Here is a 112,213-nt window from a genome sequence, read left to right on the forward strand (position 1 = left end):
TGGCCGCGGCCAAGCGTGGCGTCGGCGCCGTCGGCCTCGAGGGATTGACGCAGTGCCGCGCGGAACGTGGCCTCGTGCTCATAGAGCCTCGGAAAGGCGGCCGCATAGAGCGCAGTGATGCGATCGCTGCCGTTCATCCGATCTTCCCAATCCAGGATCGGGCCCAAGGCCTCGGCCACGACGGCGCGCACCATGTCGGACCGGTTCGGGAAATATCGGTAGGCGGTCGAGCGCGAAACGCCGGCGGCTTCCGCGACCTCGCTGACCGACGGAGACATGCCATCGCGCATCATCGCATTGGCCGTCGAAACCATAAGGGAATGTGTGCGCGCCGCGGCTCCCTTGAGCGGTTTGGCTTTTTCGGCAGCTTCATCTCGTTGACGTGGGACTGTCATCCCAATATGGTACTCCAGTCCCATTCAGGGTCAAGGCGGTTTTTCAAACGGCCGCCGATAGACAGGCCGCGACGTCAGGGGAGGAGCTTGCGTTGCGCGTGATTCATGTGGTCGGCACGGCCGACACAAAGGGCGAGGAACTCGCCTATCTCAGGGATCTGATCGCGGCTGACGGCCAGCAGGCGGTGATTGTCGATATCGGCACGCGCGCGCCGTCGATTGCGGTCGATATTGCCGCCGAAGACATCGCGTCGTGCCATCCGGACGGAGAGGGGGCAGTGCCCGGCGGTAGCGACCGAGGCGCGGCTGTCTCGGCGATGGGCACGGCATTCGCAGAATGGTGCCGGCGGCACTCGGGTGAGATCTCGGGCATGATTGCGGTCGGTGGCGGCGGCGGGACGTCAATGGCGTGCGCGGGGATGCGGGAATTGCCCTATGGCGTCCCTAAGATCATGGTCTCGACGCTCGCCTCCGGGGATACTGCGCCCTACGTGGGAACGTCCGACATCGTGATGGCGCCTTCGGTGACCGACATCGCCGGACTGAACCAGCTGAGCCGCGTCATTCTCTCGAACAGCGCGCATGCCTTGGTCGGGGCGATATCCGCTTCGTCTCCTGCAGCAGTGGACGACAAGATCGCCATCGGGCTGACTATGTTCGGCGTAACGACCGCCTGCGTGAACGCCATCACAGAGCGCCTCGACGAGCGTTACGATTGCCTGGTATTCCACGCAACGGGAACCGGCGGGCGGTCGATGGAACGGTTGCTCGAGCAGCAATTCATGTCGGGCCTGGTCGACATCACGACGACGGAAATCGCCGACCTGCTGTTCGGCGGCGTCCTCGCCGCCGATCCTGACAGGCTTGATGTTGTCGCACGCACCGGCGCGCCCTGGGTAGGCTCCGTCGGTGCGTTGGACATGGTCAATTTCTGGGCGCCGGATACCGTACCCTCGAAGTATCGCGGGAGAACGTTCTACGAGCACAATCCGAACGTGACGCTGATGCGGACGACCGCAGAAGAAAACGCGGATATGGGCCGGTGGATCGGCCGGAAGCTCAACGCTTGCCATGGCCCGGTGCGGCTTCTCCTGCCCGAAAAAGGCGTCTCGGCGCTCGACATCGAGGGCGGCGCATTCTGGGATCCGGAAGCCGACGCGGCGCTATACGACACGCTGCGCGACACGATCGAAGACAAGGCGCGTCTGGTCTTCCTGCCGTGCCATATCAACGACCCGGCCTTCGCGGAGGCCGCGGCCAACACCTTTCAAGACCTTATGGAGCCCTGATGTCAGCCATTCCTCGCAAGACAATCCTGGACCGTTTCCACGCGATGATCGCGAAAGGCGAGCCGATCATCGGCGGCGGCGCGGGCACGGGCCTTTCGGCAAAGGCGGAAGAGGCTGGCGGGATCGATCTCATCATCATCTACAATTCCGGGCGGTACCGCATGGCGGGGCGCGGCTCGGCCGCCGGACTGCTCGCCTACGGCAACGCCAACGAAATCGTGAAGGAGATGGCGGTCGAGGTTCTGCCGGTCGTCAAAAAGACCCCGGTGCTCGCCGGCGTGAACGGCACAGATCCCTTCATTCTCATGCCACGGTTCCTCGCCGAGTTGAAGGACATGGGCTTTTCGGGAGTTCAGAACTTTCCGACCGTCGGCCTGTTCGATGGCACCATGCGCCAGAGCTTCGAGGAAACGGGCATGGGCTTTGGGCTGGAGGTCGACATGATCGCCGAGGCGCACGCCCAGGACATGCTGACCACCCCTTATGTCTTCAATCCCGACGAGGCGATCGCAATGACGAAGGCTGGCGCCGACATCATCGTCGCGCATATGGGCGTGACCACAGGCGGCACCATCGGCGCGACGTCGGCGAAGACGCTGGATCAGTGTGTCGAGGAGATCGACGCCATTGCTGCGGCCGCGCGCTCCGTGCGCAAGGACGTGATCATGCTCTGCCACGGCGGGCCGATCTCGATGCCGGACGACGCCGCCTACGTACTTAGGAATGCCGACCGGATCGACGGCTTCTACGGCGCGTCGTCGGCCGAGCGCCTGCCCGCAGAACGCGCCATCGCGGAGCAGATCCGGGCGTTCAAAGATGTCACCGCGAAAGGATAATCCCATGACCGACGTGAAGGACCTTTACAAATATCCGGAAGCTGTCGACGCCTACGGGTTCGACTGGGGGCAGTTATCCGTGACGCTTGGGCCGCAGGCGAATGGCGCGAAACAGTTCTCGGCCGCGGTCGTCACTGTGCCGCCAAGACAGGGCCATGCCCGCCACAACCATCCGGGCTCGGAGGAGATCATTTTCATCCTCAAGGGCGAAGGCGAACAGATGGTCGAGGACGAAAACGGCAACCCGCATACCGAGACGGTGAGGCCGGGCTGCACGATCTTCATTCCGGAAAGCCGCTATCATTCGACGCTGAACACGGGAGACGGGGAGATGCAGATCTTCGTTGTTTATTCCCCGGCCGGCCCTGAAGAGCTGTTGAAAGAGCTTCCGGATTTCCACCTGATCCCGGCGAAGGGGTAAGCACCCATGGAAGACCTTGCTACCAACGCCCTGCCGTATGATTTCGGGCATCTCGACGATCTGATGGAAAAGGCTGGCATCGACGTGCTGCTCGCCACGTCGAAGCACAATGTCCAGTATCTGATGGGCGGCTACCGTTTCATCTTCTTTTCCGCGATGGATGCGATCGGTCATAGCCGTTATCTGCCGATCGTCGCCTATGTTAAGGGCGCGCCGCGAAAGACCGCTTACGTCGCCAACAAGATGGAGGGAATGGAACATGCCAATCGTCCCTTCTGGACACCGCATTTCTTTCCGGTCGCATGGGGCACGCGTGACGCCATGGCGCAGGCGATCAAGCACCTGAAAGCCGAGGGGCCGGCCTCTCCGCGGATCGGCATCGAACCGGGTTTCCTTCCGCTGGATGCGGCGCGGGATCTTGAGGCGGCCTACTCGAACGCTCCGCTCATCGACGCTTGCGGCGTGCTCGAACGACTGCGTGCGGTCAAGTCGCCGAAAGAACTGGCGATGCTCAAGGATGCGTCGGAACGTATCAGCGCTTCGATGCAGGCGACCGTCAGATGGGCGCGCGAAGGATCGACGAAAAAGGAAATCATCGACCGGCTTCGCGCCGAGGAATCGTCGCGTGGCCTCCAGTTCGAATACTGCCTCCTGACGCTGGGCGCGTCGCACAATCGGGCCTCCTCCGATCAGGCTTGGGCTGCGGGTGAAGTCCTGTCGATCGACTCCGGTGGTAATCTGGACGGCTATATCGGCGACATATGTCGCATGGGCGTTTTGGGGGAGCCGGATACGGAACTGGAGGATCTGCTGGCAGAAATCGAAACCGTTCAGCAGGCCGCCTTCTCAAAAATCGCGGCTGGCGCCAAAGCAGGCGATCTTATCGAAGCCGGCGAAGCCGAACTTGCAAAACAGCCTAACGCGACCTGCACCGACTTCTTCGCGCACGGCATGGGCGTCATCACTCATGAGGCGCCTTTCGTCATGACGAACCACCCCGTTGCTTACGAAGGAATTGATCGTGACGAGCCGCTGAAAGCGGGCATGGTGCTGTCGGTCGAAACGACGATGCTTCATCCGACACGCGGCTTCATCAAGCTTGAAGATACGCTCGCTGTGACGCGGAGCGGGTACGAACTCTATGGAGGCGAGGGTCGTGGCTGGAACCGTGGTGGAAGATAACAAGGGAAGGAGATAGACATGAACGGCAAGCGCATTCTCATGCTGATCGGCGAATATTCGGAGGAGTACGAGATTTTCGTCGTGCAGCAGGCCCTGGAGGCCGTCGGCCACACGGTCGATATCATTTGCCCCGAAACGAAAAAGGGCGACCGGGTAACCACGTCGGTGCACGATTTTGGCCCCGGCGTGATGACCTGGACCGAACACAAGGGCCACGCCATTGAGGTGACGCAGGATTTCGATACGACGAAGACCGACGGATACGACTCGGTCTATGTCGCCGGCGGGCGCGGCCCGGAATATATCCGCACCTACGAGCGAGTCCGCGAGATCGTTCGCGAATTTCATCGCGACGACAAGCCGATCGCGGCGATCTGCCATGGCGTTCAGGTGTTGGTAGCAGTGCCCGAGGTGATCAAGGGCAAGCGGGTAGCCGGGCTCTTCACGACCCGCCCGGAAGTCGAACTGACAGGCGCGACCTATGTGCCGATCGGCGGCAAGGACGCCTTGCGCGACGGAAATCTTGTGACCGCGGAAGGTTGGACGGCGCTTGCGGCTTTCATCCGGGAGTATCTTGGCGTCCTGGGAACGGAGATCATCCACCACCCCATCGGCCAGACCCAGGGCATGCAGGCGGCGGAGTAACCGGAGCGCCTGCAACGGCATCAGAACCGGCGTCGTGCACCGATACGGCGTCGGCTACGTCACCAACTAGCTCTGCAAATCGCAGACCAGACAATCGAGAGTTGAGGTTTCACCATGAAGACCATCAAGGGCCCGGCCCTGTTCCTTGCACAGTTCGCCGGAGACGAGGCACCGTTCAACTCCTGGGCGTCGATCACGAAATGGGCTGCCGATTGCGGCTACAAGGGCGTGCAGGTTCCGAGTTGGGACGGACGCCTGATCGATCTCGAAAAGGCTGCCTCCTCGAAGGACTATTGCGACGAATTCAAGGGCGTGGCCGCCGAAAACGGCGTCGAGGTCACCGAACTCTCCACCCATCTCCAGGGCCAGCTCGTCGCCGTACATCCCGCCTATGACGAAGCCTTCGACGGGTTCGCGGCGCCGGAAGTGCACGGCAATCCCAAGGCCCGCCAGGAATGGGCCGTCCGGCAGGTCATGATGGCGCTGGACGCCTCGCGCAACATGGGTATCGGCGCGATGGCCAGCTTTTCCGGCGCGCTCGCATGGCCGTTCATCTATCCCTGGCCGCAGCGGCCCGCTGGGCTTGTCGAAACCGCATTCGACGAGTTGGCAAAGCGCTGGCGGCCGATCCTCGATCACGCCGATTCGTGCGGCGTCGATGTCTGCTACGAGATCCATCCGGGCGAGGATCTGCATGACGGGGTGACATTCGAGATGTTCCTGGAACGGCTCGGCGGACATGCCCGCTGCAACATGCTCTACGATCCGTCGCACTACGTGCTGCAGTGCCTCGATTATATCGACAATATCGACATCTATGCCGACCGGATCAAAATGTTCCATGTCAAGGACGCGGAGTTCAATCCGACCGGCCGGCAGGGTGTCTATGGCGGATTCCAGAGCTGGGTCGATCGGGCCGGGCGGTTCCGCTCGCTCGGCGACGGCCAGGTCGATTTCGGCTCGATCTTCTCGAAGCTGACGGCCAATGATTTCGACGGCTGGGCCGTGGTGGAATGGGAATGCTGCCTGAAGCATCCCGAGGACGGCGCGCGCGAAGGCGCACAATTCGTCTCGGATCACATCATCAGGGTGACGGAGAAGGCGTTCGACGATTTCGCAGGCGCCGGCACCGACGAGGCCGCCAACCGCCGCATGCTCGGCATATCGTAAGGACAACAGGAAGGACAGAAACATGACCGAACGCATTCGGCTCGGCATGGTGGGCGGCGGACGCGACGCCTTCATCGGCGGCGTGCACCGCATCGCATCGCGCATCGACGACCGCTACGAACTGGTCGCCGGCGCGTTTTCCTCGACGCCCGAGAAATCGAAGGCGTCTGCCGCCGATCTCGGCGTTGCGCCGGACCGCGCCTATGGCGATTTCGTCGAGATGGCGAAGCGCGAGGCACGGCTGAAGAACGGCATCGAGGCGGTTGCCATCGTCACGCCCAACCACATGCACTATCCGGTGGCGCGCGAATTCCTGAAGCGCGGCATCCATGTGATCTGCGACAAGCCGCTGACCTCGACGCTGCCCGATGCGCGCAAGCTGGCCAAGGCCGCCGAAAACTCCGGCGCGCTGTTCGTGCTGACGCACAACTATACCGGCTACCCGATGATCCGGCAGGCCCGCGAGATGGTGGCCAAGGGCGAACTGGGCAAGATCAGGCTCGTCCAGGTGGAATATGCGCAGGACTGGCTGTCGGAGCCGCTGGAAAAGACCGGCTCGAAACAGGCCGGCTGGCGCACCGACCCGGCGCAAACCGGCGCCGGCGGCTCGACCGGCGATATCGGCACCCATGCCTTCAATCTGGCGAGTTTCGTTTCTGGCCTCGAACTGGAGCAGCTTTGCGCCGATCTCGACAGCTTCGTCGAGGGACGGCAGGTCGATGACAACGGCCATGTGCTGATGCGTTTTTCAGGCGGAGCCAAGGGCATGCTGTGGTGCAGCCAGGTCGCGCCAGGCAACGAAAACGCATTGAAGCTGCGCATCTATGGCGAAAAAGCCGGACTGGAATGGGCGCAGGAAGACCCGAACTATCTCTGGTACACGCCGCTCGGCGAGCCGAAGCGCCTGCTCACCCGCAATGGCGCGGGCGCGACCGAGGTCGGCCAGCGGGTCAGCCGCGTGCCGGGTGGTCATCCGGAAGGCTATCTGGAAGGTTTCGCCAACATCTACACGGAAGCGGCGCTCGCCATCGCGGCGCATCGCGAAGGCAAACCCGTTCCCGGCGAGGTTACCTTCCCCGGTATTGCCGAGGGTGTCGCGGGCGTCGCTTTCGTGACCGCCTGCGTCGATTCCTCGAAGCGCGGCGGAAGCTGGGTCAGTTTCGGCAATTACGTGAAGACGTGAGCGTACTAAATAATGCACACATCCCTTACGCAGGAGGGTATCCCGCGCTTCGGTCGCCGCGAGATAAAAAAAGAAATCAAGACCGCTCAGTGGACGTTTGGTTTATCGCGAATTGGCCAAGGCGCGGCCACAACAAGCACGACTTATAGATTGGATGGCAAATCTCGGGCGTCGGAAACGGATTAATGTAATTCGTATCAGAGTTTCCATTTTTGGCACAAAGCGGACGCACTGCAGCCGAATGCGGAATGTCCATTATCTGCCCCATTCCAGACGGAAGCTAACGCACAAAATTGGCTTGTCTCGAGCCTCTGCATAACACTGGAAGGTGTGACCTAAGGATCATCGGACGAGTTCCTCACTGAACTTACATGGGGTTTTCTTGCGGGAGCTCTTGCATCGACATGGAAGATCTCTATCAGTTTCTGAATACGGTGAAGGGTTGGTGCCGGATCGCTGTCGTAGGATATAAGCCGTATGAAATCGATCCAAGCCCACTCATTCACTGTGAGGCTAACCCTACCGTGCTCTGGGACTTTGCGTATTGAGAGGGCCGAATTCATTTCCCGAAAATTCCTCTGATTGCCAAACGTCTTTTCGCGGTCAGCGTTGGATCGCTATTCCCTGATGCCTTCCGGATTTCCTCCAACCAGGCGACTTCGTTACGGCTGACGACCGTTCCAAAAATCTGTTGGATAGCTGATGCAGTGGTGTCGCCATCCAATTGTTCGAGGGCGAGCTTGAACAACAGTGCTGGATCGCAGTCCAGCGCCTTTGCCAATCCGGTAACACGATCAAGTGGAAGCTTATTGGATCCGTTCTTGAACATCGACAGCATGTTCGGCTGGACGAAGCCAGCCTCGGTTGCGATCTGCAGTTGCGACTTTTTGGGCTTCAACTCCAGGATTCGCTTCTCCAGGAATGCTGCCAGGCGGGTGTCGGCATATGGCCGACCTGCTCGTTTCTTCATTTCACGCGGACTCCGCTTGCTGCAGCGATGCACGATTGCGTCGCTTGATTTCGAAATAGCAAGGGGTCGACGGGGAGTTTCTGGGAAGTTTGCGGCCGAGCATATCGATGTTAGGAGACTCAGTCAGCTGAGCCGATAAGCCGTCTGCTTTGGAAGCTGTTATGACAAGCAGCGAAGTGCTCCAGGTTCAGTGAACCAACCGGGAACTACGTAAATGCCTGATAAGTCCTTGAAAGGAATGGTGGGCGGTACTGGGATTGAACCAGTGACCCCTACGATGTCAACGTAGTGCTCTCCCGTAGAACGCCATTCGGCATTCATTGAAAAGACTGAATGAATTCAGCTGCTTGGAGCAGTCTACGACCTTTTCTTAAGCTGATCAATCCGCCCGTCAGACAAAGAAATCCGCGATTCCGTGTGACCAGAGTGTGACCAACCCCGGGGATGAGCCGCCCCGGGTGGGTACCGGTTTCGTATATAATACCCAGAAATTTATTTGAAGTTCAGGTGTAAAAGCTATTTTGTATGATTCAAACTGGGTACCGATCAGTCGGTTTACATAGAAGTTCTCGGTATGAAAAAAATCCGATCCAATGCGATTAGAATCGTGAGCCATGATTTTCGAAGAGCCCTCCGCTCTATGAATGGCGGATTGGAAAAAGAAAGAATATTTGAACTAATTACAAATATAAAAATTCAGAAGCAAAAATCATTCATAAAATATTTAGGGGTATCAGCGTTTTTATATCTAGTTACCGCTTACTCTGGAAGGATAAGTTTTATATCTATAAACAATGAATATTTTAATTTAGAAATTCCTGTTCTTTATGTCGTATTTTTCTCTTCACTTGCGCTCACATCATCTTTAATAGAGATAATAAATTACTTTATATACAATGAGTTGCAAAGGGTCGCGATCAATACGTTATTTCGTTTCGATTCGGTTGACGCTAGATCGATTATTTATGATCCCGGTAGTGCAATTGGATTGTTTGTAAGCCCACAATTCCGATTCATAAAAACTCGCCCATCCTCGATAGCGTTCCTATCTGTTGTAGTATTTGCTGGATTCATTCCAATTGTATCTGTATATATATTCTTGTACTACATCAATATAAGATACATGATAAAATTTTTGTTGGGAAATGAGTACGTATTTTATGGTAATGCTGCAACTGTGCTAGTTTTTATGCTCATGATGTATCCGATATTATTTCTGATTTATATTTTCAGAAAGGTGGAGTATATTAAAAACAATAAGTTTATAAGATGGAATTTTCTTTATCCGATGCACAGGCGTTATAATCAGTATCCATATAATATAGATAAATGGATTAATGAATAGCTGTATATTGTATATATGTATTATTATATAATAAATATAGTCACACGATTGATATATGATAGTAAAATATAATATATTTGTAAAATAATGTTCATATATAGTTTTTAATAAATGACTTCATGATAATTACCATATAAAATAATGAATTTAAAAAATATATATTTTACAATATTTATTGTGTAGTATTATTATTTTTATTGCGACTATAATTTACCGCGTTAAGAATTCTTATTTCCTCCGCTTTTTTGACTGGAATAAAGTAGTTCGATTTCATCTAGTTCCGATGCTAATAGGGTGTCTCGGAAGATTCGCGGTACGGGGGATGATGCGTCTTTGACGGCTTGTGCAAAATCACAAGGCTCTTTGCCGTTATCCCAAAGCCATCCAGAAAACTGGTTCATGTCGCGTTGGTACCTTTCGGATCGAGGCGGGTTTGTGACTGCCTCCAAGGCCAGTTCGAGGGCTTGATAGCTGAAATGCTCGGCTGAATTTCCGTCCAGAGGTTCATCGTCTCGTGGGTCATAAGTGTCCTGTTTCAGCTGAACACCATCTGTCCCTGTTATCTTCGAAAAGGCGTTTGTCATCGTTTGGTGTAGTTCATCTTCCAGCCCAAACGGCACGAGGAAACTGTCGTGTATGCACAAGATTGGGATGCCCTTCTCGGTAAAATGCTGAATGACCAACTCGGCAATCCGACTATCCTGATGCATCAAGTCGATACCGGCATCGTTGGCAATCATGTTCGAGATTGGGTCGTGCTTCTCTCGTAAGGCATCGAGCACCTCGGCGAGATCATTGTTGGTTAGGTGCTTTTCGGGCGATCCTGTCTCGGCCTCGTCTCTAAAGGCTTGGAAAGTCGAGTTGTCATCCTTGGCATTCAAGGCAACGAGCAGAAGCTGTTTGCACAGGTCTCTCGGTGAAAAGGTATTAGTAATGGAATTAGGCTTAGATAAATCGTAAGGGTCTGACTTGTGTTCCTTCCAGTAATTTATTCCTTGATTGGCATATAGGATAACGATGTGGAGGCCTGAGTAATCTATCTCGGTTATGGGGTGGTCATTCAGAAAAATCTGATGTCTGACCTCTTTAGGACACCTCTGCCACCATCCGCCAAAAAACCGACCGCCTTTGTCGAATGATCCACGATTGAAGATACGTCGTGTGAATTTGTCCCTCTGGTTGACGTGTATGAACTTCTGGTTTCCGTTTGTGTCCTGGCCTAGTTCGATACGGTTCATTTCTAATGTAGGTACGTCGATGAAGGTTCGAGAGAGTAGGTCATTATAGGCCTCAACCATCTCCCGCATCCGTAAGGTGTCGGGTGTGTCTTCGTACTCGATCTCCTCCTTTTTGCCGGTCTCAGAATCAACGTCTCTCAGGATAATCGTCTCTCTACCGGGAGCGTCTGTGACATCGAAGGGACCGAACTTGGCGTCCTGAAACATCTTGATCAGATCGTTTGTCGGCCACATGCGTGACAACCGGCTGACTCCTGTCTCGTGATCGATGAAGCCTAAAGCATGATTCACCAGCCCCACCTCGATTAACCGGTCGATGATTTCGATAATCTTTTTTGAGATGTGAAGAGCGTTGTACCGAGAACCCGCCTTGTAGTCGTTGACGTTACGTGAGTAGGCCGTCTTTAGGTCCGGATCGTCAAGCCAAGTCACATAAAGGTGCAGCAATACAACCTTGATATGCTTCTTCTGTATGCCCGGATTTCCACTATTGAAATAATTTTCATAGACGCTGCCTATAAAATTGTTGACCTCGGTGTGATCCGACCATTTATATACGTTTAGTGTGTTTGAATAATCAAGACTGCTCATATATGAGCCTAAACAGAAATTATTACTAATACAAATACTAATAATATCGAAAAAACACTTATTTTTGTAAGGCGTATATGGTTTCTCTTGTATTTATAATCGGATTCAGCCCATAATGCCTCTTTTTCGAATCGAAGCCTGTTTCTCAATATTTGCTTCTCTTCGTTTAATTGAGAAATTATTGTAACAATAACTAAAAAAATAAATAAAAATAGCAATAATAAAAATATACCCAGCATTCAAATACCCTCCTTTTCGACGTGGTAGGGGCTATTGGGAGGTTACCATTCTAATCAGGCGAATGCGAGAACAGCCGATCTTGAATCCTACTCATCTGAGCGTGCCCGTATCGAGAGAGCATCGCTGAGTTTCTGTGACCTGAGATCGATGCAACTTCGGGAACAGTCAAACCTATCTCGAAAAACCGGCTTATCGCCTCGTGTCGTAGGTCATGGAAATGCAGATCGGTGATCGCTGCTTGTTTGAGTATCCGCCCCCAAGCCATTTTCAGAGCGTTGGCTGTTAACGGAAAGACGTAGCCGCTCCTGTCATACTGCTCGCAAGATTGCTGTAAGACTGCATAAGCCACTCGTGTCAGGGGAATCGTTCGGGAATAGCCGTTCTTAGACTCTAGGATCGTCACACAGCGGCGTTTGAGGTCTACTTGGTCCCATTTGAGGTTCAGGATTTCACCTCGTCTCATGGCCGTCTCTATGGCGAATGTGATCACCCTCTCAATCCATGGGTTTTTCCTTGTTCTGGCTACTTCGAGGAGCTTTTCGTACTCCCCTTCGCGTAACCGACGCTCTCGCTTGTTGTCGGTCGCCTTGAGCTTCACCTTGTCGAGTGGGTTTTCTCGGATAGGCAGATGCCATTCGTCTCGTGCCACCTCAAACATATTGTGAATTGGGCTGAATTGGCGGCTTAGAGATTTTGGAGTGATTGCCTCTAGTCGTTCATCTCGGTAGCTAGCGAAGTCTGGCGGAATGATCCGAGAGAGAGGCTTTTTACAAATCGGATGTCTTAGAGTCCGACTCGAAACTCATGCTGACCGGGCCAGTCGTCGTGTGAGCAGCATGACGGATGCGGCGTAGAGGAAGACCTCGGCGGAGGCGATGGTGCCTTCGAAATCCTTGGCCAGCCGTCGGTTGCGACTGATCCAGGCGAATGTGCGTTCGACCACCCAGCGGCGCGGCAGGACGTGGAAGCCGATCTGGTTGGCGATCTTCTTGACCACCTCGATGGCGATGCATGTTGCATCCTTGACCCTCTGGGCGCCATAGGCGCTGTCGGCGAAGGTGATTTCGACGAAAGGGAAGGATCGTCGTGACGCCTTGAGCAGCGGGACGGCACCGTCACGATCCTGAATGTCGGCCGGATGCGCCTGGATGACCAAGGCCCGGCCATCGGTATCGACCATGGCGTGGCGCTTGCGCCCTTTGATCTTCTTGCCAGCGTCAAAGCCCCTGGGGCCGCCGGCCTCGACGGTCTTGACGCTTTGGCTGTCGATCACCGCCGCCGAGGGACTGGCCTCACGTCCGGTCCGTTCTCGATCGGTCATGACAAGGTGGTGATTGATTGTCTGGAACAGACCTTCGCGGCGGAAGCGCAGGAACCAGCCATAGACCGTCGTCATCGGCGGGAAGTCCTTGGGCAGAAGCCGCCAGGCGATGCCACCCCGCAGCACATAGAAGATGGCGTTCATGATCTCGCGCATCGGCCATTGACGCGGCCGGCCGGTCCTTGCCGGCGCCGGCATGAAAGGGGCGAGAATTTCCCATTCCGCATCACTCAGATCGCTTCCATAACGCAGATGATCGCGGCTATGCTGCCGCCGGGTGGCCGGTGTCCACATGAGGCTCTCCAAACTGGCTTTGACAACCGTTTGGAATCACATTCGGGACCGGCCATCCAGCCTCGCCCCGAGTTTCAGGACGGCCTCTTAGGAACGCATTCAGAATGATGGTTTCTACGTCTTTGGATTTCTTCCTCGCTACAACCTCATCGCGATAACGCTTGACCAGATCGGCCAGCGTAATCGTATCGAGTACCTTCCTGTCAGGCTCAAGCTCTTGCCTGTCTGCCTGAACCTCCATCTGCCTTGCCCATTCCTTAGCATCTTTTAGCTGGTGGAATGATCGCGAAATCGAAGGGAAACCGCGACGGCGTACTTGGACCTGATATTTATTCCGATGCTTGCGTATTGTAGCCATGACGAAGCCTTTGCTGTGACCAGAGTGTGACCAGCAGCAAAAATCAAGGTCTTTTCGTCGGAGGCGTTGATACCTAAGCGCTTGATAAACTTAGGCTTTAGATGGTGGGCGGTACTGGGATTGAACCAGTGACCCCTACGATGTCAACGTAGTGCTCTCCCGCTGAGCTAACCGCCCGTCCAGAGCCGCGCATACACCACAAGAGGCGCGGCCGGTCAATAGCCGGAATGTCACATAATGAAGGGCCGTGACGAAGCGGTCAGGCAGCCTTGATCATCTTGTCGACCTCGGTCACGAGTTCGCGCAAGTGGAAGGGTTTCGAAAGGACCTTGGCGTCCTTGGGTGCGTTCGAATCCGGGTTTAGCGCGACGGCTGCGAAGCCGGTGATGAACATCACCTTGAGATCGGGATCGAGTTCGGTGGCGCGGCGCGCCAGTTCGATGCCGTCCATCTCGGGCATGACGATATCGGTCAGGAGAAGCGTGAACGGTTCCTCACGCAGGCGCTCATAGGCGCTCGCACCGTTGTCGTAGTCGATTACCTGGTAGCCGGCCTTTTCAAGCGCCTTGACGAGAAAGGCGCGCATGTCGTTGTCGTCTTCGGCGAGAAGAATGCGGTTCATTGTTTTTCCGTTCGCTGCGCCGCGCGGCGGGCGGCATGGTATCTCAACGCCCCAGTCATTACCGGACGCGGTAAATATCGGGTTTATTTCAGGCCGATTTCGTTTCTCAACGCAAGAGTTTTCGCCATTGCGCGTGACGCTTGAGGCTGGACAGGGGCCGGCCCGCCTGTCAAAAATCCAGAAAGCCGAAGGGAATCAGCGAGGCAATCCGGCACGCATCATGTTCAGCGCCCCCGATTTTTCGGAGCATCCGGCCTTCGAGGTCCGGGCGCCCGCCGATCAGAGAGTTCCCTTCGTTTTCAATTCGCCACATAGCGGCCGTTTCTACCCGCCCCGCTTTCTCCGGATGACCCGCCTCGATTCCATCGCGATACGGCGGTCGGAGGACTATTTCGTCGACGAGCTGTTCTCGGGCGCCGTGCCGCTCGGCGCGCCGATGCTGATGGCGCATTTCCCGCGGGCCTATCTGGACGTCAATCGCGAGCCCTACGAGCTCGACCCGCGAATGTTCGCTGACCGGGTACCGCCCTTCGCGAATTCGCGGTCGATCCGCGTCGCCGGCGGGCTCGGGACGGTCCCGCGGGTCGTTTCGGAGGGCACGGACATCTATTCGTCGCGCATTCCCGTTGCGGAAGCGCAGACACGAATCGCCAATATCTACAAACCCTATCACCAGACCCTGCGCGATTTGCTGGCGCAGACGCATCGCCGCTTCGGTTTTGCCGTGCTGATTGACTGCCATTCCATGCCGGCGTCCGTGCGCTACGGTCCGGAAGGTATCCGCCCGGATTTCATCATCGGCGATCGGTTCGGAACAAGCGCCAGCCGTGCGCTGAGCGAAGCGGCAGCGGAGATGCTGACGGGCATGGGATATTTGGTGACAGCCAACAAGCCTTATGCAGGCGGGTTCATCACCGAGCATTACGGTCGTCCGCTCAAGGGGCTGCACGCCTTGCAGATCGAGGTCAATCGCGGTCTTTACATGGACGAGCTGACGATCACGAAGAAGCCGTCCTTCCATCTGTTGCAGGAGGATCTTGCTGCTTTTGTCGCCCAACTGATGGCGCTGCCGGACAGCCATTTCTTCGACTATTCAATCGCTGCGGAATAGCCGCGAAAAAAGGCCGCATCGAAAGCGACGCGGCCAAAGTCTAGGGAGGAAACGCCCAAGGAAGGCGCGGCAGCAAGTTGCCAAAACTGAGAGTATGCTGCGTTGCACAATTGTCAATGTGCGCTGCCGCATTTTTTCAGTTATCGCTTGAGTCTTTTGCTGAATTTCCCCACAAAGCGGCCATGAGTACACAATCTCTCCCCGATGTTGCTTTCCTGCAACGGCTCGCCGACGCGGCTGCCGCCGAAACGCTGCCGCTTTTCCGCAGCGCGTCACTTGTCGAGAACAAGGAACAGGACGGATTCGACCCGGTGACGGCGGCCGACAAGCAGGCCGAGGCCGCGATTCGCGCCGTGATCGAAGAGGTGTATCCCGACCACGGGATTATTGGCGAGGAACATGGCTCGGTGCGCCAGGACGCCTCGCATGTCTGGATCATCGATCCGATCGACGGCACGCGGGCCTTCATTTCGGGCCTGCCCGTCTGGGGCACGCTGGTGGGCTTGCGCGTCGACGGGGTGGCGCGCGCCGGCTTCATGTCGCAACCCTATACCGGCGAGCTTTTCGTTGCCGATGGCGAGAAGAGCATGCTGATCCGCAAGGGCGAGGAACCGGTCCGGCTTTCCACGCGCAAGCGCCACACGATTTCCGAGGCGACGTTGTTCACGACAACCCCGGCCTTGTTTGCAACCGGGACCATGCGCGATGCCTGGGACAGGCTGGAAAGCAAGGTGCGGTTACCGCGCTACGGGACGGATTGCTACGCCTTCGCGATGGTCGCGGCCGGATTTGCGGATATTGTCGTCGATCCGGGGCTGAAGACCTATGACATCGCCGCGCTGATCCCGCTGATCGAGCAGGCCGGCGGGGTCGTGACGACCATGCAGGGTACCAATGCCGTCCATGGCGGCGATATCGTCGCGGCGGCGACGCCGGAGCTTCACGCGGCGACGCTCGACATCCTCAATCGCTGAACCGTTCGAACAATGTCGGGCCGGAGCCGGGCACGAAGGCGAGGAACGCAGCCATGAACTGCTCGCGATAGATATCGGCTTCCTGCAGGATTTCGTGGCGGGCACCGTCGATGGTCAGCAAAGACGCTGAGCGCAAATAGATCGTCAGAAGCCGGATCGCATCGTTCGAGACAATGCCTTCGTCTCCAGCCATCATGACGAGTGTCGGGATAACCGTTTGCGCGAGGTGCGCCGGATCGTCGATCCGGTCTATTGCGTCGAAAACCGCGGCGGTCCAGGCGGCGGACGGTCCGCCAAGCGCGAGTTCCGGATAACGAATCGGTATCGAGATGTTGCGCGCGTAGCGATGTGCGTCGCTGGTGACCTGGTTTGCCTCGAAGGGCTTGCGCATGCGCCTGGCCGAACCGCCAGCGACATGCATGTTTCCGAGGCCCAGGAAGCTCAGCGATTTGGTCACGGCGCGCATCGTCCAGTTCTGCAACTGTGAGGCGGGCAGGCCGAGAAAGGGCGCCATCAGCACCATCCGCTGGATCCGGTTGACCATGATCGGCGCGGCGTAAAGCGCGACCAGCGCGCCGGTAGAATGGGCGAGGATGAAGTGGGGCGGCCGGCAATCCGGCAAGGCAACCTGCGTGAAGATCGTTTCCAGATCTGTCGCATATTGATCGAAGCTGTCGATATAGCCGGCGTCGCCGCGGCTGAAGAAGCGCGTGGAACGGCCCTGTCCGCGCCAGTCGAAAGCGGTAACGTCGAACCCTGCAGCGACCAGGTCGCCGATCGTCTCGAAATATTTTTCGATCGATTCATTACGCCCCTGCAACACGATCACTGTTCCCTTGACCGGGTGCTTCGTCGTCCTGAAGACGGCGTAGCGGATCGAGAAGCCGTCAGGCGTCTGCACGAAGCCATCCGAATGGATGTCGGGATTGGGGTTGTGTTCGGAGAGCCGGAGTTCGGTCATGGGTCGCGGGCAATGGTTGCAAGCGGCGGCCCGCCGCTTCGGTCGGGGACGATTGATAGGAGCCGCCCGCGCAAAGGTCAAAGAAAAACCGGGAGCGTCTGTGCGACGCTCCCGGCGATGTGACCGGACTGGAAGGGACGATGCAGCCCGGTCAACCCGGATTTCCGTCAGCGGATGCCGAAGGAATAAGAGAAGTTGCCGTTACCGCCACGGAAGACGAACCCCGGACGATGGCCGCCGCGCAGGACGTGGCGCGAGAGCACGCGGCCGCTGCGTCCATCGACGACGAGGCGGACAGGTCCGCGATAGCCGCGCGCGAGCAGCACGTAGTCACCGCGCACGAGGCGCATGTTGCGGATGTTGCGGAACCCCTGGCGGTGCAGATGGCGCTTGATGACGTGGCGCGGCATGATGCGGTGATGGCCGCGCTGCGCGTTATTGTGGCCGCGATGGCCGACGAGTTCGACCTTTGCAGTCGATGCTGTGTCGGCTGCCGGTGCATTGACCGCAGGCATGGCGGAAGCGCCCGCGAGTGTGCCCATGGAAAGCATGGCGGCGAGAGCGGTGGTTGCGAAAGCGTTTTTCATGTCGTGTCTCCTGGTTCCCGGCGTCTTCTCCCGATTTCGGGCGACACCTCTCTTCGACGATGGAGACACAATCGCATCCGTCACCTGAACCGGGACGGAAGGCTTCGTTCATCTGGCGTTCATCTGAATGGGTGGCGGGTTTGGGAAACTCTTGAACCGCATTTGTGCAATCACCAAATAGGTGATGCGGACGCCGGTAACGGGTTCGCTGGCGTTGGGACCGTGCCTGTTCAGGGCGGCCGGAAACGTCAAACGCAATCACAGTCGCTCATTGAAGGAGGACCATTATGCGTCACGTCGACTATTCACCCCTTTTCCGTTCCACCGTTGGATTCGACCGTCTTTTCTCGATGCTGGACACGCTTGCCCAGCCGGAAAACAACGGACAGACCTATCCGCCCTACAATATCGAGCGGACCGGAGAGAACTCCTATCGCGTCACCATGGCCGTTGCGGGCTTTTCCGAGGACGACCTGACGATCGAAGCGCGTTCCAACGTGCTGACCGTCGCTGGCGCGAAGCCGGAGGAAAGCACCGAAGAGAAGCGCGAATTCCTGCATCGCGGCATTGCCTCGCGTGCTTTCGAACGTCGCTTCCAGCTTGCCGACCATGTCGAGGTCAAGGCAGCCGAACTCCGGAACGGCCTGCTTCACATCGATCTCGAGCGTGAAATTCCCGAAGCCATGAAGCCGCGCAAGATCGCGATCAGCAACGGCAAGGAAAACGGCAAGCAGATCGAAGCCAAGGCCGTCAACTAAGGCGTCTTTTCGAAAGGCCTGTTTTCGCCAACACGTCCCCCGCCCCGGGCCCTCCCTGCCGGTGCGCGCGACGCGGAAAAGGCGGGGGAGACCCCGCCTTTTTTCATGCCTTCATCATGTGTGCGGGTTCGCTCAGCCGAACCGGCGACTGAGCAGGTGATCGAGCGACAGTTTTCCGGGGCCGTTGACGACGATCATCAACAGAACGAACACCCACAGCATGCGCTGGTCGAAGATGATGGCGTCGGGCAGCCGGTCGAACATCGAGCCGACAAATTTCTCGCCGAGCTGGTGGAATACGACATCGACATAGCTCTGGACGCAGATGAAGACGATCATGCCGAGCGCGGCAATGCGGGAGAACAGGCCGGCCACGATCAGCAATGGCAGCAGGATTTCCGTCCATGTGCCCAACAAAACGATAACGTGCCACGGGAAGAAGGGGATCGCCGCCGGCTCGAACCCGTATTGTTCCATCAAGGGCGGCAGGATCGCCGCATAGGCGCCGACCGTCGGATTCAGAAATCCGAACACACCTTCTCCCAGCTTGTTCCACCCCGAGTTCAGATAATACAGCAGCAGAAGACTGGCGAAGGCAAAGCGCGCGGCAAAGCCGTTGAACCAGCCATCGGGCAAGGCTTCGATCCGCGAAAATACCGTGTGATGCAGCCAGACCAGACCGGCGACCGGTCCGGAGCGGGCGCTTTCGCGCAGGCGTGTGGCATCGGTGATGTCGGTCATGGGGCTTTCCGTTCAGGTCTGCTTGGTTGTCACGGACAGGAAGGCGCCGGTGGCGAACATGCCGCCGACCGCTTCATTGATGTCAAACGCGGATGAAGCCCGGGCTCCGGCCTCCGCGGCGTCGCCGAGGCGATCGCCGGCGATCAGGCCGGCGAAGAACGCGCCGTGGCCTTGCGGCAGTCCCGTAACGGTCACGTCCATGCCGGGCCGGGTGACAAGCACATCCTGGGGCCGTGTGACGTCGATATGGCCGATGGTCTCCCGATTGCGATTGGCATCGAATATGTCGAAGGCGGCGTAAGAAGACCGGACCAGGCCGGTGGCCGGATGCGGCTTGAACATCGCGCCCTCCAGGTCCTCGGGCGCAATCGTTGCGAGTGCCTGCGGGGCCAGAGGTTCCACGTCGGCAGCGTGGTAGGCCGTCAGCCAGGCGCGCTCCACACGTGCGACGTCGGCGAGATACGGCATGCGACGGGCATGTTCGAAACGGTCGATAAAGGCCGGGAAGTCATGACCGTAGAGAAACAGCAGCGGCGAGACGGGCGGATGGGCGCGGACGAATTCGCGCGCCATGTCGCGAAACAGCGTCTCGCCCGTGATGCGCATGACGGCCGGGAAAATGTCCGCCAGCGCATTGATCAGGCTGACGGTGACGTTGTTGCGGTAGACGTTGAATCGCTTCACGGCCTGCTTGCCGCGTGGTCCTTCGACGGTCGCCGGTTTTTCGCGCGCCGGATCGAGGATCGCGGCGCGGAAGCCGGCGGCGTCGAGGTCGGATTTCTCAGGCGCCGACTGCATGGCTCTTGCCCATCAAGAAGGAATGCGCTGCCTCGTCGAGGATTCGGTCGGCGGCGGCAGCCTCGGCACGCAGAATCGGCCAGTCCGGCAGGTCGGAGTCCCATTCGACCAGGGTCGGGATCGGCCCGGACTGCCTGATGACGATCGAATAGAGATCCCACACCGCGTCCGCGACGGGGGCGTCATGGCTGTCGATGAGCAGCGGCTCGCCCTCGTCATCCTCCTGGACAGCATGACCGGCAAGATGGATCTCTCCGACATGCTCCATCGGGTAGTCCATCAGGTAGGACATCGGCGAATAGCCGTGATTGGTGGCCGAGACGAAGACGTTGTTGACGTCGAGCAGCAGGCCGCACCCGGTGCGGCGCACGATCTCGCGAATGAAATCCGTCTCGTTGAGGGTCGAGTTTTCGAAGACGACATAGGTCGACGGGTTTTCCAGCAGCATCTGCCGACCGATGACATCCTGCATGCAGTCGATGTGGCTGCAGACATGGTTCAGCGTCTCTTCCGTATAGGGGAGCGGCAGCAGGTCGTTCATGAAAACCTCGTCATGGGTGGACCATGCGAGATGTTCGGAGACCAATGCCGGTTCATAGCGGTCGACGAGTGTCTTGAAGCGGGCGAGGTGATCCTCGCTCAGCGGCTGGGGGCCGCCGATGGACATGCAGACCCCATGCAATGAGAGCGGAAAATCCTGTCGGATACGCTCCAGGGCACGATGCGGAAAGCCGCCATCGCCCATGTAGTTCTCGGCATGCACCTCGACGAACCCGACCGGATCGGGGTCGGCGAGGATGGCGTCCAGATGGGTGTGCTTGAAGCCGACCCCGGCCGAAGCCGGGATACGGGCTGTGTGTGCTGCAAACCGGGACGTGCCTGCGGCAGGGGGACGGGCCGCGGACGCTCCGTGATTCAGGGAAGTCGGGGTCATGGCATCATCTCCGGTTTGCGGTGTTACAGGCAGTCCTCAGGACGGCATGTCGCGCTCGAGCGGCTCCAGCGAACCCATGCGCTCGCCCGGCAGTTCCATCGATGCGCAGCTGCCTTCCTCGACATATTTCCAGGCGTTGCCTTGGTAATCGACGGTGGACGTGCCCTGGCAGGTCGTGCCCGGACCGGCGGCGCAATCGTTCTGGCCGGCCATGGCGACGCCGTAGCACTTGACGTTTGCGGCAGCGGCATCGGTCGCGGTGACGAGCTGGGCGCCAGAAATGGCGGCCGCGACGGCACCGGCGAGAACTGCTCCGCTGAACGCGGTCTTGGTTGCTTTGGTCATGTGAGACTCCTCTGAAAGTCGTTGGCCGGACAGGTCGGTCGCCCGGTGACGGCAGGAGTCGCAGAGACGTCGATCAATAGGAAATCAACGCGTCGTTATTCGACGTCACTTCCGTGTGAGAAGCAGTTGATGGGGATCTTTTCGAAATGGGAAAAGCAGCCGCCGGCGGCGGGGCGCGAAAACCCGGATGCGATCGGGGCGACGAAGCAATCGCCGACTGCTAGGCTGATCGCTGTCGCATTCGGGTACATGTGATCATGACGACCGTACCGGTCGTGAGCGCGGTTTAGGGGAGGAGCGGAATGAGCAAATCGTTCGAAGACATTGCGATGACGCCGATCGGACGGGTCAGAGGTGGACGCGTGGAAGCCACCAAGGACTATTGGGGCAACAATCGTGCGACCATCGTTCTGCGCGACGATCTGCTGGCTCCGGATGCGCTGAACGGGCTCGATGCGCATTCCCATATAGAGGTGGTGTTCCACTTTCATATCGATGCGGACGAACCGTCGGAGGCCGGAGCACGACACCCGCGCGGCAGGGCCGACTGGCCGGTCGTCGGCATTTACGCCCAGCACGGCCGCATGAGGATCAACCGGATCGGGGTCAGTATCTGCCGGCTGCTCGGCGTGAACGGTCTGGAGATCGAGGTGGAAGCGCTGGATGCGGTCGACGGAACACCGGTGCTCGACATCAAGCCGGTCTGGTCTGGCTACCGCCCGCGCGGCGAATTTCGCGAACCCGAATGGGCGCGGGAAATCATGGCCAATTACTGGGAGTGACGCCCTCGCTGCGAAAGGATGTAATCGGATTCATGCCTTTTGGGACATATTCGACCAATTGGCGCGGGATTTTTTTGCATTTGCATCTTGAGAAAATTTTCGCTATCTGCCATAAGAATAAGACAGCATTGCTGTCCTATTTTGCATTTCGGATCTAACGGCATGGATAATTCCGTTTGATCCATATACGCGTCTGCAAGCGCAGGGCGCCGATCCGATCCTGACGAGCGGCTATCCGATCCCACCGGCGCAAACCGGCGAGGGATCGGAGCGCCGCCTTACCGGGAGGATGGCAGGGCGCGCCCGAAATGCTAGACAGGACCGACAACCGCGCCAGGTGCGCAGAGACGGAGGATTGAGCGATGAAGAGGATCACTGGATCCGAACCCGCCGGACCGGGCAGTGCGGCAGGACCGAAAGCCGGTACGTCGCCAAAGACCGCATACGGCCTTCCGGCAGCACAGGGGCTTTACGATCCGCGCAAGGAACATGACGCCTGCGGTGTCGGCTTCATCGCGCATATGAAGGGCGAGAAATCGCACTCCATCGTTTCCAGCGGTCTCGCCATGCTGGAAAATCTCACCCATCGCGGCGCAGTGGGCGCCGATCCGCTGATGGGCGACGGCGCCGGTATGCTGGTGCAGATTCCGGACGCGCTGTTCCGCGAAGAATGGGCGGCGAAGGGCGTGGAGTTGCCGCCCGTCGGCGACTATGCGGTCGGACATTTTTTCCTTCCGCAGGAAGATGATCTGCGCGCGCATATCGAAAACATCATCACGGAAGTGGTCGCCGCCGAAGGGCAGACGCTGATCGGCTTCCGCGATGTGCCGGTCGACAATTCCTCGCTTTCCAAGGCGCCCGACATCGTCGCGACCGAACCGGTGCACCGTCAGGTCTTTATCGCGAAGGCCGAGGGCCTGGAGGCCGGCGACGAATTCGAGCGCCGGCTGTTCATCCTGCGCAAGGTGATTTCGAGCCGTATCCATTCGGAGACCGAAGGCCGCGACAACGGCTTTTATCCGGCGTCGCTGTCTTCGCGCACCATCGTCTACAAGGGCATGTTCCTGGCCTACCAGGTCGGCGCCTATTACAAGGACCTGCTCGACGAGCGTTTCGTTTCGGCGCTGGCGCTTGTCCATCAGCGCTTCTCGACCAACACCTTCCCGTCCTGGAAGCTGTCGCATCCCTACCGGATGGTCGCGCATAATGGCGAGATCAACACGTTGCGCGGCAACGTGAACTGGATGGCCGCGCGCCAGGCGTCTGTGAAATCCGAACTGTTCGGCGACGAGATCGGCAAGTTGTGGCCGATTTCATACGAAGGCCAGTCGGACACCGCCTGTTTCGACAATGCGCTCGAGTTCCTGTTCCAGGGCGGTTATTCGCTCGCGCATGCGGTCATGATGCTGATCCCGGAAGCGTGGGCCGGCAACCAGTTGATGGATGAGAAGCGCAAGGCCTTCTACGAATACCATGCCGCGCTGATGGAGCCGTGGGACGGCCCGGCGGCGGTTGCCTTTACCGACGGCCGCCAGATCGGCGCCACGCTCGACCGCAACGGCCTGCGTCCGGCGCGCTACATCGTCACCGACGACGACCTCGTCATCATGGCGTCCGAAGCCGGCGTGATCACCGTGCCGGAAGAAAAGGTCGTGACCAAGTGGCGGCTGCAGCCCGGCAGGATGCTGCTGATCGACATGGAAGAGGGCCGCATCGTTTCCGACGAGGAAATCAAGCGGCAGATGGCGGAGATGCTGCCCTACAGGAAATGGCTGGAAAACACCCAGCTTATCCTCGAGGAACTGAAGCCTGTTGCGCCACGCGCCCTGCGCGAGGATGTCAGCCTGCTCGATCGCCAGCAGGCCTTCGGCTATTCCCAGGAAGACACGCGCATCCTGATGGCGCCGATGGCGACGACCGGCCAGGAAGCGATCGGCTCGATGGGGACCGATACGCCGATTTCGGCGATGTCGAACAAGTCGAAGCTGCTCTACACCTATTTCAAGCAGAACTTCGCGCAGGTCACGAACCCGCCGATCGATCCGATCCGCGAGGAACTGGTGATGAGCCTCGTCTCGTTCATCGGTCCGCGTCCGAACATCTTCGATCTGGAGGGACTGTCGCGGCGCAAGCGGCTCGAAGTGCGCCAGCCGATCCTGACCAATGGGGATCTCGAAAAGATCCGCTCCATCGGTCACACCGAGGAGCTCTTCGACACGAAGACGCTCGACACGACTTATGACAGCGACGAGAGCGCAGACGGCATGGCCGTGGCGGTCGAGCGGCTGTGCCGACGTGCCGAACAGGCCGTGCATGGCGGCTATAACATCATCGTTTTGTCCGACCGCCAGATCGGCGCGGACCGCATCGCGATCCCGGCGCTGCTGGCGACCGCGGCCGTGCATCACCACCTGATCCGGAAGGGCCTCCGCACGTCGGTCGGTCTCGTGGTGGAATCGGGCGAACCGCGCGAAGTGCATCATTTCTGCTGCCTCGCCGGATACGGCGCGGAAGCGATCAACCCCTATCTCGCCTTCGATACGCTGCTCGACATGCATTCCAAGGGCGAGTTTCCGCCGGAGGTCGACCGCTACGAAGTGGTTCACCGCTACATCAAGTCGATCGGCAAAGGCATCCTGAAGGTGATGTCCAAGATGGGCATCTCGACCTATCAGTCCTATTGCGGCGCGCAGATTTTCGATGCCGTGGGCCTTTCGAGCGAACTGGTCGGCAAGTATTTCACCGGCACCGCCACGACCATCGAGGGCATCGGTCTTGCCGAGGTCGCCGAGGAAACGGTGCGCCGTCACCGCTCGGCGTTTTCCAACGATCCGGTGCTGATCAATGCGCTGGAGGTGGGCGGCGAGTACATGTACCGCGTGCGCGGTGAAGAGCATGTCTGGACTCCGGACGCCGTCGCCACGCTGCAACACTCGGTGCGCCAGAACCTGCCGGAGAAGTTCCGTGAATTCTCGGCCCAGGTCGATGCCGAGGCGCGAAATGCAAAATCGATCCGGGGCCTGTTCCATATCAAGATGGCCGAGGAGATGGGCCGCGCACCGGTCGCCATCGAGGATGTCGAACCGGCATCCGAGATCGTCAAGCGGTTCTCGACCGGGGCGATGAGCTTCGGCTCGATCAGCCGTGAGGCGCACACCACGCTGGCGCGCGCCATGAACCGGATCGGCGGCAAGTCGAATACCGGCGAGGGCGGCGAGGAGCCGGATCGCTTCCATCCGCTTCCCGACGGGACCGCGAATCCGGAGCGTTCGGCGATCAAGCAGGTCGCTTCCGGCCGGTTCGGCGTGACGACAGAATATCTCGTCAATTCGGACATGATCCAGATCAAGGTCGCCCAGGGCGCCAAGCCCGGCGAAGGCGGTCAGTTGCCCGGCCACAAGGTGGACGCGACCATCGCCAAGACCCGGCATTCGACGCCCGGCGTCGGCCTGATCTCGCCGCCGCCGCACCATGATATCTATTCGATCGAGGATCTTGCTCAGCTCATCTACGATCTGAAGAACGTCAACTCGGCAGCCGACATCTCGGTCAAGCTGGTGTCGGAAGTCGGGGTCGGCACGGTTGCGGCCGGTGTCGCGAAGGCGCGCGCCGATCACATCACGATTTCCGGCTATGATGGCGGGACCGGCGCGTCTCCGCTGACCTCGCTGAAGCACGCCGGTTCGCCCTGGGAAATGGGCCTTTCGGAAACCCACCAGACGCTTGTCCTCAACGGCCTGCGCAGCCGCGTGGCATTGCAGGTCGATGGCGGGCTTCGTACCGGCCGCGACGTGGTGATCGGTGCGCTGCTCGGCGCCGACGAGTTCGGTTTCTCGACTGCTCCGTTGATCGCGGCGGGCTGCATCATGATGCGCAAGTGTCACCTCAACACCTGCCCGGTGGGCGTGGCGACGCAGGACCCTGTCTTGCGCAAGCGCTTCAAGGGTACGCCGGAACACGTCATCAACTACTTCTTCTATGTTGCCGAGGAAGTGCGGGGCCTGCTTGCAGCCCTGGGTTACACGAAGCTCGACGACATCATCGGCGAAACCGGCCTCCTCGGACAGGAAGCGCTGATCGAACACTGGAAGGCGCGGGGGCTCGATTTCACCCGCGTGTTCCATAAACCCGAAGCCGAGAAGCACGAGATTTACTGGACCGAGCGCCAGAAGCATCCCATCGATGACATTCTCGACCGCAAGCTTATCGCGGAGGCCATGCCTGCGCTCGAAACGAAGCAAGCCGTTCGCATCGAAACGCCGATCCACAACACGGACCGGTCGGCGGGCGCCATGCTTTCCGGCGAACTTGCCAGGCGATACGGTCACAAGGGGCTCCCGGACGAGACCATCCATGTCGAACTGCACGGCACGGCGGGGCAGTCCTTCGGCGCGTTTCTCGCCAACGGCATCACCTTCGACCTGATCGGTGATGGCAACGACTATGTCGGCAAGGGTCTGTGCGGCGGTCGGTTGATCGTGCGCCCGCCCGAAAACACGGGAATCATGCCGGAAGAATCGATCATTGTCGGCAACACGGTGCTCTATGGCGCCATCCAGGGTGAAGCCTATTTCCGGGGCGTCGCGGGCGAACGTTTCGCGGTGCGCAACTCCGGCGCGGCGGCGGTCGTCGAAGGCGTGGGCGACCATGGCTGCGAATACATGACCGGTGGCGTCGTCGTCGTGCTCGGCCAGACGGGCCGGAACTTCGCGGCTGGCATGTCGGGCGGCGTCGCCTATGTGCTGGACGAGGACGAAACCTTCGAGACGCGCTGCAACATGGCGATGGTGGAGCTGGAACCGGTTCCCGAAGAGGACGATATCCTCGAGAAGCTGCACCATCACGGCGGCGATCTGATGCACAAGGGCCGCGTCGACGTGTCCGGCGACATGACCCGCCACGACGAGGAACGTTTGCTGCAACTGATCTCCAACCACCGGCTGCTGACCGGGTCCGCACGGGCGGCGCATATCCTGGAGAACTGGGAAAGCTTCCGTCCGAAATTCCGCAAAGTTATGCCGGTCGAATATCGGCGCGCGCTCGAGGAAATGGAGCGCATGCGGATGAACGTGGCGGCGGAGTAGTGGCGATGATCATCTCGACGACCAATACGATTGAAGGCAAGCGGATCACCGACTACCGGGGTGTGGTGACCGGCGAGGCCATTCTCGGCGCCAATATCTTCCGGGATTTCTTCGCCGGAATCCGGGATATTGTCGGCGGGCGCTCCGGCGCCTACGAGAAATCGCTGCGCGAGGCGCGTGGAATCGCGCTTTCCGAAATGGAGGACGAAGCCCGCCGTGTCGGCGGCAATGCCGTCATCGGCGTCGACCTCGATTATGAAAACATCGCGGCCGGTAGCGGTTCGATGCTGATGGTTTCGGCATCGGGCACTGCGGTCGTCATCGAATAGGTCCTGGACAGAATATGGGCAAGGTAACGGGTTTTCTCGAGATCGACCGGCATACGCCGAAATACCAGCCGGCGTCCGATCGCATACGTCATTTCAAGGAATTCACCATTCCGCTCGAAGACGGCGAAGTGGCCAAGCAGGCTGCGCGCTGCATGGATTGCGGCATTCCGTTCTGCCACGGACCGACGGGCTGTCCGGTCAACAACCAGATCCCGGACTGGAACGACCTCGTCTATAATGGCGACTGGGATTCCGCGATCCGGAATCTGCACTCCACCAACAATTTCCCCGAGATCACCGGTCGCATATGTCCCGCACCCTGCGAGGAAGCCTGCACGCTGAATCTCGAGGATATTCCCGTCGCCATCAAGACCGTGGAACAGGCGATTGCCGACAAGGCGTATGAGAACGGCTATGTCGCGCCACAGCCTCCGGTCCACAAAACCGGCCGCAAGGTCGCCGTCATCGGCTCCGGCCCTGCCGGCCTCGCCGGTGCCCAACAGCTCGGTCGCGCCGGCCATGAAGTGCATGTCTTTGAGCGCGAGAGCGCGCTGGGCGGGCTGATGCGTTACGGCATTCCCGATTTCAAGATGGAAAAGCACTACATCGATGCCCGCGTGAAGCAGATGGAGGGCGAAGGCGTTTCCTTCCATGTCAACGTCAATGTCGGGGTCGACAAGACGGTCGCGGAACTGGACGCGGAATTCGACGCGGTGCTTTATTGCGGCGGTTCGGAAAAGCCGCGCGAAGCGGGCATTCCAACCAATGAACTCGCCGGTATCCACCCGGCGATGAACTATCTCGTGCAGCAGAACAAGCGCGTCGCGCATGAGAGCATTTCATCGGTCGCGTGGAACTCGGATCCGATCCTTGCGAGCGGCAAGCATGTCGTTGTCGTCGGCGGTGGCGACACCGCGTCGGACTGTGTCGGAACCGCTTTCCGCCAGGGCGCGGTGAGGGTGACGCAGCTCGATATCCGCCCGCAGCCGCCGGAGAAGGAAGACAAGCTCGCTGTGTGGCCCTATTGGGCGACGAAGATGCGCACCTCGTCCAGCCAGGCAGAGGGCGCCCAGCGCGAATTCCAGGTGGCGACGCTCGAATTCGTCGGTGAAAACGGACAGCTCACCCATGTGAAGTGCTGCGAGGTCGATGAATCGCGCAAGCCGGTGGCTGGCACCGAATTCTTCATTCGCGCCGATCTGGCCTTCATCGCCATCGGCTTTTCCGGTCCGCTGGAGGACGGCGTCCTGGCCGAGCTTGGCGACGGTCTCAAGATCGATGTCGATCGACGCGGCGGTACGTCGGTGCATGCGGACGACCGGGACTACAAGACCACGGTCGACAAGTTCTTCGCCGCCGGCGATGCCCGGCGCGGTCAGTCGCTTGTCGTCTGGGCGATTCGGGAAGGCCGGCAGGCCGCCCGTTCGATCGACGAGTTCCTGATGGGATCGACCACCCTGCCGCGATAAAGGCCGGAAAATATAGCGGACCGGATTGACTTAGCGCAAAGCGGGCTTGCCCGAACGCGCAGACATTCCCCCTGTGGAATATGACACAGGGAGTTTTTTATGTTCGCTCTCCTTCTCGCCGCTTATCTGCTGACAGCGCCGACGCTGATGGGAATCATCGTGATCGCGCTTCTCAGCGCCGACATGTTCTCAGCGCAATATATCGGGTATGCCGCAATCGCTGGTGCGGTTCTGGCGCTTCCTGTTGCGTGGCTGCTTTCGCGCAAGCTCGAGCACATTTTCGACGGCCGCCGGCAAGGCTGACATTTCATCGGTCGCCTGATCCGAAAGGTTCAAGCGACCTGTGAATGGCGTATCGGAACGGTTGACCGCATCGTCGCGATGCGGCATCGGTGGGCCAGTTTTTCCCAAAGGTCAGGAGCCTGCCAATGTCCGACGTGAACGGCGTCGCCCGTGATCAATTGCGTGCCTTCATCGAGCGTATCGAACGCCTCGAAGAGGAAAAGAAATCCATCGCCGATGACATCAAGGATGTCTACGCGGAGGCCAAGGGCACGGGTTTCGACACCAAGGTGCTGCGCAAGGTCGTCACGATCCGCAAGCAGGACCAGAACGAGCGCATGGAGCAGGAAGCCGTGCTCGATCTTTACCTGCATGCTCTCGGCATGGTTCCCGCGCCCGACGAGGATTAGTCACCGTTTCGGTGAAATGACGGAAGCGATTCCCTTTGCCGCTGAAACGGCCTAGGGTTCTCCGTCATGGAAAACACGCTGGAAGAGGTCCATCACGCCGTTCCGCTCGTCGATATCGCGAGTGTGATCGTGATTGCGGTCCTGGCCGGCCTGGGGCTGATGCGCCTGCGCCAGCCGCCGCTGGTCGGCTTCATTCTTGCCGGCGTCATCATGGGGCCGACGGGCTTCGGCCTGATCGGCTCCAACGAAAACGTTTCCCTCCTCGCCGAGATGGGGGTTCTCGTCCTCCTGTTTTTCATCGGCACCGAACTGTCGCTGAAGGCTTTTGTCGCGACCCTCAAGCCGGCTGTCATCGTTGCTGCCGGACAGTTGCTAGCTGCGCTCGCGATCGGCGCCGGCATCGCATGGCTGGTCGGATCGACGGTGGCCGAGGCCGTTATTCTCGGTTTCATCATCGCCTTGTCCAGCACAGTCGTCGCGATGAAGATGCTCGAGGATACGGGCGCGCTGCGCCGCTTGCCGGGGCGGATTACCGTCGGCGTGCTGATCGCCCAGGATATCGCCGTGGTGCCGATGTTGATCCTGGTCTCGTCCTTCGGCGGGGCGGGCGCGAATGCGGGCGAGTTGGTGATCAAGATCGCGGTTGCCGTCGGCCTGCTCGGCGTCCTGCTCTGGTGGCTCGGACGGAGCGCGAAGCTCAAGATACCCTTCACTGACGAAGTCGCGGATAATGTCGAACTGCTGGCGCTCGGCTCGCTCGCCGTCTGTTTCGGCGCGGCGGCGCTGTCCGGCGTGGTCGGCCTGTCACCCGCTTATGGCGCGTTCGTCGCCGGCCTCGTGATCGGAAACTCGACGCTGCGCAACAAGGTCATCCCTGTGATCGAGCCGATCCAGAGCGTGCTGCTGGTCGTCTTCTTCCTGTCCATCGGGCTGCTGATCGACCTCGACTACATCCGCGATCATCTCGGCGTGGTGCTCGCGGCCGCCCTCTTCGTGGTTGCGGTCAAGACCATCCTGAACATCTTCCTTCTTCGCATCGCCGGATTCGACCGGGAGACCGCGCTTGTCGGCGGCCTGTCCATGGCCCAGATCGGCGAATTCTCCTTCGTTCTCGCGGCTGCCGGGTTTGCTGCCGGGGCGCTCGGAGCGGATATTTACCGCCTGTCCATTGCCGTCACGGCGATTACGCTCCTGTTCTCTCCCGCATGGATGGCGGTGATGCACCGGGTCGAGGCGATTGCGATGGAAAATTACTCGTCCTACCGCGCTGCGCTCTCGGAGGCCTATGCCGCCGAGATCGGCAATGTGGAGGAGGGGATGTGGTGGCTGAAAGTGCGCTATCGCGCCGGCCGCATCGCACGGCGCAAAACGAAGGCGGCAGCGAGCAGACGAAATGTCTCATCCGCGGTGGCGGAGGCCGAGCCGGTCGGGCCGCTGGCGGATATCGATACAGCGAAAAAGGGCTGAGCCCGGATCAGTTGGTGGCGGGGATCTTCAGCGTCAGTGGCTGGCCGTCGCCACCCTTGCCGCCCTGGAATTTCGCCACGGCGAGGAAGGTGACCGCGTTGCCAGAGAAGCGGCGCGGATCGGGGGCGGCGGTTCTGGAAAAGCCTTTCGTGTAGACCGTCGTCGGCGCTTCGCGCAGCGCGTTCTGGATGAAGGCCGGGCGTTCCGTCAGGCGACCGTGATCGGTGACCGAGAGTTGCGCCGTCGTCCAGGTTCCATAGCGCGCTGGGTCGATCTGGTCCGCCGGTACGAGCCGGGAGGCGGCTGCGTTCTGCGTGGAAGCGGTGTGAAGGCTGGGACGCGGCGCTTTCAGGGTCGTCTCGACACCTGTGTCGTAGACGGGAGCGGGTCTGGCCTCGGTGCTTGCGCGCGCTCCCGGCACGGGAACAGCCTGTTCGCCTGGCGTGACGGCTTCGACGGAGGCGCGTTGCGGGCTTTGCGGTACGGGAAGCGCGGCGACCTCGATTTTCGGCCCCGCAAGCCGTTCCGGGCGCGGCGCGGAGGCGGGAAGCGGTATATCGAGCGCCGCGAGGTCGAGATCGGCCTTGCGCGCCGAGTTGATTAATTCCTCCACCTCGTCGGCAGATGCACGCGCGTTGGTTGCGCCGTTCAGCGCAGCCTCGATATCGGCGGCGGAGCGGCGCGTGGAGGCGGGTTCGCGTTGCAGGCTGGCGACCTGCACGCCCGGGCGAGGACGCGGTGTCGGAACCGACGGGGCGGCGTCCGGCTGGACGAGTGCCGTCGCCGTCGGGACGTTGGCCGGGGGAACCGGTGCGGCGGGCGCCTCGGCGAGCCTTTCGACCGCGGTTTCGGCTGCGGCGAGCGGAATGGCGGGCTCGGGTCGCGGAGCAAATTGCGGCAGGGGCATTTCGCGGGGGACCAACGCCGCCATGAGGCTTCCGGGTGTTTCGCGAACCGGTGCGGGAGCGCTGGGCTGTGGTGTCGCGCGGCGCGGTGCGGGAGCTGCCGGAGCGGCATCACGGTCGTCGTTTCCGCCGCCGCCGAAAAGGCCGGCCAGCAATCCGCCGCCGCCTCCACCGCTACGGCCGCCCGAAACGATTGCCGTGGCCTGGCCCTTGCGTTTGCGTTCCTTGTAGGCGGCGAGCGCCTGATTGTAGCCGGGCAGGGGCTTGCCGTCGGGCGGCAGGTGCAAGGTTCCACCCTTGGGGAATACACGGGTGAGCTCCGAACGGCTCATGCGCGGCCATGCGCGGACGCTGCCGGTATCGAAATGCACGAAAGGAGAACCGGATTTCGGATAGTATCCGACGCCGCCGCCCTGAAGCTTGAAGCCGATCTCGCGCAGCTTGGAGAGCTTGACGCCGGGGATATAGAAATCCATCGCCTTGCCGACCATGTGCTGGCTTTTCTTGGCCTGACCGCCGCGGGTCCGGCGCAGCATCTCGTTTGTCGCCGGCGAACGGTAGGCCGAGACGACGTGGATATAATCCCTTGCGCCTGACATCTGATAGGCTTCCCAGATGATGTCGAAGATCTGGGGGTCCATCTTCGTCGGTTCGTTGCGACGCCAGTCGCGCAGGAAGCGGTTCAGCTTGTTAAGCCCGCTCTGGATATAGCGCCCGTCCTTCTTGAATGTGATCTCGGCGCGTTCCTTGGTATGAATGTAGTAGAGTTTCAGCGTGCGCGTTTCGGCTTGCGCAGAGGCGAATGCCGTCAACATGAGGGGCAAAGCCAGGCAAGACATGACCGCCGCGTGCCAGAACGCACGCGCGACCCAGCGACCGGGCCTTGCCGCCTGATTTGTCTTCCGGAACCTCAAAACACATCAACCTGTAAATACAGCAACGCCCCGGAGGCTAGCGGAAACATGGTTAACCGCTTGTTAGCGTGGTGATCGCACCGATAGCCGGTAAAATCCAGTCGGAAACCTTGCGAAAGGGCAATCTGCACCACGTATCCCCGGTGTTCCCCCGATATCCGGCCCTGATGATCGGAAAATGCGGTGATACGATGGCAAAACGGCGCGGGGCGAAACGCGCAAAACTTCATGGTTACCAATTGCATATGTGCAATGGGCGGGACCTGCTGGATACGCGGCGGGTGGTTACTCGGCGGCCAGTTCGGCCTGGTCGAGATTATATTCCTTGAGCTTGCGATAAAGCGTCGAGCGGCCGATTCCGAGCCGGCGGGCGACTTCGCTCATCTGGCCGCCGTAATGGTCGATCGCGAAGGCGATTGCCTCGGCTTCGAGTTCGACCAGCGGACGGACGTTGCCGGTGCTGTCGAGAATGCGCAGCATGTCCGCCGGTTGCGCTGGTTCGCGCCAGACCGAATTCGCGCTGTCGGCGGGGCTGGACAGGGCGCTGTCGAGAGGAGGCGTGGAGGCGAGAGTTTCCCTGCCGCCGGCCCCGGAAAGCTCTTCGGGATCGATGCCGTGCACCTGAGCCTGTATCTGCGGGAAATCAGACACCTGGAGGGTCTTGCCGTCGCAAAGGACCATCGCCCTGAAAACGGCATTCTGAAGCTGCCTGATGTTTCCCGGCCAGTCGTGAGCCTGGAGCAGCGCCAGCGCTTCCGGTGATATTCCGCGCGCGCGGAAGCTGCGTTGCTCGCGCCTGTACATCTCGATGAAATGATGAACCAGTTGGGGAATGTCGGTATCGCGCTGGCGAAGAGCGGGCACCAGAATGGGAAAGACATTGAGCCGGTAGAACAGGTCCTCGCGGAATCGCCCGGCCTTGATGGCTGCGATCAGGTCGCGATTGGTCGCCGAGATGAAACGGATATCGACCTTTCTGATCGTGCGCGATCCGACGGGTTCGATTTCACCTTCCTGGATGGCGCGCAGCAGCTTGACCTGCGCTTCCAGCGGGAGTTCGCCGATCTCGTCGAGGAACAAGGTGCCGCCATTGGCCTCGACGAATTTGCCGGTGTGCTTTTCCGTCGCGCCTGTGAACGCACCCTTCTCGTGACCGAACAGGATGCTCTCTATCAGATTCTCCGGAATCGCGCCGCAATTGACGACGACGAAAGGCTTGTTCGAGCGGATGCTCTCGGCCTGGATCGCGCGGGCGATCAGTTCCTTGCCGGTACCGGAATCGCCCTCGATCAGGACGGGTATGTCGCTGGCGGCCGCCTTGCGCATCAGGGCGCGAACGCGATCCATTGCCTCGCTACCGGCGATCATCCTGTGTCGGGCGGATGCGCCATTTTCGCCAGCGTCACGGGTCTGGCGCGTCTTGACCTTGATCGCGGCTTCGAGCGCGCATTTTAGCCGTTCGGGCGAGACCGGCTTGACGAGGAAATCGAAGGCGCCGGCCCGCATCGCGGAAATGACCACATCGATACCGCCCTGTGCGGTCAGAACGATGACGGGGGTTTCGATGTCGCGCTCGCGCATCGCGCGCATGATGGTAAGGCCATCGATATCCGGCATGACGAGGTCGAGCAGGATGGCGTCGATTTGCGCGTCCGGATCGGTGATGGCGTCGAGCGCCTTTGCGCCGCCATCGACCACGCTGGACGAATAGCCGAGGCGTCCAACCGCCGCCTCGATCAGGCGACGCTGGACAGGATCGTCATCGGCTATGAGGATATGCGCACTCATCGCTTGAATGGCTTCGTACCTTTAGTATGTTCCGGTAGCAGGCACCCGGATTTTCTCCTGTGCGCCAGGTTGGCACATATATCTCAAGGGCGGGCTAAGCCTGCCGGTCAAAGTTTAACGATCGCCGGGCATTTGCCGGCGGACATGCGGGGCAGATCCATGATTCATCATTCGACCTTTCTGCGGGAAGACCTTGCGAGTCGATCACCCGCCGAGGGCGCGGCAGCGGCACAGTTCGGCGATCTGCCGGAATGGAACCTCGGCGATCTCTATCCCTCGATCGATGCGCCGGAACTGAAGGACGATCTGGAACGCGCCGCCGCCGAGGCGGTTTGGTTCTCCGATACGTGGAAAGGCAAGCTGTCGCTTGCCGCCGGAAACGGATCTCTCGGCAAGGCAATCGCGGCATTCGAGCAACTGGAGGAACTGCTTGGGCGGATCATGGCGTTTGCGAGCCTGACCTATGCCGGCGAGACGGCCAATCCGGCCAAGGCCAAGTTCTACGGGGACATGCAGCAGCAGCTCACCGACATCAGTTCGAACCTACTTTTCTTCGCGCTGGAGCTGAACCGGATCGAGGACGAAGCGCTGGAGCGCGCCCTTTCCGAGGACGATTTGCTGGCGCATTACCGGCCGTGGGTGGAGGATCTTCGCAAGGAAAAGCCTTATCAGCTCGAGGATCGCGTCGAGCAATTGTTTCATGAGAAGTCGCTGACGGGACGCGGCGCATTCAACCGGCTCTTCGACGAGACGATGACGGCGCTCCGCTTCACCGTGGACGGCGAGGAGCTTGCGATCGAGTCGACGCTCAATCTCTTGCAGGACCATGACCGGTCGCGGCGCGAAAAGGGCTTCCATGCCCTGACGGAGACCTTCGGCAAGAACCTGTCGACCTTCACGTTGATCACCAACACGCTCGCGAAGGACAAGGAGATTTCAGACCGCTGGCGCGGCTTCCAGGATATCGCCGACAGCCGGCACCTCGCCAATCGTGTCGAACGCGAGGTTGTCGATGCGCTGACGGAGGCAGTGCGCGATGCCTATCCGCGCATTTCACACCGCTACTACGCGATGAAGGCGAAATGGCTCGGGCTGGACGTGCTTGAAGCCTGGGATCGCAACGCGCCTCTGCCCGAGACGCCGCAGGCGACAATCGGCTGGGAAGACGCCCGAAACACCGTGCTTTCGGCCTATGGAGCGTTTTCGCCCGAGATGGCGGATATCGCGCGCCGCTTCTTCGACAAGTCGTGGATCGACGCGCCGGCGCGTCCGGGCAAGGCGCCGGGCGCGTTCGCGCACCCCACCGTCCCGTCCGCCCATCCCTATGTGTTGCTCAACTATATGGGCAAGCCGCGCGATGTGATGACGCTCGCCCATGAACTCGGGCATGGCGTGCATCAGGTCCTGGCCGGCGAACAGGGCGCGCTTATGGCGCAGACGCCGCTGACCCTGGCCGAAACGGCATCCGTGTTCGGCGAGATGCTGACCTTCCGCTCGATGCTCGACAACACCACCGAGAAGCGCGAGCGCAAGGCGATGCTGGCCCAGAAGGCGGAAGACATGATCAACACGGTCATCCGCCAGATCGCCTTCTACCAGTTCGAGCGCAAGGTCCACACGGAACGGCGAAACGGCGAACTGACTTCCGACCAGATCGGAGAGTTGTGGATGAGCGTGCAGGGCGAGAGCCTCGGGCCGGCCATCCGTTTGCCGGCGGGCTACGAGACCTTCTGGACCTACATTCCGCATTTCATCCATTCGCCCTTCTATGTCTACGCCTATGCGTTCGGCGATTGCCTCGTGAACTCGCTCTACGCGGTCTACCAGGACGCCGAATCCGGCTTCCAGGCGAAGTATTTTGACATGCTTCGCGCCGGCGGCACCAAGCACCATTCGGAACTGCTGGCGCCTTTCGGGCTCGACGCATCCGACCCGGCTTTCTGGTCCAGGGGCCTGTCGGTCATCGAGGGCATCATCGACGAACTGGAAGCAACCGACGCGTGAGGCCGACAGGGTGACGAGGCCGGTCCATACGCCCTATGACGGGTCGGCAACGCCGTTCACGATCGGGCTGAAGCCGTTCGATGTGAACGACTGGATCGAGCCGGAAGACGACCTCGAAACCTATCTCGCCGAGAAGGAACGATTATTCGCAAGCGTTCCGGAACGTGTCTTCATGGCGCGTTCCGATACGGTCGCGGCGCAAGGCGAAGTGCTCGATGCACTCGTCCACTACCTGCCGGATCGCTTTCCGGCCGCCTATCGCCGTGAAGCGGCGGAACTGGTCATCGGCGACGGGCGCCGCCGCGTGCGCCTCGATCCGGACGATCCGGCGCCGCTGAGGACTGCATCAATGCTGGTGCCGGAAGATCTGGTGCTGATGCGCAAATTCGACGACGGCTGGCGGCTCGTCGCAGCGTCGCTCTGTTTTCCCTCGTCGTGGTCACTGGCGGAGAAATTCGACAGGCCGCTCCAGATTATCCACACCACCGTTCCGGCTTTCGGGCCGGGCACGCGCACGGCCGGACTGATCGAACGAATCTTCGACAGCCTCAAGGTCGAGTTGCCCGTCGAGCGGATGAACTGGTCGTTGCAGGAAAACGCCGATCTGTATCATCCGCGCTCGAAGAACCAGCGTGACGAGGCGACCGAGGGACAGGGCGGCTTCCTCGCCGGACAACCGGTCGAAACCGTCTATCTGAGGGTGGAACGCCAGACGCTGCGCAAGATGCCGGTCTCGGGCGACATCCTGTTCACGATCCGCATCCATCTCGACCCGCTGTCGGTTCTTCCGCGCCATCCCGGAGGACAGGATCTTGCTAGCGGGTTGGAGAAGCAGCTCGCGGCGCTGAATGCCAAGCAGCTTGCCTACAAGGGGCTCGCGGAAGGCCGCGAACGGCTCGTCGGGTGGCTACGCGAACAGGCGAGCGGATAAAGAAAAGGCCGGCTCCGTGAGGGCCGGCCTCTTTCCGTTTCTGCGCGGACGATCACTCCGGCAGGATGCGAACCGCGCCCTTGTCGGCGGAAGCGGCAAAGGCGGCATAGGCCTTGAGCGCCGTCGTGACGTTGCGCTTGCGCGGTCCCGACGGCTTCCAGCCGTTGGCGTCCTGCTCGCTGCGGCGCTTGTCCAGTTCGGCATCCGAAACCGCGAGATTGATCGTTCGGTTGGGGATATCGATCTCGATCGTGTCGCCTTCGCGCACCAGACCGATTGCGCCGCCATTCGCCGCTTCCGGCGAGGCGTGGCCGATGGAGAGACCGGACGTTCCGCCCGAGAAACGCCCGTCGGTGATCAGCGCGCAAGCCTTTCCGAGGCCTTTCGACTTCAGATAGCTGGTCGGATACAGCATCTCCTGCATGCCGGGGCCACCCTTCGGGCCTTCATAGATGATGACCACGACATCGCCGGCCTTGATCTCGTTCGACAGGATTGCCTTGACCGCCGCATCCTGGCTTTCGAAGACGCGGGCCGGACCCGTGAATTTCAGGATCGACTCATCGACGCCGGCCGTTTTCACGATACAGCCGTCGAGCGCGATGTTGCCTTTCAGAACCGCGAGGCCGCCATCCTTTGAGAACGGATGCTCGACCGAGCGGATGACGCCTTTCTCGCTGTCGGTATCCAGATCTTTCCAGCGCGCTTCCTGGCTGAAGGCGACCTGGGTCGGCACGCCGCCCGGCGCGGCGCTAAAGAAGGTGCGCACGTCTTCGCTGTTCGTGCGTCTGATGTCCCAGCGGTCGAGCGCGTCGCCGATCGTCGCCGAATGGACGGTCGGGCAGTCGCGATTGATCAATTCGCCGCGGTCGAGTTCGCCGAGGATGCGCATGATGCCGCCCGCGCGGTGGACATCCTCCATGTGAACGTCGGCCTTGGCCGGCGCTACTTTGGAAAGGCACGGGACATTGCGCGACAGACGGTCGATATCGTCCAGCGTGAAGTCCACCTCGCCCTCATGGGCGGCGGCCAGGATGTGCAGCACCGTGTTGGTCGATCCGCCCATGGCGATATCGAGCGCCATTGCATTTTCGAAGGCCGCTTTTGAGGCGATATTGCGCGGCAGGACGCTGTCGTCCTCCTGCTCGTAGTAGCGGCGGGCGATATCCACGATCAGATGCCCGGCCTCGACAAACAGCCGCTTGCGATCGGCATGCGTGGCAAGCGTCGAACCGTTGCCCGGAAGTGACAGGCCCAACGCCTCGGTGAGGCAGTTCATCGAGTTGGCGGTGAACATGCCCGAACACGACCCGCAGGTCGGACAGGCGGAGCGTTCGATGGCCTGGACCTCGTCGTCTGTCACCTTGTCGTCGGCGGCGGCGACCATGGCGTCGATCAGGTCGAGCGCCTTGGTCTTGCCATTCAAGACGACCTTGCCCGCTTCCATGGGACCGCCGGAGACGAAGACGGCCGGGATGTTGAGGCGCATCGCCGCATTCAGCATGCCGGGCGTGATCTTGTCGCAGTTGGAGATGCAGACCATTGCGTCGGCGCAATGCGCATTGACCATGTATTCGACCGAGTCGGCGATGATCTCGCGGCTCGGCAGCGAATAGAGCATGCCGTCATGGCCCATGGCGATGCCGTCATCGACCGCGATCGTGTTGAATTCCTTGGCGACACCGCCGGCCGCCTCGATTTCGCGGGCGACCAACTGGCCCATGTCCTTGAGGTGGACGTGGCCGGGCACGAACTGCGTGAAGGAGTTGACGACCGCAATGATCGGTTTGCCGAAGTCGCCGTCCTTCATGCCCGTGGCGCGCCACAGTCCGCGGGCGCCGGCCATGTTGCGGCCGTGGGTGGTTGTGCGTGAACGATAGGCGGGCATGTCGATATCCTGTTCCTGCGTTTGATTGTCGGGGGGCAAATAGCGCGGATTTGCCGTTTCAGAAAGCCCTGCTGTCGGTATTCGCGGAGCGGAACCAAACCGGGCGACGGCCTTTTCCCTTTATTATGACAGTCTGGTGTGGTTTAGCGGCAGTCCATCAAGAGGCTTTGCAAGAGTTGGAGAATGGTTCGGATGGCGAGTGAAACCTGGCCCGTATACGGCGAAATCACGGGACCGGTCGTGATGATCGGCTTTGGCTCTATCGGGCGTGGCACGGTGCCGTTGATCGAACGGCATTTCTCCTATGACAAGGATCGCTTCACCGTCATCGAGCCGCGCGACATCGAAGCCGACCGCGCCCTGATGGAGAGGCACGGGCTGCGTCACGTTCAGGTGGCGCTCAACGAAGACAATTACAAGGAAGTTCTCGGGCCGCTTCTGACAGAAGGCGAAGGCCGTGGCTTTTGCGTCAACCTTTCCGTCGACACGTCGTCGCTCGACATCATGAAATACTGCCGCAAGCTGGGCGTTCTCTATATCGACACCGTCGTCGAGCCGTGGCTCGGCTTCTATTTCGACGAAGAGGCCGACAACTCCACGCGCACCAACTACGCCCTTCGCGAGACCGTCCGCCGGGAGAAGAAAAAGAACCCCGGCGGCACGACGGCCGTCTCCTGTTGCGGGGCCAATCCGGGCATGGTGTCCTGGTTCGTCAAGCAGGCGCTCGTCAATCTCGCCAAGGACAGCGGTCTCGAATTCACGGAGCCCAAGCCGGAGGACCGCGAAGGCTGGGCGAAGCTTATGAAAAAGGTCGGTGTGAAAGGTATCCACATCGCGGAGCGCGATACGCAACGCTCCAAGACGCCGAAGGAACCGGACGTCTTCTCCAACACATGGTCGGTGGAAGGCTTCGTCGCGGAGGGGCTGCAGCCGGCCGAACTCGGCTGGGGCACGCACGAAACCTGGGAGCCGAAGAATGCCCGCAAACACAAGAAGGGCTGCAAGGCCGCGATCTGGCTTGACCAGCCGGGCGCCGCGACGCGCGTGCGTACCTGGTGCCCCACGCCAGGCCCGCAATACGGTTTTCTCGTCACGCATAACGAGGCGATTTCGATTTCGGATTTCTTCACGGCGCACAACCGGAAGGGCGAGGTCACGTTCAGGCCGACCTGTCATTACGCCTATCATCCCTGCAACAATGCGGTGCTGTCGCTGCACGAAATGTTCGGACAGGCCGGAAAGGCGCAGTCGCGATTCGAGGTGATGGAGGAGGACCAGCTTGTCGATGGTATCGACGAGTTGGGCGTGCTTCTCTACGGCCACAAGAAGAATGCCTACTGGTTCGGATCGCAGCTTTCGGTCGAGGAAACGCGAGAGATCGCGCCCTATCAGAACGCGACCGGCCTGCAGGTCACCTCGGCGGTGCTGGCCGGCATGGTGTGGGCGCTGGAAAACCCGGAAGCCGGTATCGTCGAAACCGACGAAATGGACTACCGGCGGTGCCTTGAAGTGCAATTGCCCTATCTCGGCCCGGTGAAAGGCTATTACTCCGACTGGACGCCGCTATCCGACCGTCCGGGCTTCTTCCCGGAGGACATCGACACGTCCGATCCGTGGCAGTTCCGCAACATTCTTGTTCACTGACCGACAGGTACTGTGACGTCGTGATAGTTTTCGCGACTTCACGTATAGTAAAAATACCGTATATTGAGACAACCGATTCCCAAGCGAGGTGCACAATGCTCTCCCGTCACATGATCAAGGCCGGTGCTTTCGGCGCCACTCTCATCGCGCTGACAACACTTGCCGGCTGCGTCATGGACGCACCGGGCGGTGGCGGGCGTTTTGCCATGCGCTCGGGTCCGGCCGAAGGAAACTGGGGCGATCCCGGCGGGAATATCGCCGCGACCTTCAGGAACGGCAGCTTCACGGCCGTGGCGACCGACACCGGCAACAAGTCGGCGCAGGGGAGCTACAACTACACCGGCTCCAATTCCCTTTCGCTCGATTATCTCGCGATCGTGCGGGGCGAGCGTATCCAGGCGAATTGCCTGCTGGTCGCGGGCAGCAGTTCAATGAACTGTACGGAAAACACCGGTCGCCAGTTCTCGCTGGTGCGGCGGGGCTGACCGGCCAACCGGCCGCCTTCCATACACAGCTTCGGCGAATTGTCCCGCGGGCGCGGAATTCGCCTCAAAACGCCTTGCCAAGCGGTGCGCGCAGTGAAAACATTGCGGGCAACGGCCGGCTTCGTTCAATCGTTACATCGCGATGCAATGAGTCGGCCGCACGGCGCTGCAAGCCCCCGCGCGCCTACCGACCAGGGAGTATGAAATGAACCGAATTCTGAAACTTGCCACGCTCAGCGTCTCCGCACTGGCGATCGGAACGGCCACGGCCAGCGCCGACTACGAGTTGAACATCATCCACATCAACGACCTGCACAGCCGCATCGAGTCCATCAACAAGTATGACTCGACCTGCTCGGCGGACGACGAGGCTGAAGGCGCGTGCTTTGGCGGCGTTGCGCGACTGGTGACCGCCGCGGCCGCCGCGCGCGAACGTGTCGGCGACGGCAACCTGCTTTTCCTCAACGCAGGCGACAATTTCCAGGGCTCCCTTTTCTACACGACCTACAAGGGAGAGGTTGAGGCCGAGTTCCTGAACAAGATGGGCACCGACGTCATGACGATCGGCAACCACGAATTCGATGACGGCGAAGAAGGTCTCGCGCCCTTCCTCGAGAAAATCGATTTTCCGGCGATATCGGCAAACGTCGTCGCTGACGGCGCATCCGCGCTTGCCGACAAGATTCCGGCCTATGTGATCATCGAGAAAGGTGGCGAGAAAATTGGTATTGTTGGTGCGGTTGCCAACGACACCGGCGAACTCTCCTCTCCCGGCGAGCATGTTCTGATCGCCGAGGATGTCGAGAAGATCACCGCTGCGGTCGAGGAACTGACCGGCGAGGGCGTCAACAAGGTGATCGCGCTGACCCATGTGGGCTATCCACGCGATCTGGCGGCGATCGCGAAGATCCCGGGCGTGGACGTGGTTGTTGGCGGTCACACCAACACTTTCCTGTCGAACACAGCCGAAGGCGCCGCCGGACCGTACCCGACATGGGTCGACAATCCGGACGGCTACAAGGTGCCGGTCGTGCAGGCCTATGCCTACTCGAAATATCTCGGCGATCTGAAGGTCGTGTTCTCCGATGAAGGCGTCGTAACGGAAGCGACCGGCGAGCCCATCGTGATGGATGCATCCGTGACACCCGATCAGGAATCGCTGGACCGTATCGCCGAACTGGCTGCGCCGATCGAGGAGCTGAAAGGGAAGGTCATCGGCGATTCGGCGGACGCAATCGAGGGCAACCGAGATGTCTGCCGCGCCATGGAATGCTCCATGGGCAACCTCGTTGCCGATGCGATGCTCGATCGGGTGAAGGATCAGGGCGTCCAGATCGCGATCCAGAACGGCGGAGGGCTGCGCGCCTCCATCGACGCCGGCGAGGTGACGATGGGCGAAGTCCTTACTGTTCTTCCGTTCCAGAACACGCTGGCGACTTTCCAGCTCAAGGGTTCGGACGTGCTGGTCGCGCTGGAAAACGGCGTCAGTCAGGTCGAGGATGGCGGCGGACGATTCCCGCAGGTTGCCGGGTTGAAGTTCACGTTCGACACCTCCAGGGAACCGGGTTCGCGCATCTCCGATGTGATGGTTGCGGATGCGAGCGGCGCGTTTGCACCAATCGATGCGGAAGCGACTTACGGGGTTGTGTCCAACAATTTCATGCGTTCCGGCGGCGACGGTTACTCGGTGTTCGCGGATAGCGGCATGAATGCCTATGACTACGGTCCGGGTCTCGAAACCGTGGTCGCGGACTATGTCGCCGCCAACAGCCCGTATGAGCCCTACACGGATGGCCGTATCACCGTCGCCGAGGCGATGGCGGATGAGTCAGCCATGGAAGAAGAGCCGGCAATGGAAGAAGCGGCCGCGGAACCGGCTGCGGAAGAAGCCGCGACCGAGGAAGCCATGGCCGAGGAGCCGGCGGCCGACGTGAATGTCGAAGTGCCGGAAACCTCACTTGGCGCAGGCGCGCTTTCGACCGAACCGCCGATGGTTGAGTCCGAAGAGGTGGCCGAAACCGAAGAGATGGCTGAAACAGAGGAGATGGCGGAGACCGAGGGGATGTCCGAGGGCGAGGCCATGATGGAAGAGACCAAGCACACGATCGTGCGTGGCGACAATTTCTGGGATCTCGCCCGGAAATATTACGGCGACGCGACGATGTGGACCAAGATCGCCGAGGCCAATCCCGATATGGACTCCTCCGATCTCGATATCGGTGCCGAACTGGTCATCCCGAAATAAGCTCTGCTTTCTTCGCACATTCGAAGGCGCGGGAAATTCCCGCGCCTTTTTCGTTTGAAGCGCGGATTGACGCATGCCCCGGCATTGAATTTGCGCGGGTCGCGGCTAAGTTCCGGCCAAAGGAAAACGGCCATGAACATGAAAACGACAATCGACCGTGACGAAGCGAGGGCCGTCGGGCCGCTGCCGGCAGATCATCCGCCCGTGAAAATCCAGAAGGTCGGCGTTCTGCTCGTCAATCTTGGCACGCCGGACGCCACGGACTACGCCTCCATGCGGCGGTATCTGAAGGAATTCCTGACAGACAAACGCGTGATCGAGTGGCCAAAGGCGCTGTGGTATCCGATCCTGTTCGGTATCGTGCTCAATACGAGGCCGGGCAAGGTCGGCAAGGCCTATGAACAGATCTGGAACAAGGATCTCGACGAGAGCTACCTGCGCACCTATACGCGCTCACAGGCGGAAAAGCTTGGCGCGGCTCTGTCAGGTCATCCGGAAATCGTGACGGACTGGGCGATGCGCTACGGCAATCCGTCGATCGATTCCCGCATGACCGGGCTGCGCGATGCGGGTTGCGACCGCATCCTCATCTTTCCGCTTTATCCGCAATATTCCGCCGCGACGACAGCGACGGTGAACGACAAGACGTTCGAATCGCTGATGGCGACGCGCTTCATGCCGGCGATTCGCACCGTCCCGGCCTATCACGACGAGCCGGTCTATATCGAGGCGCTGGCCCGATCGATCGAAGCGCATTTTGAGACGCTTGATTTCGTGCCCGAGAAGGTGATCGCCTCCTATCACGGCATTCCCCAAAGCTATTTCAAGCGCGGTGATCCGTATCACTGCCACTGCCAGAAAACCTCGCGGCTGCTCGAAAAGCGGCTTGGCTGGGAAAAAGGACGTTTGTTGACCTGTTTCCAGTCGCGGTTCGGGCCGGAGGAGTGGCTGCAGCCTTACACCGACAAGACGATCGAGAAACTCGCCCAGGAAGGCGTGAAATCGCTTGCCGTTTTCAATCCGGGTTTCGTTTCCGACTGCCTGGAGACGCTGGAGGAAATCGCGGGCGAGGGCGGCGAGATCTTTCACGAGAATGGCGGAAAGAACTTCACCCATATCCCGTGCCTCAACGATTCCGATGACGGCATGGCCGTGATCGAGGCACTGGTTCGTCGCGAATTGCAGGGGTGGATCTAGGCGCGCCCGACAGGATCGGATTCCGTTGCCTTTGTAAGGGCTGATTTACATCCCCATATTACAAGGGCTCGGGGTTAATGCCATTTGCGGCGTCTGGAGGGCTCTATGTTCGGTCTCGATATTGCCATCGCGGTTTTCGCCGCGCTTGTCGTCATCATCCTTTTCGCGGCGATCAAGACCGTACCGCAGGGATTTGCCTACACGGTGGAGCGTTTCGGACGCTACACGCGCACACTTGAGCCCGGGCTCAATATTATCGTGCCATTCTTCGATCGCATCGGCTCGAAGATGAACATGATGGAGCAGGTGCTGGACGTGCCGACGCAGGTCGTGATCACCCGCGACAATGCTTCCGTGGAGGCGGACGGCGTCTGCTTCTACCAGGTGCTGAACGCGCCGAAGGCGGCTTATCAGGTTTCGGGGTTGGAAAACGCCATCCTCAACCTGACAATGACCAATATCCGTTCCGTGATGGGTTCGATGGATCTGGACGAGTTGCTCTCGAACCGCGATGCGATCAACACGAAGCTGTTGCATGTCGTCGACGAAGCGGCGAGCCCGTGGGGTATCAAGATCACCCGTATCGAGATCAAGGATATCAATCCGCCGGCCGACCTCATCGCGTCGATGGGCCGGCAGATGAAGGCGGAGCGCGACAAACGCGCCGAGATTCTGGAGGCCGAAGGTGCACGGCAGGCGCAGATCCTGCGCGCCGAGGGCATGAAGCAGTCGGCGATCCTGAAGGCCGAGGGCGAGCGCGAAGCCGCCTACCGCGAGGCCGAGGCCCGCGAACGCCTTGCCGAGGCGGAAGCGAATGCGACTCGGTCGGTGTCCGAAGCCATTGCGGGCGGTTCGACCCAGGCGATCAACTACTTCGTCGCCCAGAAATACACCGAGGCGCTGCAGACAATCGGCTCGGCGCCGAACCAGAAGATCGTCATGTTGCCGATGGAGGCAGCCTCGCTGATCGGTTCGCTTGGCGGAATCGGGGCGATCGCCAAGGAAGTGTTCGGCGACAGAGCGCTTGAGGAAGCACGCGGGCGTGCCGCGCCGCCGACGGTTCCGCCGGTTCCCGGACGGCAGTGACGGGCGGGCGCCAAGATGATCCTCGAAACAATACGGGAATTCGGCGGCTGGAGCTGGGTTATTCTCGGTTTTGTCCTGCTCGGGCTCGAGATTCTTGCGCCTGGCATTTTCTTTTTATGGCTTGGCGCGGCGGCGTTGGTAATTGGCGCGATCTCGCTAATGGTCTGGGGACTGGGCGCGGAACTTTGGGTCTGGCAGGTGCAGGTGCTCGGCTTCCTGATCCTGTCGCTCGTGCTCGCCTATGCGGGTCGGTCGTGGATATCGCGCAATGAGGTCGAGAGCGATGAGCCGACGCTGAACGATCGGGTCGCGCAATTGGTCGGCCAAATCGCCACGCTGGAACAGCCGATCGTTAACGGCGTCGGCCGTGTTCGCTTGGGCGACACGCTTTGGCGGGTCAGTGGCGAGGACATGCCGGCAGGGACGAGGGTGCGCATTCGTGGCGGCAATTCCGACCGCCTGGACGTCGAAAGCGTCTAGGCGATCGAGAGCTGGCGAGCGACGTCGGCATAGTCGACCGGTTTTGACAGAATCGCAACGGGCCCGGGCGCGTGGCCGATGATCTCCCCGCGGCTGCGGCCTGTCACGAAAGCGTAGGGAATATCCGACCCGTATACCTGTTCGGCGATGCAGAGACTCGTCTCGTCGCCGAGATCGTAATCGAGAATCGCAGCGCGGATCTCGTGAGCTTTCAGCAAGTCCATCGCGGTATCCGTATTGTAGGCGAGCAGGCACGCGAAACCCGCGATGGTCAGCGTATCTTCGGCGTCGAGCGCGATCAGGGGATCGTCCTCGACAAGCAATACCGGCAGTTTTTCGCGTGTGTTGGTCATGACAGGCTAATGACCGAGATACAGTTTGGTTGCCAGTGACGTGTCCCAAACCCGGAATTCCGGCCAAATCCGCGCGGTTTGGTTAACGCGCCGTTAAGCATGCCGCGGCCGCGCAGAAGCGTAGCCCGTCAGGCGACGCCGATGCGCAGGAGGTCGTGGAAATGCACGACGCCGACCGGCCTTGCGCCTTCGACCACGATCAGCGCCGAAATGTTGTGGCGATTGAGCAGTTCCATGGCGGTCGCCGCCAGGGTCTGTTCCGTTACGGTCTTCGGCGAAGGCGTCATGATGTCATCAACCGTATGACCGGTCAGGTCGCGTTCGATATTGCGAGCCAGGTCGCCGTCGGTGAAGATGCCGACAAGGTTGCCGGACCCGTCGGTGATGCCGACGCAGCCGACGCGCTTCTCGGCGAGTACATGAACAGCCTGCGCCATGGGCGTTCCCAGCGGGACCAGCGGGACTTTGCTGCCGACATGCATGATCTCGCCGACATGGGTCAGGTTCGCGCCGAGCTTGCCGCCCGGGTGAAAGGTGTGGAAGTCCGTCGCGCTGAAGCCGCGGCTTTCGAGCAGCGCGACCGAGATCGCGTCGCCCAGCGCGAGTTGCATTAGCGTCGAGGTGGTCGGGGCAAGCCCGTGCGGGCAGGCCTCGTCCGATTTCGGCAGAATGAGAACGATGTCCGCCTCGCGCGCCAGCGTCGAGTTTTCGCCGGACGTCATCGCGATAAGGGGAATTTCGAAGCGGCGCGAATAGCGCAATATCCCGCTCAGTTCCTGTGTTTCTCCCGACCATGACATGGCGATGATCGCGTCGTCGCGTGCGATCATGCCAAGGTCGCCATGATTGGCCTCGGCGGGATGCACAAAAAAGGCGGGCGTGCCCGTCGAGGCAAGCGTCGCTGCCATTTTCGAGCCGATATGACCGCTCTTGCCGACGCCGGTCACGATGACGCGGCCCTTGATGCCGTTGATTTTTTCGATGGCAGCCAGAAATGATTCGCCGAGCCCGTTTCCAATGGCATCGGCCAGTGCGGACAGGCCCTTTTGCTGAAAGGCCAGTGTCTTCAGGGCGGAAGCGATCGGCTTTTCGACGGGTTCCAACAAATGCGCTTTGCTGCTCATTGCCGTTCGCTACTCCACCGCCGGGATTTTGTCCATGAGGGATGCGCCGGGCCTGGGCAAACAGGTCCGTAATCCGGTGGAAACGCCTCTCGTTCCTAAGGTTTCGTTAACCACCGACGTTTAGGTTTCGGTAAGGAAAACGAGGTGATTGGCCGTGCCGACGGTCCTGTTCGAAAAAGACTGTGGCCGGACGTTCGTTCCGGCGCGATTCGCGCTGTTGCTCGCAACAGGCGGGTTGGGGCTTTGCCTGTGCGCGCCGGTCTTTGCGCAAGACCTCGGAGGCCTGCGCGGCGTGTCCGGAGACGACACGGCGCAGGGCGTTGCGGAGCCGGACGCCGCAAGTGGCGATCCCGATATCATTCTGCCTGACGACGATGCCGTCTTTTCGCCGACGCGAGCATTGCCCGTGTCGGCCGTCGGTCCGTTGCAGACCGGAAGCGTCAGGGAAGAGGGAAATCCCTATGCGGCGCTGGGTAAACCGCTCGGAAGTTTCGTCTTGCGCTCGACCCTCGATCTTGGCCTCAACGGCAAACGCGAGTCGGGCTCGAACACCTTATCCGGCGAGGGATCGCTTCAACTCGACCTCGAGTCCGACTGGTCTCGGCATGCGTTGGACATTTCCGCCTTCGGACGGCTGCAGCGCGGGTTGAGCGGGGACGATACGCTCGAACCCGAGGGCACGATCAACGCGACCGGACGGCTGGATATCGGCGCCTCGACGACACTGACCGGTAGGTTGGGCTACAGCTACGCGCTGGACGACCCGCAATCGGCCGCTTTCATCGCGGCCACCGATCCCGGGCTCATTCCGGTCGTGACCGGAGTCAACGATCCGCCGACACAGACCTTTTCCGGTTCGCTCGCGTTACGCCAGGAAGTCGGAAGGCTCTATGGCGAAGGCGAACTCTCCGTCGAACACAGCATGTATGGCGATGCGGAGCTGAGCGACGCGACGGTCATCCCGCAGTCGGATCTGGACAATACGACGATCGACGGCCGGCTGCGCGCCGGCATCGAGGCGTCCGCCGTTTTCTCGCCCTTCATCGAGGCGACTTATGGTGTGCGGCGGATGCGCGAGACGCCGGATAGCGGCGGGCTCGATCGCAATTCCGTTCGCTATGGGTTGCGGCTCGGCACGGGGATCGATCTCGGGGAGAAGCTGAACGGCGAGATCTCGGCCGGCTATTTGCGCGAGGACATCGCCGATTCCGCTCTCGCGGATATCGCCGGCGTGTCCGTTGACGCGACCTTCAACTGGTCGCCTCGCCGGGAGACGGATGTAACACTCGACCTTTCGACTTCGACGGAAACCAGCGGCGGCACCTCCGAAAGCGGAGCGTTGCTCTACGCGGCAAATCTCGGGGTAACCCACCGTGTAAGGGCGAATCTTACGGCGGAAGCCGGCTTCGGCGCGGAATATCGTGACGCCGATGGCAGCGCCGACGAGGTCACTCTGAACGCGGACGCCGCGTTGACATTCTGGTTCAATCGCTTCGCCGGCCTGAGGACACGGGTCGGACACGAAGAGACGCTGAGTTCCGATCCGGCCAAACGTGGCCGGACGACAAGTGCTTATGTCGGGCTGCGATTGCAGCGCTGACGAGCGTGCCGAAATTATGCCATCGAATCGGGCGATACTTGCTCAACAGCAAGGTGACCCGGACGCCGGCGCGGCACGGATTGAAACATCAACCTTGAAAGGAGTGACAGTCATGCCTCTCGTCCCCGGTATCCGGCACGCTGGGATCGTTGTCGCCACTGCGGCACTTCTCGCACCTTTTACCGCATCTGCTTTCGCGGATGCCGGCTTCCAGCGATGGATCGGCGATTTTCGCGGAACGGCGGTCGCCCGCGGTATTTCACCTTCCGTCTATGACCGCGCTTTTGCGGGGATCACCGCACCTGACCCTGCGGTTCTCGAAAAGGCGCGGTTCCAACCCGAATTTCGCGACGAAGCCTGGCAGTATATCGACGGGCGCGTGCACGAACGTTCCGTCGCGACCGGGCGCCAGATGCTGCGCAAATATGGTCGCCTGCTCAATTCGATCGAGCGGAGCACCGGCGTCGACAAGCATATCGTGCTGGCGATCTGGTCGATGGAATCCGATTACGGCGAATTCCTCAAACGCCGTGACCGGCTCCATTACGTGCCGCAGGCGCTCGCGACATTGGCCTATGCCGACCGCCGGCGCGCGAAATATGCGCGCGGACAATTGATCGGCGCTCTCAAGATCCTGCAAAGCGGCGATGTTTCGCGTGACGGGCTGATGGGTTCGTGGGCCGGCGCCATGGGACATACCCAGTTCATCCCGACCAGCTATATCGCCTATGCCGTCGATGGCGACCGCGACGGGCGCCGCGATATCTGGAACTCGGTTCCCGACGCCCTGTGGACGGCCGCCAATCTCTTGCGCCGCAATGGCTGGCAGAAAGGCCAGACCTGGGGCTACGAGGTGATCTTGCCGCCGGGCCGGAAATTCCCCGGCGGGTCGATGTCGCTGTCCAAATGGGCGTCTATCGGCGTCACGCGCGCCAATGGGAAGCCGTTTCCGCGTCCGGGGCAATCGGCGGAGTTGAAGGTCCTGCAGGGGCGCGACGGTCCGGCCTTCCTGATGGTGAAGAACTTCTTCGTCATCAAGCGCTACAACAATGCCGACAAATATGCGCTCGCCGTCGGCATGCTCGCCGACCAGATCGCCGGCTTTCCCGGGCCGCGCAAGGACTGGAAACGGCCTTTCACCCGCCTCAGCATCTCCGAAAGCGAGGAATTGCAGAAGCGGCTGAAGAGCGCTGGGTTCTATGGTGGCGAGATCGACGGCAAGATCGGACCGGAATCGCGCAGTGCGATCCTGTCGTTCCAGGAGCGGTACGGCCTGGAGCGGGATGGCTATGCGTCGATGGAATTGCTAAAAGTGCTGCGAAAATGAAGACACCGCCGCGCATGATGCGCCAGGGATTTTGACTGTGTTGTACAAGCGTATTCTCGTTCGGCCGTTTCTCACGCTTTTCTTGGCGATGGCGGTTCTTTCGACTGGCGCGACCGGCCTTCCGGGCCCGCTCCTTGAGGTGAGCGCGGCTCTCGCCCAGTCGAACGAGGACAAGCTTGTCCGTCCGCGCTCGCTGATCGACCTTCTTTTTCGTCGCAATACGGAATCGCGACAGATTCAGGAAGTTCCCAAGCGCGAGGTGAAGCGCGCCCGGGTGGCGCCGCGAGAACCGCAGCGCGCTGCCGCTCCGGCGCCGGAGCCCGCGCCCGAAAAACTCGAAAACGCACTCGTCATCCTCGTTGTCGGCGATTTCACGGCGTCCGGTCTCGCGCAGGGGCTGCGTGAAGCCTTCAAGGATGCGCAATCGATCGTCATCGAATCACGCGCCAGCGGTTCGTCGGGTTTCGTGCGTGACGACTATTACGATTGGCCGGGCACGATCGAAGGGATCATCGAGGAGGTCAAGCCGGCGCTGGTGGTGACCATGATCGGTTCCAATGACCGGCAGGCCATGCGCGTGGACGGGCGCACCGAAAAGGTGCGCAGCGAAGCCTGGGAACGCGAATACAAGGCTCGTATCGAGCGTTTCGCGGGTATCGTGCAGAAGAGCAATACGCCCCTGATCTGGGTTGGCGGTCCGCCCTACCGGTTCAAGAGCATGTCCACCGACATTCTGGCCTTCAACGAATTCTACCGGACGGCAGCCGAGGCGGTCGGGGGGTCATTCGTCGATATTTGGGACGGTTTCGTCGATCAGGACGGCGCGTTCGTCCTGAGCGGCTCCGACATCAACGGCCAGACAGTCCGCCTGCGGAATTCCGACGGCATCAACTTCACCAATGCCGGCAAGCGCAAGCTCGCTTTCTATGTCGAGCGGCAGATCAAGGCGATGTTCGGAGATGCCGCATCGTCGTTACTCACCGTGCTTGCGCCGGAGAGCTATTCGACCTTGCGGCTTCCGCCGCTGCAGGTCGAGGACGAGGTCGTGCGCATGGACCCGATTCCCATCGCGGATCCGGAACTCGATGGCGGCGCGGAACTGCTTGGCGATATCCACTCCGTGGCGGAGCGCCGGCCGGAAAATCCGCTTCAAGCCAAATCGCCGCGCAATCGTCTTGTCGAAGACGGTGTGCCGCCGGCCGCCAAGCCGGGGCGCGCGAACGATTTCGCCTGGCCGCCCGCCTGAGCGCGGACGTCAATCGTGTTTGGGCGCGGTCTCGGCGAAGCGGGCTTTCTTTTCCGGCGTCGCTTCCGTCTGGTATCGGTCGCGCCACTCTGAATAGGGCATGCCATAGATGATCTCGCGCGATTCGTCCTTGGACAGTTCCAGGCCGTCCGCTTCGGCCGCGTCGCGGTACCAGTTGGAAAGGCAGTTGCGGCAAAAGCCCGCCAGGTTCATCAGGTCGATGTTCTGCACATCGGTGCGCTGGCGCAGATGTTCGACCAACCGCCGGAACGCGGCGGCCTCGAGTTCGGTGCGCTTGTTTTCCGGAATGTCGGTCATGGTGCGTTCTCCGGTTGAGGTCGATAAGGTCCATATCGTCGGCGATCGGACGCATTCAAGACCGGTGAACACCGCCAATATCGCGAAAACAACGCTGTGTTCCAGCTTTGCATTGACATAAAGTGTTGCCATGCGACAAACCACGACAGGAATTCCGATTTGTTTCGCGTCATACCAACGTCATCAGAAATGCCGATAAGCCGTTCCTATAAATCGATTTATGTGCGACTTTTCTGGCTGGTTTTGATGTCGGTCGGGGTGTCCATTGCAAAGCCGGGAACGGCGCAGGCCGATTTTCGCGTGTGCAATGCAACACAGGATCTCGTCGGCGTCTCGATCGGTTACCGAGCCCGGGCGGGTTGGATTACGGAAGGGTGGTGGGCCATCGAAGGTTCGACCTGCAAGACGCTGATCGAGGGACCGCTGGAGTCGCGGTATTACTACCTCTACGCCGAGGACGGCGTGCGCGGCGGTCGCTGGGACGGGCCTGTGAGCATGTGCATCGCCGAACTCCAATTCAAGATAACCGGCGTCAATGACTGCTATGCGCGCGGTTTCCAGAAAGCCGGCTTCCGCGAATACGATACCGGAAACCAGACGAACTGGATGGTCCAACTCGTGGACGATCCCGAATCCGAGGCGACCTCCGCCTCAGAACAGCCCTTCATCACACAAGGAGACGGCCAGTGAGACGCGGTCGCAAAGTCAAGATTCTCGCGACGCTTGGCCCTTCGTCCTCGACAGAGGAAATGATCTCGAAACTGCACAATGCCGGAGCCGACGTGTTCCGCATCAATATGAGCCATTCCAGCCATGACATGATGCGTGACCTCGTGAAGCGGATTCGCGCCGTTGAGAAGCAGGTCGGGCGTCCGATCGGCATCCTCGCGGACCTTCAGGGTCCCAAACTGCGCGTCGGGACATTTGCCGACACGACGGTCGAACTCAAGCCGGGGCAGACCTTCACCTTCGACGACAATGACGCGCCGGGCGATGCCACCCGGGTCAAGCTTCCCCATCCCGAAATCCTCGAAGCCGTGCAGCCGGGTCATCGCCTGCTGGTCGATGACGGGCGGCTGGAACTCATCGCCGAAAAGTCAGACGGCAAGTCGATTACTGCGAAGGTCGTCTCCGGCACGAAGATTTCGAGCAAGAAGGGCGTCAGCCTTCCCGACACCACGCTGGGTGTCGGGGCGCTGACCGAAAAAGACCGCGCCGATCTCGACGCCGTTCTCAAGGAAGAGATCGACTGGGTGGCTCTGTCCTTCATCCAGAGGCCGGACGATCTTGCGGAAGCGCGCAAGATCGCGCGCGGGCGCGTCGGCCTGCTGTCGAAGATCGAGAAGCCGCAGGCCGTCGAGCGCCTCGACGAGATCATCGAGCTTTCCGATGCGATCATGGTGGCGCGCGGCGATCTCGGTGTGGAGATGCCGCTGGAATCCGTGCCGGGTATCCAGAAGCAGATCACGCGCGCGGCGCGCAAGGCCGGCAAGCCGGTCGTGGTCGCGACGCAGATGCTGGAATCGATGATCTCGGCGCCTGTGCCCACCCGCGCCGAGGTTTCCGATGTGGCGACGGCGGTTTACGAAGGCGCGGACGCGGTCATGCTGTCGGCGGAATCGGCGGCGGGCGACTATCCCGAGGAAGCCGTCGCGACGATGTCGCGCATTGCCGAGAAGGTCGAACGCGATACGCTGTTCCAGGGGATCATGAACGCGCAGCGCCCGGAGGCCGAAGCGACGGGGTCGGATGCGATTTCCGCGGCAGCCCGACAGATCGCGCATACGCTCAATCTCTCGGCGATCGTTTGCTACACGTCATCGGGAACCACCGGTCTGCGCGCCTCGCGCGAACGGCCCGATACGCCGGTTATCGCGCTCTCGCCGGTCATCGAGACGGCTCGCCGTCTTGCGCTGGTCTGGGGGCTGCACTGCGTGGTGACAGACGATGCGATCGATCTCGACGACATGGTCGATCGGGCCTCCCGCATCGCATTCCGGGAGGAGTTTGCGAAACCCGGCGACCGGATCATCATCACGGCCGGCGTGCCGCTGCGCACGCCCGGTGCCACCAACATGCTGCGGATCGCCTATATAGGCTCCGACGGCCTGTCCGGAATCTGACGGCTTACTCGAGACAGCGTTCGACCGGGCCGAACCTGTCGCCGGCAATCTCTGTTTCGAGCGCTTTGCCCATCGCCTGGAGGTCGCGCGGTGCGCCGGCGAGTTTCTCGATCGCCGCGACCGCGAGGTCGGTGGCGACGTAGTCGGGCTTGTGGCCGAGATTCTCGATCCAGACCAGTTCGGCATTCGGGAGATCCCGTTCAAGCCCGAGCGAATGCACGCGCGGAAGCACGATCGCGTCCTTGTTGCCGGTGATCACGACGGCCGGTGTCTTGATCCGAGAATATAGCGGCGCCGTCTTGGTCACGTAGTCCAGAAGCCGTGAAACGTCGGTTGCATTGGCACGGAAATGCCATGGACGCAGCACCAGTGCGACGCCGGTTCTCTCCACATAGTTTTCCGCGGGCCTGTTCGGCGTGAAGACGCATTCGGTTCCCGGTCTGACCCGCATCAGGCCGAAGGGGAGCGCCAGCGTCTCTGAGAATATGCGACCGATCACGGGGACTGGCGTCAGGTCGTAATACCAGTCGACGCCGCCGGGCCAGGGATGGCTGACGGGGGCAAGAAACAGCGTTCCGATGGTCTTGCCGGGATGGTTGAGCGCAAAGGTGGCCGCGATCGCGCCGCCGAAGGAATGCCCGACGATCACCGCCTTTTCGATGCCGAGTTCCTCCATCAGCGCGGCGACAGTGGCGGCCTGCCCATCGGGCGTCTCGTTCGACTTCGGGCCGCGCCCGGACCAGCCATGGCCGGGACGGTCGAGGAAGAGAAGGTCGGCGCGACCGCCGAGTTGGCCGAGGAACGCTTCGCGCGGGTCGTTGAGATTGCCGCTCGCCCCGTGAAGAAAGACGACCGGCGGAAGGTCGGTCTGTCCGTTGCCGCGGTCGAATATGTAATGCATGCGCGTGTCATTGACCGTCGCAAACTCGCCTTGCGCCGGATAGCTGCGCTCGATCCACCACGCTCCAACGCGGGTCACCGCGGCGAGGAAGAAAAGCAGCGCGATCAGTGAAAGGAGCGCCGCATAGACGAGATTCATCGGTGGATGGTCTTTCGGAAACGGGATGCGGATATCAGACGGGGTCTGCGGCGAGTTCGTCGGTCAGGCGGATCACGGCCTGTTGAGCCGATTGCATGGCCGGATAGACCTCGAGCGCGCGGGACCATGCCTGCAGAGCGGCTTGCTGGTTGCCCGTCCTTTCGAAAATCGTCGCCATACCGGCGAGAGCTCCGAAATGGCGCGGTTCGAGTTCGAGCACCTTGTTGATGTCGGTCATGGACTTGGCGAAATTGTCCATCGAATAATGCAGCGTCGCCCTGCGGTTCCAGCCTTCGGTGAAATCCGGCGCGCGCATGATCACCTGGTCGAGGAAATCGAGCGCCACATTGTATTTCTTCGCCTCGTAGGCTTCGTTCGCCCAACCCATCATCAGATCCACGGTCGCACTGCCCGAGCGAAACCATTCCGACCATATGCCGTCGGCCAGTGTTTTTGCGTGACGCGGATCGCGCGCCTTCTTCAATTTGGCGAAAAGGTCGTCGAGCCTGGTTCCCTCCGGCTCCGCTGCCAACGGCACGTCGTCATAGACAGGTGGTTGGGGCGCCAGATTTTCTTCGGGGACGGGCAATGGCTCCTCCATGCCGGGTTCGTCGAACTCCTGGGCATGGAGGGCGGGCGCGGAGAGCGCGAGAATTGCGGTCAGGGTTGCGAAGCGCAAAAACGTCTGCATGCGGGTAAGGTATTTCCCGCATCGCAAACGTCAAATGCAAAATTGCGTGAAGTCCACGGCCTTATGGCCGAACAGGCAGATCAGCCCTGGCGCGCCTTGTAGCGCGGGTTCTGCTTGTTGATGATGTACACGCGGCCTTTGCGGCGGACGAGCCGGTTGTTGCGGTCGCGGGACTTCAGTGCCTTGAGCGAGTTCTTGATCTTCATTGTAGCGCCTATGTGGCCCTTCGCGGGCTCAAACAAAAACGCGCCGGAAGGCGCGCGAAACCAGTCGGGCGGTGGATAACCGCAATTGTGTCCGGATGTCAACCGGAGCGGGGAAGAACCCGGGTAAAATGGCCCATCTTGCGACCATCGCGGATTTCGGCCTTGCCGTAGTCATGGACCAGCGTGTCGGCCGCATTCGCGAGTTCCGGAATTCGGTCGATGTCGCCGCCGATCAGGTTCTCCATAACGCAGTCGCTGTGGCGCGAGCCGTCGCTCAGCGGCCAGCCCGCAATGGCGCGGATATGTTGCTCGAATTGCGAAACCGTGCAGGCGGCCTCCGTCCAATGCCCGGAATTGTGAACGCGTGGCGCGAACTCGTTGGCGCGCAGGCTGCCGTCCTCCATGACGAAGAACTCCAGTCCGAGGACGCCGACATAGGAGAGCGCGCCGGCAAGCTTGCCGGCGGCGTCGCGGGCAGCCATTTCGATGGAGGGTTCGACGGCACTCGGCACAGTCGATGTCGACAGGATTCCGTCCTCGTGCACATTGCGCGGCGGATCGAAGGAGACGACGGTGCCATCGGCGGCGCGTGCGGCGATCACCGAAATCTCGCAGGAGAACGGCGCGAATTCCTCCAGGATGACCGGCGCATTGCCGAGACTTTCCAGCGCCTCGGCGGGTGTCGGGTCGGAGGCTTCGCCGCGGAAACGGATTTGCCCCTTTCCGTCATAGCCGAGGCGGCGGGTCTTCAGGATGCCGCGCCCGCCGAACTCCGCGAGCGCAGCCTCGAGCACCGGGGCGTCCGCGATGGCGCGGAAGGCGACGGTCTTGATACCGACTTCGTTGAGGAAGGTTTTTTCGTTGAGCCGATCCTGGGCGATTTCCAGCGCAAGGGTGCCGGGCCGCAGGTCGGCGACTGTTTCCAGCCAGCGCGCGGCATCGAGATCGATGTTCTCGAATTCGAATGTTACGACATCGCAGCGGCGGGCGAGTTCCTTGAGGGCCGCGAGATCGTCATAGGCGGCGGTAATTTGCGCGTTGCAAACCTGTGCGGCGGGACAATCCGCCTGCGGTTCCAGCACGCAGGTCCTGAATCCGAGGCGTGCCGCGGCCATGGCAAGCATGCGTCCCAGTTGTCCGCCGCCGATGATCCCGATCGTGGCGCCACGGCGCAAGGTCATTTGCCGGCATCCTCGTCCGTCGGTTGATCGGCGACCGCGCTTGTCCGGGCGGCGCGCCATTCATCCAGCCGGGTCGCGAGTTCCGGATCCGAAAGGGCGAGAATGGCTGCGGCCATGAGGCCGGCATTGGTTGCGCCCGCCTTGCCGATCGCCAGCGTGCCGACCGGGATGCCAGCCGGCATTTGCACGATGGAGAGCAGTGAATCCTGGCCGGAAAGCGCCTTCGACTGAACCGGTACGCCGAGCACCGGCAAGGGGGTCAGCGATGCCGTCATGCCGGGCAGGTGCGCTGCGCCCCCGGCGCCGGCGATGATGACGCCGAAACCTTCGGCCTTCGCCGTCTTTGCGAATTCATACATGCGGTCCGGCGTGCGGTGTGCGGATACGATTCGGGCTTCGTGGGGCACGTCCAGCTCGTCGAGGACATCGGCGGCATGGCGCATGGTCGGCCAGTCGGACTGGCTGCCCATGATGATAGCGACTTTGCTGGTCATTGCGTGGATCGTTTCTTTGCGGTCAGGCGATAATGTCCGGAATGATCTGGTCTTCAAGTTGCTGAAGCTTGTCCTTGACGGCGAGCTTCTTCTTTTTCATGCGCTGGATCTGCATCCGGTTACAGCCGGTTGTCGTCATTGCCTCGATGGCGGCGTCGTAGTCGGCGTGTTCCTGTTTCAACCGCGCAAACGCAAGCCGCAAATCGGCCTGATCCTGCTCAGACATGGCGCTTCCTTCTTGCCTTCGTTGCGGCGGTTCACCCTGCCTGGTTTCAACGAAACGAATGGTTCACTCTTTGCAACAAATCTTCACCCATTTCCACAGAGTCATGTTCGACAGTCACGGGTTTTCATGTCACCATCCACGTTCGGGCCGCACAAGGCCCGACCAAACGGAAGGAGATATTCACATGTCCATAGAAGCTCATTTGGAGTCCCTCGTGCGCAAGCATGGAAATCTGGAAACGGAAATCTCCCAGATCCTGTCCCGTCCCAGTCCGGACCAAGTCGAGCTTACCCAGCTGAAACGCGAGAAGCTGCGTGTGAAGGAAGCGATCGAACGCATTCGTTCCGAAACGCGTCACTAGCGATAGCATTTTGGCGATCCGCAGACCGGCGGCGGTCAATCAGTCGCCGGTCCAGAACTGATCCAGCCAGATATTGAGTGGCAGAAACGCCGCCGGGTTCAGTTCGTATATTCTCTTGGTGCCCTGAGCGCGTACCGACACCATTCCCGCATCGAGCAATATCTTCATGTGCTGAGAAACGGCCGGCCTTGAAATCGGCAAGTTTTCGGCAAGCTCGCCCACTGTTCTGGGCGTGCGGCGCAATTCCTCCAGAATGTAACGTCGATGCCCGTCGGCAATCGCGTGAAAGGAGTCTGTGGAATTCATCTTGAAACGGGTAAGATCATTCTTACCCGAGGTCAAGAACCGAGGCTAGTCATTCCGTCGTAGACCAGTTTAAGTCCGACCACGAAAATCATCGCATACATGAACGGATAAAAGATATTTCGATCGATCTGCCGCACGAACCAGGCACCGGCCAGGGTGGCGACCGGGGCGATGGGCATGAGTATGGCCGACGTCGCGAGGTTGGTGTGGTCGAGCTGTCCCAGCGCGAAATACGGGATCAGCTTGATCGCGTTCATCACCGAAAAGAAGATCACCGAAGTGCCGACATATACTTTCGGATCCTGCCCGAGAGGCAAAGTATAGAACTGGTAAGGCGGTCCGCCGGCATGCGATACGAAACTGGTGAAGCCCGACAGGACGCCGAGCAGCGATCCCTTTGCGAAATTATGCTCGCGGGCCTCCCTCACAGATGCGCTGAGGCGTTGGCGCAGATAGTCGGCGGCAAAAAGAAGCGCGATCGCGCCGACGAGAAGGCGCACATGCGATGCGGTGACCCAGGTCGCGGTAAACCAGCCAATGGCCACGCCAACTACGCCGGCCGGCAACATGATCTTGAGCGTGTGCTTGTCGTAGATGCCGCGCCAACTCCACAGGCTGACGATGTCCATGACGATCATGATCGGCAGCATGATCGCGGCAGCCTTGATCGGCGACACGACGAGCGCCAGGAGCGGCATGCCCATCAGCCCCATCGCGCCGCCGAACCCGCCCTTGGACAGGCCGACGAAGATGACCGCTGGTATCGCGGCGGCGTAGAAAAGGGGATCGGTGATGAATGGCATCCGGCGTTTCTGGCAGCCTTTCCGAACCCGGTTTCTCAACCATCTGCGCTTACGGCATTTTTCCGCCCTGTGAAAGGTCGCTGCGGCGGTCTGGTGGCAACCCGCCGTAAAACCGTCCATTTTCAGGTTGAAGCGGGGCTGCAGGAAACATAGTAAGCGCCGATGGAAAACAAACAGACAGAACGTTGCGGGCTCGTGCTTGTCGCGCCGCCGGACCAATCGGGCGTATCGTTCGCCGATCGGCTCACTGCCGCGCTCGAAGGCGGCGAGGTCGCATCGGTCATCTTCCCGGCTTATGACCTGGATGAGGCCGCCTATCAGGCGCATCTCGAAGTTTGCATCCCTGTCGCCCAGGCGCATGGTGCGGCAGCGATTGTCGTCAATGACACCCGCGCATTCGGTCGGACGGGCGCAGACGGGCTGCATGTCGATACGGGCATACGGGATGTCGCCGAAACGGTGGAGCGCCTGAACGGCAGTCATATCGTAGGATCGGGCGGTGCGGAAACCCGCCATAAGGCTCTGGAAATGGGCGAGGCGAGACCCGACTACCTCTTTTTTGGCCGTTTTGGACAGGACACGCATCCAAGCCCCCACCGCAAGAATGTCGATCTCGCCGAATGGTGGGCCTCGATGGTCGAAATCCCCTGCATTCTGATGGGCGGTGCTTCGCTGGATACGCTTGGCGAGGCTGCCGCGACCGGCACCGAATTCGTGGCGTTGTCGAGAGCGGTCTTCGGTGAGGGTATCGATCCCGCCGCTGCCGTGGCTGCCGCGAACGACATACTCGAAAGCCATTCCCTGGGCCGCGACTCATGACTTTATCCCGCGGACATCGCGCGTGGGTGATTGTCGGTATGGTGGCGGCGATCGTCGCGGCTGCGCCTGCGGCGGGCGCTCCTGGAGGCGAAGATGTCGACATCGCGCCTTCGCGTTTCGGTGAACCGCTGCAGACGGGTGGATCGGATGATGCCGCTGCGACGCCGGATGCCGAAGGCGTTGTGCCGTCGCGTTTCGGCGATCAGCCGGCTGACGAGGCGTTCGGCGCCTATCAACGCGGCCTCTATCTGACCGCGCGCAATCTCGCCCTGCCGCGCGCCGAACAGGGCGATGCGGCGGCGCAGACCCTTCTGGCTGAAATCTATGCGCGGGGACTGGGTGTGCCGCGCGACCCGGAAGAAGCGGCCAAGTGGTATCGCCGCGCCGCCCGACAGGGCATTCCGGAGGCGCAGTTGCAATTCGCGCTGATCCTGATGAACCGGGACAAGAAACCCGAAACGCTGCAAGAGGCCCGTGAACTGATGCGTGCGGCGGCCGATGCCGGAAACGCCAATGCCCAGTTCAACTTCGCGCAGATGATCATCGACGAACGGCCGGGATCGCAGTCGATGGCAAAAGCCTATCCCTATTTCCTCGGCGCGGCCGAGAAGGGGATTGCGGATGCGCAGTATGCCGTCAGCCAGATCCTCCTGAACGGCAGCGGCGGGGTCGAGCGCGACCCGGCCGCCGCGCGCGAATGGCTGCTCAAGGCGGCACAGCAGAATTTCGACACGGCGCAATACGATCTCGGCAACTGGTACCTGCAGGGGATCGGCGGCGACCGCGATCTGGAAAAGGCCTATCTGTGGACCGTTCGTGCGGCGCGTGCGGGCAATGTCGCCGCCCAGGCCGGTGTCGCCAAGCTCTACTGGGGAGGGCTCGGGACCGAGCCGGACGACGCCGAGGCCGCGGCATGGACGGTCATCGTGCGAAGGGCAGGCCTGCGTGACCGTGCCCTGGACGATTTCTGGGAAGGTTTGACCGAAGAGGAACAGCGCGCGGCCATCGAGCGGGCCAACCAGTTGCGCTGAGAATCCCTCGCGAAAGCCGGAGCCACGCGCATGCCGCTTGAAAGATCGCCGCAAGTGTGGTCTTGAACCGGCCAAATCCAGACCCGTTCCGGGCATAATAATAGTCGGTGATCTCACATGAAAATCAATGGAAACGAAATCAAGCCGGGCAATGTGATCGAGCACAATGGCGGCCTCTGGGCGGCGGTCAAGTGCAATGCGGTCAAGCCTGGCAAGGGCGGCGCTTTCAACCAGGTCGAACTCAAGAATCTCATCGATGGCACAAAGCTGAACGAACGCTTCCGCGCCAGCGAAACCGTGGAGCGCGTGCGGCTGGAGCAGAAAGACTTCCAGTATCTCTACGAGCAGGGCGATGCGCTCGTCTTCATGGACAACGAGACCTATGAGCAGCTCGAATTGCAGAAGGATTTCGTCGGCGATCGCGCTGCGTTTCTGCAGGACGGGATGACCGTCACCGTGGAACTGCACGAGGAAAGGCCGATCGGCGTCTCCCTGCCCGACCATGTGGTTCTCGAGATCGTGGAGGCCGATCCGGTGGTCAAGGGCCAGACGGCGACATCCTCCTACAAGCCGGCCGTCATGGAAAACGGCGTGCGTGTCATGGTGCCGCCCTTCATCGAGGCCGGTGAGAGGATTCTCGTCGACACGAACGAAATCACCTACATCCGCCGCGCCGACTGACCCGTCGTCGCCGCCTTTCGAAAGACTGAGGACAAGCTGCAATGGCGCGTTCCGCACTGATGAATGTAATGGTTCAGGCCGTGATGAAGGCAGGCCGCGGACTGGCGCGCGATTTCGGCGAAGTTCAGCATCTGCAGGTCTCCGTCAAAGGACCGGGCGATTTCGTCAGCCAGGCCGATCTGCGAGCCGAAGAGGTGCTGCGCGCCGAGCTTGAACGCGCGCGGCCGGATTACGGCTTTCTGCTGGAAGAAGGCGGGTCTGTCGAAGGCAGGGACCCGCAGCATCGATGGATCATCGATCCGCTCGACGGCACGACGAACTTCCTGCACGGGTTCCCGCATTTCGCGGTGTCGCTGGCGCTTGAGCGACAGGGCCAGCTCGTCGCGGGCGTCATTTTCAATCCGGCGACGGATGAACTCTATACGGCCGAAAAAGGCGCCGGCGCCTTCCTCAATGATCGCCGACTGCGTGTTGCGGCCCGGCGCAAGCTGACGGACTGCATGGTCGGTTGCGGGGTTCCGCATCTGGGGCGGGGCGACCACGGACGTTTCCTCGTACAATTGCGCCATGTGATGAGCGAGGCCGTCGGCATCCGCAGGACGGGCGCAGCGGCTCTCGATCTCGCCTATGTGGCGGCCGGCCGTCTCGATGGGTTCTGGGAGGAGTCGCTTTCGCCCTGGGACATGGCTGCGGGTATCATCCTGATCCGGGAGGCGGGCGGTTTCGTTACCGACGCATCCGGCGGCACTGACATGTTCGGCCGGGGTGACATCGTCGCCGGCAACGAAGCGATCCAGAAGGCGCTGCTCTCCACGATCAACCGCCCATTGACAAATCGCTGACCCGGTCAACACTTGTTGCGGCGCACAACCTTTTATTTCTGCCACTTTTCTGGCTAATGTCGCGTGATCCAGGGGTTGTGTGCGGGCAGAGGGATTCGTGAATGAGCATCGGTGACGCAGAACAGGCGGGCGTAACCGCCCATCAGCAAGGTCGCTTCGATCCCTACCGCCTGTCGAATCCGCAGGTTTTCCTGTTCTCGATGATCATCTTCCTGGTGATCGTCGGTTTCGTCGCCGCGATCCTGTACCGTCAGATATCGACGGCGTTCATGACCAATCCGGGGCTGAACGGTCTCATTCTGGGCGTTCTGGGCGTTGGTATCATCCTCGTCTTCCAGCAGGTGATCGGCCTTTTCCGTGAGGTACGGTGGGTCAATACGTTCCGCGCGGGCGATTCACTGATGGCGGCACGGCGGGATCCGGTCCTGCTCGCGCCGATGCGTTCCCTTTTGAGCCGCCAGCAGGCGATGACGCTCTCGACGCTTTCGACCCGCTCGATCCTCGATTCGATCGCCACCCGGCTGGACGAGGCGCGCGACACATCGCGCTACCTGACCGGCCTTCTCGTGTTTCTTGGCCTGCTCGGCACCTTCTGGGGCCTGTTGCAGACGATCGGCTCCATTGGGGCGACGATCCAGTCGCTGGATCCCGGGTCGGGCGACATGAACGATATTCTGGATTCGCTCAAGGCCGGACTCAGTTCCCCGCTCGAGGGCATGGGAACGGCGTTTTCCTCGTCGCTGTTCGGTTTGTCGGGATCGCTGGTCCTGGGCTTTCTCGATCTGCAGGCCGGCCGCGCGCAGAACCGCTTTTACACGGAACTCGAAAACTGGCTTTCTTCGGTCACCGATCCGGATTCGGGCGTCGCGAATGCCGCTGCCGCCTCGGAAAGCAGCGAAGACATGAAATCGGTCGCCGAGGCGCTGCGGACAATGCAGGGCGGATCCGGCGGCAACCAGCGGGCGACCGCCGCCATGGCCAATCTCGCGGAAGGCATACAGGGGCTGGTGCGCAACATGCGCAGTGAGCAGCAGATGATGCGCGACTGGGTTGAAACGCAGTCCGAAGAGCAAAAGGACATGCGCAGGACGCTTGAGAGACTGGCCGCGGCTATCGAAAAGAACGACAGGAGCGAATAAGCGTGGCGCTTGCGCGAAATCGCCGCCATGACGGGCGCGTCGACTACTGGCCCGGCTTCGTCGATGCGATGGCGACGCTGCTGCTCGCCATCATGTTCCTGCTGTCGGTCTTCGTGCTGGCGCAGTTTCTGCTCAGTCAGGAGATCACCGGCAAGGACGCCGTTCTCAACCGGCTGAACTCCCAGATCAACGAGTTGACGCAACTTCTCTCGCTCGAACAAAGCAACCGGCAGGATGCCGAGGATCAGCTGCTGGCCCTGCAGGCCTCGCTGGAAGCGGCTGAGAACGAGCGCTCGCGTCTGGAAAGCCTGCTCGCCGCCGGCAGCGGAGCGAGCGTGGCGGCGCAGGACCGGATCGGTATCCTGAGCGATGCGCTCACCGAGGAACGCCAGATAAGCCAGCGCGCCCTCAGCCAGGTCGAATTGCTCAACCGGCAGATTTCCGCACTGCGACAACAGATCGCGGCGCTGGAGGACGCACTGGACGTCTCTGAACAGCGCGACCGTGAATCCAATGCCAAGATCGCCGACCTCGGCCGGCGGCTCAATCTCGCGCTGGCGCAAAGGGTGCAGGAACTGAACCGCTATCGTTCGGATTTCTTCGGGCGGCTGCGTGAAATCCTTTCGGACCGCGAGAATATCCGCATCGTCGGCGACCGTTTCGTGTTCCAGTCCGAAGTGCTGTTTCCCTCCGGATCGGCGCAGTTGAACCCGGCTGGTGCGACCGAGATGGGCAAGCTTGCCGCGGCGCTCATCGATCTTCAGCGCGAGATCCCGGGTGAGATCAATTGGGTGCTGCGCGTCGACGGCCATACGGACAATGTGCCGGTATCGGGCACTGGCCGTTTCGCGGACAACTGGGAATTGTCGAGCGCGCGCGCGACTTCCGTCGTCAAATACCTGATTTCGGAAGGGGTCCCGCCGGAACGCCTCGTCGCGGCGGGCTTCGGCGAGTTTCAGCCGCTCGACCCGGCCGACACGGACGAGGCGCGGGCGCGTAACCGCCGTATCGAACTCAAGCTGACCGAGCGCTGAGGCTTTCCGGGCGCGCGCCCGGTCACCGGTTTGCGGGTTCCGTCGCGGTTGAAGGACCATGCGCCATAGGCGAGAATCCCTCCCGTCGCGAAGCCGATGGCCAGGAAGATCAGTTTGATGACAAACATTATCTCTGCCCTCCGGCTGGATCGAAGATGGCCGGAGCATGACGGAACGTCCGATTTTCGGAATACCGGCCCGTGCCGGGTCCGGCATGACTGATTTTTGCGCCGTCTTTCCATGGCCTGAAGGTGCGGGACATCGATTTCTCCTTTTCCACGAGGATCATGTCGTCACGCGCGTGCGATAGTTCCAATCGATTGTTTATATCTCTTCGATAGATTATCTCTATCTGGTCATGCCTTTCCGACCATCGCCAAGACAGCTCGAATATCTTCTCGCCGTGATTGAGACCGGTCATTTCCGGGAAGCGGCCAGGCTGTGCAACGTCTCCCAGCCAACCCTGTCGGCGCAGCTCCAATTGCTGGAGGATCAGCTCGGCGCCGCGCTGATCGACCGGACGCCGGGACGTTCGCGCGCAACGCCGATCGGCGAGAAGGTTGCCGTCCTCGCGCGAACGACCCTGACCTCGCTCGATGAGATCGTGGCCGTTGCCCGTCAATCCACAGGGCAGATGGGCGGCCTTGTCCGCCTCGGGGTCGCGCCGACCTTCGGGCCGTACTACCTGCCGCGCCTTCTGCCGCATCTGCACGATGCCTATCCCGACCTCGAAATCTACATTCGCGAGGACAGGGCGCATCTCCTCGAAGCGTCAGTCATGGAAGGGACCATCGATTGCGCACTTGGGCCTCAGCCCGAGGAGCGCTCGAGGCTGGACTATCTGGAATTGATGGTCGAGCCGCTTTACCTGGGCATGGCTTCCCGCCATCGACTGGCCGCCGCGGGGGAGGTGAGGATCGAGATGCTGGCCGGCGAGCGCATGCTCACACTTGGATCAGGGCACAGGCTCAGCCATCAGGTCAGGGCGCTGAGCGCGCAGTCGGGCGCGGTGATGCGCGAGGAGTATGAGGGCACCAGCCTCGACGCCTTGAGGCAGATGGTCTCAATCGGCATGGGCCTGTCCCTTTTTCCCGAATTGTACGCTGCATCGGAATTTGCGCGGCGCGAGGAACAGGTTGTCCTCAGGCGTATCGCCGACTTGCCGCTGGCGCGGTCGGTCGGCCTGCTTTGGCGGAAAGACCACGTCCGCGCATCGCATTTCGCGAGTTTCGGAGCGGCCTGTCGGCGCATCGCGGAGACAATCGGGACGCCCCGCCCGTCTTCTCTAGGTTGAGAAAACCTACTCGGCAGCGCCGGCCACGGCCTCGACGCCCGCATCGAACTGCAGCTTTGCCAGCCGCGAATAGATGCCATTCTCGCGCCGCGAGAGGGAAGAGTGGGTGCCCTCCTCGACGATATGGCCCTCCTGCATGACGAGAATGCGGTCGGCCTTGAGGATCGTCGCCAGGCGGTGGGCGATGACGATTGTCGTGCGCCCCGACATGAGCTTCTCGAGAGCTTTCTGGACCAGCTTCTCGCTTTCTGCGTCCAGTGCGGACGTCGCTTCGTCCAGCAACAGGATCGGCGCGTCTCGCAGGATCGCGCGTGCGATGGCAATGCGCTGGCGTTGCCCGCCGGAAAGGGTCAGGCCCCGCTCGCCGACTTCCGTATCGTAGCCCTGCGGTAGCGCCGTGATGAAATCATGCGCCTGGGCGGCCTTTGCCGCCTCGATCACCTCTTCGCGGGAAGCGTCCGGACGAGCGAAGGCGATGTTGTCGGCGGCCGTGCCGGAGAAGACCGCGACGTCCTGCGGCACGATCGCGAAGCGTGCGCGCGCTTCGTCGAGTGCGGCGTCGCGAAGATCGACGCCATCGACGAGGATGCGTCCCTCGGTTGGATCGTACTGGCGCAGCAGGAGAGCGAAGAGCGTGCTCTTGCCGGCGCCCGAGGGACCGGCGAACGCCACGGTTTCACCAGATGTAATGGAGAAGTCCAGGCCCCTGACGGCGCTTTCGTTCGGGCGGGTGGGGTAGGCGAAGGAGACGTTTTCGAAGGCGACGGCGCCGGATGCCGGCGACGGCATCGCGACAGGCGATGCGGGCGAGACGATCGCCGGCTGCTCGTCGAGCAGTTCCGACAGGCGCTCGGCGGCTCCGGCGGCGAGTTGCAATTCGCCCCAGACTTCGGACAGCGCGCCGAGCGCACCGGCGGCGAAGACCGCATAGAGCAGGAACTGCCCGAGCGTGCCGGGCGACATGGTGCCTGCCAGGACGTTCTGCGCGCCGATCCACAGAACGGCGACAACGCTCGAAAACACCATGAAGATGGCGAAAGCGGTCAGCGCGGCGCGTGTCTTGGCCGAGATGCGCGCCGCGCCGAAGGCAGCCTCGACAGCGCGCGCGAAACGCGACGTCGCGAGTTGCTCGTTGGTGAAGGCCTGAAATGCGCGCACCGAGCCGATTGCCTCACTGGCGTAGGCGGTCGCATCGGCCAGCGTATCCTGCGCGGCGCGCGACCTTACGCGAACGCGGCGGCCGAAGGCGACCAGCGGCAGGACGATGACGGGAATAGCGCCGATGACCACACCGGACAGCGACGGGCTCGTTATGACCATCATCGTCAGTGCGCCGAAGCAGAGGATGACATTGCGCAGCGCCACCGATGCCGTCGCGCCGACGACGGATTTGATCTGTGTTGTGTCGGCGGTCAGCCGCGACACGATTTCGCCGGACATGGCGCTGTCGAAGAACGAGGAGGAAAGCGTCATAACGTGCGAGAAGACGTCGCGACGAACATCCGACACGACCCGTTCTCCGAGCGTGATGACGAAGTAATAGCGAAGCGCACTCGCGGCCGCGAGCAGGGCGGCGAGCACGACGAGCATTGCAAAGTAGTTGTTTATCAACTTCCCGTCGGCGTCGGAAAAGCCGTGGTCGATCATGCGCCGCACGGCTGTCGGAAGCGACAATGTGGTCGCGGCCGCCAGAACGAGGGATACGCCCGCGCCGGCCATCAGCCCCTTGTAATGAAGGAGATAGGGCCAGAGCCGCGAAAGAGGACGAAGGGCCTGCCGGTTTCGCGGTTTTGGGGTTTTCCGCGATGATTCAGTCATGGTGTCTCGCAATTCGTTCCGGTCGTCATGGGCACCGGTCTATTTTGTCCATACGCCCGGTCTTGAGCTTCGGTCGTCGGTGATGTATAGGCTCCGCATCTTTTTTGGAAGCCGTGGCCTAATGGCGCACGGCTTTCGTGATTTCAGACAGCCGCGGTATGACGGCCGGCAATCCGGACCGATCGCCCTCAGGCAAGGCAGGACAAGACAGATGAAGGCTGATATCCATCCCGAGTACCACATGATCAAGGTCGTCATGACCGATGGCACGGAATACGAGACCCGTTCGACCTGGGGCTCCGAGGGCGATACGCTCAACCTCGATATCGATTCAAAGTCGCATCCGGCCTGGACCGGCGGTCAGCAGAACCTGCTTGATCGCGGCGGCCGCGTTTCCAAGTTCAAGAAGCGCTACGAAGGCCTCGGCGTCTGATCCGACGCGCTCTGCGGAAAACAAAAAGCCCGGACGATCGTCCGGGCTTTTTTCGTTGCCGATCTGGCGGCTTCAGCGGGACGCGAAAGCCGTGCGCAGCAATTCGATCTGGGAGCCAACGGGGTTGCCGGTCGGCGCAGCCTGGGTGACGGTTTCGATCTCGGTGCCGAACAAATCCTGGTCGAGACGGCAGACATAGGCCTGCAGGCGCAGGGACCGGTTGACCAGCAGGCGAAACGTCTCCGGAAGCTCGTTCCAGCCATTGGCATTCGTCTTGGCGGAGGAGGTGTCGAGACGGATCTTTTCCTTCTCGGTCATCATCTGCTCGCGGCTCATCTCGCCTGCGTTCAAAGCGCGCTGCAACAGAAGCCAGGACGCGATCTGCATGAGGCGGGTGGTCAGGCGCATCGACTCGGCCGCGTACAGCGTCGCAGAGATGCGCGACAGGCGCTTCGCTTCCGCGCGGCCCTCTCCGTCGAGATAAGCGGCCGTTTCCTCGACCAGCCCCATACCGTCGGCATAGAGCTTCTTGAACGCGGTCGACGATGCCTTTCGCTCGATGAAATTGATCGTGTTCGACCGCTTGCTCAACTCCGACATACCCGTAAACCCCACCTGATTCCTGCGCCATTTTTTGCTTGATCATGATGTACGTGCAGGGGCGCTCCCGCACACCGGCATATTGGGCATGTTCACAGTTCAGCGCAACAAGATGCTTAATGCAAGGTTAACGCCGCCGGAGGGCATGTCCCGCTATGGCGCACTGGACTCAGGACAAAAAAAAGAGCCGCAAAAAGCAGCTCTCAGGAGTTAAAACAGGGAGGCGTCAAACAAAGCAACGGTGTCGCTTCGAATGAGTTCGGACGAATCCGAACGAACACAGTAAACAGCCGTAAAGCTTAATACCGGGTTAATGGAATTGCGAATTCCTGCCGTTTGCGCCTTTTCGGGACAAATTACAGTTTGAAAAATGCTTCGGCCGCATTTCGGCTGTCCGATTTGGTTTCGACTTCGCGTTTCAAGCGCGCGATCTCTTCCCCGAGCGCATCAATCGTCTCGTTCAATTCGTCCACCGACATCAGCGAAATATCCTGCCCAAGCTGGTAGGCCGGTTTCCGTTTCGGCTCTTCTTCGTCCATCGGCATCTCCTTCGCGCATGCGGTTGCCGTTCGCCCTGCGCAACCCTACAGTCCCGGCCGGGCGAGGAAAAGACAACCGAAAAAGCGGGACCAGGGCATGACGATGATGAAGGCGGTCGAGATCGGCGAACCGGGAGGGCCGCGCGCACTCAAGATAACGGAACGTCCGCGACCGGAAGCCGGCGAGGGCGAAATCCTCGTTCGCGTCAAATGCGCCGGCGTGAACCGCCCGGATGTGCTGCAGCGCATGGGCGCCTATCCGCCACCGGCCGGCGCTTCGGACATTCCGGGTCTCGAAATCTCAGGCACTGTCGAGTCGACGGGCCCCGGTGCGACGCGGTTCGCGGCCGGCGATGCGGTTTGCGCTCTGCTGCCGGGTGGGGGCTATGCCGAATATGCGGTGGTCCATGAAACGAATGCGCTGCCCATTCCGGGCGGATATGCTTTTTCGGAAGCGGCCGCGATCCCGGAAACCTATTTTACCGTCTGGCACAATGTCTTCCAGCGCGGTGGCCTGAAGACGGGCGAGGTTTTGCTCGTTCATGGCGGCACGTCGGGCATAGGAACGACGGCGATTCAGCTTGCGAAGGCGTTCGGCGCCAGGATGATCACCACCGCGGGCAGCACGGAGAAATGCGCCGCATGCGAAAAGCTGGGCGCCGACCGCGCGGTGAACTACCGCGAGGAGGATTTTGTCGAGGCGGTCAGCGAGTTCACGGACGGCAACGGCGCCGACGTGATCCTCGACATGGTGGGCGGCGACTACATAACCCGCAACTACAAGGCTGCGGCGGTCGAGGGCCGCGTGGTGCAGATCGCATTCCTTGGCGGACGGAAGGCCGAGGCCGATTTCTCGCTGCTGATGGTCAAGCGCCTTGTTCATACCGGTTCGACGCTTCGCGCCCGCCCGGTCGAGTTCAAGGCCGGGTTGGCGCATGAACTGCACGAGAAGGTTTGGCCGCTGCTCGCCGACCGCAAGATACAGCCGGTCGTGGACATGATTTATCCGCTGGCCGAGGCCTGGCGGGCGCATGAGCGCATGGAGGCGGGCAATCATACCGGGAAAATCGTGCTCGACATCGGGTAGCCGCCTTGTCTCGCAATGATTTCATTCGCCGGATGGACAGGGCCCGGCGAACCGGATAGCGTTGCGTCACCGGCTCGGATCAACGCGCCGGTAGATGAACGGAAGGCCCCCCTTGCCGAAGTCCACGAGACCTGCCGGGCGCCGCTTCCAACTTTTTCTGATCAAACCGTCCCACTATGACGACCGGGGCTATGTGATCAGATGGTGGCGTTCGATGATACCATCCAATTCGCTGGCCGCGGTCTACGGAATTGCAGCCGATTGCGCCGATCGCGAAGTGCTCGGACCCGATGTCGAAATCGATATCGAGGTGATCGACGAAACGAACACCCGTGTCGATGTTCCGGCAATCCTCGCCCAGCTTCGCGAGAATGACGGTTTCGGCATGATCGCGCTGGTCGGTGTGCAGTCGAACCAGTATCCGCGTGCCGTCGATATCGCACGGATGTTCCGTGAAGCCGACGTTCCGGTGGCCATCGGCGGTTTCCACGTGTCCGGCTGCCTCGCCATGCTCGACGACGACAATGTCGATCTCGATCAGTGCCGCAAACTCGGCGTTTCCATATTCGCCGGCGAGGCTGAGGGTCGTTTCGACACCGTCCTGCGGGATGCTGCAGCACAACGGCTCGAACCGGTCTACAATTTCATGAACGATCTGCCGGGTATCGAGGGCGAACCGGCGCCGTTCCTGCCGAAACGCTTCGTGGAACGGACCACCGGGCTCAGTTCCAGTTTCGATGCCGGGCGGGGATGTCCCTATCAATGCTCGTTTTGCACGATCATCAACGTACAGGGGCGCAAGTCGCGCTTTCGAACCGCCGATGACGTCGAGCAGCTTGTTCGGCTCAACTGGGCCGAAGGCATCCATAAATTCTTCATCACCGACGACAATTTCGCCCGCAATCGCGAATGGGAATCGATCTTCGATCGCCTGATCGAACTGCGCGAGCGCGACGGCATTCCGCTCGGCCTGATGATCCAGGTCGACACGCTTTGCCACAAGATCGAGAACTTCGTCGAAAAGGCCAAGCGTGCCGGCGTCACGCGCGTTTTCATCGGCCTCGAAAACGTCAATCCGGAAAACCTCGCCGCAGCCAAGAAGCGCCAGAACAAGATCACCGAGTATCGCGAGATGCTGCTCGACTGGAAGGCGCAGGGGATCATGACGCTTGCCGGGTACATCCTAGGGTTTCCCGCCGATACGCCGGAAACGATCCGCCGCGACATCGCCATCATCCAGGAGGAACTGCCGCTCGATGTCATCGAGTTCTTTATTCTGACGCCGCTACCGGGGTCCGAAGACCACCAGAAGACCTGGCGCGCGGGAACGCCGTTGGAAGCGGACCTGAACGCCTACGATCTCAACAATGTCTGTATGCCGCATGAGCGGATGAGCCGGCAGGAATTAGAGGACATCTACAGCGAGGCCTGGCGCCTTTATTACACGCCGGCCCATATCCGGACCCTGTTGCGTCGTGCCGCGGCGACCGGATGTTCCGTCACCAGTCTGGTGAAGCTGCTCGTCCAGTTCGGAATCGGTGTGCGCCTCGAGGGTATCCACCCGCTCGAAATCGGTGTTGTGCGTCTACGGCATCCCTCCGAACGCCGACCCGGTTTGCCGCAGGAAAACCCAGTCTCCTTCTGGACGCGTTTCGCAGTTGAGACCGTCGCCAAGCAGATGCGGCTTGTCGGCGCAATTGCGCGCGTGGCAATCCCGGCAATCGTGATCACGAAGAATCCGGCCACCAAGGCCTATACCGACAAGGCGCTTACGAAAGGCGCGGAAGACGAGACCCTCGATCTCTATCAGAAGACGACCGGCGGACAGGCGGCTGTTGCCCATTCAAAGAAGATCGCAGCGCTGACGGCGCGCGCATGACGCTTGCCGCGCCAGCCCTGTCAAACAGGGATACCCAGTAACTTTGGTCATGCTCATTCGCTTCGGCTACGATCTCACCGTCACGTGCGAACTTCCAACTCCTATGGTTTGCCTGATGGATATCAGGCCGGAACGCGCAGGCTCGATGCTTGCGCCGGAGAAGGTCGTCACCTCGCCGGAGGTCGAAACACACACCTATGTCGACATGTTCGGCAATGTCTGTCGCCGCTTCGTCGCGCCGGCCGGTGATTTTTCGATATGGGCTGACGGAACCGTGGAGGATTCCGGCGAACTGGATCCGGTCAGGCCGGAGCTGCAGGAAATACCGGTCGCCGAGTTGCCCGATGACTGCCTCTCCTATCTGCTCGGCAGCCGGTATTGCGAGACCGACGAACTCAGCCAGACGGCCTGGGATCTGTTCGGCAACATCGCGCCCGGCTGGGGCAGGGTCCAGGCGATCTGCGATTATGTGCACAGCCACCTGACGTTCGATTACATGGCGGCGCGTTCCACGCGCACCGCACTTGACGCCCATGTCGAGGGAGTGGGCGTCTGCCGGGATTTCGCCCATCTCGCCATCGCCTTCTGCCGGTGCATGAATATCCCGGCACGCTATGTGAACGGACATCTCGGCGATATCGGCGTTCCGATTCTCGACCCGATGGATTTCTCCGCCTGGATGGAAGTTTATCTCGGCGGCGAATGGGTGACGTTCGACCCGCGCAACAATATACCGCGCATTGGCCGGGTGGTGGTGGCACGGGGGCGTGACGCGGCCGACGTGCCGCTGATCAACTCCTTCGGCCCGCACGTGTTGAAGTCGTTCCGGGTCTGGACCTACGACGTGACGGGATTGTAGCAGACGAGAAAAAGCCGGAGCGTCGCCGCCCCGGCTTTCCCGATCGGCCTTGGGAGGCGTCGATTACATGGCGCCGAGGCGCAGGAAGAGTGTCTCGCCGTTCGAATCGTCGATGCCGTCATTGTCGGTCACGGCAAATCCATTGCCGGCGGCATCGATGGCGAAGCCTTCGATCTTGTCGACGACGTAACCGCCGGTCGATTTCAGATCCGGGATGAAGTCGTGAACTTCTTCCTTGGAGACGAGCGGCAACTCGCCGCCGAGCGGGGCCGGCGTCATTTCGGACAGCGGTACGCGGAAGAGCTTCTTCAGCTTTGCGGCCTGACCGATCTGGTTGTCGCGCTCGACGATGTAGGCGAAGTCACCATTGGCGGTGATCTCCGACAGGCCGACCCAGCCGGCGCCCTTTTTCTCGAGCGGGTAGCGCACCGCGCCCCATTCCCCGGTGTCTGTGTTGTAGGAAACGAGCTTGACCTGACCGGCCTCGTCGTCGGCCCATTCACGCTGGATGGCGATCCAGAGCGTTTCGCCGATGCGGGTGACGCCTTCGGAACCGAAGCGCTTCTCGACGGCCAGAAGTTCCGGCGGGAAGGCGACCTGCTTCTTGATCTCGCCCTCGGCGTTGACGTGGTAGAGGGCATGCGGGATCAGGCGGTCGGTACGGCCTTCCGATGCGATCCAGAAGCCGCCTTCGCCGTCCGTGGTTATCCCTTCCTGATCGAAGAGCTGGGCCGGCGCGCCGTTGCGGGTAACGCGGGTGGCCTTGGTGATCTTCGCAGGTGTCTGGTTGGCGTCGATGGTGAAGATCGTCGGCTGCATCGAATAGAAGCTGTCATTGACGCCATAAAGGATGCCTGCCTGCTCCTCGTCCGCGACAAGACCCGACATGGCGCCCCAACCGATCGGACGATCACCGTCCATGCCTGAAACGAGCATCGGATAGGCCGCTTCGCCTTCGTCATAGGAATAAATGGTGACATGCGAACGCACGCCGCCATCGTCGATCAGATCGGCCTCGTTGGCGACGGCGAACAGGTTGCGGCCGGGAATGGCGACTGCGCCTTCCGGGGCGAGCGCCGTCGGCAGGAGCTGCTTGAACGCGGGCTCCGCGCCGGTGTCTTCATAAACGCCGACCACGGAACCGCGCTCGGAAAGAAGGAAGATGAAGGCCTTGTCGCCGAAGGTGCCGACTTCCATGCCTTCGGGCTCTGCGCCCTTGTTGCCGGAGCGCTTCTCCGGATAGTGGCCGGCCATGGCGACCTCGTATTCGAAGGAGAGACCGCTTTCATAGAGGACTTCGCCTTCCTTCGAGAAGATGGTGAAGCCGCGCGATCCGCCCTTCCAGTCGCCCTCATTGGCGATGACGAAGCGGTCATTGTCGAGCCACTGCACGGCATCCGGCTCGCGCGGGACAGCGGTGAGCTTGTCGTCGAAGGTCAGCGCGCCTTCTTCCGCGGTATCGACATTGTCGAGATCGACAGTACCTGCGGAGAAATGCGAGAGGATTTCACCCGTCTTGCCATCCACGACGGCGAGGTAGTTGTTCTCCTGCATCGTGACGACGATTTCGCCTGCATCGTTGAAATCGACGAATTCCGGCTCCGGATCCTCCGGCGCGATATCGGCGATACCGGTCATATCGACTATCTTCAGGCTGTCGCAGTCCAGTGCTCCATTCGAAGCCGAAACGATGGCGAGGCTGCCGGCCGGCATCTGCGGAAGACCGCCGTCGCCAGCATCTTCATCGCGCTCGTTCTCGATCGCAACCGCGACCATGGAACCGTCTTTCGACAGCGCGACGGAGTCGGGCTGGCCGCCGAGGTCGCAGCTCTGTTCGATCTCCCCCGATTCCAGATTGACGGAGAGGAGGGCGCCGGACGGCGCGGTGTAGCTTTCCGATGTGTTCAGGCCGACAAAGGCGTGGCCGGACTGGATGACGAGGGATGTCGGCTCGCCGTCGAGCTTGACATATCCGCCGGGCGCCGGATTGGCGGGGTCCGAGATGTCGATCATTCCGATGCCGCCGAAGGGGCTGTCGGAATAGACCAGGGTCATGCCGTCTTCGGTGACGTAGATGATCTCCGAGGAGGTCTCCGATGCCGGGTCGGCATCCGCCGGAAGGTTGGTGTTGACCGGGAAAGACGCGACGCGGTTGAAAACCGGATCAGCGGATGCGGCGGTGGCGGCGAACAGCGCGGCGAGCGCCGTACCCGTGGCCAGCAGTCTGGTTTGTTTGGACATGCCTCAGCTCCCTGAGATTGCGTGGAATCGGTAAAACGGACGCGGAATCGGCCCGGCAATCGACGCGCGACTTGTTGGCGAGGCGCATGACAGCGCCATGACGGGATGACGAAGAAATGATGACAGCTTTCGCGCTCCGCTTAGCGCGCCGTTAACGACGTTGGGATTCGCGATGAGGGCGTTAAGTGTCTGTCAAAAGCGCGATTGTTACGAGTTCGGGGAGCGTCTGTCGCCACGGCAGGGCATGATGCCGATCGCTCTCCCGGCCGGGCCGGATGTCGCGCGCCGCCGCAGCGGACGCGCCAACGCCATCAACAACAAGTCGTCAAGACGGACCGGCCAATCGCGGACCGCGCCATTGGCCTGTCGGATGAATTCGCATGGGTCGGCACAGCAAGCGTGACTACATTGCAGGAGGGGGAACCGGGCTGCGCGCGACAGGCGCGGGCTCGAAATCCGGTAATGCCCCGGAGGTGGAGATGCGCCATGCGCTGGCTGCATCCTACCAGTCGATGTTCGCTGCGATCCTTCTGCCGATCTCGGTCTATTTCGCCCTGACCGTTTTCTATCACCTGTTCATTGCGGATGCCGCCGGCCATGCATTCTTGTCGGTTTCCTCGGCACTGATCGCGATGGCTTTCCTCGCGATGGGCCTTGATGTTCGTCGGCGGGCCCTGAGCTATCGCGAACTGGAATTTTTTGGCTTCGCCTTTTTCGCGCTGATCAATCTCAAGGCGGCGGCCAACAACTTCGTGCAGCTGGAGCCGGCTAAGCTCTTCTTTTTCATGCTGCCCATGCTGATTGTCGCCATCTTCGGTATCAGCACACGGCTTGTTGTCACCGCGATCCTGTCGTCGGTCGCCACCATGCTGGCTTTCGCGAGCCAGGCAGGCGGCGACATGCTCTTGCAAGCCTCGATGATCGCGCTTGCCGGCTCGCTCGCGGGCTATTGCATCTCGACACTCACACGCGGGGCGATATCGCGTGAGATCCGGGCGCGCATGACCGCCGAGACGCTGCGGCAGACGGCCGAGGCGCAGGCTGACCAGGACATGCTGACCGAATTGCCGAACCGCCGGAATTTCTTCAGGCGCCTTCGAGAGAGGCTCGAACGTGGTCGTGCCGGTGGCGAGGAGTTCGTGCTGGGCGTCGTCGATCTGGATGGCTTCAAATCGATCAACGACAGTTACGGCCACACAGTCGGCGACCTTTTGCTGATCGAGGTTGCCGCGAGGCTTCGTGACACCGGAGGCGGGAACGGGCTGGTCTCGCGGCTCGGCGGCGATGAGTTCGCGATCCTGATCGACGGCGCGCGAAACGATGAGCAGTTGCATGGGCATGGCGACACGATCCGGGAAAGCATTGCCAGCCCTTACCTGATTTCGGGCATAGAATTTTCCGTCTCCGCGTCGGTGGGATTCGTTCGCTCGACGATCGCCGATCTCGATGAAACGGGCCTGATCGAGCGGGCCGACTTCGCCATGTTCCGCGCCAAGGCAAACGGCAGCGGCACGGTCATCTTCTCGCATGAGCACGAAGAGGATCTGGAGCAGATCGGCCGCGTGGAGCAGGCATTGCGGTCCAGCGACAAGGAAGCGGAAATGTCCGTCGTCTTCCAGCCGCAGGTGGATATCGCCTCCGGTGAAACGACGGGCTTCGAGGCCCTGGCGCGCTGGAACAGCCCGTCACTGGGCAATGTGCGCCCCGACGTTTTCATCGCGGCGGCGGAACGGACCGGCTTGATCGAGGAAATGACACCGATCCTGCTCGGGAAGGCACTGAAGATCGCCAGGGACTGGCCCGGCGATATCAAGCTGTCCTTCAACCTGTCCATTCGCGACATCATGTCATCGACCGCCATCGACAAGCTGTGCCGGATTATAGAGGCAAGCGACATCGATCCCGCTCGGCTCGAATTCGAAGTGACCGAAACCCTCATCATGTCTGACTTCGAGACGGCGCGAAAATCGCTTGCGAAACTGCAGACGCTCGGCGCCAGGGTCGCGCTCGACGATTTCGGCGTCGGTTATGCCAATTTCGGCCATATCGACCAGCTGGATATCAACACGATCAAGATCGATCGCAGTTTCGTGACGCGGCTCGCCGACGGGGGCCGCACGGCGAAGGTCATCAAGACGATGGTGGACATGTGCGCGACACTGGGTGTCGGCTCGATCATCGAGGGGGTGGAGACAGAGCAGGAACTCGACGTCCTTCAGGGAATCGGTGCGCGCAAGGTGCAGGGCTATTATTACTCGAAGCCGATGCCGCCCGACGAGATTCCGGCCTTCCTGTCGCGGCGTTTCCTTGCTCGGATCGGCGGCGGGCCCGCGTCGGTCGCCCGCGCCGTCTGATCTCAGCCGGAATAACCTGTTATCCGTGACGCCCGGCTTTATTGCGAAGCGCGCCGAGATGCGCTATGGAGCGCTCATTCTTCCGGAAATCAGTGGTTAGACACCACGCCCGCGGCCCCGGCGCGGACGAACAGGAAAGGTTTATCCAATGGCCAATACACTTCTGATGCCCAAGGCGACGGCCGTCTGGCTCGTCGACAACACGGCGCTTTCCTTCGACCAGATCGCACAGTTCTGCAAGCTGCATCCTCTCGAGGTCAAGGCGATTGCCGACGGTGAATCGGCGCAGGGCATCAAAGGCCTGGACCCGATCAATACCGGCCAGTTGACGCGCGACGAAATCGCCAAGGCCGAATCGGACACGAACTACCAGATGAAACTCGCGGCCGCGAAATATGCGGTCCCGGAACTGCGCAAGAAGGGACCTCGCTACACGCCGGTCTCGAAGCGTCAGGACCGTCCGAACGCGATCCTCTGGCTGGTGCGCAACCATCCGGAACTCAAGGACGCGCAGATCTCGCGTCTCGTCGGCACGACCAAGAACACGATCGAACAGATCCGCAACCGCACGCACTGGAATTCGGCGAATTTGCAGCCGGTCGATCCCGTGGCGCTCGGGCTTTGCTCCCAGATCGATCTCGATTTCGAGGTGCAGAAGGCGGCCAAGTTGCGGCCCGCTCCGGTCGAAGGAGAGCAGGGCGACAGCTTGCTGCCAGCGTCGGAAACCGAAAACCTGCCCGCCGACGACATTCTTTCGCAGCCGGTCAAGCCGAAGGAAGACGAGGAACTCGACGCGGACGCCGTCTTTGCGCGCCTTTCCTCCCTCAAGGGCTCGCAGAGCGAGGAAGAGGGCAACGAGGACGAGCAATAGGCCTCATTTTCCTTTTTGCCATTTGCGAGGCCCGCTTTCAGGCGGGCCTTTTCTTTTTCGGAGGGGTGTTCCCGAACGCGCCGCGAAGGCGTGACAAAAAGTATGCTTTCTTATCAATTTTGCGTAGGCTGACGCTGACCGCCGGGATTGGGCGGCGCACAGAGGATGCGTGATGAACGAACGAGGTCCGAGGGCGGCCAGTCTGGGAATGCCGGGGCACCTTATAAGGCGCTTGCATCAGGTTTCGACGCATATCTTCTCGCAGCGCGTACGTGAGGCGGGATACGATCTGACACCGGTCCAGTTCGCAGCGCTCGATGTGCTGCGTTTCAGCCCTGGCACGGACCAGGCTGGTCTCGCCGATGCGATCGCGAAGGACCGGGCGACGACCGGCTCCGTAATCGACCGGCTGGAACAGAAGGGGCTGGTCGCCCGGACAGTCAGCGGCCGCGACCGGCGGGCACGGGAACTGACGATCACCGAGGAGGGCAACAGGATCGTCGATGCTGTTCTGCCGGTGGTCGAGCGGCTTCAAAAGGAAATTCTTCCCGGCCTTGACGACGACGAGTACAGGCAGTTTCTCGCATTGGCCGCGAAGGCGGCGAAAGCTCCCGATCTCTGACGTATCGGCGCGGCGGTGATCTAATGTCCGCCCGGAGACATATCGCCGCGTTCCTCCATCTGGCGATAGAAGTCGCGCAGCGTCTTGCCGCGTTCGGGACGGAAGGTTTCCGGGAGCGTCTCGACATCGCGAACGCGATCGACGCGGAACATGCGGAAATCCTCGCGGAGCAGGCACCAGCCGACGAACAGCCAGCGCCCGCCCCAGAACCACAGGCCGAGCGGGCGGATGGAGCGGCTGGTGGTGCGGTCTTCCGCATCGACATAGGCGAAACGGATGACGTTTTTCGATTCCGCCGCGCGCTCCACCACGTCGAGATTTGCGCGCACGCTGTCGGGCAACAGGAAAGTCGGCGCGTGGATCTCCGTCGAGTGCAGACGTGCGCGCTCGGCATCGGGAAGCACCGCCTCGATCTTGATGAGCGCTTCCTCGGCAGCACGCGCCAGGGTGGCTCCGCCCCAGGCCTTCACGAGGCGGGCGCCCGCCACGAGCGCGACGATCTCGTCACGCGAGAACATCAATGGCGGCAGGTCGAAGCCTTCGCGCATGATGTATCCGACACCGGCCTCCCCGTCGATGGGAACCCCTGTCGACTGGAGGTCGGCAATGTCGCGATAGATCGTGCGTTCGGAGACTTCGAGCTTGTCGGCGAGTTTCTTCGCCGTGACGAGCCGACCGCCCCTCAGGTGCTGTACGATCTGGAAGAGGCGGTCGGCGCGTCGCATGGTCGTCAGGCCGTCCTGAACAGTCCGATGGAGTTTCCGTCGGGATCCGTCGCATAGAAGAAGCTGCCGGCGGGAATGTCGATCGTCGGCGACAGCACTTCGCCACCCGATGCCTTCACCCGTCCCATCGCGTCGTCGAGCGATCCGTCGATCGCGAGGTGGATCGTGTTGCTGGTTCCGGCTTCGGAGGGTTTGCCCGGATAGAGATGGCCGGAGACGCCCATGTCGGCCATGGAGGAGAACATGACCATCGGGTTGGGGCCATCGTCGTTGCGGGTCATCGTGATGGACAGCACTTCCTCGTAGAAGCGCTTGGAAGCGTCGAGATCGGTAACCGGGATCTCGAACCAGACTGCTGTATTCCGGGGTGCGTCGGACATGGCCGTTTCCTTTCAAAGATTGGCTGACGACCCGAATGTGTCATACCCCTCCTGACATCATTCTGTCAGGAGGGAAATGTCCGACTGTCCGGCTTACTCCTCTTCGGGCACCGGCACCGTGTAGTTGAGCGCGAGGCGTCCGCCATCGGCATAGATCGTCTGGCCCGTGATGTAGCCGGCGTCGTCGGAGGCGAGGAAGGAAACGGTCGAAGCGATTTCCGCCGTCTCGCCGATGCGCAGAAGCGGGGTCCTGGACAGGATGCGATTGCGCGCTTCCGGGTCATCATTCACCGAGGACAGCATCTCGGTCATGATCGAGCCCGGGCCGACGGCGTTGACCCGGATGCCGTAAGGCGCAAGCGACATGGCCATGACCTTCGTCAACTGGTTCACGCCGCCCTTGGAGACGCAATAGGGCACCTGATTGGGGATCGCGACGGCGCCGTTGATCGACGACATGTTGACGATTGCGCCGGCGGGGCCGCCATTCTTGACCTTTTCGACCATCAGGCGGGCAGCAGCCTGTCCGCAAAGGAACTGTCCCTTGATGTTGACCCGCATCACGCGGTCGAAATCCTCTTCCGTGATATCGAGGAAATCCGCGCCATGCACGATACCGGCATTGTTGACCAGGATGTCGACGTCGCCGAAGACGTCGAGTACGGAGGCCATGAGGTTGTGGACGCTGAGGCGGTCGCCGACATCGACGCCGATGGACCGGACATCGCCCAGGTCGGACAGTTCCTCGGCCGCGGCCGCACCCTTTTTCTCGTCTATGTCGGCAAGCATCACCCGCACGCCGTCGCTCAACAGTCGCTTGACGATCGCGTATCCGATTCCCTGCGCGCCGCCGGTGACGATCGCGATCTTTCCGTCGAGTGCCATGATAGTCTCCTGTTTCTTTCAGGCAGACCTAACGCTTCCGGCGGCAAATGGGAATGCTGCGGCCGCGCGAGGCGGACGCTCGTTCTCATGAGTCAGAAATACTCTCTCAGGCGGCGGCCAGGCCCACCTTGCGTTCCCTGAGCACTTCGCCGATTTCGTCGAGGATAGCCGGGTCGTCGATGGTGGCCGGCATCTTCCAGTCCTCGCCGTCGGCGATCTTCTGCATGGTTCCGCGCAGGATCTTGCCGGATCGGGTTTTCGGCAAACGGTTGACGGTGAGTGCGATCTTGAAGGCGGCGACTGGGCCGATTTCGTCGCGCACCAGCTTGACGACTTCTCTCTCGATCTCCTCGGCCGGACGGTCGACACCCGAATTGAGGACCAGGAAACCGGCCGGCAACTGTCCCTTGAGGCTGTCGGCGATACCGATGACGGCGCATTCCGCGACATCCGGATGTCCCGCGATGACTTCCTCCATCGCCCCGGTGGAGAGGCGGTGGCCGGCGACATTGATGATGTCGTCGGTGCGCGCCATGATGAAGAGGTAGCCGTCCTCGTCCATATAGCCGGCGTCCGATGTCTTGTAGTAACCGGGGAACTCGTCGAGATAGGCCGCGCGGAACCGGTCGTCGGCATTCCAGAGCGTCGGAAGGCAGGACGGCGGGAGCGGCAGCTTCACCACGATATTGCCAAGCGTCCCGGCGGGCACCGGATGGCCTGCATCGTCGATGATCTGGACATCGTAACCGGGCATAGCGACCGTCGGGGAGCCGATCTTGACCGGCAGTTCGCCGAGACCGAGCGGATTGCCGGCGATGGCCCAGCCGGTTTCGGTCTGCCACCAGTGGTCGATGACCGGAACCTTCAGTTTCTCCTGCGCCCATTTGATCGTGTCGGGATCGGCGCGTTCGCCGGCCAAAAACAGCGAGCGAAGGCTCGACATGTCGTAGTTCGGGATCAGTGCGCCCTTGGGATCTTCCTTCTTGATGGCACGGAAGGCGGTCGGCGCGGTGAAGAGCGACGAAACGCCGTGTTCCTGGATCACGCGCCAGAAGGTGCCGGCGTCGGGTGTGCCGACGGGCTTGCCCTCGAAGACGATGGTCGTCGCGCCGATCAGAAGCGGGGCGTAGACGATGTAGGAGTGCCCGACGACCCACCCGACGTCGGATGCGGCCCAGAAGACCTCGCCGGGCTCGATGGCGTAGAGCGCCCGCATGGAGTAGCTCAAAGCGACCATGTGGCCGCCATTGTCACGCACCACGCCCTTGGGCTGACCCGTCGTGCCGGAGGTATAGAGGATGTAGAGCGGGTCTGTTGCCGCGACCGGAACACAGGGGACCTTGGTCTCGCCTTCCATATGCGCCCAGACGGCCGCGGCGTAATCGGTGTCGCGGCCCGGTTCGAGATCGTAGGGATGCTCCTCGCGTTCCAGTACGAGGCAGTGATCGGGCTTGAACTTCGCCTGGGAGATGGCCGCGTCGAGCAGGGGCTTGTAGGGCACCTGCCGTGACGGCTCGATGCCACAGGAGGCGGCGACGACCACCTTCGGGTGGCAATCGTCGATGCGGGTGGCCAGTTCGTGTGCCGCGAAGCCGCCGAAGACGACGGAATGGATTGCGCCGAGGCGGGCGACCGCCAGCATGGAGAAGACGGCTTCCGGGATCATCGGCATGTAGATCAGGACGCGGTCGCCCTTCTCGACACCGAGATCACGCAGGACCGCGGCCAGTGCCTCGACCTCCTGCAGGACTTCGCCATAGGTGAACTTGCGCTGCTTGCCGGTGATCGGACTATCATAGATGACCGCGGTCTGGTCGCCTCGCCCTGCTTCGACATGGCGGTCGACAGCATTGTGGCAGGTGTTGCACTCGGCACCGGCGAACCAGCGGCCATAGACGCCGTCTTCCGGATCGAAGACTTTGTCCCACGGCTTGAACCAGTCTATGGCCTCGGCCTGCTTTTCCCAGAACAGGCCCGGATCTTTTTTCCAGTCGTCATAGACGGCTTGATAGCTGGACGTATTGCTCATGGCGTTACTCCTCCCGCGTGCAAGAGCCCCCGTTCCGGCTTCCCCTCTGGAACGCGGTTTCCTCGTGCCAGAACGGATGCTATTCGTCCATTTGACTAACGCCTAAGCTGATCGGTGCATGAGCGCGACAATTGCGCACAGCCCGCAACCCGAGCCGAACGGATAATCTCTTGGTCAAACTGCTATCAGTATTCGTCGTGCTGGCGATGATTGTCCAGATCATCAAGCCACTGGGCGTGCCGGGACTACGACGACGCAGCGATTTCTGGAAGCTGCCCCTGGCGGGTCTGTTCGCGATCGTCCTGATCAGCGCTCTGCAACTTTAGCGGCGCGGGGGAGGGGCGTTCGGGGACTAGGTACTCCACCAGATGTTCCGCCCAACTGCGATATCCGGCCGGTCCGGCATGAAACCCGTCCCGGGCGAAACCCTGCGGGCCGTGGATCGGCAGGGGATCGGCCATTACGGCCCCGCGCTCGTTGCACAGGCGGGCGCCCATGGCGTTTATGAGTTCGGCGCGAAATTGGAGAATGCGGCCGAGCGCCGAGGGAAGCGCCGGAATGCGGGTCATGTCGGCCACCGGCGACCAGACGATGCGCGCGTCGGGAAAGCGTGCACGCATGGCATAGAGCAGTGTGCCGAACTCGCGCTTGAAGCGGCGGATGACGTGAAAGTTCTTCATGTCGTTGGTGCCGATCGCCAGGACGACATGGGTAAAGTCGCGATCTTCGACATGCGGAATGACGTGATCACGCAGATCGCCTGAAGTCGCCGAGTTCGCGCCGGCCGCGCGCCAGCGCACGGGTCGGCCTGAGCGCTCGTTCAGCGTGCGCGCGATATTGAAGGCCAGCGTGTCATCGAGGCGCGTCATGCCGACGCCGGCCACGGAGGAGTCGCCCGCAACCAGGAGGGATATCTCATCGCCCTTGCCATCGAACCGTCCTTCATGGGGGACTTCGGCGGGGTGCAGGCGTTCGATCCGCAGGCGGACCGAGATGCCCTGCCAGACATAGACGGGGAACGCGACCCAACTGAAAAGCGCCTTTGAGACCATGCGGCGAAAGATCCGAAAATGAGATACCCGTGGCACCTAACGGCGCCACGGGCATTATTTAGAGACGTTGCGCGTCTCAGCAATATGACAGGGCTGCGAAAGTCAGCCGGCCCGGGAGGCTTCGAAGATGCTGTCGATCGCTTCGGCGAGCATCGCATCAAACTCTGCGTCGCTCTGGTCGGCGGACAGACCTTCGCTCAGTGCCCGCGAGAAGCTGGCGATCATGCCGGTGTTCTGAGCCAGTTTCTCGTTCGCCTCATCGCGCGAATAACCGCCGGAAAGCGCGACGACCCGCATGACGCGGGGATCGTCGATGAGTGGCTTGTAGAGGTTGGGCTTGGTCGGCAGGCTCAGCTTGAGCATGACCTGCTTGCCTTCCGGAACGCCGTCGAGGTGCTTCTGGATCTCGGCCAGCAGGATGTCCTCGGCCTCGGCCTTGTCGTCGATCGAGATCGTGACTTCCGGCTCGATGATCGGGACGAGGCCATGCGACAGGATCTGGCGTCCCACCTCGAATTGCTGGTCGACGATCGCCGCGATGCCTTTCGGATTTGCCGCGTCGATCACCGAGCGCATCTTGGTGCCGAAGACGCCTTTGGCGACCGCACGCTCCAGCAGGGCGTCGAGATCCGGCATCGGCTTCATCAGCTTCACGCCGTCCGCCTCCTCGGCAAGGCCTTTGTCCACCTTCAGGAACGGTACGACACTGCGGTTCTCCCACAGATACTGCGCCGTCGGCACACCATCGATTTCGCGGTCCATGGTCTGTTCGAACAGGATGGCGCCCATCACCTTGTCACCGGTGAAGGCCGGCGACTTGATGATCCGCGAGCGCATCTGGTGGATGAGGTCGAACATCTCTTCTTCGTTCGAATAAGCGCTTTCCGAAACGCCGTAGAGTTTCAGCGCCTTCGGTGTCGAACCGCCCGATTGGTCCAGCGCCGCGATAAAGCCGTCCTTGTTCGCGACCTGCGCTGCCATATCCGATTGCGTCATTCGTATCTCCCGAGGTTGGTCAAGGTCCGAAGCGCGCGGCGCGTGCCGGCGCTTAAATTGTCAGGCCGGGCCTTAGCAAAGGGCCATCCTGGAAGGAATATCACAGGCCTCGGTCTAAACCGATTAAAATAGTTCAATCGTTTAAAATAGCCCGAAAAGTTGATCCGTGATGGGTCTCTGCATCTCGCTATAAGCTCAGGCAGAGAGCGCGGCGACGCCTGGCAATTCCTTGCCTTCCATCCATTCGAGGAAGGCGCCGCCCGCAGTCGAGACATAGGTGAACTTGTCCGCCACGCCCGCATGATTGAGTGCGGCAACCGTGTCGCCGCCACCCGCGACAGAAACAAGATTACCGGCCACGGTCTGCTCGGCGGCGAACCGCGCGGCAGCGACGGTCGCCGCGTCGAACGGTTCGATTTCGAAAGCGCCGAGCGGTCCGTTCCAGACCAGAGTGGCCGCGTGGTCGATCCAGCCATTGATCTTTTCGACGGTCGCCGGACCGGCGTCGAGGATCATGGCGTCGGCGGGCACGTTCTCGATATCGACGGTTTCGTTGTCCGCTCCGGCCTTGAACTCGCGCGCAACGACTCCGTCTACTGGCAGCACGATAGCGCAGCCCGCGGAGGCGGCTTCCGACATGATCGCGTTTGCAGTGTCCGCGAGATCGTGCTCGCACAGGGACTTGCCGACTTCGACGCCCTTGGCCGCGAGAAAGGTGTTAGCCATGCCGCCGCCGATCACCAGCGCGTCGACCTTCTTGACGAGGTTCTGCAGGAGATCGATCTTGGTCGAGACCTTGGCACCGCCGACAATGGCGACGACAGGCTTGGCGGGCGCGCCAAGGCCCTTCTCAAGCGCCTCGAGTTCGGCCTGCATGGAGCGGCCGGCATAGGCGGGAAGCAGCCATGCAAGGCCCTCGGTCGAAGCATGGGCCCGGTGCGCCGCCGAGAAGGCGTCGTTGACATACATGTCGCCATTGGCGGCCATCGCCTTGGCGAGGTCCGGATCGTTCTTTTCCTCGCCGGGGTGGAAGCGGGTGTTTTCAAGGAGGAGGACATCGCCGCTGGTCATCTCGTCGATTTCCTTCTTTGCGGCTTCGCCGATGCAGTCGGAGGCGAAATCGACACGGTGATCGAGTTCCTCCTCCAGTGCCTGTGCCACCGGGCTCAGCGACATCTCTTCGACGACCTTTCCCTTCGGGCGGCCGAAATGGGCGAGCAGAATGACCTTCCCGCCCCTGCGGGACAGTTCGGAGATGGTCGGAATGACACGTTCGATGCGTGTCCGGTCGGTCACGACACCATCGGCCATCGGCACGTTGAGATCGACACGCACCAGCACGCGTTTGCCGCCGATTTCCTGCGGCATGTCGTCAAGTGTCTTGAACTGCGTCATAAACGGAACTCCTCTGTCGTACCGCCATGCCTACAGCCGGCGGCTGTCACGTTCAAGCGGGCTGAATGTCACTGGTCGCCGGCGCCGCTTTCATCATTATCGGTGTTGTCATCCGAATTGCTCCGCTTGCGCCACCGGGATTTGAACAGGAAGGTCATCAATTCCCGGAAACTCAGGAAAACCGGAATGTTGGGCCTGGTCTTCGGTTCCAGCGAAAGACCCGCGGCCACCACGTTTCCGTTATCGTCGATATCGCGCACGATCAGTTCCACAGGACCAATGACGGTGCGATCCGCATAATCGGCACGACCGCCAAGGCGGGCGCGCAGCAGCGCGTCGATGGTTCCCGCGCCTTCCTGCTCGTCCAGTTTGAAGCCGTAAATGGCGCCCAGTTCGGCGGCGGGACGCGTGGGGTCGATGGCGAAAACCCCGAAGAAGTCGGCATCGTCGCTGTTTACGGGTTTCGGCTGGGCGAACAGCCGGTCGAGCAGTTCGGGATAGCCGGACGGGACGAAGAGATAGACATAGTCGTTGGGGCGTAGCCGGCCCGCATACTGGTAGCGCATGGACTTGCCATCGCGGACTACGAGGGAAGGCCGCGCCCAGCGCGGAATGCGCCCGCCGGTGACGATTGGGCTGTTGTCGACGACACGATACACAAGCAATTCATGCGAGACGGAGCCGGGGAGCTCGAGTTCCAGTTTCTCGACCGCGCCCATGCGCGGCGGCACGACGAGACCGAGGCGTCTTGCAAGAGGATTGATCGTCCAGCCCTGCACGAGAAGCGAGATCATGACGATGATGAAAGCCGTGTTGAAGAACAGCATTCCGTTCCCGATCTGGCCGATGAACGGAAGGATCGCCAACAGGATGGATACCGCGCCGCGCAACCCGACCCAGGATACAAAGGCCGTTTCTTCCGGCTGGAACCGATACGGGGCGAGACAGAGCCAGACCGCGAGCGGGCGGGCGACAAGGATCAGGAAAAGCCCCAATGCGATGGCGGGCAGGGCAATCGCGCCGAATTGCGAAGGTGTGGCGAGGAGGCCCAGAACCAGGAACATGAGGATCTGGGACAGCCAGGTCATGCCGTCCTGGAAGCGCCGTATCGATGCGGCCGCGCGCATTTGCCGATTTCCGGCATAGAGACCGGCGACATAGACGGCAAGGAAGCCGGAGCCGCCAAGCGCACCAGTCAGCGAAAAGATCAGAAGTGCGAGAGCAATGACGAAAATCGGTGTCAGCCCGCGTTCGAGTTTCAGGCGATTGACGAGGGCGACGATAACCAGACCGCCAAGATAACCGATCACGAGACCGAGGGCGAGTTGCAGCAGGAAACCGGCGGCCACTTGCACGCCGAATTCCTCGATAGCCTTGCCGGACGCCACGATCTCTACGAGCGTAATCGTGAGGAAGACGGCCATCGGATCGTTTGACCCGGACTCGATTTCCAGTGTCGAACGCACCTTGTCGCGTATCGATATTCCGCCGACCCGCAACAGGAAGAAAACCGCTGCCGCGTCCGTGGAACTCACGACCGCTCCGAGCAACATGGCTTCCAGCCAGGGAAGGCCGATGAGGAAATGGGCGGCCGCCCCGAAAAACAGGGTTGTCAGCAGGACGCCGAGCGTTGCCAGCGTCAGCGCCGGGGCGGCGGCATTTCGGAAGGATTGAAGCGAGGTGCCGAAACCGGAGTCGAACAGGATGACGGCGAGGGCGAGCGATCCGACGAAATAGGCGACCGGCGCGTTGTCGAAATCGATGCCCAGCCCGTCGACACCGGCGATCAGTCCGATACCGAGGAAGAACAACAGCAGCGGCGTGCCGAAACGAAAGGCGAGAAGGCTGGAAAACGCTGCGGCAAGAACCAGCATGGTGCCGACAAGGATCACAAGGTACATTGTCTCGATCATCGACACGTCTCCTTCATTTCGTGCGACGCGCATGTGTCGTCGACGAGGGAGTGGGCGTTCGAACGCGAACTGACGAGATCGATCGATCCGATGGCGGGGTCCTCGCTACCAGGGTGGGAAGGTTGTCCTCAAAGGATATGTGGCCGTCGACCCGCGAAACAAATCCCAAAAAACCGGGAAACCGCCGGCTGACACCTTCAATCGCCGGATTTCCGGTCAGGGTCGATCGTGCAACTGCGCCGGATGCACCGCAGCTTCCACCAGACGCCGAGCGCGACAAGTGCGATCAGGATGATCGTGGCGAGATTGGGCATGCGCGTTCCCGTCTAGCCGATGTCCCCGTCATCGTCCGGCGGCCGCGCGTACCAGTGCGTGCCCGCGCCGCTTTCGCTTGAGCCGGGCAGGTCGCGGTCGACGGTGCGACGGAAAAGTCTGGACATGAAAAAGCCGGCCGCGCCGATCAGGATCGCGATGAAGATCAGCGGGCCGGCTTGCATCGGGTCGTCAGGCTCAGATCAGCTTGCCCATGGCGACGGCGGTGTCGCCCATGCGGTTGGAGAAGCCCCATTCGTTGTCGTACCACGACAGGACGGACACCAGCGTGCCGTCCATGACCTTCGTCTGATCCATATGGAAGATCGACGAATGCGGGTCGTGGTTGAAGTCGATGGAAACGTTCTTTTCCGTTGTGTAGCCGAGGATGCCCTTGAGCGGGCCTTCGGCGGCGGCCTTGATCGCGGCGTTGATCTCGTCGACGGAGGTTGCGTTCTTTGCGATGAACTTCAGGTCGACGACCGAGACATTCGGTGTGGGCACGCGCATGGCGAAGCCGTCGAGCTTGCCATTGAGCTCCGGCAGCACAAGGCCGACGGCCTTGGCGGCGCCGGTCGAGGTCGGGATCATCGACATCGCGGCGGCGCGGCCGCGGTAGAGATCCTTGTGCATCGTGTCCAGCGTCGGCTGGTCACCGGTATAGGAGTGGATCGTCGTCATCATGCCCTTTTCGATGCCGATGGCGTCGTTGAGGACCTTGGCGACGGGCGCAAGGCAGTTGGTCGTGCAGGACGCGTTGGAGACGACGAGGTCGTCCTTCGTCAGGACGTCGTGGTTGACGCCATAAACGACGGTCTTGTCCGCACCGGCAGCCGGAGCGGAAACCAGCACGCGTTTCGCACCGGCTTCGAGATGCAGCGACGCCTTTTCCTTGGCGGTGAAGATGCCGGTGCACTCCATCACGATGTCGATGTCGAGGTCACCCCAGGGCAGTGCCTTCGGATCGCGTTCGGCGAAGACCTTGAAGCTGTCGCCACCCTCGATGTGGATCGTGTCACCCTTCACCTCGACGGCTTTCGGGAACCTTCCATGCACGGAGTCGTAGCGCATCAGGTGAGCGTTGGTTTCCACCGGGCCGAGGTCGTTGATGGCGACGATATCGATATCCTTGCGGCCGGATTCGTAGATGGCGCGAACGACGTTGCGGCCGATGCGGCCAAATCCGTTGATGGCGACTTTCACAGTCATGCGATTTCCTCCATGAGTGGTAGGGCGACTTTACTGGTGTTGGTGTCCGTCGTGAATGCGGGTTTCGGCCGCATCGACGACTGCTTCGGGTGTAATGCCGAAATGGGCATAAAGCTCCTTGTACGGGCCGGACGCGCCGAAGGAATCCATGCCGATAAACGCACCGTCATGGCCGATGATCCCGTCCCAGCCCTGGCGGATGCCAGCTTCCACGGCAATGCGAACCTTGGCCGATCCGATGATCGCCTCGCGATATTCGGCTGACTGCGCGAGGAACAGGTCCATGCAGGGCACCGATACCACACGGGTCGGATGTCCGTTTGCCTCGAGCGCCGATTTCGCGGCAAGCGCGATCTCGACTTCCGAACCGGATGCAAAGATCGACACGACGGCATCGTCGCTGGCAGGCGCAAGTTCGTAGGCGCCGCGCGCGCTGCGATTGTCAGCCGAATATTCCGTGCGTGCGGCGACGAGGTTCTGTCGGGTCAGGGCCAGCGTCGAGGGTGCTGTATCGCTGGCGAGCGCCAGTTCCCAGCACTCCGCCGTTTCCATCGCGTCCGCCGGACGGTAGACCATGTGATTGGGAATGGCGCGAAGGGCCGCCAGATGTTCGACCGGCTGGTGGGTCGGCCCGTCTTCGCCGAGACCGATCGAGTCATGCGTCATGACGAAGATCGAACGAATTCCCATCAGCGATGCGAGGCGCATCGCGGGTCGGGCATAGTCCGAGAACACCAGGAAGGTGCCGCTATAGGGGATCAGTCCGCCATGCAGCGCGATTCCGTTCATCGCGGCGGCCATGCCGTGCTCGCGGATACCGTAGTGGATGTAGCGGCCGGAGAAATCATCCGGCGTCACGTTCGCGGTCTGGCTGGTCTTGGTGTTGTTGGATCCGGTCAGGTCGGCCGATCCGCCCAGCGTTTCGGGCACGGCCGCGTTGATGACTTCCAGCGTGTTTTCCGAGGATTTGCGCGTGGCGAGCGTCGGCCGATCGGCGGCGAGCTTCTTCTTGTAGGCTTCCATCGCTGTCTCGAGACCGGCGGGAAGGTCGCCGCGCATCCGGCGTTCGAACTCGCCGCGCAGCGTCGCGTCGGCATCGGCGAGGCGATCCTGCCAGGCGATGCGCTGTTTGCCGGCGGTCAGGCCGACGACACGCCAGTCGTCGAGGATCTCGGAAGGAACATCGAAGGGTTCGGCGGTCCAGCCAAGCGCTTCGCGCGCGCCGGCGATTTCCTCGGCGCCGAGCGGCGAGCCATGCGCCTTGGAGGTGCCGGCCTTGTTCGGCGCGCCGAAACCGATCGTGGTGCGGCAGGCGATCAGCGTCGGTGCATCGGAAGACCGCGCGCGCTCGATCGCCGAAGCAATGGCGTCAGGGTCATGACCGTCGATGGAGATGGTTTCCCAGCCCGATGCCTCGAAACGCGCCTGCTGGTCGGTGGAATCGGAAAGCGACACCTTGCCGTCGATGGAAATGCCGTTGTCGTCCCAGAAGACGATCAGCTTGGAAAGCTTGAGGTGGCCTGCAAGCGTCAGCGCTTCCTGGCTGATGCCTTCCATGAGGCAGCCGTCACCGGCGAGCACATAGGTGTAGTGATCGACAAGTTCTTCGCCGAATTCGGCGGCCAGCTTGCGTTCGGCGAGCGCCATGCCGACGCCGTTCGCGAGGCCCTGGCCAAGCGGACCGGTCGTCGTCTCGATGCCCGCAGCATGACCGTATTCCGGGTGTCCGGCGGTTTTCGAGCCGAGCTGGCGGAAATTCCTGATCTCGTCGATCGTGATGTCCTCATAGCCGAGGAGATAGAGCAGCGAGTAGAGCAGCATCGATCCGTGCCCGGCAGACAGCACGAAGCGGTCGCGGTCCGGCCATTGCGGGTTCATCGGATCAAATTTCATGAATTTCGAAAACAGAACCGTCGCGATGTCGGCCGCTCCCATGGGGAGGCCCGGGTGTCCGGAGTTCGCGGCTTCCACGGCGTCCATGGAAAGAAAGCGGATCGCATTCGCCATCCGGTCGTGTTTTTCACGTGAGGTCATGGGTTTTCCTGTTGGCGTCGGCCGGTAAAAGCTTGTCACACCGGCTTCCCTGAACGAAATCGCGCGACACATAGCAGTTCGCCGGAACGAGTCAACAAACCGGGGCCCTTGCCCCCGGGCCGCGTGATCGCGGTTCGTTCTGTCCTGTGGGTTAGCGCTGACGGCATTTGAAAAGGCGTCGCGAAGCGGCTACCTTTATGCACTGCCTTATGGCTTCGACCTAAGGCCCTCAAATGCAAAGGCGTTCGCCTTGGCGGGGAGATTGAGAGTAATCCGGCATGGCATCTGAACAGACGCTCTCGGAAGTTTTAAACCGGCTCGACAAGGCGGTCTTGTCGCTGGAAGACGCGGTGGACCGCCAGGTCGAAGTCCGCGAAAATTACCGCGATGCGGAGGAGGAAGTGCAGCGCATGAACTCCGATCGCGGTCGGCTCGCGGGTGAACTGGACGTATCGGAAGCGCGCGCCGAGCGTCTGGAAGACGTCAACAAGGAGGTCTCGCGTCGGCTCGTCACGGCGATGGAGACCATTCGCGCGGTCCTTGATCGGTAATCGCACCGGCACTGCACAGAAAGTTCCCAGTTCCATGTCCCAAGTCACAGTCAGCATCGACGGCAAGGCCTACCGGATGGCATGCGATCCCGGACAGGAGGAGCATCTCCAGGATCTCGCCGGGCGCTTCGACCAGTATGTCGGCCACCTCAAGAAATCCTTCGGCGAAATCGGAGACCAGCGTCTTACCGTGATGGCGAGCATCATGGTGATGGACGAACTCGTCGAACTCCAGAAACGCGTGACCGGGCTCGAGGCGGAGATGGAATCGCTGCGGCGTACCCGCGACGAGGCGCTTCAGCGCGCCGACAGCGTTGACGACATCCTCAAGGAGCGCCTGTTGTCGGTGGCCGGCAAGATCGAGTCGGTGGCAACGAAATTGGCCTGACGGGTACTGGTGTTCGTCGAGGCTTAGACCTATATCGAAATTTCGGCCGACTGCGCTTCTCGGCAGGAAACAATTTCCCCGGGGCCTTACGCATCTCTAGGGAGCTGTCCCTGACCGAGCTCGTGGGCTCGGATATACGGCGCCCACCTACAAAAGTAGGTTCCCGGGATGCCGCTTTCCACCGGTTGTTGTGGTCGGACCGAATACTCATCCAACGGCGAATGGCGGGGCCGTGGCGCTTTCTCCCTCAGAGCTGAAGAAATCGATCCGTCGCGAGTGTCTCGCGCGGCGCGATGCGCTGCCGATCGATGCCAGGATCGAAATGAGTCTCGCCATGGCCGAGCATGGCGCGGGCATCGTGTTCGAACCCGGTTCGGTCGTTTCCGGCTTCTGGCCGATCCGCTCGGAAGCCGACATCAGGCCGCTGTTGTTCGCGATGCGCGAAAGAGGTGCGCGGCTCTGCCTGCCTGTCGTTCTGGATCGGGAGACAATCGTGTTCCGCGACCTGGTGCGTGGCGCGCAAATGGTCGATACGGGCTTCGGGACCGCGGGACCGGGCGAAGATGCGGAGATTCTCGATCCCGCGCTCATGCTGGTTCCCCTGTCGGCGTTCGACGGCAATGGCAATCGGATCGGCTATGGCGCGGGGCATTATGACCGGGCGATCGCGCGTCTGCGGTCCATGGGACGGACGCCCGAACTGGTCGGCGTGGCCTTCTCTTGCCAGGAGGTCGAGGCGGTTCCGGCCGAACCGCACGACGTACCGCTCGGCGCGATCCTCACGGAAACGGGCTTGCGCCGTTTCGACAGGCACGGATAGGTATCCGCATGAGACTTCTATTTCTTGGCGACATGGTCGGCCGTTCCGGCCGCAACGCGGTTTATGAGCGGCTTCCCGGTCTGATCTCCGATCACAAGCTGGATTTCGTCATCGTCAATGGCGAGAACGCCGCCGGCGGTTTTGGTATCACCGAAGCGATCCTCACCGACACACTGGACGCCGGTGCCGACGTCGTGACTACGGGCAATCATGCATGGGATCAGCGCGAGGCGCTGGTCTTCGCGGACAGGCACGCACAGTTTCTCCGACCGGCGAACTTTCCGAAGGGCACGCCCGGCAAGGGTATGGGCGTCTACGAGGCGAGGAACGGCGCGCGGGTGATGGTGTCAAACGTCATGGGCCGCGTGTTCATGGCGCCCGATCTCGACGATCCATTCGCCTGCGCCGAGGAGCAGCTTGCTGGCGGGGGGCTCGGCTCGGAGTTCGATGCTGTCGTGTTCGATTTCCACGCCGAGGCGACGTCGGAAAAGATATGTTTCGGCCATTTCGTCGATGGACGGGCGAGCCTCGTTGTCGGGACGCATACGCACACGCCGACCGCCGATCACCAGATCCTGTCAGGAGGCACGGCCTATCTTTCGGATGCGGGCATGTGCGGCGACTATGATTCCTCGCTCGGCATGGACAAGGAAGAACCGCTCAACCGGTTCTTGTCGAAAATCCCCAAGGGCCGTTTCGAGGCAGCGAGCGGTCCGGCGACGATATGCGGCGTCGCCGTGGAGATATCAGACCGTACGGGGCTTGCCGAAAAGGTCGCCCCGCTTCGTATCGGGCCGCGGCTGTCCGAGGCGTTCCCCGACTGGTGGTAGGCGTCGGAAACCGGCCGCTCAGCGGCGGTTGAACGGGAAGTCGTCGTCGAACGGGAAGAGCGGCTTGACCCTCTCGCAATTGTAGACGATGCAGCGCGGATTGTCCTTTGCCGGCACGGTATGCGCGACATGGCGCTCTCCGATCGGACACTGCCGGTTCGGGCTCTCGTAGCGATCGTAGAGGAAGTAGTTTGCGACGCGCGTCGACGGGTAGCGCACGACGGCCGAACCGTCGCGGATGATTGTCCGCTGGACAGTAGCGCAGGTGTTGAGATCGGCGCGGATCCGGGTCACGGCCCCGGCCTGGGCGGTCAGCGCCAGCGACAGGCCGAAGGCGAGCGCGAGGCGGATGCGATGTTTCGTGTTCATGGCTGTTCCTCGAAGGATGAGGCTATCCCCTGAAGGACAAATTGGACGGAACCATGATGGTCGGGCGTTTCGGAAGGTCGCGGATGGTGACGGTGATCGAATTGCCATCCAAATACTCTATCGCGAATTCCTGGCTCATCTGCTGCAGGTAGTTCTGCAGATAGGTGCCGCGCAGATGCATCGGCAGGACGATGGAGGAGCGCAGGCGGTTGGTGATTTCCGCCATGCCCGAATGTGACAGGGTCAGACCGCCGTCCACGGGCACCATCACGATGTCGAGCCGTCCGATTTCCGCGTAGTGGGCCTCGGTGAGCTGGTGATGCAGATGTCCGAGATGTCCGATGCACAGGCCGGCCGTCTCGAAGATGAAGATCGAATTGGCGTCGGGCACCATGCCGCCCTCCCATGAGCGGATGTCGGTCGTCACGTTGCGCACATAAACGTCGTCGACCACGACGTGATGTTCTGCCGGCTCCGGCCCCGCCGGGTTCCAGCCGGGCAGCACATATTCGATCCCTGGATCGGGATTGAGCGTGTAGTGCGAGGAATGCGCCCGGTTCATGGTGACGATGCGGGGCAGCGGGTCCGCTCCGTAGAAACCGGAAAAGTCGGTCGCGACCGTCACGCCGGTCGGCGTCTCGATGCGGTAGGTGGAATGCCCCTCGAACGAGATCGTCACCGCTTCGCTCATCGCCAGCGGATTTTCAGAAGCCTCGGCCGAGGCGAAAATGACTTTCGGGACACCCGGCGGGATCGCGCGGGCAATGGCGAGGCACTGGCTTACGGGTTGTCCGTCTCCAGACCCTTGGGCGAGGGCCGGAGGCAGCATGGCTGCGAGACAGGCGGCGGCTGCGATCAGCATGGTCAGGTGGCGCATGGCGAACTCCCTCGACTACATGGAGGAGTTTAGGCGTCGCCTCGCGAATATCCAGTCACAACCGCTTTAACACCGATTCGCTTCGCTTCCCGCATTCGCACCGTTGCGTTCAAGCATCAGGGTTTCTTGGGGTTACAGTGCCTCGGGACCTGGCGCGTCTTGCCGCGCCAGGTCCCGGATTCGTACCAGGACGTGCATCGCCGAAACGGACTAGAAAGTGACCTTGTAGCCCGCCTGGAATGTGCGACCCGGTCCGGTCTGGAGTTCGATCGGATCGGTGAGCGCGGCACCGGCCGGATCGGCCACGGTATCGTAGCGCGACGCGGCATCCTGGAAGTAACGCTGGCTGAAGACGTTCTGGACACCGAAGCGAAGTTCCGAATTTTCAGTCGGCTTCCATTTCGCATATAGGTCGAGCAGACCGTAACCGTCGGGTTTGAATGCGTCCTCGCTCGAGGTGCGGGTCACTGGGGCGACGAGCGTCGTCACGGCATCGAGTGTCAGGTCGTATTCCGGCATCGTGTAGCTGAGCCCGATCACGCCCTTGAGCGGGGGCGCGGTGTAAGGCCTCCAGGCATCGCCGGGTTCGTCCTGCTGCTTGCCTTCCTGCCATGTCAGCGAGAGATCGGCGCGCAGGTTGTCCGCAGCGTCCCATGCGGCGGCGGCCTCGACGCCATACATCTGCACCGAGGACAGATTGTGGTAGGTGATGTCGAAGAAGGTTCCCGGAACGAAGTAGAAGCTCTGGATGAAATCCGTGTACTCCGCATAGAAGGCGGTGACGGAGAAATACCCCCTGTCGAATTCGCCGCGCATGCCGATTTCGTAATTGTCGACAGATTCAGGGCGAAGATCGGGCGCCGGTATCAGGTCGAAGTTCGGACCGGGCAAGGAGGTGTAGAGCTGCTGGGCGGTGGGCATCTTGAAGCCCTGGTTGAAGGCGGCATAGACCGAGTATTCCTCGGTCAGATGATAATTTGCTCCGATCGCGAAGAGTGTCGTCCCCCTTTCGACCGGAACGGGTTCGGAACCCGGTACTTCCTGATAATCGGCGTCCGGGCGCGGATCGAGATTGTAGTAGGCGTAGCGCAGACCTGGCGTGATTTCGAGGCGTTCGTCGAACAGTGCGATCTGGTCCTGAATGAAGAAGTCAGCTCGAACTGTCGTAGCGTTGGCGAAGTTGAAGCCGCCGCCGCGCTCTTCGGTCTCGGTGTCCGTGTCCAGATTGTAGGCGGTGTCGATGCGCTGATAGTCGGTCAGCGTTCTGTCGCCATCGAAGCCCCAGGTCACGGTGTGTCCGATGCCGCCCGTGTCGAACCGGGAGGTCAACTGGATGTCGAGTTCGAAGAAATCCTCGTCATATGACAGGTAGTCTTCCGCGATCACGTCCTCGCCACCGGCGGTTTCCATGAATTCCGTGCCGGTGCGCTCATAACCGTTCGGGGTGTAGGCGAGCGACCATCTGACGTCGTCGACCAGTGGCGCGCCGACATGCCATTCGTGTTCGATTGCGAAGTGTGCGCGATAGAGATCGAGATCGCGATCGTAGTCGAACGTGGTCTCGCCGGTGGGGACCAGATCGTTGTCGTAGCGGGGCCCGAGAACCTGATCGAACTGAACATCGGTCCTGCGGCGCATATATTCCGCTGTGAGTTCGAACCGATGGTCGCCATTCGGCGTGTAGACCGCCTTGGCGAGGCCGCGATAGTTCTTCTTGTCGGTCGGATCCAGTTCGTTACACGGCGTCGCGCCGAGGCTGACATTTCGCGGGCACCCGTAGATACCGCCATCCGCGCGGGCATTCGAAAGGGTCGCCTCGTTCGAGGCGGTGTAGGACACACCGCCAAGGATGCTCAGATCCGGGCCGAGTTCCTGCGCATAGGTGAGCGCGGTGTTGAACTCGTTGTCGAAGCTGTCATAGCCGAACTCGATCGAACCACCCTTCGTCTTCCCGTCCATGAGGACGTCTTCCGGGTCGATGGTTTCCAGCGCCACGATGCCGCCGAGCGCGTCGGCACCCCACAAGACCGATCCCGGACCGCGCACGATATCGGCCTGCCTGGTGAAGTTGAAGTCGAGATAGTCCCGCGTGCCGTCCATAATCCCTTCGGGAACGCGCGAGCCGTCAACGAGCATCTGGACACGGTTACCGCCGACGCCTCGAATCCGGAACCCGCCGAAGGTGTTGAAAGGATCCGTTCCGGATGTCTGGCGGTTGACCGTTACGCCCGGTTCGTAGCGGACGAGTTCCTGCATGTCGGTGATGAAGCGGTCGTCGATGACTTCACCGTCGATCACGGTGATGTTGGCGGGCACGTCGAGCGGCTTGGTTGCCTGTCTGTTTCCGAAGATCGTGATCTTGTCGAGGATGACGACATCGCCGTTTTGCGTTGCGGTCTCGGCGACCGCTTGATCGTCGGTATCCGTCTCTTCCTGCGCCAATGCGCCGTGAAGACCGATAAGGAAAGTCGTGCTCGCCAGAACGGCGCGCAGGCACATGCGTGACATGTGTAGCCCCCGTGAAATATGTTTCGCTTTTTTCTGAGGTCTGGCTGACGCGAGCCGCTAGGGGGCGCGAACTGGCTGGATAACGGCTTTCCTAAATATCATGATAAAAATTGTCAACTTTTACCGCCATTTTGCCACGGTGAGATTATCCGGCTGGTGACATTGGGATTTCATCCCGCTGGACGATGCGCCCGAACTTTCATATAAGCCGCGCAATTTCCAAAGCTTTGAGACCACAGGGGAGACCATGGCCGGTCATTCGAAATTCAAGAACATCATGCATCGCAAGGGGCGTGCCGACGCTGCCCGTTCGAAACTGTTTTCGCGTCTCTCTAAGGAAATCACCGTTGCGGTGAAGATGGGTGGCGGAACGACCGATCCGGACATGAACCCGCGGCTTCGACTTGCTGTCCAGAACGCCAAGGGCCAGTCGATGCCGAAGGACAACATCCAGCGCGCCATCAACAAGGGCTCGGGCGGCGACGGCGAGGACTACAAGGAGATGCGCTATGAGGGCTACGGTCCGGGCGGCGTCGCGGTCATCGTCGAGGCCCTGACCGACAATCTCAACCGCTCCGCGTCCAATATCCGCGCCTGTTTCTCGAAGAATGGCGGTTCGCTGGGTGAAACCGGTTCGGTCTCCTTCATGTTCGACCGGGTCGGCGAAATTGTCTACAAGCCAGATGCCGGCGATGCGGACGCGATCATGGAAGCGGCCATCGAAGCCGGCGCCGAAGATGTCGAAACCGACGAGGACGGCCACACGATTACCTGCGCCTTCGAGGATATCGGCTCGGTGTCTTCGGCACTGGAAGAAGCGCTCGGCGAGGCTGAATCCGTCAATGTCATCTGGAAGCCGCAGAACCGCACACCCATCGACGAGGACAAGGCTTCGACCTTGATGAAGCTGCTCGACGCACTCGACGAGGATGATGACGTGCAGAATGTCTATTCCAACGAGGATATCGCCGAAGACGTGATGGAAAAGCTCTCCGCCTAATCGTCCGGCCGCTCGTGAGCGGTCACCGGGTGTATTCGGGTCAGGGGCGCAGACCGTCGAGGGCGGGCAGCGTCAGGATGGCGGCGGCGGCGACGATCGTCAGCGCGATGCGCTTGTAGGTCGCCTCGCTGGAAAAGCCGAACAGGCGCGCACCGATCATCAGGCCGGCGAGATAGACCGGGGCGTAAAGTGCGCCCTGGGTGACGGCCTGCCTCGTCACGAGATCGGCGAGGAACAGGCCGGTCGCCGAAATGACCGACGTGATCGCGAAAAAGATGATCAGGTTGGCACGTACGAAGCCGGCGCCGGTTCTCAGCGCCATCCAGTAGAGAATGACCGGCGGGCCGGCGATCGCCGCCGCGCTGCCGAGAAAGCCCGAAATGCCGCCGACGGCGAGCCGGACCGGCACGTTTCGCGGGCCGTGATAGTACCAGCCAGACCAGAGAAGCGCGACGGCGACGAAGATCACTGCCGACATGAACCAGCGCAGCGTGTCCGTATCGCCGGTTTTCAGGAACCAGATGCCAAGCGGCATGAGCAGCGCGTAGCCGACGGCGACGGGCGCCAGCTCGCGCAGTTTCACCTTCTTCACGGCGCCGACGATCAGCGGGATCATCGGCAGCGAGTCGATGACCAGCAGGATGACGATGGCGACTTTCGGACCGAAGGTCATCGCGCCGACAGGGCCGACGATCATGCCTGTGCCGAAGCCGGAAAATCCGCGCACGATACCCGCGACAGCGACAGCGGCCATCAGCACGAAGAAGCTCGCGTCGAGCGGTATGCCCAGAACGGTCACGGAGAATTTCCCGGAGAGAAGAGACGCGAGACCTCTCGCATGCCGGAAGACCAAGGGCAAGATGTGTGTTTTGTTTTCTTTTTGTTCACATAAGCCGTGGCACAGGCTAACGTGACCGCGGAGATGGATATGGGACAGGCGATTCGCATAATCGGGATCGATCCGGGCTTGCGCCGGACAGGTTGGGGCATCGTCGAGAGCCTCGGCAACAGCTTGCGTTTCGTTGCTTCGGGCACGATCCGTTCCAACGACAAGGCGGATCTGGCGTCCAGGCTTTGCCAGTTGCATGATGGGCTTGCCGATATCCTGCACGCGCATGCGCCGGAAGAGGCGGCGGTCGAGCAGACCTTCGTCAACAAGGATGCTGCCGCTACACTGAAACTCGGACAGGCGCGTGGAATCGCCATGCTGGTGCCGGCACGCGCCGGCCTTGTGGTGGCGGAATATGCGCCGAATGCCGTCAAGAAGGCGGTGATCGGAGTAGGCCATGGCGACAAGAAGCAGATCAGCATGATGGTCAAGGTTCTGATGCCGAAGGCGACGTTCGACACGGATGACGCGGCGGACGCGCTCGCCATCGCCATCTGCCATTCGCATCACCGCATGAGCGCGGTTCATCAGGCGAGGCTCGCGACCGCATGATCGGGAAACTCAAGGGCACTGTCGACGAGGTCGGCGAGGATCACGCGATCATCGACGTGCACGGTGTGGGCTACGTCGCCTTTTGCCCGATGCGCACGCTCTCGGGACTGCGCGAGGGCGAGGCGGCGGTGCTTCATATCGAGACCTATGTTCGCGAGGACATGATTAGGCTCTATGGCTTCGCGACGCATCTGGAACGCGAGTGGTTCCGGCTCCTGCAAAGCGTGCAGGGCGTTGGCGCGAAGGTGGCACTCGCCGTTCTCTCGACGCTGTCTCCCTCCGATCTCGCCAATGCGATCGCATTGCAGGACAAGGCGATGGTGGCGCGCGCGCCCGGGATCGGGCCGAAGGTGGCGCAGCGCATCGTCTCGGAACTCAAGAACAAGGCACCGGCATTCGCCGGGGACGCCTCCGGCACGATCGGGCTGAAACAGGAGCTGGGCGAGGGGGTTGCGAGCGGGCCGGTCTCCGACGCCGTTTCGGCTCTCTCCAATCTCGGTTACAGCCGCGACCAGGCCGCGAATGCCGTCGCCGTGGCGATGAAAGAAGCGGGAGACGGTGCCGACAGCGCGAAGCTGATCAGGCTCGGTCTCAAGGAGTTGTCGAAGTGATCCCGTCTTGCCTCGACCGGTTGCGGGTGCGATTGACACCTCATGAATGACCAATCCCGCCTCATATCGCCGGAAAAGCGCGGCGAGGACGTCGATGTTGCGCTTCGACCGCAGACGCTGGACGATTTCACCGGCCAGAAGGCGGCGCGCGCCAATCTGAAAGTTTTCATCGAGGCCGCACGCGGGCGCGGCGAAGCGCTTGACCATGTGCTGTTCGTCGGTCCGCCCGGTCTTGGCAAGACCACGTTGGCGCAGATCATGGCGAAGGAACTCGGCGTCAATTTCCGCGCCACTTCCGGGCCTGTCATCGCCAAGGCGGGAGACCTCGCGGCGCTGCTCACAAATCTGGAGGAGCGCGATGTTCTGTTTATCGACGAGATTCACCGTCTCAACCCGGCCGTCGAGGAGATCCTCTATCCGGCGATGGAGGATTTCCAGCTCGACCTGATCATCGGCGAGGGGCCGGCTGCGCGATCGGTCAAGATCGATCTCGCGAAATTCACGCTGGTCGCGGCGACCACGCGGCTGGGACTGCTGACGACGCCGTTGCGCGACAGGTTCGGCATTCCGGTGCGGCTCGATTTCTACACAACCGATGAACTGGAGACGATCGTGCGGCGCGGCGCCCGGATCATGGGTCTTGCCGTGAGCGACGACGGTGCGCGGGAGGTCGCAAAACGCGCCCGCGGCACGCCACGCATCGCGGGGCGGCTTTTGCGCCGGGTGCGCGATTTTGCCGATGTGGCGAAGGCCAGCGAGGTCACACGCGAGATCGCCGACGAGGCGTTGACCCGGCTCGATGTCGACGCGATCGGGCTCGACATGCTTGACCGGCGCTACTTGACGATGATCGCCAGGAACTTCGGCGGTGGCCCGGTCGGTATCGAAACGATTTCCGCGGCGTTGTCGGAGCCCCGCGACGCGATCGAAGACATCATCGAGCCGTTCCTGATCCAGCAGGGCTTCATTCAGCGCACGCCGCGCGGCCGTCTTCTGACCGCGAATGCTTGGAAGCATCTCGGCATGGACGCGCCGAAGGACCTCGCCGCCATGCAGTCGAACCTGTTTGGCGAGGAAGACTGAGGCTTGAAGAAGATCGGATTGATCGGCGGGCTGAGCTAGGTTTCGACCGCGAAAGGATCGCAGGGTAGATCCTCGGCTGTACGGAAATCCCGATGCTGATCGGCGCTGAAGACCTCGCGACGCCCGTCTTTTCGACCACTGAAATCCATTGCCGCGCGGAGATCGACATGGCGCTTGCGGCCTGAAGCCGGGGTTGCGCCTTCGACGGAAATCGTCGAGAGACCGGGCGCGACGGGACAAGTGCAGATTATGAAAGACGAGATGACGGCATTGTCGGGCCGGCTCACCGAGGCGGGTCATGAATTGCAGGCCCGGGTCTATTACGCCGACACGGATTTCTCCGGCGCGGTCTATCACGCGCGCTACCTTGAATTCCTGGAACGCGGACGCTCCGACTTCCTTCGCCTTCTCGGCGTGCATCACACTGAGTTGCAGGCCGGTCAGACAGGGGAGACTATCTTCTGGGTGGTTCGGCGCATGGAGATCGATTTCCGCGCGGCCGCGCGCATCGACGATATCCTGACCGTTTCCACCACGGTGGCCGAATTGGGCAAGGCGCGCATCCGGATGGCGCAGGAAATCCGTCGCGACGGCGCGCTGCTGATCGCCGCGAAGGTCGAAGCGGCGCTGATCAATGCCGAAGGAAAGCCGCGACGTTTTCCGCGGGAATGGGTCGCGCTGTTCTCGCCCGGGGACGCAAATGCCGCCGATTCCGGCGAAATGTCATGAAATGAACGCAATTGGCCCGGTTTCACTAACGAGCCGTTAACGATAACGATTCATGAATGGGCAGGTTCGAAAACGGCCTCCGCGACGCCTTTGTTTAACCCAAATTGTCGTCGAGAGCCTGAGCGGCCTACCAGGATGCGGATACGCCGTGTCCGGCACGCGGGCCGGCCGCAGACTTCAACCTCAATTCCGGAACTCGGGGTAACAGGATATGGAACAAATCGGGATGGCCGCGCCGGGAGCCGAATTGTCGCTCTGGGCGCTCTTCATGCAGGCGGGCTTCGTCGTCAAGCTGGTCATGATAGGGCTTCTCGCAGCCTCCGTCTGGTCGTGGGCGGTCATGATCGACAAGACGCTGGCTTATGGCCGCATGCGCAGGGCGTTCAACAGGTTCGAGGATACGTTCTGGTCCGGCCAGTCCCTGGAGGAACTGTATCGCGCGCTGGCTGAGAAGAAGGCAAGCGGCATGGGCGCGCTCTTCGTGGCGGCGATGCGGGAATGGAAGAAGAGCTTCGAGCGGGGGGCGAAGTCCCCGATCAGCCTGCAGACCCGGATCGATCGCGCGATGGATGTCGCCCTGGCGCGAGAAATGGAAGCCATTGAAGGCCGTCTCGGCTTTCTTGCCTCCGTAGGTTCGGCCGCGCCGTTCATCGGCCTGTTCGGCACGGTCGTGGGTATCATGACCTCCTTCCAGGCGATCGCCGGCTCTGAATCGACCAATCTCGCGGTCGTGGCGCCGGGCATCGCGGAAGCGCTTCTGGCCACTGCTCTCGGTCTCGTCGCGGCCATTCCCGCCGTCATCGGCTACAACAAGCTGATCGCCGATGCGGGCAAGCTTGGCGCGCGCATGGAAGGTTTCGCGGACGAATTTTCCGCCATCCTGTCGCGCCAGATCGATGAACGCATGAATACGGGCGGCCGCGCACAAGCGGCGCAGTAGGACAACGGAACACAGGTGATCCGATGGCCATTTCAATGAATACCGGCGGTGCGCGCGGCGGACGACGCGCGCGCAGGACACGCAGCAAGGCGCTGATGTCCGAGATCAACGTCACGCCCTTCGTGGACGTGATGCTGGTGCTGCTCATCATCTTCATGGTCGCCGCCCCGCTGCTGACGGTGGGCGTGCCCATTGATCTGCCGGAATCGCGCGCCTCGGCGCTCAATTCCGACACGCAGCCGATCACCATCTCGATCCGCGACAATGGCGAGATTTATATCCAGGAAACGGCGATTCCGATCGACGAAGTGGTTCCGAAGCTCGAGGCGATCGCCCAGACCGGCTATGACGAGCGCATCTATATCCGTGGCGACCAGAATGCGGATTACGGCACGATCATGCAGGTGATGGGTCGTATCAACGAAGCCGGATTCAAGAATCTCGGCCTCGTCACCCTGCAGGAACAGGACAATTAGTCCATCATGAGGGTCGGCCTCGTCACGTCCGGAGTATTGCACGTAGTGGTCCTCACATGGGGGATGCTGTCGCTGAGCGCGCCGGAATCCTTCGAGGTGGACGACGTGGAATCCCTGCCGGTCGAACTTGTGTCGCTGGCGGAGATCACTCAGGTGCAAAAGGGCGCGGAGGACGCGCGCAAGGACGGGCCGGCCGCGCCTTTGCCGACCGAGAAGCCGCCGGTTGACGAAGACGCGGTCAATCTCGGCGATCAGGAGCGCGACCAGGCCGCGCCTGAAACCGAAGAGCAAAAGCCCGTCGAAGTCGAGCAGGCCGTGTTGCCGAAACCCTCGGAAGCGCCGACGCCCGACCCCGCGCCACGCCCCGAACCGGTCGAGGAGGTCGCGCCCGAGCCGGAGCCCGACACAACAACCGAGGTTGCCGCTTTGCCGGAACCGCGCCAGACGGTGGAGCCCGATCCGGTTCCGGATGTGGCGCAGGAAGCCGAGCCCCTTCCGGCGGAGCCGCAGACCCGCGTGCCCGACCAGGTGCCGGTCCCGGCGATACGTCCGGAACGGCCGCAGGCGCAAACGGCGAAGACCGACGAGCGGCGCGAAAGCGAACCGCAAAGGCAGGCCCAGTCGACGCCTCCCGCCCCCGACAACAAGTCCGAGGAGGACGAGGTCGCGGCGCTGCTGAACCAGGAAAAGGCTTCAGGCGGCGGCGCGCAGCGAACCAACCAGCAGGCGTCGCTCGGCGGTCAGCGCAATACGGGCGGATCCGAGCTGACGCAAAGCGAAATGGATGCGTTGCGCAACCAGATCCAGGCGTGCTGGTCAGTGCCGCCCAATATGCATGGTCAAACCGGGATGGAAGTATCAATACAGTTCCGGCTTACAAGGTCGGGAAATGTTGAGGGAAACCCGCGTGTGACCAAAGCATCCGGCAATCGGCAACTCGACGAGAGTGCGCGTAGGGCAATTTTGATATGCGGAAACAGGGGATATCAATTGCCAGCTGAGAAATACGACGCCTGGCAGGACGTGGTAGTAAATTTCGACCCGAGCGAGATGTTCAGATAACCCAAACTTCCCGAGAGACGAACGGAAAACCGTGGGACAGGAAGGACTGAAGAAATGAGAAAACCGACCCTGCGACTGATCGCCTTCGTGACGATGGCCATGACGGCCTTCGCGCTTGGCGGCCAGCCGGCCCGCGCGCTGGTGGAGATCGACATCAACAAGGGCAATATCGAGCCATTGCCGATCGCGATCACCGATTTCATTTCGTCGGACGGGATCGGCGCGCAGATATCGGGCGTCGTTGCCGCCGACCTGCAAAGCTCCGGCCTGTTCGCGCCGATCGGCAAGGGCGCGTTCATCGAAAAGGTCTCCAATCCCGATGTCGCACCGCGTTTCGAGGACTGGCGCGTGATCAACGCGCAGGCGCTGGTCATCGGCCGTGTCATCGAGGAGGGCGACGGTCGGCTGCGGGCGGAATTCCGGCTGTGGGACACCTTCGCCGGGGAGCAGATGCTTGGCGAGCAGTTCTTCACCAATCGCGACAATTGGCGGCGTGTCGCCCATATCATCGCCGACACGATCTATCAGCGCCTGACCGGCGAGAAGGGCTATTTCGACACGCGCGTCGTCTTCGTGTCCGAGTCCGGGCCGAAGGACAGGCGGGTCAAGAAACTGGCGATCATGGACCAGGACGGCGCCAATGTCCGTTACCTGACACGCGGTGACGATATCGTGCTGACGCCGCGCTTCTCGCCGACGCGACAGGAAATCACCTATATGGATTTCGCCGGGGGCGAGCCGAAGGTCTATCTCCTGCAGTTGGAGACCGGCCAGCGTGAGCTTGTCGGCGACTTCCCGGGCATGACCTTCAGCCCCCGCTTCTCGCCGGATGGCCAGCAGGTCATCATGAGCCTGCAGCAGGGCGGCAACGCGAACATCTATTCGATGGATCTGCGCACGCGCCGCACGACCCGGCTGACGAACTCCAATGCGATCGACACGTCGCCCTCCTTTTCGCCGGACGGTTCGCGGATCGTGTTCGAATCCGACCGCGGCGGGCGCCAGCAGCTTTACGTGATGGGTGCCGGCGGCGGCGAACCGCAGCGCATTTCCTTCGGCAACGGATCCTATTCGACACCGGTGTGGTCGCCGCGCGGTGATCTGATCGCCTTCACGAAACAGTCCGGCGGGCAGTTCTCGATCGGCGTCATGCGGCCGGATGGATCGGGCGAGCGTATCCTGACCACCGGCTTCCACAACGAAGGTCCGACATGGGCGCCGAATGGTCGGGTACTGATGTTCTTCCGCGAGGCGGCCGGCAGCGGCGGTCCGCAGCTTTTCACCATCGATCTGACAGGCCGGAACGAGCGTGCGATCCGGACGCCCGAGTTCGGATCCGACCCGGCATGGTCGCCACTATTGGAGTAGGGCGTCTCGAAGCCGCCGCATTTCCGCCATATCGCGGCAAGCAGCCACGCTGCCGGTTTACGGTCGATTAACCCTCTTTCTTGAACGGCGGTTAACCTCGACAGGGTTACCAAAGCTTCAACGAATTCGTTCAAATCCAGGAGAAGCGGCCATGCGCCGAATTCCAACAGCCCCGATCAAGCTCATCGCGATCATGCTCGTTGCAGGCTTTGCCGTCACCGGCTGCGCCAGCAAGAAGCCGTTGCCCAACAATCCGGGCGAACTCGGCCTCAACAATGCCGCGCCGGGCACGTCTCAGGACTTCACCGTCAATGTCGGCGACCGTATCTTCTTCGATACGGATTCCTCGGCGATCCGCGCCGATGCCCAGCAGACGCTGGCGCGTCAGGCTCAGTGGCTCAACCAGTATCCGAACTATTCGATCACGATCGAAGGCCATGCCGACGAGCGCGGCACGCGCGAATACAACATCGCACTCGGTGCGCGCCGCGCCGCCGCAACGCGCGACTTCCTGGCCGCGCGCGGGGTCAATCAGGCACGCATCCGCACGATTTCCTACGGCAAGGAACGTCCGGTGGCGACCTGCGACGATATCTCCTGCTGGTCCCAAAACCGCCGCGCGGTCACCCAGTTGGGTGGCCCGGGAAGCTGATCGTCGCCCGATGCGAAATGAAAAAGCGGCTTCGGCCGCTTTTTTTGTTTGGGGTCCAAGACAAAGTTTTGTCGAACTTGACCGCTTAGTGTTACAGGCTTGACGGCCTTAACCATGATAGCGGGGTGCTTATTCGAAATGGTATCAATGCCGAGATTATTCAGTGCGGTGCTGGCGGTTGCCACGTTGGCCGCATGGGGAGCGCAGGCCGGCGAGGCGCGCAAGCTGCCGTCGGGCAGCTACGAGGTGGCGCAAGCCGCCGATCCGCGCGTCTACCAGCTGGAAGAACAGGTGCGCCAACTTAACGGGAAAATCGAGGAACTGACGTTCCAGATGCTCGAACTCCAGGAACAGTTGCGCCGCATGCAGGAAAACAACGAGTTCCGCTTCCAGGAACTCGAAAACTCGGACCAGACGGATGCCGGCGACAGCGCACTGCCCGCGCTATCCGCGCCGACCGATACCGCCGAGGCGGTACCGGAACCGCCGGCCGCACAGCCCGCCGCGCCGCAGACCGCGACCGCCCAAAACGGACGCGGCGGCACGGTGCTCGGGAAACAGCCGCGCAATCTGGGGACGTTGACGGTCGACGGGCAAGGCAATGTTGTCGACGGGTCGGTGGATTTCTCCCAGGAGACAATCGACTCGGCCGTCGATGGATCTTCGGTAGCCAGCGTGAACACGCCGGACGATCCGGAAGTGTACTACCGGTCCGGCTACGAGAACGTGCTCAATGGCGATTACAATGTTGCCGAAGGGATTTTCCGTTCCTTCGTCGAATTGTTCCCGAGCGACCCGCTGGTGCCGGATGCGCGCTTCTGGTTGGCAGAAAGCGTGCGCGCACAGGGCCGTCTCGAAGAGGCGGTGGAGATTTTCATCGCCCTGCGTCAGAGCTACCCCGATACGCAGAAAGCGCCTGAAACCCTGCTCAAGATCGGCCAGATCATGCTCGATCTCGGCGACCGCGACGTCGCCTGCGTCACTTTTGCCGATGCTCAATCAAGCTACCCGGACATGTCCCCGAACGTCCGCGGCCGGATCGCCGAAGAGCGTTCCAGAGCGCAGTGCTAAGCACTGATCGCCTGACCGCGCCTGTCTGGCGCACCCTTTCCTCAATTCAGTTCGACCCGCGAAGCCGCATCGCGATCGCCCTATCCGGCGGCGGCGACTCGACAGCCTTGCTGCGTCTCGCCTACGCCTATTTTGACGCGCGCGGCGAGGCAGGGCGCCTTGTTGCGGTTACCGTCGATCACGGCCTGCGCAATGCATCCGCTGCCGAGGCGCGACTGGCCGGAGACGTCTGCGCGAAGCTCGGCATTTCCCACGAGATCAAGGAATGGCGCGGCGAAAAGCCTGCAACGGGGCTGCAAGCCGCCGCGCGGGATGCGCGTTATCGCCTGCTCGCGGAAGCCGCCGCCGCGCATGACTGCAGCACCATACTCACCGGTCACACGCTGGATGACCAGGCCGAAACAGTCGCGATGCGCGGCAAGCGCGGTGCGGGGCGGGGGCTATCCGGCATCGCGCCTGCGACGCTGTATGAGCGCCGGACATGGTTTGTGCGCCCGCTGATCGGCCGTCGGCGAAGTGAGTTGCGCGACTGGCTTTCCGGAATGGGGCAGACCTGGATCGACGATCCGTCCAATTGCGATATGCGCTTCGAACGGGTTCGCGTGCGCGGCGAAGATGTCGCGACGATGGATGCCGAGACATTTCGCGCGGCTTTCGAAGCGCGTCGGGCCGAAGCCCGCAACGCTGCGTCGATGCTGGGCGATGACGGGCTCTGGCGTTTCGACAGCGACGCGCGCACCGCCGAACTCCAATGTGATTTCGCGCCCGCCGCAGACGGCTTCGTGCTGGCGCTCTCGGTCGTTTTGAGCTGGGTCGGGCATGGGGCCTATCTGCCGCCGGTCCCGCTCGTGGAAAAGGTGGCCGCTTTCTGCCGGGAGGCAGCGCCCGGCAAGCGGATGACGGCGGCCGGCTGCCTTCTTTCGAAGGTTGGCGGCCGGGTGCGAATTGGCCGTGAGCAACGCAATCGGCGTGGCGGCGGCTACGGATACGACCACCTGCTGCCAAGCCCCGATTTCGATGTCGCGCAGGCGCTGGCTGATCGCGCCGGCGAACCCGGATTCCCGTCTCCGCCGATTTCCGGTTACCTTGATTGATCAGAAACGTCGCAGATAAGCCCGATTGCCTTGGCAATGTCGGACTTCGCACCTATGTTTGAGACAAGGTTCGCCGCCGGATCGCGGAGCGGCACAGTAACGAGACAGATATGAATCCGAATTATCGAAATTTCGCGTTGTGGGCGATCATCGCATTGATGCTGATCGCACTGTTCAACATGTTCGACAACCAGCCGACGACGACGTCGAGCCGCGAAGTCTCCTATTCGCAGTTCCTGCAGGACGTCTCGACCGGCCGCGTCAAGACGGTGACCATCGCGGGCGACCAGATCAGCGGTACCTACAGCGACTCCGGCGCCAGCTTCCAGACCTATTCTCCCGGCGACGACAATCTTGTCGAGCGGCTCGAGAGTCAGGGTGTGGAAATACGTGCCCGGCCGGAGAATGACGGTTCGAATTCGTTCCTCTCCTACGTCTTCACGTGGCTGCCGATGATCATCATCCTTGGCGTCTGGATTTTCTTCATGCGCCAGATGCAGGGTGGCGGTTCGCGTGCAATGGGCTTCGGCAAGTCGCGCGCCAAGCTTCTCACGGAAGCGCATGGCCGTATCACCTTCGCCGATGTGGCGGGTGTCGACGAGGCCAAGCAGGATCTCGAAGAAATCGTCGAGTTCCTGCGTGATCCGCAGAAGTTCCAGCGTCTCGGCGGCAAGATTCCGCGCGGCGTGCTGCTCGTCGGACCGCCCGGAACCGGCAAGACGCTGCTGGCGCGTTCGGTCGCCGGCGAGGCGAACGTTCCGTTCTTCACCATTTCCGGTTCGGACTTTGTCGAGATGTTCGTCGGCGTCGGCGCGAGCCGCGTGCGCGACATGTTCGAGCAGGCCAAGAAGAATTCGCCCTGCATCATCTTCATCGACGAAATCGATGCGGTCGGCCGTCATCGCGGCGCCGGTCTCGGCGGCGGCAATGACGAGCGTGAGCAGACGCTGAACCAGCTTCTTGTCGAGATGGACGGTTTCGAGGCCAATGAGTCGATCATCCTGATCGCGGCCACCAACCGCCCCGACGTGCTTGACCCGGCCCTGATGCGTCCCGGCCGTTTCGACCGCCAGGTGGTCGTGCCGAATCCGGATATCATCGGCCGCGAGAAGATCCTCAAGGTGCATGTGCGCAACGTTCCGCTTGCGCCGAATGTCGACCTCAAGGTCATCG

The 112,213-nt window shown here is 61.3% G+C and carries 107 protein-coding genes, 1 tRNA gene, 1 other RNA gene and 1 pseudogene (2 of these 110 cut by a window edge); 63 read left to right on the forward strand and 47 right to left on the reverse strand.

The window, feature by feature from the left end; genetic code table 11:
- Nucleotides 1-395, reverse strand: the 5' portion of a protein-coding gene (locus ACQK2M_RS06685; RefSeq protein WP_223478323.1) for a TetR/AcrR family transcriptional regulator. It extends 232 nt beyond the left edge of the window; the window shows 395 of its 627 coding nt (coding positions 1-395); the start codon lies at nt 393-395; the stop codon falls past the left edge of the window.
- Between the two features lie 92 nt (nt 396-487).
- Here ACQK2M_RS06685 and ACQK2M_RS06690 point away from each other — a divergent pair, with 92 nt between their 5' ends.
- The 7 genes from ACQK2M_RS06690 to ACQK2M_RS06720 all read left to right on the forward strand — a co-directional run bounded on the left by ACQK2M_RS06690 (nt 488) and on the right by ACQK2M_RS06720 (nt 7,121).
- Nucleotides 488-1,684, forward strand: a complete 1,197-nt coding sequence (locus ACQK2M_RS06690; RefSeq protein ID WP_425417159.1) for a Tm-1-like ATP-binding domain-containing protein — start codon at nt 488-490, stop codon at nt 1,682-1,684.
- The gene (locus ACQK2M_RS06695; RefSeq protein ID WP_223478325.1) at nt 1,684-2,520 is read left to right on the forward strand and encodes a phosphoenolpyruvate hydrolase family protein; all 837 of its coding nucleotides are present in this window, start codon (nt 1,684-1,686) and stop codon (nt 2,518-2,520) included. The genes ACQK2M_RS06690 and ACQK2M_RS06695 overlap by 1 nt, the downstream gene beginning before the upstream one ends.
- Before the next feature lie 4 nt (nt 2,521-2,524).
- Nucleotides 2,525-2,941 (forward strand): cupin domain-containing protein, encoded by a 417-nt coding sequence (locus tag ACQK2M_RS06700; protein ID WP_223478326.1) that lies wholly within the window; start codon nt 2,525-2,527, stop codon nt 2,939-2,941.
- Between the two features lie 6 nt (nt 2,942-2,947).
- Entirely contained in the window at nt 2,948-4,123 is a 1,176-nt protein-coding gene (locus ACQK2M_RS06705; protein WP_425417160.1) for a M24 family metallopeptidase, read from the forward strand.
- Nucleotides 4,124-4,141: 18 nt separating this feature from the next.
- Nucleotides 4,142-4,768 (forward strand): DJ-1/PfpI family protein, encoded by a 627-nt coding sequence (locus tag ACQK2M_RS06710; protein WP_223478328.1) that lies wholly within the window; start codon nt 4,142-4,144, stop codon nt 4,766-4,768.
- A 114-nt stretch (nt 4,769-4,882) separates the two neighbouring features.
- A complete protein-coding gene (locus tag ACQK2M_RS06715) occupies nt 4,883-5,938 on the forward strand; it encodes a sugar phosphate isomerase/epimerase family protein (RefSeq protein ID WP_425416154.1) in 1,056 nt (351 codons plus the stop codon).
- A gap of 22 nt (nt 5,939-5,960) precedes the next feature.
- Nucleotides 5,961-7,121 carry a Gfo/Idh/MocA family protein gene (locus tag ACQK2M_RS06720; RefSeq protein ID WP_425417161.1) on the forward strand — a complete coding sequence of 387 codons (1,161 nt, stop codon included), beginning with the start codon at nt 5,961-5,963 and terminating at the stop codon, nt 7,119-7,121.
- Between the two features lie 559 nt (nt 7,122-7,680).
- Here ACQK2M_RS06720 and ACQK2M_RS06725 read toward each other — a convergent pair.
- The 7 genes from ACQK2M_RS06725 to cpdR form a co-directional block, all read right to left on the reverse strand.
- A complete protein-coding gene (locus ACQK2M_RS06725; protein ID WP_223476077.1) occupies nt 7,681-8,091 on the reverse strand; it encodes a helix-turn-helix domain-containing protein in 411 nt (136 codons plus the stop codon).
- Nucleotides 8,092-9,654: 1,563 nt separating this feature from the next.
- Nucleotides 9,655-11,265, reverse strand: a complete 1,611-nt coding sequence (locus tag ACQK2M_RS06730) for a hypothetical protein (RefSeq protein WP_425417162.1) — start codon at nt 11,263-11,265, stop codon at nt 9,655-9,657.
- A 289-nt stretch (nt 11,266-11,554) separates the two neighbouring features.
- Nucleotides 11,555-12,163: a site-specific integrase gene (locus tag ACQK2M_RS06735; RefSeq protein ID WP_425417163.1), complete on the reverse strand. Its 609-nt coding sequence runs from the start codon at nt 12,161-12,163 to the stop codon at nt 11,555-11,557.
- Nucleotides 12,164-12,307: 144 nt separating this feature from the next.
- Nucleotides 12,308-13,120, reverse strand: coding sequence for an IS5 family transposase (locus ACQK2M_RS06740; RefSeq protein WP_425416307.1), 813 nt, complete (start codon nt 13,118-13,120; stop codon nt 12,308-12,310).
- Nucleotides 13,089-13,478, reverse strand: a complete 390-nt coding sequence (locus tag ACQK2M_RS06745; protein WP_425417164.1) for a hypothetical protein — start codon at nt 13,476-13,478, stop codon at nt 13,089-13,091. The genes ACQK2M_RS06740 and ACQK2M_RS06745 overlap by 32 nt, the downstream gene beginning before the upstream one ends.
- Nucleotides 13,479-13,580: 102 nt before the next feature.
- Nucleotides 13,581-13,655 (reverse strand) — tRNA-Val (locus ACQK2M_RS06750).
- Nucleotides 13,656-13,737: 82 nt separating this feature from the next.
- Complete coding sequence (gene cpdR / locus ACQK2M_RS06755) at nt 13,738-14,100, reverse strand: cell cycle two-component system response regulator CpdR (RefSeq protein ID WP_425417165.1); 363 nt, start codon at nt 14,098-14,100, stop codon at nt 13,738-13,740.
- A 220-nt stretch (nt 14,101-14,320) separates the two neighbouring features.
- Here cpdR and ACQK2M_RS06760 point away from each other — a divergent pair, with 220 nt between their 5' ends.
- Both ACQK2M_RS06760 and hisN read left to right on the forward strand, forming a co-directional pair.
- Nucleotides 14,321-15,211 carry an N-formylglutamate amidohydrolase gene (locus ACQK2M_RS06760; protein ID WP_425417166.1) on the forward strand — a complete coding sequence of 297 codons (891 nt, stop codon included), beginning with the start codon at nt 14,321-14,323 and terminating at the stop codon, nt 15,209-15,211.
- A gap of 182 nt (nt 15,212-15,393) precedes the next feature.
- Nucleotides 15,394-16,185 (forward strand): histidinol-phosphatase, encoded by a 792-nt coding sequence (gene hisN / locus ACQK2M_RS06765; RefSeq protein WP_425417167.1) that lies wholly within the window; start codon nt 15,394-15,396, stop codon nt 16,183-16,185.
- Here the strand turns inward: hisN and ACQK2M_RS06770 are convergent.
- A complete protein-coding gene (locus tag ACQK2M_RS06770; RefSeq protein WP_425417168.1) occupies nt 16,175-17,146 on the reverse strand; it encodes an alpha/beta fold hydrolase in 972 nt (323 codons plus the stop codon). The two genes, hisN and ACQK2M_RS06770, sit on opposite strands and share 11 nt — an antisense overlap.
- A 167-nt stretch (nt 17,147-17,313) precedes the next feature.
- Nucleotides 17,314-17,733, reverse strand: a complete 420-nt coding sequence (locus tag ACQK2M_RS06775; RefSeq protein ID WP_425417169.1) for a hypothetical protein — start codon at nt 17,731-17,733, stop codon at nt 17,314-17,316.
- A gap of 287 nt (nt 17,734-18,020) precedes the next feature.
- Between ACQK2M_RS06775 and ACQK2M_RS06780 the strand changes: the two genes are divergently transcribed.
- Nucleotides 18,021-18,491 carry an Hsp20 family protein gene (locus ACQK2M_RS06780; protein WP_223476071.1) on the forward strand — a complete coding sequence of 157 codons (471 nt, stop codon included), beginning with the start codon at nt 18,021-18,023 and terminating at the stop codon, nt 18,489-18,491.
- Between the two features lie 132 nt (nt 18,492-18,623).
- Here the strand turns inward: ACQK2M_RS06780 and ACQK2M_RS06785 are convergent, their stop codons facing one another.
- The 4 genes from ACQK2M_RS06785 to ACQK2M_RS06800 are packed head-to-tail and all read right to left on the reverse strand — an operon-like array spanning nt 18,624 to nt 21,309.
- Nucleotides 18,624-19,232 (reverse strand): DoxX family protein, encoded by a 609-nt coding sequence (locus tag ACQK2M_RS06785; RefSeq protein ID WP_425417170.1) that lies wholly within the window; start codon nt 19,230-19,232, stop codon nt 18,624-18,626.
- A gap of 12 nt (nt 19,233-19,244) precedes the next feature.
- The gene (locus tag ACQK2M_RS06790) at nt 19,245-20,030 is read right to left on the reverse strand and encodes a putative DNA-binding domain-containing protein (protein ID WP_425417171.1); all 786 of its coding nucleotides are present in this window, start codon (nt 20,028-20,030) and stop codon (nt 19,245-19,247) included.
- Nucleotides 20,014-20,964, reverse strand: a complete 951-nt coding sequence (locus ACQK2M_RS06795; protein ID WP_425417172.1) for a DUF692 domain-containing protein — start codon at nt 20,962-20,964, stop codon at nt 20,014-20,016. Before ACQK2M_RS06795 ends, ACQK2M_RS06790 begins: the two co-directional genes overlap by 17 nt.
- Before the next feature lie 36 nt (nt 20,965-21,000).
- Nucleotides 21,001-21,309, reverse strand: coding sequence for a DUF2282 domain-containing protein (locus ACQK2M_RS06800; RefSeq protein ID WP_223476067.1), 309 nt, complete (start codon nt 21,307-21,309; stop codon nt 21,001-21,003).
- Between the two features lie 302 nt (nt 21,310-21,611).
- Between ACQK2M_RS06800 and ACQK2M_RS06805 the strand changes: the two genes are divergently transcribed.
- The 7 genes from ACQK2M_RS06805 (at nt 21,612) to ACQK2M_RS06835 (ending at nt 31,132) form a co-directional block, all read left to right on the forward strand.
- The gene (locus ACQK2M_RS06805; protein ID WP_425417173.1) at nt 21,612-22,091 is read left to right on the forward strand and encodes an SAM-dependent methyltransferase; all 480 of its coding nucleotides are present in this window, start codon (nt 21,612-21,614) and stop codon (nt 22,089-22,091) included.
- Between the two features lie 362 nt (nt 22,092-22,453).
- Nucleotides 22,454-27,175: a glutamate synthase large subunit gene (gltB, locus tag ACQK2M_RS06810; protein ID WP_425417174.1), complete on the forward strand. Its 4,722-nt coding sequence runs from the start codon at nt 22,454-22,456 to the stop codon at nt 27,173-27,175.
- 5 nt (nt 27,176-27,180) lie between these two features.
- Nucleotides 27,181-27,504 (forward strand): heavy metal-binding domain-containing protein, encoded by a 324-nt coding sequence (locus tag ACQK2M_RS06815; protein WP_223476064.1) that lies wholly within the window; start codon nt 27,181-27,183, stop codon nt 27,502-27,504.
- Between the two features lie 14 nt (nt 27,505-27,518).
- A complete protein-coding gene (locus ACQK2M_RS06820; RefSeq protein WP_425417175.1) occupies nt 27,519-28,973 on the forward strand; it encodes a glutamate synthase subunit beta in 1,455 nt (484 codons plus the stop codon).
- A gap of 99 nt (nt 28,974-29,072) precedes the next feature.
- Nucleotides 29,073-29,276: a hypothetical protein gene (locus tag ACQK2M_RS06825; RefSeq protein ID WP_223476062.1), complete on the forward strand. Its 204-nt coding sequence runs from the start codon at nt 29,073-29,075 to the stop codon at nt 29,274-29,276.
- Between the two features lie 125 nt (nt 29,277-29,401).
- Complete coding sequence (locus tag ACQK2M_RS06830) at nt 29,402-29,665, forward strand: DUF2312 domain-containing protein (RefSeq protein WP_425417176.1); 264 nt, start codon at nt 29,402-29,404, stop codon at nt 29,663-29,665.
- 66 nt (nt 29,666-29,731) lie between these two features.
- Entirely contained in the window at nt 29,732-31,132 is a 1,401-nt protein-coding gene (locus ACQK2M_RS06835) for a cation:proton antiporter (RefSeq protein ID WP_223476060.1), read from the forward strand.
- 7 nt (nt 31,133-31,139) lie between these two features.
- Here ACQK2M_RS06835 and ACQK2M_RS06840 read toward each other — a convergent pair whose 3' ends face one another.
- On the reverse strand, nt 31,140-32,852 hold the full coding sequence (locus ACQK2M_RS06840) for a DUF882 domain-containing protein (protein ID WP_425417177.1): 1,713 nt from the start codon (nt 32,850-32,852) through the stop codon (nt 31,140-31,142).
- Nucleotides 32,853-33,236: 384 nt separating this feature from the next.
- Entirely contained in the window at nt 33,237-34,739 is a 1,503-nt protein-coding gene (locus tag ACQK2M_RS06845) for a sigma-54-dependent transcriptional regulator (protein ID WP_425417178.1), read from the reverse strand.
- Nucleotides 34,740-34,898: 159 nt separating this feature from the next.
- Between ACQK2M_RS06845 and ACQK2M_RS06850 the strand changes: the two genes are divergently transcribed.
- Both ACQK2M_RS06850 and ACQK2M_RS06855 read left to right on the forward strand, forming a co-directional pair.
- A complete protein-coding gene (locus ACQK2M_RS06850; protein ID WP_425417179.1) occupies nt 34,899-36,743 on the forward strand; it encodes a M3 family oligoendopeptidase in 1,845 nt (614 codons plus the stop codon).
- 10 nt (nt 36,744-36,753) lie between these two features.
- A complete protein-coding gene (locus tag ACQK2M_RS06855) occupies nt 36,754-37,674 on the forward strand; it encodes a heme-dependent oxidative N-demethylase family protein (protein WP_425417180.1) in 921 nt (306 codons plus the stop codon).
- Nucleotides 37,675-37,726: 52 nt separating this feature from the next.
- On the opposite strand, the gene ilvD is transcribed toward ACQK2M_RS06855, so the two are convergent.
- Nucleotides 37,727-39,562, reverse strand: coding sequence for a dihydroxy-acid dehydratase (ilvD, locus tag ACQK2M_RS06860; RefSeq protein WP_425417181.1), 1,836 nt, complete (start codon nt 39,560-39,562; stop codon nt 37,727-37,729).
- Nucleotides 39,563-39,754: 192 nt separating this feature from the next.
- Here ilvD and ACQK2M_RS06865 point away from each other — a divergent pair, with 192 nt between their 5' ends.
- The 6 genes from ACQK2M_RS06865 to ACQK2M_RS06890 all read left to right on the forward strand — a co-directional run bounded on the left by ACQK2M_RS06865 (nt 39,755) and on the right by ACQK2M_RS06890 (nt 46,699).
- Nucleotides 39,755-41,206 carry a homospermidine synthase gene (locus ACQK2M_RS06865; RefSeq protein WP_425417182.1) on the forward strand — a complete coding sequence of 484 codons (1,452 nt, stop codon included), beginning with the start codon at nt 39,755-39,757 and terminating at the stop codon, nt 41,204-41,206.
- Between the two features lie 95 nt (nt 41,207-41,301).
- The gene (locus ACQK2M_RS06870) at nt 41,302-41,691 is read left to right on the forward strand and encodes a hypothetical protein (RefSeq protein ID WP_223476053.1); all 390 of its coding nucleotides are present in this window, start codon (nt 41,302-41,304) and stop codon (nt 41,689-41,691) included.
- Nucleotides 41,692-41,896: 205 nt separating this feature from the next.
- A complete protein-coding gene (locus tag ACQK2M_RS06875) occupies nt 41,897-43,936 on the forward strand; it encodes a 5'-nucleotidase C-terminal domain-containing protein (protein ID WP_425417183.1) in 2,040 nt (679 codons plus the stop codon).
- 132 nt (nt 43,937-44,068) lie between these two features.
- A complete protein-coding gene (gene hemH / locus ACQK2M_RS06880) occupies nt 44,069-45,133 on the forward strand; it encodes a ferrochelatase (RefSeq protein ID WP_425417184.1) in 1,065 nt (354 codons plus the stop codon).
- Nucleotides 45,134-45,238: 105 nt separating this feature from the next.
- On the forward strand, nt 45,239-46,219 hold the full coding sequence (locus ACQK2M_RS06885) for an SPFH domain-containing protein (RefSeq protein WP_223476050.1): 981 nt from the start codon (nt 45,239-45,241) through the stop codon (nt 46,217-46,219).
- Between the two features lie 15 nt (nt 46,220-46,234).
- Entirely contained in the window at nt 46,235-46,699 is a 465-nt protein-coding gene (locus tag ACQK2M_RS06890) for an NfeD family protein (protein WP_425417185.1), read from the forward strand.
- On the opposite strand, the gene ACQK2M_RS06895 is transcribed toward ACQK2M_RS06890, so the two are convergent.
- Together ACQK2M_RS06895 and ACQK2M_RS06900 are read right to left on the reverse strand one after the other, a co-directional pair.
- Nucleotides 46,696-47,052, reverse strand: a complete 357-nt coding sequence (locus tag ACQK2M_RS06895; RefSeq protein ID WP_425417186.1) for a response regulator — start codon at nt 47,050-47,052, stop codon at nt 46,696-46,698. The two genes, ACQK2M_RS06890 and ACQK2M_RS06895, sit on opposite strands and share 4 nt — an antisense overlap.
- 128 nt (nt 47,053-47,180) lie before the next feature.
- On the reverse strand, nt 47,181-48,176 hold the full coding sequence (locus ACQK2M_RS06900; RefSeq protein WP_425417187.1) for a KpsF/GutQ family sugar-phosphate isomerase: 996 nt from the start codon (nt 48,174-48,176) through the stop codon (nt 47,181-47,183).
- A 154-nt stretch (nt 48,177-48,330) separates the two neighbouring features.
- On the opposite strand from ACQK2M_RS06900, the gene ACQK2M_RS06905 reads away from it, so the two are divergent.
- From ACQK2M_RS06905 to ACQK2M_RS06915, 3 genes are all read left to right on the forward strand, one after another.
- Nucleotides 48,331-49,776 (forward strand): outer membrane beta-barrel protein, encoded by a 1,446-nt coding sequence (locus ACQK2M_RS06905; protein WP_425419997.1) that lies wholly within the window; start codon nt 48,331-48,333, stop codon nt 49,774-49,776.
- A 112-nt stretch (nt 49,777-49,888) separates the two neighbouring features.
- Nucleotides 49,889-51,103 (forward strand): lytic murein transglycosylase, encoded by a 1,215-nt coding sequence (locus ACQK2M_RS06910; protein ID WP_425417188.1) that lies wholly within the window; start codon nt 49,889-49,891, stop codon nt 51,101-51,103.
- Nucleotides 51,104-51,143: 40 nt separating this feature from the next.
- On the forward strand, nt 51,144-52,349 hold the full coding sequence (locus ACQK2M_RS06915) for a DUF459 domain-containing protein (RefSeq protein ID WP_425417189.1): 1,206 nt from the start codon (nt 51,144-51,146) through the stop codon (nt 52,347-52,349).
- Between the two features lie 9 nt (nt 52,350-52,358).
- Here ACQK2M_RS06915 and ACQK2M_RS06920 read toward each other — a convergent pair whose 3' ends face one another.
- On the reverse strand, nt 52,359-52,667 hold the full coding sequence (locus ACQK2M_RS06920; protein WP_425417190.1) for a DUF1244 domain-containing protein: 309 nt from the start codon (nt 52,665-52,667) through the stop codon (nt 52,359-52,361).
- Nucleotides 52,668-52,913: 246 nt separating this feature from the next.
- On the opposite strand from ACQK2M_RS06920, the gene ACQK2M_RS06925 reads away from it, so the two are divergent.
- On the forward strand, nt 52,914-53,357 hold the full coding sequence (locus ACQK2M_RS06925; RefSeq protein ID WP_425417191.1) for a DUF1036 domain-containing protein: 444 nt from the start codon (nt 52,914-52,916) through the stop codon (nt 53,355-53,357).
- On the forward strand, nt 53,354-54,790 hold the full coding sequence (pyk, locus tag ACQK2M_RS06930; RefSeq protein ID WP_425417192.1) for a pyruvate kinase: 1,437 nt from the start codon (nt 53,354-53,356) through the stop codon (nt 54,788-54,790). The genes ACQK2M_RS06925 and pyk overlap by 4 nt, the downstream gene beginning before the upstream one ends.
- 4 nt (nt 54,791-54,794) lie before the next feature.
- Here pyk and ACQK2M_RS06935 read toward each other — a convergent pair whose 3' ends face one another.
- The 6 genes from ACQK2M_RS06935 to ACQK2M_RS06960 all read right to left on the reverse strand — a co-directional run bounded on the left by ACQK2M_RS06935 (nt 54,795) and on the right by ACQK2M_RS06960 (nt 58,627).
- Nucleotides 54,795-55,829, reverse strand: coding sequence for an alpha/beta fold hydrolase (locus ACQK2M_RS06935; RefSeq protein WP_425417193.1), 1,035 nt, complete (start codon nt 55,827-55,829; stop codon nt 54,795-54,797).
- Nucleotides 55,830-55,863: 34 nt separating this feature from the next.
- Nucleotides 55,864-56,520 (reverse strand): tetratricopeptide repeat protein, encoded by a 657-nt coding sequence (locus ACQK2M_RS06940; protein ID WP_425417194.1) that lies wholly within the window; start codon nt 56,518-56,520, stop codon nt 55,864-55,866.
- A gap of 80 nt (nt 56,521-56,600) precedes the next feature.
- A complete protein-coding gene (gene ykgO / locus ACQK2M_RS06945) occupies nt 56,601-56,726 on the reverse strand; it encodes a type B 50S ribosomal protein L36 (RefSeq protein WP_223476039.1) in 126 nt (41 codons plus the stop codon).
- 98 nt (nt 56,727-56,824) lie between these two features.
- Entirely contained in the window at nt 56,825-57,907 is a 1,083-nt protein-coding gene (locus ACQK2M_RS06950) for a 5-(carboxyamino)imidazole ribonucleotide synthase (protein ID WP_425417195.1), read from the reverse strand.
- Nucleotides 57,904-58,401 (reverse strand): 5-(carboxyamino)imidazole ribonucleotide mutase, encoded by a 498-nt coding sequence (gene purE / locus ACQK2M_RS06955; RefSeq protein WP_425417196.1) that lies wholly within the window; start codon nt 58,399-58,401, stop codon nt 57,904-57,906. Before purE ends, ACQK2M_RS06950 begins: the two co-directional genes overlap by 4 nt.
- A gap of 22 nt (nt 58,402-58,423) precedes the next feature.
- Complete coding sequence (locus tag ACQK2M_RS06960) at nt 58,424-58,627, reverse strand: YdcH family protein (protein ID WP_223476036.1); 204 nt, start codon at nt 58,625-58,627, stop codon at nt 58,424-58,426.
- 184 nt (nt 58,628-58,811) lie between these two features.
- Between ACQK2M_RS06960 and ACQK2M_RS06965 the strand changes: the two genes are divergently transcribed.
- Complete coding sequence (locus ACQK2M_RS06965; RefSeq protein ID WP_223476035.1) at nt 58,812-58,988, forward strand: YdcH family protein; 177 nt, start codon at nt 58,812-58,814, stop codon at nt 58,986-58,988.
- A 39-nt stretch (nt 58,989-59,027) separates the two neighbouring features.
- Here ACQK2M_RS06965 and ACQK2M_RS06970 read toward each other — a convergent pair whose 3' ends face one another.
- Together ACQK2M_RS06970 and ACQK2M_RS06975 are read right to left on the reverse strand one after the other, a co-directional pair.
- Complete coding sequence (locus ACQK2M_RS06970) at nt 59,028-59,294, reverse strand: ArsR/SmtB family transcription factor (RefSeq protein WP_223476120.1); 267 nt, start codon at nt 59,292-59,294, stop codon at nt 59,028-59,030.
- A 32-nt stretch (nt 59,295-59,326) separates the two neighbouring features.
- Complete coding sequence (locus ACQK2M_RS06975; protein WP_425417197.1) at nt 59,327-60,097, reverse strand: sulfite exporter TauE/SafE family protein; 771 nt, start codon at nt 60,095-60,097, stop codon at nt 59,327-59,329.
- A 162-nt stretch (nt 60,098-60,259) separates the two neighbouring features.
- Here ACQK2M_RS06975 and ACQK2M_RS06980 point away from each other — a divergent pair, with 162 nt between their 5' ends.
- The 7 genes from ACQK2M_RS06980 (at nt 60,260) to ACQK2M_RS07010 (ending at nt 66,937) form a co-directional block, all read left to right on the forward strand.
- Nucleotides 60,260-60,916 carry a thiamine phosphate synthase gene (locus ACQK2M_RS06980; RefSeq protein ID WP_425417198.1) on the forward strand — a complete coding sequence of 219 codons (657 nt, stop codon included), beginning with the start codon at nt 60,260-60,262 and terminating at the stop codon, nt 60,914-60,916.
- Nucleotides 60,913-61,947 carry a tetratricopeptide repeat protein gene (locus tag ACQK2M_RS06985; protein ID WP_425417199.1) on the forward strand — a complete coding sequence of 345 codons (1,035 nt, stop codon included), beginning with the start codon at nt 60,913-60,915 and terminating at the stop codon, nt 61,945-61,947. Before ACQK2M_RS06980 ends, ACQK2M_RS06985 begins: the two co-directional genes overlap by 4 nt.
- 117 nt (nt 61,948-62,064) lie before the next feature.
- Nucleotides 62,065-62,628, forward strand: coding sequence for an elongation factor P (gene efp, locus ACQK2M_RS06990; RefSeq protein WP_425417200.1), 564 nt, complete (start codon nt 62,065-62,067; stop codon nt 62,626-62,628).
- A gap of 41 nt (nt 62,629-62,669) precedes the next feature.
- A complete protein-coding gene (locus ACQK2M_RS06995) occupies nt 62,670-63,470 on the forward strand; it encodes an inositol monophosphatase family protein (RefSeq protein WP_425417201.1) in 801 nt (266 codons plus the stop codon).
- 101 nt (nt 63,471-63,571) lie between these two features.
- Nucleotides 63,572-64,609, forward strand: coding sequence for a flagellar motor protein MotA (locus tag ACQK2M_RS07000; RefSeq protein ID WP_223476029.1), 1,038 nt, complete (start codon nt 63,572-63,574; stop codon nt 64,607-64,609).
- Nucleotides 64,610-64,611: 2 nt separating this feature from the next.
- Complete coding sequence (locus ACQK2M_RS07005; RefSeq protein ID WP_425417202.1) at nt 64,612-65,643, forward strand: peptidoglycan -binding protein; 1,032 nt, start codon at nt 64,612-64,614, stop codon at nt 65,641-65,643.
- A gap of 358 nt (nt 65,644-66,001) precedes the next feature.
- On the forward strand, nt 66,002-66,937 hold the full coding sequence (locus tag ACQK2M_RS07010; RefSeq protein ID WP_425417203.1) for a hydrogen peroxide-inducible genes activator: 936 nt from the start codon (nt 66,002-66,004) through the stop codon (nt 66,935-66,937).
- Between the two features lie 6 nt (nt 66,938-66,943).
- Here ACQK2M_RS07010 and ACQK2M_RS07015 read toward each other — a convergent pair whose 3' ends face one another.
- Nucleotides 66,944-68,755: an ABC transporter transmembrane domain-containing protein gene (locus ACQK2M_RS07015; protein ID WP_425417204.1), complete on the reverse strand. Its 1,812-nt coding sequence runs from the start codon at nt 68,753-68,755 to the stop codon at nt 66,944-66,946.
- A 211-nt stretch (nt 68,756-68,966) separates the two neighbouring features.
- Between ACQK2M_RS07015 and rpmE the strand changes: the two genes are divergently transcribed.
- Nucleotides 68,967-69,188: a 50S ribosomal protein L31 gene (gene rpmE / locus ACQK2M_RS07020; protein WP_223476025.1), complete on the forward strand. Its 222-nt coding sequence runs from the start codon at nt 68,967-68,969 to the stop codon at nt 69,186-69,188.
- 72 nt (nt 69,189-69,260) lie between these two features.
- Here the strand turns inward: rpmE and ACQK2M_RS07025 are convergent, their stop codons facing one another.
- Both ACQK2M_RS07025 and ACQK2M_RS07030 read right to left on the reverse strand, forming a co-directional pair.
- A complete protein-coding gene (locus tag ACQK2M_RS07025) occupies nt 69,261-69,788 on the reverse strand; it encodes a DUF1465 family protein (protein ID WP_223476024.1) in 528 nt (175 codons plus the stop codon).
- A gap of 356 nt (nt 69,789-70,144) precedes the next feature.
- Complete coding sequence (locus ACQK2M_RS07030; protein ID WP_425417205.1) at nt 70,145-70,327, reverse strand: DUF1192 domain-containing protein; 183 nt, start codon at nt 70,325-70,327, stop codon at nt 70,145-70,147.
- Between the two features lie 97 nt (nt 70,328-70,424).
- Here ACQK2M_RS07030 and ACQK2M_RS07035 point away from each other — a divergent pair, with 97 nt between their 5' ends.
- The 3 genes from ACQK2M_RS07035 (at nt 70,425) to ACQK2M_RS07045 (ending at nt 74,152) form a co-directional block, all read left to right on the forward strand.
- Nucleotides 70,425-71,414 (forward strand): NAD(P)H-quinone oxidoreductase, encoded by a 990-nt coding sequence (locus ACQK2M_RS07035; protein WP_425417206.1) that lies wholly within the window; start codon nt 70,425-70,427, stop codon nt 71,412-71,414.
- 94 nt (nt 71,415-71,508) lie between these two features.
- Nucleotides 71,509-73,293, forward strand: coding sequence for a B12-binding domain-containing radical SAM protein (locus tag ACQK2M_RS07040; RefSeq protein ID WP_425417207.1), 1,785 nt, complete (start codon nt 71,509-71,511; stop codon nt 73,291-73,293).
- 49 nt (nt 73,294-73,342) lie between these two features.
- Nucleotides 73,343-74,152, forward strand: a complete 810-nt coding sequence (locus tag ACQK2M_RS07045; protein WP_223476020.1) for a transglutaminase-like domain-containing protein — start codon at nt 73,343-73,345, stop codon at nt 74,150-74,152.
- Nucleotides 74,153-74,215: 63 nt separating this feature from the next.
- On the opposite strand, the gene ACQK2M_RS07050 is transcribed toward ACQK2M_RS07045, so the two are convergent.
- Nucleotides 74,216-76,393, reverse strand: coding sequence for an esterase-like activity of phytase family protein (locus ACQK2M_RS07050; RefSeq protein WP_425417208.1), 2,178 nt, complete (start codon nt 76,391-76,393; stop codon nt 74,216-74,218).
- Nucleotides 76,394-76,773: 380 nt separating this feature from the next.
- Between ACQK2M_RS07050 and ACQK2M_RS07055 the strand changes: the two genes are divergently transcribed.
- The 3 genes from ACQK2M_RS07055 to ACQK2M_RS07065 all read left to right on the forward strand — a co-directional run bounded on the left by ACQK2M_RS07055 (nt 76,774) and on the right by ACQK2M_RS07065 (nt 80,240).
- Nucleotides 76,774-78,747 (forward strand): putative bifunctional diguanylate cyclase/phosphodiesterase, encoded by a 1,974-nt coding sequence (locus ACQK2M_RS07055; RefSeq protein ID WP_425417209.1) that lies wholly within the window; start codon nt 76,774-76,776, stop codon nt 78,745-78,747.
- A 148-nt stretch (nt 78,748-78,895) separates the two neighbouring features.
- Nucleotides 78,896-79,618, forward strand: a complete 723-nt coding sequence (locus ACQK2M_RS07060; protein WP_223476016.1) for a DUF1013 domain-containing protein — start codon at nt 78,896-78,898, stop codon at nt 79,616-79,618.
- A 172-nt stretch (nt 79,619-79,790) separates the two neighbouring features.
- On the forward strand, nt 79,791-80,240 hold the full coding sequence (locus ACQK2M_RS07065; RefSeq protein WP_223476015.1) for a MarR family winged helix-turn-helix transcriptional regulator: 450 nt from the start codon (nt 79,791-79,793) through the stop codon (nt 80,238-80,240).
- A 20-nt stretch (nt 80,241-80,260) separates the two neighbouring features.
- On the opposite strand, the gene ACQK2M_RS07070 is transcribed toward ACQK2M_RS07065, so the two are convergent.
- The 11 genes and pseudogenes from ACQK2M_RS07070 to tkt all read right to left on the reverse strand — a co-directional run bounded on the left by ACQK2M_RS07070 (nt 80,261) and on the right by tkt (nt 93,170).
- Entirely contained in the window at nt 80,261-80,965 is a 705-nt protein-coding gene (locus ACQK2M_RS07070) for a helix-turn-helix transcriptional regulator (RefSeq protein ID WP_223476014.1), read from the reverse strand.
- Nucleotides 80,966-80,970: 5 nt separating this feature from the next.
- A complete protein-coding gene (locus ACQK2M_RS07075; RefSeq protein ID WP_425417210.1) occupies nt 80,971-81,345 on the reverse strand; it encodes a VOC family protein in 375 nt (124 codons plus the stop codon).
- Nucleotides 81,346-81,438: 93 nt separating this feature from the next.
- Nucleotides 81,439-82,230, reverse strand: coding sequence for an SDR family NAD(P)-dependent oxidoreductase (locus ACQK2M_RS07080; RefSeq protein WP_425417211.1), 792 nt, complete (start codon nt 82,228-82,230; stop codon nt 81,439-81,441).
- A 106-nt stretch (nt 82,231-82,336) separates the two neighbouring features.
- Nucleotides 82,337-84,259 carry a propionyl-CoA synthetase gene (locus ACQK2M_RS07085; RefSeq protein WP_425417212.1) on the reverse strand — a complete coding sequence of 641 codons (1,923 nt, stop codon included), beginning with the start codon at nt 84,257-84,259 and terminating at the stop codon, nt 82,337-82,339.
- Nucleotides 84,260-84,636: 377 nt separating this feature from the next.
- Nucleotides 84,637-85,311 (reverse strand): annotated as a pseudogene (locus tag ACQK2M_RS07090) (SGNH/GDSL hydrolase family protein); the annotation flags it as partial.
- A 102-nt stretch (nt 85,312-85,413) separates the two neighbouring features.
- Entirely contained in the window at nt 85,414-86,307 is an 894-nt protein-coding gene (locus ACQK2M_RS07095; RefSeq protein ID WP_425417213.1) for a fructose bisphosphate aldolase, read from the reverse strand.
- Between the two features lie 195 nt (nt 86,308-86,502).
- Entirely contained in the window at nt 86,503-87,702 is a 1,200-nt protein-coding gene (locus ACQK2M_RS07100; RefSeq protein ID WP_425417214.1) for a phosphoglycerate kinase, read from the reverse strand.
- Nucleotides 87,703-87,770: 68 nt separating this feature from the next.
- Nucleotides 87,771-89,615, reverse strand: coding sequence for a potassium/proton antiporter (locus ACQK2M_RS07105; protein ID WP_425417215.1), 1,845 nt, complete (start codon nt 89,613-89,615; stop codon nt 87,771-87,773).
- A gap of 326 nt (nt 89,616-89,941) precedes the next feature.
- Nucleotides 89,942-90,112 carry a hypothetical protein gene (locus tag ACQK2M_RS07110; protein WP_425417216.1) on the reverse strand — a complete coding sequence of 57 codons (171 nt, stop codon included), beginning with the start codon at nt 90,110-90,112 and terminating at the stop codon, nt 89,942-89,944.
- A gap of 13 nt (nt 90,113-90,125) precedes the next feature.
- The gene (gap, locus tag ACQK2M_RS07115) at nt 90,126-91,136 is read right to left on the reverse strand and encodes a type I glyceraldehyde-3-phosphate dehydrogenase (RefSeq protein ID WP_425417217.1); all 1,011 of its coding nucleotides are present in this window, start codon (nt 91,134-91,136) and stop codon (nt 90,126-90,128) included.
- 30 nt (nt 91,137-91,166) lie between these two features.
- Complete coding sequence (tkt, locus tag ACQK2M_RS07120) at nt 91,167-93,170, reverse strand: transketolase (RefSeq protein ID WP_425417218.1); 2,004 nt, start codon at nt 93,168-93,170, stop codon at nt 91,167-91,169.
- Nucleotides 93,171-93,448: 278 nt separating this feature from the next.
- Between tkt and ACQK2M_RS07125 the strand changes: the two genes are divergently transcribed.
- From ACQK2M_RS07125 to ACQK2M_RS07145, 5 genes are all read left to right on the forward strand, one after another.
- Nucleotides 93,449-93,721, forward strand: a complete 273-nt coding sequence (locus ACQK2M_RS07125; RefSeq protein WP_223476004.1) for a DUF4164 domain-containing protein — start codon at nt 93,449-93,451, stop codon at nt 93,719-93,721.
- A 34-nt stretch (nt 93,722-93,755) separates the two neighbouring features.
- Entirely contained in the window at nt 93,756-94,109 is a 354-nt protein-coding gene (locus ACQK2M_RS07130) for a cell division protein ZapA (RefSeq protein WP_223476003.1), read from the forward strand.
- Between the two features lie 44 nt (nt 94,110-94,153).
- A non-coding RNA gene (gene ssrS / locus ACQK2M_RS07135) (6S RNA) lies at nt 94,154-94,310 on the forward strand.
- Nucleotides 94,311-94,341: 31 nt separating this feature from the next.
- The gene (locus tag ACQK2M_RS07140) at nt 94,342-94,929 is read left to right on the forward strand and encodes a 5-formyltetrahydrofolate cyclo-ligase (protein WP_425417219.1); all 588 of its coding nucleotides are present in this window, start codon (nt 94,342-94,344) and stop codon (nt 94,927-94,929) included.
- An 8-nt stretch (nt 94,930-94,937) separates the two neighbouring features.
- A complete protein-coding gene (locus ACQK2M_RS07145) occupies nt 94,938-95,759 on the forward strand; it encodes a TIGR00282 family metallophosphoesterase (RefSeq protein WP_425417220.1) in 822 nt (273 codons plus the stop codon).
- An 18-nt stretch (nt 95,760-95,777) separates the two neighbouring features.
- Here ACQK2M_RS07145 and ACQK2M_RS07150 read toward each other — a convergent pair whose 3' ends face one another.
- The 3 genes from ACQK2M_RS07150 to ACQK2M_RS07160 form a co-directional block, all read right to left on the reverse strand.
- The gene (locus tag ACQK2M_RS07150) at nt 95,778-96,128 is read right to left on the reverse strand and encodes a hypothetical protein (RefSeq protein ID WP_425417221.1); all 351 of its coding nucleotides are present in this window, start codon (nt 96,126-96,128) and stop codon (nt 95,778-95,780) included.
- 22 nt (nt 96,129-96,150) lie between these two features.
- Entirely contained in the window at nt 96,151-97,005 is an 855-nt protein-coding gene (locus ACQK2M_RS07155; protein WP_425417222.1) for an MBL fold metallo-hydrolase, read from the reverse strand.
- A gap of 210 nt (nt 97,006-97,215) precedes the next feature.
- Nucleotides 97,216-99,513: a TonB-dependent hemoglobin/transferrin/lactoferrin family receptor gene (locus ACQK2M_RS07160; RefSeq protein ID WP_425417223.1), complete on the reverse strand. Its 2,298-nt coding sequence runs from the start codon at nt 99,511-99,513 to the stop codon at nt 97,216-97,218.
- A gap of 247 nt (nt 99,514-99,760) precedes the next feature.
- On the opposite strand from ACQK2M_RS07160, the gene ACQK2M_RS07165 reads away from it, so the two are divergent.
- Entirely contained in the window at nt 99,761-100,513 is a 753-nt protein-coding gene (locus ACQK2M_RS07165; RefSeq protein ID WP_425417224.1) for a YebC/PmpR family DNA-binding transcriptional regulator, read from the forward strand.
- Nucleotides 100,514-100,553: 40 nt separating this feature from the next.
- On the opposite strand, the gene ACQK2M_RS07170 is transcribed toward ACQK2M_RS07165, so the two are convergent.
- Nucleotides 100,554-101,312: a TSUP family transporter gene (locus ACQK2M_RS07170; RefSeq protein ID WP_223475996.1), complete on the reverse strand. Its 759-nt coding sequence runs from the start codon at nt 101,310-101,312 to the stop codon at nt 100,554-100,556.
- 129 nt (nt 101,313-101,441) lie between these two features.
- Between ACQK2M_RS07170 and ruvC the strand changes: the two genes are divergently transcribed.
- From ruvC to ftsH, 12 genes are all read left to right on the forward strand, one after another.
- Nucleotides 101,442-101,954, forward strand: a complete 513-nt coding sequence (ruvC, locus tag ACQK2M_RS07175) for a crossover junction endodeoxyribonuclease RuvC (RefSeq protein WP_425417225.1) — start codon at nt 101,442-101,444, stop codon at nt 101,952-101,954.
- Complete coding sequence (ruvA, locus tag ACQK2M_RS07180; RefSeq protein WP_425417226.1) at nt 101,951-102,565, forward strand: Holliday junction branch migration protein RuvA; 615 nt, start codon at nt 101,951-101,953, stop codon at nt 102,563-102,565. Before ruvC ends, ruvA begins: the two co-directional genes overlap by 4 nt.
- Before the next feature lie 42 nt (nt 102,566-102,607).
- A complete protein-coding gene (gene ruvB / locus ACQK2M_RS07185; RefSeq protein ID WP_425417227.1) occupies nt 102,608-103,648 on the forward strand; it encodes a Holliday junction branch migration DNA helicase RuvB in 1,041 nt (346 codons plus the stop codon).
- 249 nt (nt 103,649-103,897) lie between these two features.
- On the forward strand, nt 103,898-104,377 hold the full coding sequence (ybgC, locus tag ACQK2M_RS07190) for a tol-pal system-associated acyl-CoA thioesterase (RefSeq protein ID WP_425417228.1): 480 nt from the start codon (nt 103,898-103,900) through the stop codon (nt 104,375-104,377).
- Between the two features lie 211 nt (nt 104,378-104,588).
- On the forward strand, nt 104,589-105,317 hold the full coding sequence (gene tolQ, locus ACQK2M_RS07195) for a protein TolQ (RefSeq protein ID WP_425417229.1): 729 nt from the start codon (nt 104,589-104,591) through the stop codon (nt 105,315-105,317).
- A gap of 23 nt (nt 105,318-105,340) precedes the next feature.
- Nucleotides 105,341-105,793, forward strand: a complete 453-nt coding sequence (gene tolR / locus ACQK2M_RS07200; RefSeq protein WP_425417230.1) for a protein TolR — start codon at nt 105,341-105,343, stop codon at nt 105,791-105,793.
- Nucleotides 105,794-105,799: 6 nt separating this feature from the next.
- The gene (locus ACQK2M_RS07205; protein ID WP_425417231.1) at nt 105,800-106,855 is read left to right on the forward strand and encodes a cell envelope integrity protein TolA; all 1,056 of its coding nucleotides are present in this window, start codon (nt 105,800-105,802) and stop codon (nt 106,853-106,855) included.
- Nucleotides 106,856-106,948: 93 nt separating this feature from the next.
- Nucleotides 106,949-108,223, forward strand: a complete 1,275-nt coding sequence (tolB, locus tag ACQK2M_RS07210; RefSeq protein WP_223476117.1) for a Tol-Pal system beta propeller repeat protein TolB — start codon at nt 106,949-106,951, stop codon at nt 108,221-108,223.
- 151 nt (nt 108,224-108,374) lie between these two features.
- Nucleotides 108,375-108,875: a peptidoglycan-associated lipoprotein Pal gene (gene pal, locus ACQK2M_RS07215; RefSeq protein WP_223475988.1), complete on the forward strand. Its 501-nt coding sequence runs from the start codon at nt 108,375-108,377 to the stop codon at nt 108,873-108,875.
- Nucleotides 108,876-109,022: 147 nt separating this feature from the next.
- A complete protein-coding gene (ybgF, locus tag ACQK2M_RS07220) occupies nt 109,023-109,946 on the forward strand; it encodes a tol-pal system protein YbgF (RefSeq protein ID WP_425417232.1) in 924 nt (307 codons plus the stop codon).
- The gene (gene tilS / locus ACQK2M_RS07225; RefSeq protein WP_425417233.1) at nt 109,940-111,040 is read left to right on the forward strand and encodes a tRNA lysidine(34) synthetase TilS; all 1,101 of its coding nucleotides are present in this window, start codon (nt 109,940-109,942) and stop codon (nt 111,038-111,040) included. Before ybgF ends, tilS begins: the two co-directional genes overlap by 7 nt.
- A 110-nt stretch (nt 111,041-111,150) precedes the next feature.
- Nucleotides 111,151-112,213 carry the 5' portion of an ATP-dependent zinc metalloprotease FtsH gene (gene ftsH / locus ACQK2M_RS07230; RefSeq protein WP_223475985.1) on the forward strand. Its footprint extends 875 nt past the window's final position, so only the first 1,063 of its 1,938 coding nucleotides appear in the window; its start codon is at nt 111,151-111,153; its stop codon lies off the right edge, out of view.

This window comes from Oricola indica (assembly GCF_965227485.1).
GTDB classification, from domain to species: domain Bacteria; phylum Pseudomonadota; class Alphaproteobacteria; order Rhizobiales; family Rhizobiaceae; genus Oricola; species Oricola indica.

What these genes read in the sequence shown, in the direction of transcription:
- tolB (WP_223476117.1), top strand. Translation starts at nt 106,949, where the DNA reads ATGGCCATGACGGCCTTCGCGCTTGGCGGCCAGCCGGCCCGCGCGCTG.
- ACQK2M_RS07160 (WP_425417223.1), bottom strand. Translation starts at nt 99,513, where the DNA reads ATGTCACGCATGTGCCTGCGCGCCGTTCTGGCGAGCACGACTTTCCTT.
- ACQK2M_RS07080 (WP_425417211.1), bottom strand. Translation starts at nt 82,230, where the DNA reads ATGGCACTCGACGGAAAGATCGCGATCGTCACCGGCGGCGCGCAGGGA.
- ACQK2M_RS07055 (WP_425417209.1), top strand. Translation starts at nt 76,774, where the DNA reads ATGGGTCGGCACAGCAAGCGTGACTACATTGCAGGAGGGGGAACCGGG.
- gap (WP_425417217.1), bottom strand. Translation starts at nt 91,136, where the DNA reads ATGACTGTGAAAGTCGCCATCAACGGATTTGGCCGCATCGGCCGCAAC.
- ACQK2M_RS06890 (WP_425417185.1), top strand. Translation starts at nt 46,235, where the DNA reads ATGATCCTCGAAACAATACGGGAATTCGGCGGCTGGAGCTGGGTTATT.
- ACQK2M_RS06795 (WP_425417172.1), bottom strand. Translation starts at nt 20,964, where the DNA reads ATGACCCCGACTTCCCTGAATCACGGAGCGTCCGCGGCCCGTCCCCCT.
- ybgF (WP_425417232.1), top strand. Translation starts at nt 109,023, where the DNA reads ATGCCGAGATTATTCAGTGCGGTGCTGGCGGTTGCCACGTTGGCCGCA.
- ACQK2M_RS07010 (WP_425417203.1), top strand. Translation starts at nt 66,002, where the DNA reads ATGCCTTTCCGACCATCGCCAAGACAGCTCGAATATCTTCTCGCCGTG.
- ilvD (WP_425417181.1), bottom strand. Translation starts at nt 39,562, where the DNA reads ATGCCCGCCTATCGTTCACGCACAACCACCCACGGCCGCAACATGGCC.
- ACQK2M_RS06900 (WP_425417187.1), bottom strand. Translation starts at nt 48,176, where the DNA reads ATGAGCAGCAAAGCGCATTTGTTGGAACCCGTCGAAAAGCCGATCGCT.
- ACQK2M_RS06820 (WP_425417175.1), top strand. Translation starts at nt 27,519, where the DNA reads ATGGGCAAGGTAACGGGTTTTCTCGAGATCGACCGGCATACGCCGAAA.
- ACQK2M_RS06700 (WP_223478326.1), top strand. Translation starts at nt 2,525, where the DNA reads ATGACCGACGTGAAGGACCTTTACAAATATCCGGAAGCTGTCGACGCC.
- ACQK2M_RS06780 (WP_223476071.1), top strand. Translation starts at nt 18,021, where the DNA reads ATGCGTCACGTCGACTATTCACCCCTTTTCCGTTCCACCGTTGGATTC.
- ACQK2M_RS07155 (WP_425417222.1), bottom strand. Translation starts at nt 97,005, where the DNA reads ATGCGCCACCTGACCATGCTGATCGCAGCCGCCGCCTGTCTCGCAGCC.
- ACQK2M_RS06885 (WP_223476050.1), top strand. Translation starts at nt 45,239, where the DNA reads ATGTTCGGTCTCGATATTGCCATCGCGGTTTTCGCCGCGCTTGTCGTC.
- ACQK2M_RS06740 (WP_425416307.1), bottom strand. Translation starts at nt 13,120, where the DNA reads ATGTGGACACCGGCCACCCGGCGGCAGCATAGCCGCGATCATCTGCGT.
- ybgC (WP_425417228.1), top strand. Translation starts at nt 103,898, where the DNA reads ATGAAAGACGAGATGACGGCATTGTCGGGCCGGCTCACCGAGGCGGGT.
- purE (WP_425417196.1), bottom strand. Translation starts at nt 58,401, where the DNA reads ATGACCAGCAAAGTCGCTATCATCATGGGCAGCCAGTCCGACTGGCCG.
- ACQK2M_RS06785 (WP_425417170.1), bottom strand. Translation starts at nt 19,232, where the DNA reads ATGACCGACATCACCGATGCCACACGCCTGCGCGAAAGCGCCCGCTCC.
- ykgO (WP_223476039.1), bottom strand. Translation starts at nt 56,726, where the DNA reads ATGAAGATCAAGAACTCGCTCAAGGCACTGAAGTCCCGCGACCGCAAC.
- ACQK2M_RS07065 (WP_223476015.1), top strand. Translation starts at nt 79,791, where the DNA reads ATGAACGAACGAGGTCCGAGGGCGGCCAGTCTGGGAATGCCGGGGCAC.
- ACQK2M_RS06985 (WP_425417199.1), top strand. Translation starts at nt 60,913, where the DNA reads ATGACTTTATCCCGCGGACATCGCGCGTGGGTGATTGTCGGTATGGTG.
- ACQK2M_RS06745 (WP_425417164.1), bottom strand. Translation starts at nt 13,478, where the DNA reads ATGGCTACAATACGCAAGCATCGGAATAAATATCAGGTCCAAGTACGC.
- ACQK2M_RS06910 (WP_425417188.1), top strand. Translation starts at nt 49,889, where the DNA reads ATGCCTCTCGTCCCCGGTATCCGGCACGCTGGGATCGTTGTCGCCACT.
- ACQK2M_RS06935 (WP_425417193.1), bottom strand. Translation starts at nt 55,829, where the DNA reads ATGAATCTCGTCTATGCGGCGCTCCTTTCACTGATCGCGCTGCTTTTC.
- ACQK2M_RS06770 (WP_425417168.1), bottom strand. Translation starts at nt 17,146, where the DNA reads ATGACCGAACTCCGGCTCTCCGAACACAACCCCAATCCCGACATCCAT.
- rpmE (WP_223476025.1), top strand. Translation starts at nt 68,967, where the DNA reads ATGAAGGCTGATATCCATCCCGAGTACCACATGATCAAGGTCGTCATG.
- ACQK2M_RS06920 (WP_425417190.1), bottom strand. Translation starts at nt 52,667, where the DNA reads ATGACCGACATTCCGGAAAACAAGCGCACCGAACTCGAGGCCGCCGCG.
- tkt (WP_425417218.1), bottom strand. Translation starts at nt 93,170, where the DNA reads ATGACCTCACGTGAAAAACACGACCGGATGGCGAATGCGATCCGCTTT.
- ACQK2M_RS07035 (WP_425417206.1), top strand. Translation starts at nt 70,425, where the DNA reads ATGACGATGATGAAGGCGGTCGAGATCGGCGAACCGGGAGGGCCGCGC.
- ACQK2M_RS07105 (WP_425417215.1), bottom strand. Translation starts at nt 89,615, where the DNA reads ATGATCGAGACAATGTACCTTGTGATCCTTGTCGGCACCATGCTGGTT.
- ACQK2M_RS06760 (WP_425417166.1), top strand. Translation starts at nt 14,321, where the DNA reads ATGTTCAGCGCCCCCGATTTTTCGGAGCATCCGGCCTTCGAGGTCCGG.
- ACQK2M_RS06925 (WP_425417191.1), top strand. Translation starts at nt 52,914, where the DNA reads ATGTCGGTCGGGGTGTCCATTGCAAAGCCGGGAACGGCGCAGGCCGAT.
- ACQK2M_RS06825 (WP_223476062.1), top strand. Translation starts at nt 29,073, where the DNA reads ATGTTCGCTCTCCTTCTCGCCGCTTATCTGCTGACAGCGCCGACGCTG.
- ACQK2M_RS07030 (WP_425417205.1), bottom strand. Translation starts at nt 70,327, where the DNA reads ATGGACGAAGAAGAGCCGAAACGGAAACCGGCCTACCAGCTTGGGCAG.
- ACQK2M_RS06995 (WP_425417201.1), top strand. Translation starts at nt 62,670, where the DNA reads ATGGCGCGTTCCGCACTGATGAATGTAATGGTTCAGGCCGTGATGAAG.
- ACQK2M_RS06965 (WP_223476035.1), top strand. Translation starts at nt 58,812, where the DNA reads ATGTCCATAGAAGCTCATTTGGAGTCCCTCGTGCGCAAGCATGGAAAT.
- ACQK2M_RS07025 (WP_223476024.1), bottom strand. Translation starts at nt 69,788, where the DNA reads ATGTCGGAGTTGAGCAAGCGGTCGAACACGATCAATTTCATCGAGCGA.
- ACQK2M_RS06845 (WP_425417178.1), bottom strand. Translation starts at nt 34,739, where the DNA reads ATGAGTGCGCATATCCTCATAGCCGATGACGATCCTGTCCAGCGTCGC.
- ACQK2M_RS06835 (WP_223476060.1), top strand. Translation starts at nt 29,732, where the DNA reads ATGGAAAACACGCTGGAAGAGGTCCATCACGCCGTTCCGCTCGTCGAT.
- efp (WP_425417200.1), top strand. Translation starts at nt 62,065, where the DNA reads ATGAAAATCAATGGAAACGAAATCAAGCCGGGCAATGTGATCGAGCAC.
- pal (WP_223475988.1), top strand. Translation starts at nt 108,375, where the DNA reads ATGCGCCGAATTCCAACAGCCCCGATCAAGCTCATCGCGATCATGCTC.
- ACQK2M_RS06865 (WP_425417182.1), top strand. Translation starts at nt 39,755, where the DNA reads ATGGCGAGTGAAACCTGGCCCGTATACGGCGAAATCACGGGACCGGTC.
- ACQK2M_RS07110 (WP_425417216.1), bottom strand. Translation starts at nt 90,112, where the DNA reads ATGCAAGCCGGCCCGCTGATCTTCATCGCGATCCTGATCGGCGCGGCC.
- ACQK2M_RS07040 (WP_425417207.1), top strand. Translation starts at nt 71,509, where the DNA reads ATGAACGGAAGGCCCCCCTTGCCGAAGTCCACGAGACCTGCCGGGCGC.
- hemH (WP_425417184.1), top strand. Translation starts at nt 44,069, where the DNA reads ATGAACATGAAAACGACAATCGACCGTGACGAAGCGAGGGCCGTCGGG.
- ACQK2M_RS06805 (WP_425417173.1), top strand. Translation starts at nt 21,612, where the DNA reads ATGAGCAAATCGTTCGAAGACATTGCGATGACGCCGATCGGACGGGTC.
- ACQK2M_RS06960 (WP_223476036.1), bottom strand. Translation starts at nt 58,627, where the DNA reads ATGTCTGAGCAGGATCAGGCCGATTTGCGGCTTGCGTTTGCGCGGTTG.
- ACQK2M_RS07000 (WP_223476029.1), top strand. Translation starts at nt 63,572, where the DNA reads ATGAGCATCGGTGACGCAGAACAGGCGGGCGTAACCGCCCATCAGCAA.
- ruvB (WP_425417227.1), top strand. Translation starts at nt 102,608, where the DNA reads ATGAATGACCAATCCCGCCTCATATCGCCGGAAAAGCGCGGCGAGGAC.
- ACQK2M_RS07165 (WP_425417224.1), top strand. Translation starts at nt 99,761, where the DNA reads ATGGCCGGTCATTCGAAATTCAAGAACATCATGCATCGCAAGGGGCGT.
- ACQK2M_RS07125 (WP_223476004.1), top strand. Translation starts at nt 93,449, where the DNA reads ATGGCATCTGAACAGACGCTCTCGGAAGTTTTAAACCGGCTCGACAAG.
- ACQK2M_RS06970 (WP_223476120.1), bottom strand. Translation starts at nt 59,294, where the DNA reads ATGAATTCCACAGACTCCTTTCACGCGATTGCCGACGGGCATCGACGT.
- ACQK2M_RS07145 (WP_425417220.1), top strand. Translation starts at nt 94,938, where the DNA reads ATGAGACTTCTATTTCTTGGCGACATGGTCGGCCGTTCCGGCCGCAAC.
- ACQK2M_RS06975 (WP_425417197.1), bottom strand. Translation starts at nt 60,097, where the DNA reads ATGCCATTCATCACCGATCCCCTTTTCTACGCCGCCGCGATACCAGCG.
- gltB (WP_425417174.1), top strand. Translation starts at nt 22,454, where the DNA reads ATGAAGAGGATCACTGGATCCGAACCCGCCGGACCGGGCAGTGCGGCA.
- ACQK2M_RS06790 (WP_425417171.1), bottom strand. Translation starts at nt 20,030, where the DNA reads ATGCAGTCGGCGCCTGAGAAATCCGACCTCGACGCCGCCGGCTTCCGC.
- tolR (WP_425417230.1), top strand. Translation starts at nt 105,341, where the DNA reads ATGGCCATTTCAATGAATACCGGCGGTGCGCGCGGCGGACGACGCGCG.
- hisN (WP_425417167.1), top strand. Translation starts at nt 15,394, where the DNA reads ATGAGTACACAATCTCTCCCCGATGTTGCTTTCCTGCAACGGCTCGCC.
- cpdR (WP_425417165.1), bottom strand. Translation starts at nt 14,100, where the DNA reads ATGAACCGCATTCTTCTCGCCGAAGACGACAACGACATGCGCGCCTTT.
- ACQK2M_RS07015 (WP_425417204.1), bottom strand. Translation starts at nt 68,755, where the DNA reads ATGACTGAATCATCGCGGAAAACCCCAAAACCGCGAAACCGGCAGGCC.
- ruvA (WP_425417226.1), top strand. Translation starts at nt 101,951, where the DNA reads ATGATCGGGAAACTCAAGGGCACTGTCGACGAGGTCGGCGAGGATCAC.
- ACQK2M_RS06695 (WP_223478325.1), top strand. Translation starts at nt 1,684, where the DNA reads ATGTCAGCCATTCCTCGCAAGACAATCCTGGACCGTTTCCACGCGATG.
- ACQK2M_RS06875 (WP_425417183.1), top strand. Translation starts at nt 41,897, where the DNA reads ATGAACCGAATTCTGAAACTTGCCACGCTCAGCGTCTCCGCACTGGCG.
- ACQK2M_RS07130 (WP_223476003.1), top strand. Translation starts at nt 93,756, where the DNA reads ATGTCCCAAGTCACAGTCAGCATCGACGGCAAGGCCTACCGGATGGCA.
- ACQK2M_RS06715 (WP_425416154.1), top strand. Translation starts at nt 4,883, where the DNA reads ATGAAGACCATCAAGGGCCCGGCCCTGTTCCTTGCACAGTTCGCCGGA.
- ACQK2M_RS07050 (WP_425417208.1), bottom strand. Translation starts at nt 76,393, where the DNA reads ATGTCCAAACAAACCAGACTGCTGGCCACGGGTACGGCGCTCGCCGCG.
- ACQK2M_RS07045 (WP_223476020.1), top strand. Translation starts at nt 73,343, where the DNA reads ATGCTCATTCGCTTCGGCTACGATCTCACCGTCACGTGCGAACTTCCA.
- ACQK2M_RS06950 (WP_425417195.1), bottom strand. Translation starts at nt 57,907, where the DNA reads ATGACCTTGCGCCGTGGCGCCACGATCGGGATCATCGGCGGCGGACAA.
- ACQK2M_RS06840 (WP_425417177.1), bottom strand. Translation starts at nt 32,852, where the DNA reads ATGTTGACGGCATTCGCCTCTGCGCAAGCCGAAACGCGCACGCTGAAA.
- ACQK2M_RS06720 (WP_425417161.1), top strand. Translation starts at nt 5,961, where the DNA reads ATGACCGAACGCATTCGGCTCGGCATGGTGGGCGGCGGACGCGACGCC.
- ACQK2M_RS06870 (WP_223476053.1), top strand. Translation starts at nt 41,302, where the DNA reads ATGCTCTCCCGTCACATGATCAAGGCCGGTGCTTTCGGCGCCACTCTC.
- ACQK2M_RS06725 (WP_223476077.1), bottom strand. Translation starts at nt 8,091, where the DNA reads ATGAAGAAACGAGCAGGTCGGCCATATGCCGACACCCGCCTGGCAGCA.
- ACQK2M_RS07070 (WP_223476014.1), bottom strand. Translation starts at nt 80,965, where the DNA reads ATGCGACGCGCCGACCGCCTCTTCCAGATCGTACAGCACCTGAGGGGC.
- ACQK2M_RS06775 (WP_425417169.1), bottom strand. Translation starts at nt 17,733, where the DNA reads ATGAAAAACGCTTTCGCAACCACCGCTCTCGCCGCCATGCTTTCCATG.
- ACQK2M_RS07150 (WP_425417221.1), bottom strand. Translation starts at nt 96,128, where the DNA reads ATGAACACGAAACATCGCATCCGCCTCGCGCTCGCCTTCGGCCTGTCG.
- ACQK2M_RS06800 (WP_223476067.1), bottom strand. Translation starts at nt 21,309, where the DNA reads ATGACCAAAGCAACCAAGACCGCGTTCAGCGGAGCAGTTCTCGCCGGT.
- ACQK2M_RS07085 (WP_425417212.1), bottom strand. Translation starts at nt 84,259, where the DNA reads ATGAGCAATACGTCCAGCTATCAAGCCGTCTATGACGACTGGAAAAAA.
- ruvC (WP_425417225.1), top strand. Translation starts at nt 101,442, where the DNA reads ATGGGACAGGCGATTCGCATAATCGGGATCGATCCGGGCTTGCGCCGG.
- ACQK2M_RS07075 (WP_425417210.1), bottom strand. Translation starts at nt 81,345, where the DNA reads ATGTCCGACGCACCCCGGAATACAGCAGTCTGGTTCGAGATCCCGGTT.
- tolQ (WP_425417229.1), top strand. Translation starts at nt 104,589, where the DNA reads ATGGAACAAATCGGGATGGCCGCGCCGGGAGCCGAATTGTCGCTCTGG.
- ACQK2M_RS06710 (WP_223478328.1), top strand. Translation starts at nt 4,142, where the DNA reads ATGAACGGCAAGCGCATTCTCATGCTGATCGGCGAATATTCGGAGGAG.
- ACQK2M_RS06730 (WP_425417162.1), bottom strand. Translation starts at nt 11,265, where the DNA reads ATGAGCAGTCTTGATTATTCAAACACACTAAACGTATATAAATGGTCG.
- ACQK2M_RS06940 (WP_425417194.1), bottom strand. Translation starts at nt 56,520, where the DNA reads ATGCAGACGTTTTTGCGCTTCGCAACCCTGACCGCAATTCTCGCGCTC.
- ACQK2M_RS07095 (WP_425417213.1), bottom strand. Translation starts at nt 86,307, where the DNA reads ATGACGCAATCGGATATGGCAGCGCAGGTCGCGAACAAGGACGGCTTT.
- ACQK2M_RS07060 (WP_223476016.1), top strand. Translation starts at nt 78,896, where the DNA reads ATGGCCAATACACTTCTGATGCCCAAGGCGACGGCCGTCTGGCTCGTC.
- ACQK2M_RS06735 (WP_425417163.1), bottom strand. Translation starts at nt 12,163, where the DNA reads ATGTTTGAGGTGGCACGAGACGAATGGCATCTGCCTATCCGAGAAAAC.
- ACQK2M_RS06895 (WP_425417186.1), bottom strand. Translation starts at nt 47,052, where the DNA reads ATGACCAACACACGCGAAAAACTGCCGGTATTGCTTGTCGAGGACGAT.
- ACQK2M_RS06980 (WP_425417198.1), top strand. Translation starts at nt 60,260, where the DNA reads ATGGAAAACAAACAGACAGAACGTTGCGGGCTCGTGCTTGTCGCGCCG.
- ACQK2M_RS06815 (WP_223476064.1), top strand. Translation starts at nt 27,181, where the DNA reads ATGATCATCTCGACGACCAATACGATTGAAGGCAAGCGGATCACCGAC.
- ACQK2M_RS06850 (WP_425417179.1), top strand. Translation starts at nt 34,899, where the DNA reads ATGATTCATCATTCGACCTTTCTGCGGGAAGACCTTGCGAGTCGATCA.
- ACQK2M_RS06705 (WP_425417160.1), top strand. Translation starts at nt 2,948, where the DNA reads ATGGAAGACCTTGCTACCAACGCCCTGCCGTATGATTTCGGGCATCTC.
- ACQK2M_RS06830 (WP_425417176.1), top strand. Translation starts at nt 29,402, where the DNA reads ATGTCCGACGTGAACGGCGTCGCCCGTGATCAATTGCGTGCCTTCATC.
- ACQK2M_RS07205 (WP_425417231.1), top strand. Translation starts at nt 105,800, where the DNA reads ATGAGGGTCGGCCTCGTCACGTCCGGAGTATTGCACGTAGTGGTCCTC.
- ACQK2M_RS07100 (WP_425417214.1), bottom strand. Translation starts at nt 87,702, where the DNA reads ATGACGCAGTTCAAGACACTTGACGACATGCCGCAGGAAATCGGCGGC.